This is a genomic window from Natronococcus sp. JC468 (assembly GCF_012163165.1).
GTDB lineage: Archaea > Halobacteriota > Halobacteria > Halobacteriales > Natrialbaceae > Natronococcus > Natronococcus jeotgali.
The window spans coordinates 1-107,869 of the sequence record NZ_JAAVUO010000009.1 but is presented as its reverse complement, the minus strand read 5'-3'; the positions used below and the strand labels follow the sequence as shown (position 1 = coordinate 107,869).

Genomic DNA, 107,869 nt, shown 5'->3' with positions numbered 1-107,869 from the left:
CCGATCAGCAGGATGACGACGAACGCGATCATCGGCCCGAGGGCGTGGACGATCCCGTACTCCTCGGCCGCGAGCGCATCCTGGTAGACGACCGCCCACGGAAACAGCATGACGGTCTCGATGTCGAAGACGAGAAACAGAAGCGCAACCATGTAGTACTGGATGTTGAATCGGATGCGCGTCCCGCCGGTCGGCACCTCGCCACTCTCGTAGGTGGCACGTTTGCTCGTTTCGGGGACGCTCGGCCGCAGGAGGTACGATACCGCCATCATCCCGAGCGGTATCAGCAGTCCCACGAGCGCGAGCGCGCCGATAGCGATCCAGTCATTCATCTCGGTAACGTCCGAAGCTTCTGACCCCACGCATATAAGGGTTGATTCTTGCCGTTTCGGCCGGTAGGAGCATCAGCATCCGTTTTCGTCGCTCGAGGGCACCGTCGAACGATCGTCAGCACAACTCCTGACCGGGTCACCCCGAAAAATCCGAGTTCGGACTCCGGAGGGGTTCCGATCGCCACACCGAACGCGGACGCTCCCCAACGGACGTTCGTTCGGATCGACCGCCGCGACGGTCGGCTACTCCCTCGAGAAGTCCCCGGTCCCTTCGTCGTGAAGTCGACGGGAGACCTCGCCGACCCCCTCCCGTAAGCTCTCGTGGTACTCGAGGAGTCGCTCCCGTACCGGCTCGTGTTGCCGGGCGAGGATCTGGGCGGCCGACAGCGCCGCGTTGAACGACTTCCCCGCGTCGACCGCGACCAGCGGCGCGCCCGTCGGCATCCCGATGACGCTGTCGACGGACTTCTCCTGAACCGGCACGCCGATCACCGGTAGCGGGTAGGCGATCGACGCCGTCATGTTCGGCAGATCGGCGGACTTGCCGCCGGCACCCGCGATCAGCACCTCGAGCCCGCGGTCCTCGGCCGTCTCTGCGTAGGCGGTCATCAGCTCGGGTGTGCGGTGGGCGGAGGTGACGTACGTCTCGAACGTAAAGCGCGCCTCGGGCGGGTTGTCGTAGTCGGTCTGCTCCTCGAAGCCGAGTTCGTCGACGAGGGCATCGTAGGCGCCGCGGCGCCGTCCGCCCGTCGACATCACCTCGAGGTCGGAGTCGCTGCCCATCACGATGCCGACGTCGGGCGTCTCGGCGTCGGGCAGGTCCAGTTCGGCCTCGTGGTGCAGACGGTCGATCAGCTTCTCGACGGTGTCGCTCATGGGAGACAGTGCTGGTTACTCCGACGTGAACGTGACGGAGCGCTCGAGTTCGCGCGCGGTCTCGAGTAGCTCGTCGGTCGTCTCGCCGTCGCGCCCGGCGATCGTGACGTGGCCCATCTTCCGCAGCGGCCGAACCTGTCGCTTCCCGTACCAGTGGAGGTTCGCCGCGGGCGTCTCGAAGACGCGCTCGACCCCTCGCAACTCGGCGTCTCGGGACTCCTCGACATCGCCGAGCAGGTTCACCGACACGGTCGGCGAGCGCAGGTCGGTCGCGGCCAACGGCCAGCCCAGCACGGCTCGAGCGTGCTGTTCGAACTGCGAGCTCTGTGCGCCCTCGATCGTCCAGTGCCCCGAGTTGTGAGGGCGGGGGGCGATCTCGTTGAGAAGGACTTCGCCGCCGCTCTCTCGCGGACTTCGTCCGCTCGAGTCTTCCGAGGCGCGTAGCGCCTCGCTCGTCTCGAACAGCTCGATTCCGTACACGCCCCGGCCGTCCATCACCTCGAGAACGTCCTCGGCGACCTCGAGAGCCCGCCGTTCGACGGCTTCCTCGGAGCCCGCGGGGACGATCGTCTCCCGGAGGATCTCGTCCTCGTGGACGTTCTCGCCGATGGGGAAGGCGGCGGTCTCGTCGTCGCCCTTGACGGCGATCACCGAGATCTCCCGCTCGAAGTCGACGAACGACTCGACCATCGCGGGGCCGGCGACCGACTCGAGCGCGTCCTCGGCGTCGGCCTTCGACTCGACGGGGACGTTCCCGCGCCCGTCGTACCCGCCAGTACGGGCTTTGAGCATGACGGGCGCGCCGTAGTCGTCGATCGCGTCGCGAATATCGTCGGCGTCCTCGACCGCCCGAAACGGCGGGACGGGAACGCCCGCCTCCTCCAGCGCGCGCTTCTGGACGAGTTTGTCGTGGATCGTCTCGAGGGTCGAGGGCTTCGGATGGACGGGCGTCCCCGAGTCCTCGGCGACCCGCTCGAGGACGTCCTGGTCTGCTAGTTCGATCTCGAAGGTGAGGACGTCGGCCCGCGCGGCGAGTTCCCGAATGCCGGCCTCGTCGTCGAAGTCGGCGACGATCTGGTCGCGCGCGACCGGTGCGGCCGGGCAGTCGGGCGTCGGATCGAGTACGACGACCTCGACGCCCAGCGGCGCGGCCGCCTCGGCGAGCATCCGTCCGAGCTGTCCGCCACCGACCACGCCGAGGGTCGGCCCCGGCGTCCGTAGCGTCGTCATCGGGCGTGGGTTGGGCGGGCAGTCGTTTAAGTATTCTCAATCCTGACGATATGGCGACCCACATCCGGTGGTAATAAGCACGTTCGTGGGTAACCCGAGCGGGCAGCCGCCGGCCGATCACCGTGATCCGCGACGGGGTCGCGTCTCCGTCGCAAGAACCGCGATGTCCGCCGAGAACGGTACCTCTTTGAACTCCCCACCCGACCGCTCGAGTATGACCACGCTCGGACTGGTGGTCGCGGAGTTCAACCGAGAGATCACCGAGCAGATGGAAGCCGTCGCCCGCGAGGCCGCCGACGACGCCGGCGCCGAGGTGTACGAGACGGTTCGCGTTCCTGGGGTCTACGACGCCCCGCTCGCGGCCGACCGGCTCGCCCGCCTCGAGGCCGTCGACGCCGTCGCCGTGATCGGCACGGTCATCACCGGCGACACCGACCACGACCAGGTGATCACCGACGCGGCCGCACAGCGGCTCTCCGACGTCAGTCTCGAGCGTGACACCCCCGTGACGCTCGGCGTCACCGGGCCCGGGATGTCCGCAGCGGAGGCCCGCGAACGCGTCGAGAACGCGGCCAAAGCCGTCGACGGCGCGCTCGACCTCGTCGCCGAGCTACCCGACCCAGATCAACGATGACGATGGAATTCACCGACCGTCTGACCCGAGTCGAACCGTCCGCAACGCTCGCCATCTCCGCGCTCGCGACCGAACTCGAGAACGACGGCGCCGACGTCGTCGACCTCTCGGTCGGCGAGCCCGACTTCCCCACGCCCGAGAACGTCGTCGAGGCCGGTAAGGACGCGATGGACGCCGGCCACACCGGCTACACCACCTCGGCGGGGATCCTCGAGCTGCGCGAGGCCATCTCCGAGAAGCTCGACGACGACGGCCTCGAGCACGGCACCGACGAGATCATCGTCACCCCCGGCGCGAAGCAGGCCCTCTACGAGATCGTCCAGGCCCTCGTCCAGGACGGCGACGAAGTCGTGCTCCTGGATCCCGCCTGGGTCTCCTACGAGGCGATGGTCAAGATGGCCGGCGGCTCGCTGTCGCGGGTCGACCTCTCCGAGACCGAGTTCCAGCTCGAGCCCGCCCTCGAGGATCTCGAGGCCGCGGTGTCGGACGACACCGAGTTGCTGATCGTCAACTCGCCGTCGAACCCCACGGGCGCCGTCTACTCCGACGAAGCGCTCGAGGGCGTGCGCGACCTCGCCGTCGAGCACGACGTGACCGTAATTTCCGACGAGATCTACAAGGAGATCACCTACGGCGTCGAGCCCACGAGTCTGGGAACGCTCGAGGGGATGGCCGACCGCACCGTCACGGTCAACGGCTTCTCGAAGGCGTACTCGATGACCGGCTGGCGGCTGGGCTACTTCGCCGGCCCCGAGGAGCTGATCGACCAGGCCGGCAAGCTCCACAGCCACTCCGTCTCGTCGGCCGTGAACTTCGTCCAGCACGCCGGGATCGAAGCGCTCGAGAACACCGACGAGGCCGTCGACGAGATGGTCGCCGCCTTCGCCGAGCGCCGTGACCTGGTCGTCGACCTGCTCGAGGGCCACGACGTCGACGTCGCGGTGCCCGACGGCGCGTTCTACATGATGCTCCCCGTCGCGGAGGACGACCAGCAGTGGTGCGAGGGCGCGCTCGAGGACGCCCACGTCGCCACCGTTCCCGGCAGCGCGTTCGGCACGCCGGGGTACGCCCGCATCTCCTACGCCGCGAGCGAGGAGCGCCTGCAGGAGGGTGTCGAGCGACTGGCCGACGAAGGCTACCTGTAACGCCGTCATCGATCCCGATTTTCGCGGATCCCAGTCGATTTTATCTGTTGACCTAGCTTTACGTACGGTAGCGAGGTCAACGACGGTATGGACTGTCCCACGTGTGGCAAGTCCCTCCAGTCGGAGCGGGGAATGCGACAGCACCACACGAAGGTGCACGGAGAGCCGCTACCGAACCGAACCTGCAGCGGCTGTGAAACGGAGTTCTACGACCCGAAGGCTCGCCGGGAGTTCTGTGACGACTGTAACCCGAACGCGGGGGAGCACAACGGAAACTGGAAGGATGCGGTCGAGACCACATCGTGTGCATCCTGCGAAGCGACGTTCTCGTACTACCCCTCCAACAAGCAGGGCCGGTACTGTCCGGACTGCGTCGATGCCGCCGATGGGTTGCTTCCGGAGAACCCGTCGGAGAAGGGCGAACGAGTTGAGACAGCGTGCCTGTCGTGCGGAGCGGATCTCGAGGTACGTCCCGCAGTCTCGAACGGCGAAAGCGAGGCGTCTTCTGTACGCTCGAGTGCTACGGGGAGTGGCTTTCCGAGAACGTCGTCGGCCCGAAGCACCACCAGTGGGAGGGAGGACCGATCGAATACGGAGGAGGATGGTGGCGCGTACGGCGACAGGCGCTCGAACGGGACGAGTACGAGTGCCAGCACTGCGGTGCGAACGCCGAGGAACTCGACCGCAACCCGGACGTACACCACATTCGCCCGGTCCGGTCGTTCAAGAACGGCGAGAACGCACACACCCTGGACAACGTCGTCACGCTGTGTCGGAGCTGTCACCGGCGCGCGGAAGCGGGCGCGATATCGCCAACGCCTCACCGTGAAAAGTAACACTATTGTGCGACGGGGCTCTATTCGGCGAGTGAAGTCCCGTGATGGTAAGCGATTCCGAAGGAATCGCGAGGTACGCGGGAACTTCGAACGAAGTGAGAAGTCCCGTGGTGTAGTGGCCAATCATATGGGCCTTTGGACGTGTTCGGTTCAGTCCGTCACGGGAGACAGCCCATGACGGCGGTTCGAATCCGCCCGGGACTACTTTTCAATAATAATAGGGTGAAAAGAAGTAGCTATACTGATTCGGATCGGGGAGCGACGCGAAGCGAGGGCTATCGCCTTACATCGGGCAGCCGAACTGGCGAACCCGAGACGCCGCGATCGGTAGCACACGAAGGGCTGCAGTATTTTCTGCTGGCGGGCGAGAATATCGCCCATGTCCGGGACCCACGAGTGCCCGATCTGCAGAGACACGTTCGACTCGAGCGACGACCTCGAGGAACACTCCCTGCAGGAACACCGCACGGAGCTCGATTGATCAACCATCGGCGGGAACGTTCTCCAGTACCGATCCGAGTTCTCCCCTCGAGCGGCGGTCCGGCCGTCGCTCCCAGTCGACGGGAACCCGAGACAGGCTTAGGAACGTTCGTTCCGTAGGTGACGACATGACTCCCCCGCCCGACCAGCGACCGCGGTTCCCGCGTCTGCCGACGACGGCCGAGGACGACGAGGGCCGAACGGTAACGGTCGAGTCCTACGATGGCGGCGTCGAGCCGCTCGTCGAGATGTACGGCCACTTCGACGCGGAGTCCCGATCGCAGGGGCTGCCGCCCCGCACGGACTCTCGAACCCGCGAGTGGCTCGAGGACCTGCTCGAGAAGGGACAGAACACCGTCGCGCGCCACGGCGAGGACGTGGTCGGCCACGCGGTGTTGGTGCCCTCCGGCGAGCTGTACGAACTGGCGATCTTCGTCCGTCCGGAGTACCAGGCCGCGGGGATCGGGACGCAGCTCATCCGCGGGCTGCTCGGGGAGGGTCAGGAACGTGGCGTCGAGCACGTCTGGCTCACCGTCTCGCGGAGCAACCGGATCGCGATGAACCTCTACCGGTCGGCCGGCTTCGAGACGACGGCCAGCGGGCGAGGCGAACACGAGATGGAACTGTACCTCTGAGAAGGCGCGGATTCGAACGACCGTCGGGCACTCGACGAGAGCGGCGCGAACGCCGTTCCGGCACCGATCGTCCGAGGTCGTCAGTCCGAGAGCGCGCCCGACTCCCGCGCCGGGGCGTCGATCGAAACGCCGTCGGGATCCGAAACGGAGATGGTTATCTCCTCGAAGCGCCGGCAGTACTCGCTCGCGTGTTTGCCACCCATCTGGATGCGGATTCGCTCCTCGAGCAGGTCGGCGTCGGTCAGCACCTCGAGCTTGCGGTACACCGTCGAGGAGGGAATCTCGCAGCGCGACGCGAGCTCGGTAGCCGTCAGCGCCTCGTCGGCCGTCGCCTCGAGGATCGTTCGGCAGTCGGCGTCCTCGAGGGCCGCGAGGACGGCGCCGGCGTCGGCGTCGGTCTCGGTCGAAAGCGGGGCGGCGGAATCGGTGGTGGGACTCGTCGCGGACATCGTCGTTCTGTTCCCTCCTTTTGGCGGGATCCGTACCAAACGGGGTCCCGAATATACGGGGTCATTTATGTGGGGGTAGTTATCTAGGGAGGGAGCGCTCGCGAGAGATCAGCGACACCGAACCGACGCGAGGCGAACGAAGAGCCGGCTGCGAGGCGAACGGAGCGTCGGCTGCGAGGCGATCGGATCAGTAGGGGCCGTCCCGATCGCCCATCGGCATCTCCGGGGTCGATCTCGAGGACGTCGGGCCGCAGGTCCCACAGCGGAAGTCGCCCTCCCCGTCGTTGAGCCCCTCGAGGGGCGAGGGGGGCGTCTCATCGAACGTCTTCGGTTCGGCGCCGAACCGATCGGTGTCGTCGTCGACGAGGGTGTCGACCAGCGCCCCGAGCGCCCGGTAGAACTCGACGTCGACCTCCTCGGCGAGCGTCTCGCGGAAGCGGCTGATCCAGCGACCGAGGTGGTCCTCGAGGAAGTCACCCTGCGCGTCGGTCACGACCGCGACGCCGGTCTCGTCACCCTCGTTCTCGAGGTAGGCCGTCTGCAGGCCCAGATGCGAGAGGAATTCGAGCTCGATGCAAAGGTGGTCGGCGCGCTCGCGGTTCCCCTCCGCGATCGACAGCCCGAACGCCCTGTAGAAGCCGGCGATGTCCGCCAGCGTGTCGCCGCTGGTGACGAGGGTGCCGGGACTGTACTCGATCTGGTACTGTCGGATGTCGCCGCCGGTCTCGAACCCGAACAGCGAGCTCCAGTCCGAGTAGAGTTCGTCGACGCCGGCGGAGTCGGTCGGGGACGCCTCGACGACCGCCCTCGCGTGTTCCTTGAGGTCGTCGTTCTCGAGTGCGGCGGCGGACTCGAGCAGCTGGTCGGCGAAGGTTCCCGAGACCAGCGCCTCCTCGAGTTCCTCGTCGGGGCGATCGAACGCCAGCGAGGCGAGCTTGTACAGTCGCGCGCGATGGACGTGATCGAGCGCGGTCGTGGATTCGGTGTTGGATGCGGTCATCGTTATGCGATGTCGAGCCGGTAGGCGTCGTTGTCCTCGTCGAAGCGGTCGCGTTCGTACTGCGGTTCCTCCATCGGGACGCGGGCGACGGTCGAACCGTCCCCGTCGTAGCCGATCGCCTCCTCGTCGGTGACCTCGAACTCCTCGACGCGCCACTCGGTCGACCCCATCAGGTGGATGAGCCCGCGGAGCTTGCGGTACTCCTCGTCGCCGCGGCGGGCGGCCTGGTAGGTCTCCTTGGCCTCCGTGACGCGGGGGCCGAACATCTGGACGAGGTAGTCGTCGGGGACGTTGATCGGCGGGATGTAGTAGACGTTGGGCTCGAGGCCGAGCTGGGGGTACAGCGGCAGCGCGACCTCGGCGTCGTGGACCAGGTAGTCGATCGGGTTCGAGGAGTCGGCCTCCTCCGGCGGGTTGATCCAGCCGTGCTGGCGGATCTTGCCGAGGCAGTTCTCGAAGCACTGCGGGACTAGCCCCTGCTCGACCTTCGGGTAGCAGCCGACGCACTTCTGGGAGTTACCCTTCTCGGGGTTGAAGATGGACTTCCCGTACGGACAGGCCCGAACGCACTCCTGGAACGCCTGACAGCTCTCCTCGTCGATCAGGACGATCCCGTCCTCCTGGCGCTTGTAGACGGCCTGAACCGGACACCCACCGGCACACCCCGCGAACGAGCAGTGGTTACACAGCCGCGGGAGGTAGAAGAACCACGTGGGGTGTTCCTCCCCTTCGGGGATGTGGGTGTCCGACTCGATCGCCTCTCCGGTCGGCTCGTCCTCGCCGATGTTGGGGTGGGCCCAGTCCTCGTCGTCGGGGCGGTAGCCCTCGATGCCCTGGCCGTGGATGTTCTCGGGGTCGTCGTCGGGGGCCATCTCATCCCAGTCGACGTCGTTGGCCTCGAAGATGGTGTCGCCCTCGTATACGTACTCGCCGTCCTCCTCGGTCCACTCCTGGACACCGAGGCGGTCGAGGATCTCCTTGTCCCACTCGAGGGGGTGGGAGCCGTAGGGTTTGGTCTCGACGTTGTTCCAGAACATGTGCTCCTGGCCCTCGCCATGGGTCCAGGTCGTCTTACACGACAGCGTACACGTCTGGCACGCGATACACTTGTTGAGGTCGAACACCGCGCCCCACTGCTTCTCCGGTCGGGACTCGGCGTAGGGGTACTCCATCTCGCGTCCGATCTGCCAGTTGTAAACTTCAGCCATTGGTACTCACCTTGTGTTAGTCGTCGGAAGTCGTCACGTAGTTGCCGCTCAGGTACTCCTCCATCGTCTCGTCCTCGTTGGTCGGTCTGATGCCGCGGTCGACGGGCTCCCAGTCGCCCTCGCCCTCGAGGCCGCCGTCTTCGGCCTTCTCGATCCTGACGAACGACTCCTTGGGTGCCCCGTTGGCGGCGTGGACGTCGGGCTCGAAGCCGACGTCCATGTTCTGTCCGAGCATGTCCTTGCGGGGCATCGAGTCGGTCATCCAGGTGCGGCGCAGCCAGGTCGTCGTCATCGACTGGTGGCCGCCGCTGCGGTACATCGACGCGTAGTTCGTGTCCTCGGCTTTGGCCTTCCCGTCGTCGCGCTCCTGCTGGGCCGCGTAGGTCTTGTGGGAGGTCTGGGAGACGTTCATCCAGCTGCGGGTCACCCCCTGCGGGAGGCTGGGCTGGTACCGGATCCGCATCAGCGCCCGGGTGTAGTCGTCGTCCTCGTCGTCGGGGTCGTACTCCGGGTACGGTCGGTCGGACGGGTCGGCGTCGACCCAGACGTAGTCGCCGTCCTGCAGTTCCTCCTCGCGGGCGTCGGCGGGGTTCATCTCGACGTACCCCTCGCCGATGTAGGGCTTGCGCTGGTCGAAGGATCCCCGGAGACCCGCGTGGCGGCTCATGTTGCCGTAGTTACTCCACCAGACCGCGATGTTCGGCAGGTCGCTGCCGAAGGTGTGGGTCCCGTGGCGGTACTTCGGCGTCATGTAGACGTAGTTGTAGCCGTCCTCGAGGTCGGTCAACGGGTGGGTCGTGTCGACCAGTTCCGACGGCGACCGAACCACGTTGCGGACCTGTCGGTCGCTGGTGTCGCGGGCCTTCGCCTCGCTGTCCCAGCCCCGGTCCTCCGGCGTCTGTGGCGCGACGACCGGGCTGTCGCTGTCGTCGACGATGGCGTTTGGCTCGTACGGCGTCGCGTCCATCGGCTCCCGGTGTAGCGGGATGTGCTCGCCGGCCTCGGCGAACTCCTCCTCCTCGCGGAAGAACTCGAGCCGACCCGTCTTCGTGTACCAGGGCTGGGAGTCCTGGGTCTGCTCGTTGCCGACGTGTTTGGGGTAGGTCCGGGTCATGATGATCGCCGGCGTCCCTTCGCGGGCGTCCTCGAGCAGGTTCTCGACGTCGTAGCCCTTGACCGCGTTCGAGTGGTCGAGGATGCGCTGGAGGTAGGGCTTGGCCCGGTACTCGTCCTCGTCGACGAACGCCCAGTAGTCCGCGAAACGGTCGTCGCCGGTGAGCTCCGCGAGCTGCTCGGCGACGCCCTTGTAGTGTTGGGCGTCGTTGAGCGTGTTGTAGATCCGATCCAGCTCCGTCTCGGGCATCGTCGTAATGAAGGGGTTCGTGACCGAGGCCGTGATGTCGTGGACGTGGTGTTCGGCCCACGAGTCCGCCGGGAAGACGATATCGGAGTACTCGCAGGTCATCGACCACCACCACTCGTTGGTGAAAAACGCCTCGATCTTCCCGTTGCGCAGCATCTGCTCGATGATCTTGTAGGTCCCCTTCGCGTTGCCGAGGATGGAGTTCGACCCCGACACCCAGATCGACTTCGTGGGCGTGTGCATGTGGGTGTCGCCCTGGAAGTACTCGCCGTCGACCTTCAGCGGCTTGTCGAGGTTCGTATAGAAGTGCGCCGAGTGGGCGTCCCAGCGCTTGTCGGTCCGGGCCGGCTGGTCGGGGTCGAGCTCGACGTCGAACGGGTCCTCGTGGGCGTACTGGCCGACGCCGTTGAAGTAGGCCATCCGGTAGTTCCCGGAGTAGGAGCCGACGTTCCCGGTCCGGTAGCCGACGTTGCGCGTCAGCGACGCCAGCAGGAACGCGGCGCGCCCGTGCTGGTCGGCGTTCGCGTAGTGGTTCGGGCCCATCCCGGTCAGCAGCATCGTGCTCTCTTTGTTGTCGGCGAAGTCGGTAGCCAGGTTCTCGACGGCCTCCGGAGCGGTGCCCGTGACCTCGGCGGTCGACTCGAGGTCCCAGGTCTCGACGAGGTACTCCTTGATGAGGTCGAAGACCGTCCGCACCGCGACGGTCTCGCCGTCGGCGAGCTCGACCTCGAACTCGCCCTCGATGGTCGCGGACACGTCGAAGTCGTCGCCGATGTCGTCGCGCGTGACCGCTTCGAAGGCGTCGCCAGCCGCGTCGTGGACGACGAAGTCGCCCCACTCGCGGCGCAGTTCCTCGGTGATGACCTGGTCGTCGATGTCGGTCACGTCGACGCCGGGGCGGTCGCCCTCGTCGCCGACGGCGTCGGTCTTCTCGAGGTCGGCAGGCTCGTAGTCCGGGAAGACGTCGCTGGCCCGCAGGAGTTCGTTGTCGTCCATCCGGACCAGCAGCGGGAGGTCCGTGTGTTTCCGGACGTACTCCTCGTCGTACAGCTCCTGTTCGATGATGACCCGCGCGGCGCCGAGGAACAGCGCCGAGTCGGTCGCGGGCCGAACCGTGATCAGCTCGTCGCACTTCGAGGCTGTGGCGTTGTAGTCGGTGAAGATACCGGTGAGCTTCGACCCCTTGAGCTTGGCCTCGGTCAGCCAGTGGCAGTCGGCCATCTTCGAGGTCAGGTAGTTGACGCCGTCGAGGACGATGTGGTCGGCGTACTCGATGCTCGCGAGGTCGAAGTCGACCGTCTGCTGGCCGGTGACCATCGTGTGGCCCGGCGGCAGGTCGGTGTGGAACGAGTAGTTGTCAAGCCCCATCGCGCCCAGGGCCTCGTCCTCGGAGACGTCCCGGACGTAGTTGTCCAAAAGCGCCATCGAGTTGGCGTTGCGGTACTGACCGAACAGCTTGATGACGCCCAGAAGCGGCATCCCGCCGCGGAACTTCATCGTCCGGACGCCAGCGCCCTGGGTCTCCTCGACCACGCGCTCGTCGTAGTCCTGCTCGAGCAGCCGCTGCATCCCGCTGTCGCCGCTGTACTGGTCGGCGATCTCGAGGAACGCACGGGCGGCGTACTCGTGGGCTTCCTCCTGGGAGACCTCGACGAAGTCGTCCTCGCCGCGTTGAGCGTACTCTTCGGGCATTGAACCGTCGTCGTCCCGCGGGAAGCCGTCGTCGACCCACTGCATGAACCCCTCGCGAACCATCGGCGCGTGGACGCGACGCTCGCCGTAGAAGCGTTCAACCATCGCCAGCCCCTTGTTACAGACGCGGGGGTCCCAGCGCTGGCTCGCCTGGTTGCCCTCGAGGTCGGTCGCCTCGCCGTAGTTCATCGACGGGCCGAGACGGGTGATCTGGCCGTTCTTGATCGAGGCCTCGAGGTAGCAGTTGTGGGTGTCGTTGGGCGTACACGTGAGCATGTAGGAGTCGTCGGGCTCCCACACGTTCCGGTAGTGTTCCTCCCAGTCCCGGTTCGGGTACTCCTCGAGGGGGTTCATCGGCCCCTCGTCCGTCGTTTCGTCCGCGTCGTCCGAGAGCCGCCGGTAGCCCAGCAGGCCGAGCCCGGACGCGCCGGCGACCCCGGCCGCCGCGGCGCCGAGCTCGCGGCGGGTCATCTCGAGGCCGGCGTCGTCCTCAGCCATGGTACCACCCGGCCAGCGCCGCTCGGAGCGAGCCGGCGGACGGTGCGATCGTCTTCCAACGCGGCTGCCGCCCCGCGAGTTCCGAGTGTTGATGCTCCATACACGATACCGTTGGGCAGCGACTCCTTAACCGGACGCGGCCGTTCCCAGCGAACGGGGACGAACGACTCCGAAACCTCGGTATAGCGGGTGGTTTATAAGAGGGTGAGGGGACGAGACACCGATCGAAACCGGTCGAAAAACGACTCCGAGCGGTCGACGGTCCGCCGACGGGGGTCGACGACGGGAGATCTGGCTGGGGACGACGGCGGGAGTCAGCGACGGCGATCAGGCCGGGGACGCCGAGCGCGCGAGGGATTCGGTCTCGAGCTCGAGGAGCCAGCCTTCCTGTCCGAGGTCCGTAACGTCCGAACGCTCGAGTTGATTCCCGTCGGCGGCCAGTGCCGATTCGGTCGAGTCGATCAGTTCCTCGGGGTCGTGCCGACAGAGCAGGGAGACGTCGCCGTCGGCGGCCGCCAGCTCCGTGACCGCCTGGCGCCTGCAGGTTGCGGGCGGGAGTCCCCGCAGGTCGACCGCGGCCTCGGGCGCGCGACTCCCGCCGCGGCCGGCGACGAACGAGGCGACGGTCTCGCCGAGGTCCGCGATCGCCCGTTCGCCGGAGGAGCCGCCCTCGGCGAACGAACACGCCGTCGGCGTCCGGAGCGCGGGGTCGAAGGGGACGGGGTCGATCGACGCGGTCGCGTCCTCGGTGATCGCGTCCTCGAGCTCGCGCCCGTCGCCGTCGTAGGGCGACGGCTCCGTTCCCATCGCGGTCATGTTCGGGACGACGCCGATCGTCTCGACGTCGTTGGCGGTAAACAGCGCGCCGGTTCTCTCGGTCGCCCGAACGCCGGCGTCGGTCGGCGTGCTGACGAGCAGGGCGCCGTCCAGCGGCGCCTGCTGGACGATCGTGTAGACGGCGTCGCCGATCCCCGGCGGGAGGTCGACCAGAAGGACGTCCCTGTCGTCCCAGGTCGCGTCCCCGAGGAGGTCCTTGAGAACGTCGTGGACCATCGCGCCGCGCCAGGCGACGGGGCCGTCCTCGGCGATCAGATCGAGGCTGACGACCTCGATCCCGTCGGCGTCGACCGGCTGCGGTCGCCCCGAGGGCGTGTTCTGGACCGGGCCCTCCGCGTTCAGCAGGTCGGGGATGTCGGGTGCGTAGACGTTGGCGTCGAAGACCGCCACGTCGAGTCCGGACGCGTCGAGCGCCCGCGCGAGCGCGGCGGTGATCGTCGTCTTGCCGACCCCGCCTTTCGCGCTCCCGATCGCGATCAGGGAGTCGACTCCCGTTACAGGAAGGCCGCTCTCGGGGGCCTCGGCGTCGGCCGCCTCGATCCGGACGTGATCGATTCCCTCGGTAGCGAGGCCCGCTCCCCGGAGCTGGTCCGAGAGCCGCTCGCTCAGCCGTCGATTGAGGCGATCGAAAACGACCGTGAACGTGACGACCCCGTCCTCGACGGAGACGTCCTCGAGCAACTGTTCGCCGACCGGATCGCCGTCGGCTACCCGTACCTCCCGGGTTCTGTCGACGACTGCGCGTTTGATCTCGTCGTCCGACCGCGGTGTCTCCTCTGTCATGAGCGTGTGTTCGGTGTGGACAGTATTTCACCCGGCGTCTCTTCCCACGGGCTGGGAAGACAACGGACGGGTTCGGTCCCGTCACCCGTCCAGGCGGTAGACGTCCCGTCACGGCCCCCGGTCCCCTCGTTCAGAGTGTAACGGCTCGAGCGAGATCCCGGGAGGGTACGGCGGTTCACTCTGAATTGGGTGTGTACCCACCCCCACCCCTGATTCAGAGTGAAAGGGGCTGCGAAGGTGTCCCCCTCCCCGGGGGGCGATGATACGGGTCCGGTCCGCTCGAGAGCCGGCTTCTCGGCCGGAACGGCCACGCTCGAGCCGTCCCGAGGGGATACTGGCCGATCGGCCAATCGATTCGGAAGGATCGAAGAGACGCCACTCTCCGAATTTTGTTCAGGATAGGTGATGTATAGAGGGAGATATGGATTGGTAGGTATCTAGATAGATATAGATACTAACTAGATCTATACTAGATGTTATCTGAGCTGCTGCAATAATAACCCACACCAAAAAATATAATACTAACTAGTAGGCTTCGTTCGGGGCGAGTAGTAGTACTAGGTACTAGAAATTAGTACTAGAGACTAGATTCAGTGTAGCAGATAGTAGTAGTACTGTTAGGCACTCCCGTGATGGTTGCTGTCTCGTCCCTTCGTTCGCCGACCCGTTCGACCCCACCCCTCCCCACCCCCACTCTCTCGAGCCGTTTCACTCTGAACGAGGGGTGGGGGAGGGGTGAGGAAGGCCGAATCGGGATGCAGGAAAACGCGAACGAGTCCGGCCGCAGTTCAGTCTGCACGCGGCCTCCGCCCCTCACTTATCGGTCCTCCGGAAATACGTCGGTTCAACGCCGCTCGAGGGACGTTATCAGTCTGATCCACCTTCCATAGTTTTATTAGACGACTCTCCAAGGACAGCAACATGACCGAACAGGCCGGTGGGGATCCCCTCTTTCAGTCGCAGGATCCGATCTTCGATCGGAAGGAACTCCTGCACGTCGGCCACGTTCCCGACGAGGACCGGATCGTCGGTCGCGACGACGAGATCCAGTCGGTTGCCTCCGAAATCGGGGCGATCACCCGGGGCGACCCGCCGAACAACGTGATGATCTACGGCAAGACGGGGACCGGAAAGAGTCTCATCTCCCGCCACGTCGCGACGCGGGCCCGGGACGCCGCCGAGGAAAACGAGATCGACTGCGGCGTCCTCTACGTCGACTGCTCGGAGGCCAACACCGAGACACGAGCGACTCGCCAGCTGGCGCTCAGTCTCGCCGACCAGACCAGCTACGACGATCACATCCCCGTCCGCGGGGTCGGAACCATGGAGTACTACCAGCACATCTGGTCGGTGCTCGAGCGGTTTTTCGACTCGGTGATCGTGATCCTCGACGAGATCGACAAGCTCGACAACAGCAACATCCTGATGCAGCTCTCGCGGGCCCGCGAGGCCCGCAAGACCGACGCCTACATCGGCGTTATCGGCATCTCGAACAAGGTCCAGTACCGCGAGACCTTAGACGAGCGCATCGACAGCAGCTTCGGTCACCGCGAGCTGTTCTTTCACCCCTACGATGCGGCCCAGCTCCGGGAGATCATGCGGAACCGGCAAGACGCCTTCCAGCCCGACGTGCTCGAGGACGGAACGATCGAGCTCTGTGCGGCGCTGGCGGCGAAGAAACACGGCGACGCGCGCAAGGCGATCGAGATCCTCAAGGAAGCCGGCGAGCTCGCCCGGCGGACCGCCTCGGAGGCAGTCTCCGAGCGACACATCAAACAGGCCCAGGAGGTCGCCGAGATCAACCGGATCGAGGAGCTCACCAGCGGGGCGACCGCGCACGCGAAACTGGCGCTGTACGCGCTGGCGAGCTGTATCGTTACGGGCGATCGCGAGACCTACAAGACCCGCGAGATCTACGAGCGCTACGCCGACATCTGTGAACTGGTCGCGACCGATCCGATCACCGAGAACGGGCTCTACCGTCAGCTCAAGGAACAGGCGTTCCTGGGCGTCATCGAGTCCGAGAAGACCGGTGGCGGCCGCTCCCAGGGGAGTTACCTCCTCCACCGGCTCGTGACCGATCCGAAACACATCGTCAAGGCCGTCCGCCGGGACGACTCCCTCGGGGAGTTGCCGCCCTACGACACGCTCGCCGACAGCGGGGAGTCGGCTCGCGGTCGGGTCGACCTCTCGACGTTTTCCTGACATCCCTCCACGACTTCAGTCGTAGTTCTCCTCGAACCACTCTCCCCCTTCGCTCGAGAGGGGGGGGGGAGGGGGACGTCGCTCGCGGCCGTTTCACTCTGAACGAGGGGTGTGGGTCCGGGACACGCCCGGCGGCGAATCGGTCGGGAGTTCCGTCGTTCGTCGGCGGTTCGTCGCCGCTTTCGGTCCAACGCCGCCGATCTCGGTCAGACGCCGCCTTGCGACTCGACGATCGCGACCGACCGCTCCAGCACGGCTATTGCGGCCGACCGCCCCGCTACGGCCACAGACCGCGGGCGTCGTGGGCCTCCGAAATCCGCGAGAGTGCGACCAGGTAGGTCGCGTCGCGCCAGGTAACGTCTCGAGCGTCGTACTCTCCGCGGACGGACTCCCAGGCCCGAAGCATCTCCGACTCGAGTTCCTTGTGGACCCGTTCTAAGCTCCAGGCGCGGCGGTTGATGTCCTGAAGCCACTCGAAGTACGAGACGGTGACGCCGCCGGCGTTGGCGAGGATGTCGGGGATCACGGCGACGCCCTGATCCTCGAAGACCTGGTCGGCAGCCGAGGTCGTCGGGCCGTTCGCGCCCTCGACGACCATGTCCGCCTGGACGTTCCTGGCGTTCTCGGCGGTCAACACGTTACCGACCGCGGCCGGGATCAGCACGTCGACGTCGAGCTCGAGCAGTTCGGGGTTCGTGAGTTTCTCGGGAGCGTCGTAGGTCGAAACCATCCCCGGCGTCTCGTCGTGGTCCTCGACGTCGTTCGTGTCGAACCCGTCGGGGTCGTAGATCGCGCCGTCGACGTCCGAGACCGCGACGATCGTCGCGCCGCGCTCGTCGAGGTAGCGGGCCGCGTTGGCACCGACGCTCCCGAATCCCTGGACCGCGACCGTCGTGTCCTCGAGGTCCCGGTCGTAGTAGTCGAGCGCCTCCCGCGTGACGATCCCGACGCTGCGTCCGGGGGCCTTCTCGCGCCCCTTCGAACCGCCGATGACGGGCGGTTTCCCGGTGACGACGCCGGGGGTCGTCTCGCCGACCTGCATCGAGTACGAGTCCATGAACCACGCCATCGTCTGGGGATCGGTTCCCATGTCGGGGGCGGGGATGTCCTTCATCGGTCCGATGACGGGTCGGAGCTCCTCGGCGAACCGACGGGTGAGCCGCTCCTTCTCGTCCGGGCTCAACTCCTTGGGATCGACGACGACGCCGCCTTTCGCGCCGCCGAAGGGGAGATCCATCACGGCGCACTTCCAGGTCATCCACATCGAGAGCCCGACGCACTCGTCCTCGGTGACGCCGGGGTGGTAGCGCAGCCCACCCTTGTACGGGCCGCGAACGCTGTCGTGGTGAGCCCGGTAGCCCGTGAACATCTCGGTGGTGCCGTCGTCGCGCTCGAGCGGGATCGTCACCCGGTAGACGTCGGTCGGGTAGCGGAGTCGCTCGACGACGCCGTCGTCGACGTCGAGGTGGGCGGCCGCGCGCTCGAGCTGACGGCGTGCGGTTTCGACGGCGCTCTCCGGTTCGGGTTCAGCTGTGGGTTCGGCTGTGGTCATTGTGAGGGGGCGCTGTACCGGCCGACGTCGCCGTCGCCGACTCGGCCCGGCACAGGTCTAGATCCGACCCATCGTCGCGCCGAAGGATAGTCCTTGTTACTTCGGACGAGTTCGAACAATACTTGCGACCCGCACGCGGCCTCGATCGGTCGCCCGCCCGCGCCGACTCGCCCCCGAAACGGCGCGAGACGGCGGGACGTCGAGAGACCTCGAGAGCAGGAGACGCGTCAAGGCCGCGACGCGGCGGGTCAGGTTCCGGAGACGCCTCGAGGCTGCGACGCGGCGCCTCGGGATCCGGAGACGCCCCGAAATCTCGACGCGTTTTTGTGCGCTCTCGTGGAGGTCGAACGCGTGACGGGACTGTACTACGAGGAGTTCGAGGTCGGCGAGACGATCGAACACGAGCGCCGACGGACGATCTCCGAGAGCGACAACCAGCGCTTCTGCGATATGACGATGAACCAACAGCCCCTGCACCTCGACGCCGAGTTCGCGGCCGACACGCAGTTCGGCGATCGGCTGGTCAACGGCCTCTACACGATGTCGCTGGCGGTCGGGATCTCGATCCCGGAGACGACCGACGGGACGATCGTCGCGAACCTCTCCTACGCCGACGTCGAACACCCCCAACCGGTGTTCCACGGCGACACGATCCGGGTGCAGTCGACGGTGACCGACAAGCGCGAGACCAGCGACGGCGATCGCGGGGTCGTCACGATGCGCGTCGAGGCGTTCAACCAGGACGACGACCTCGTCTGCGAGTTCGACCGCACCGTCCTCTCGCTGAAACGCGAGCGCGCGGAGGCGGAGTGACGATGGCTGCCTCCGGTGACGCCGCCTTCGAGCGCGACCTCGAGTGGCTCTCGCTGGAGGACGACGAGTCGATCGTCTGGGTCGGCGGGCCCGACCGCCGCACGCTGGTGCCGACGCTGGCGATCGGGATCCCGCTCTCGCTCGTGTTGATCGGGATCCCGATCATCGTCGGCGAGTACCTCCGCGTTCGCAACACGGTCTACGTGATCACCGACGCCGCCGTCTACCGGAAGACCGGGGTGCTCTCGCGGGACGTCAAGCGAATCGACCACGAGAAGGTACAGGACATCTCTTACAGCCAGTCGGCGCTGGGCTCCGCGTTCGGCTACGGCACCGTCGAACTCACGACCGCGGGCGGCGCCGGCGTCGAGATGGCGTTCCGATCGGTCGCCGACCCCCGGACGGTCCAGCAGCGCATCAGCGAACGGGTCGCGAGCCACCGCGAGCCGGAGCCGGGCGAGGGCGACGTCCTCGAGGAGATCCTCGCCGAGCTGCGGGCGATCCGTGCGATCCTCGAGGACTCGAGCGGGCGCGGCGACGCTCCGACGGTCGCGGGCGAACGGCCGACCGATCCGAATTCGAATCCCGCGCGCGAATCGGACCTCGAATCGGAACGGCGGTCCCCCGTTCGCAGGGAACGGCCGCCCGACGATTCCGCGACACCGACTGCGGAGAGCGAGTCCGAGACGAACCCGCTCGAGGACAACCCACGCGAGAACCCGCTCGAGGAGAGGTCCGACGACCGCTCGTCCGACGGCGACCGTTCGCGGCGATGACGACCGACCGCGTTCGATCGGACGCCGAACCCGCTGCCGACCGCGATCCCGACGCGGAGGCCGATCCCGACGCGCCGACGACCCGAGAGCGGGTCGATCCCTGGCTGGCGCTCGAGGACGGGGAGCGGGTCCGGTGGTGCGGTCGCCCGCGGATCCAGACCGTGTACCCGCGGCTGGCGGTCGCCACCTTCGGTATGGCCGCGGTCGCCGCCGGAATCGCCCTCGAGGTGATCCCGCTCGTGGCGCTGCTTTCCCTACCGGTGTTCGCGGCGCTGCCGCTGTGGCGCTACGTCGGGATCGCCAGAACGGCCTACGCGATCACGGACCGTCGGGTGGCGGTCAGGCGGGGCGTCCTCGGCGTCTCGGTGCGCGCGGTCGGCCTCGAGCGCGTCCAGAACACGACCGTTACACAGGGGGCGATCGACAGGGCGATCGGCGCCGGAACGGTCGCGATCGAAACCGCCAGCGGATCGACGATCGCGTTCCGTTCGATCGACGATCCCCTCGCGGTTCGGACCGAACTCGAGCGCGCCGCGGCCGGCGTCGCGTCCCGGAAGGATCCAGAACCGAGAGCGCGGTGGGCGGCGATCCGGGACGCGGTTCGAGGCTGGCGAACGGCCCTCGAAGAGACGGACGAACGGCGTCAATAACGGAAGACGCGACCCCGTCGCGATCCGCGAGATCGGAGCTCAGACGATCCGCGAGATCGTATAGAGGTTGATCCCGACCGCAACCGCCCAGGGGAGCGCGAGCCCTGCGGGGACGATGGCGCGGTACGCGCTCGGGAGGAGGGGACGGCAGGCGAGGCCGACGCCGACGGCGGCCCCCTTCAGTCCGAGCATTCCGATCAATCCGTGGCTGTAGATCACGCTCCTGGCGAGCGGGTTCGACTCGGCCAGTCCGATCCGGAGTCCGACGAACGTCGTGACGACGTCGCCGACCAGCGAGAGGACGACGAGCACCCACAGCGCCCGCTCGAGCGCTCGCGGCGTCGTCCCCTCGGGCAGCCACCCGTCGGCCCGCCTCCTGTCGAAACCCATGAGGCTCCTGACCGGAGTCGAACCGGTCCCGAACCCGCAGGAGCGTGCGTTTCGCTCTCGATCGCGAGCGGTTTTGTTATGGGAGCGATAGCGATCGGATAGGCGGCTGCTAAACGGTTGCCGATCCCGAACGCCGAGTCCCCTCGAGCGACTGTCGGCGAGGGACGCCACGCCGTCGGCGACCGCAGCGGCCGACTACAGGACGGTTCCGTGCTTCTTGTCGGGGAGGTCCTTCTCGAGGCCCTCGTAGAACGCGAAGCGGGCCGACAGCTCCTCGCGGAGCGTGCTCGGCGGGACGATCTCGTCGATGACGACCTCACTGGCCATCCGGTGGACGTCGATGTCCTCGCGGTAGGCCTCGCGCAGCTCTCGCTCGCGGCGTTCGCGCTCCTCGGGATCGTCGATCTCCGAGAGCTTGCGCGCGTAGACGGCGTTGATCGCGGCCTCGGGGCCCATGATGGCGATCTCTCCAGACGGGAGGCCGATGACGCTCTCGGGGTCGTAGGCGGGCCCGCCCATCGCGTAGATCCCGGCGCCGTAGGCCTTGCGGACGACCACCGTTTGCTTGGGCACCGTCGCCGACGAGGTCGCGTAGATCATCTTCTTGCCCTGCTCGAGAATGCCCTCCTTCTCGACCTGCGAGCCGGCCATGAATCCGGGCGTGTCACAGAGGTACAGTAGGGGGATGTCGAAGGCGTCGGACTTCCAGATGAACTCCGCGGCCTTCTCGGCCGCGTCGGGGAAGATCGCGCCGGCGCGGTGGGCCGGCTGGTTCGCGACGATCCCGACGGGACGGCCGTCGATCCGGGCGTAGGCCGTGACGATCTCCTCCCCGTAGTCGGGGCGTAAATCGAAGTAGGAGCCCTCGTCGACGACACGATCGATGACGTCGGTCATATCGTACCCCTTGTTCGGCTCCTGGGGAACGATCGCGTCGATCCCCTCCGGCGACGCGGCGGGCGGCTTCGGCTCCCGTTTCGGCGGTTTCTCGTCGGCGCTGTCGGGGAGGTACGTGATCAGCTGCGCGACGAGTTCGCGGGCGTGTTCCTCGTCGCGGGCGACCAGATCTGCCGAGCCTGACTCGCGGGCGTGGACGGCAGGCCCGCCGAGTTCCTCGAGGTCGATGTCCTCGCCGGTGACCATCCGCACCATCCGCGGGGAGGCGATCGCCATCGCGGACATCCCCTCGACCATGATCGTGAAGTCGGCGAAGACGGGCGTGTAGGCGGCCCCGGCGATACAGGGGCCGTAGAGCACGCAGATCTGGGGCACCCGCCCCGAGAGCATCGAGTGATTGTAGTAGTACTTCCCGATCCCCTCGCGGTTGGCGAAAAAGCCGGTTTGCTGGTCGATCCGTCCGCCCGAGGAGTCCATCAGGTAGAGGACGGGCCGACCGGTCTTCAGCGCGCGCTGTTGCATCCGGAGGAACTTCTCGACGCCCTTGGCGGCCATGCTGCCCCGTTTGACGGTGTAGTCGTTGGCCATGAAGTGGACGTCCCGTCCCTCGAACTCCGCGGCGCCCGTGATGAGCCCGTCCGCGGGCAGTCGGTCGTCGGTCTCCTCGTCGGCGTCGGCCCCGCGGGGGTGCCAGTCGTCGAACGCTGCGAACTTCCCGTCCTCGAACAGTAGGTCGCCGTCCTCGCCGCCGAACCACAGGTCGAGTCGGTCGCGGACGAACAGCTTCTCGCCGTCCTCGAGTTGCTCGCGGTACTTTCGCGGCCCGCCCTCGAGGATGTCCTCGATCTCTTCCCACAGCAGCGCCTCGCGGTCGGTCGGGCTCAGTGACTCGGCGTGGCGGCCGTCGGTCGACCGATCCGCGGTCGGCTCGGACTCCGACGGTTCCGCGTGGGTCGCTGCCGGTTCGTCCCCGTCGCCGACGTACACCTCGACGTCGTTCCCGACGTGCTCGGCCAGCGCGGCCGCGATCGCGGCCGCCTCGTCGTCGTCGGCCGCCGCGGTGATACGAACTTTCATGACAAAAATTGCGACGGGGGGTCCCAAAACCGTTTTCCCTCGCGGGCGCCGGGATCCGAGCGAGGAGGGCGTCGAACGCGAGTCGGTCGCGGGGGTCGCCGTCGTCCCGAAGCCCGACCGCCAGTGAGGCCGAAACCGGCGTCGCACCTGCAGGCAAAACCGGTATGCTCTAATTCGTCCAACCCCGTAGTGAGTGCCGACCCACGGGTGTACGTGAAGATTAGCTATAACCGCCCGAGGGGTACGACGGAGAGTCAGCGCTCGAGAGATCCGTAGCATGTCCGATGCGACCCGACGTTCCGCGGCGCGGCTCGCTTCGATCCGCGACCGGGTGGAGAGCGGAATGGACCGACGCGAGTTCGTTCGAACCCTCGTCACCGGCGGGTACGCGATCGGGATGGCTCGGTTCCTCGGGGTCGAGGACTTCCTCGCGGCCGACGACGGCGAAGTCCCGGTCGTCACCGCGCTCGTCCGACGCGATCCCGCCGATCCGTGGTCCCTCGAGGAGCGCACGGCGTACGTCCCCGCCGACTGGTACGCGGCCGTCGAGAAGGCGATCGAACTCAACGACCGCCTCTCCCGGGCGGCCTTCACCGGCTACCTCGGCAGCGCGGTCGTCCCCGAACCCTACGACGAGGGCAGCGCGGCGGTCTCGGTCGGCGTCTCCGGCGACCTCGACTCGGTCCGGGAGACGATCGGCGAGATCGCAGACGACGTGTCGCTGGATCTCCGCACCGTCCTCGACGTCGACTCGCTCGAGGACGATTCCGACCACTACCGGCCGCGGATGGTCGAGTCGGTCACCGACAGCCGCGTTCCCGCCGGCGTCGCCTGCGAGACGGCCTCGAGCCTCGCGACGCTCGGCCCGGCCGTGTTCGACCCCGAGGACCGACGGCAGTACTTCGTGACCGCGGACCACGCCTTCGACGACGAGCGGGGCGACGCCGCCGCGTCGCTGTCGTTGCCCGTCTCGACCGAGGCGCCCGTCGAACTCGGGTCGGTCAGACGCGCCCACCCGGTCGAGGACATCGCCCTCATCGAACCGGGCGGCAGCCTCTCCCCGTCGACGTGGATCGACGCGCCCGAACCGGTTCGGATTCGCGGCCAGCTCACGCGCTGGGGGCTCGCCGACCTCGTCGCCCGGGGCGAGGACCTCGAGAAGGTCGGCGCGCTGACGGGCCACACGACGGGTCGCGTGCAGGGGTTCGACGCGGTGACCTGTTTCACCGAGGAGTTCTGTCGGCGCGGCCAGATCCGCTGGGGCGGCGAGATGGACCTGACCGACGGCGACAGCGGCTCGGTCAGCTACTACGCCGATCCCGAGGGCGGAGAACGGGACGTTCTCATCGCCGGATTCAACAACGCGCGCACCTGGTGGCCCGGCCAGAACTACGTCTGGGGAGTCGCCGCCTACCAGGTCACCGAGCGCCACGGTTATCACTTCTGAGATGGATTCCGATACCACGCACGAACCAGCGATGTCAGACGACCGCTCCCGACCGCGCCGTGCCCTCGCCAGCCTCGCCGCGGCCGTCGGCGTCGGCACCCGCATCGCCCTCGACGCGCTCGTCGTCGGCATCTGGGTCCTGTTTCTGACGCTGCTGTTTCTCTCGACGAACTGGCCGCGGTGGCTGTTCTACGCGCTCCTGCTCGGCGGGGTCGGACTTTACGTGCAGTTCACCGCCCGGTGGGACGGGTCGACGGCCGAGTCCTGACCCCGCCGACGTGGACGCGTCGCTTCCGCCCCAATGGGCGACGAAAAACGGAGGCGTCCGCTACTCGAGGGCGTCCTCGAGGCGGTCGATCAGCTCGTCGTTGCCGACGTGGACGGGCACCCGGTCGTGGAGGTCGTCGGGTTCGATCTCGAGGATCGATCCGCTCCCGTCCGAGGAGCTGCCGCCGGCCGCTTCGACGAGGTACGCGATCGGGTTCCCCTCGAACTGCAGGCGGAGCTTGCCGCGGGGGGCGTCCTCGAGGGCGGGGTAGGCGAAGATCCCGCCGTAGGTGAGCACCTGGTTGACGTCGCCGATCATCGCGCCGCCGTAGCGGAGCTTGAGCGAGTCGTCGGACTCGACCTCCCGGGCGAAGGCTTCGAACGCCTCGGACCAGTCGGGGACCCGGCCGCCGAAGCCGTAGACGAGCGGATCGTCGGGGAGGGTGATACCGTCGTCGACGAGGCTGCGCTCGTCGCCCGCGAGCTCGTACTTCCGGACGGTTCCGTCCCGGGCACAAGCCATCGTCGTGATCGGTCCGTAGAGGATCCAGCCCGAGGCGACGAGGGCGGTTCCCGGCGCGGGCAGGGGCTCGTCGTAGATGCCGAACACCGTCCCCATCGTGTTGTTCGACTTGAGGTTCGAGGAGCCGTCGAGGGGGTCGACGCCGACCGAGAGCCCGTCCTCGTCGCCGCAGTCAATCGTCTCCTGACGTTCCTCGCTTCCGTACTGGCAAACGCCGTCGATCGACGAGATGCGGTCGGCGAGCAGTTCATCGGCGTAGACGTCGGCCTCGGCCTGGGTCTCTCCGCTGGGATTTTCCGCGTCGGCGTCCTCTCGGCGGCCGACGAGGCCCCGCCTGATCTCGGTCGCCGACTGCGCGATCACCTCGATCACCTCGTCGACGGGGTCGCCGTCCGTCATTCCTCGAGGGCGGCGTCGGCGGTCTCCTCCTCGTAGATGACCTTCTCGAGGGCGTCGAGGAGCCGGGTGGGGTCCTCGCGCTGCCAGACGTTGCGGCCGACGGCCAGCCCCTTCGCGCCGGCGTTGATCGCGGCCTCGACCGTCGAGAGGAACTCGTAGTCCGAGGTCTTCGAGCCGCCGCTCATGACGACCTTCATGTTGCCGGCCGCCCTGCAGGCGTGTTCCATCGCCTCGGGGTCGCCGGGGTACTTGACCTTCGCGATGTCGGCGCCGAGCTCGAGGCCCAGACGGGTCGCATACGAGATGACGTCGGGCTTGGTGTCGTTCTTGAGCCCCTGGCCGCGCGGGTACGACCACATGACGACGGGCAGGTCGTGCTCGCGGGCGGCCTCCTGAACGTCGCGGAACTCCTCGGCCATCTCGACCTCGTGGTTCGAGCCGCCGTAGAGGGTGAAGCCGACGGCGTCGGCGCCGATCTCGGCCGCGTAGTCGACCGAGCAGTTCACCGCGGAGTCGTACTCGCCCATCCAGAGGTTCGAGGTGCCGTTTACCTTCAACAGGAGGTTGACGTCGTCCTCGTAGCTGGGGTAGTAGCCCTCGGCGATCCCCTTCTGGACGGCCATGCAGGTAACGGCGTCGTGGGTCGCCGTCTCGAACACCGTCGACGGATCGAGCTTCTCCGGGACGTCCTCGAAGTCGACCGGGCCGTGCTCGAGGCCGTGGTCCATCGCGAGGATCAGTGACTTGCCGTCGCGAACGATCGGAGCGTCGTCGATCGGAATCATCTGTTAGTCGGTCCACCGCGTCGCTATATATCTCTGGTGGTCTGCGTGATATAAATTACCTACAACCGTAGTAAGACCTGCCCTGATCCGTCCAGCGACCGCATTTTCGGGATCCCGGACCTCTCGGATCCGAGAGCCGTTCGGCGAGCGGGCACCGAACCTACACGGTCGATCGGCACGTTTACGGCGCCGATCGGCGAAGGCGGGCGTATGGTACGCGACCAGATCGATCGGATCGGCGTCGTCGGCGCGGGAACGATGGGCAGCGGGATCGCCCAGGTCGCCGCGACGACCGGTTACGACGTCGTGCTCCGGGACATCGAGCGGGAGTTCGTCGAGAGCGGCTTCGAGACGATCGCGGACAGCCTCGACCGCCTCGAGGGCCGCGACGCCCTCGAGGAGGATCCCGAGCGAATCCGCGAGCGGATCGAGGGCACGACCGATGTCGACGACCTCGCGGACTGCGACCTCGTCGTCGAGGCGGCCCTCGAGGAGATGGACGTCAAACGGGGGATCTTCGCGGATCTCGAGGACGTCTGCGACGAGGACGTCCTGCTGGCGACGAACACGAGCACGCTCTCGATCACGACGATCGCCTCGGAGCTCGACCGTCCGGAGCGTGTGATCGGCCTGCACTTCATGAATCCGGTGCCGATTATGGAGGGCGTCGAGGTCGTCGTCGGCGAGAAGACGACCGCCGATGCGACCGAGCTGGCTCACGACCTCGCCGCGGAACTGGGGAAGACGACCTGGGAGTCCGACGACAAGCCCGGTTTCGTCACGAACCGCATCCTGATGCCCTGGATCAACGAGGGGATCCGGACCTACGACGAGGGCGTCGCGACGAAGGAGGACATCGACGCGGGGATGGAGCTGGGAACGAACGTCCCGATGGGTCCGCTCACCCTGGCCGATCACATCGGCCTCGACATCTGTCTGCACGCCTCCGAGACCCTCCACGAGGAGCTGGGCGATCGGTACAAACCGGCCTACCTGCTCAAGCGCAAGGTCGAGGCCGGCGACCTCGGAAAGAAGACGGGCGAGGGGTTCTACGAGTACGACTAGCCGAGCCGTCGCGAGCCGAACGCGGACGGCAGCTTTTTCGCGATCCGCGAGAACGTACGGCCGATGTCCGGCTACAGCCGTCGACGGCTCCTCGGAGCGGGCGCGTCCGGCGGCGGGACGCTCCTCGCGGGCGGGTACGCCTGGAACCGGTACCGCAGGCGTGATCACCTCCGATTTCGCCCGCTCGAGGCCGTCAACGAGTCGACTGCGGTCGTCACCCTCGAGTTCGTCGTCGACGGCAACGGGATCGAGGCCGAGCGGACGGTCCGACTGGAGCCGGCCGGCGGGGACGCGAGGTCGCGGCTCCCGGGACGGTGGACGGAGACGCCGACGACCTGGACCGTCCGCGCCGAGTACGGGGAGGAGGTGCTCGAGATCGGGGCCAGCGCGATCACCGAGCGCCTCGCGGACGCGAACTGGGGGGCGGACTGCGCGCACGTTACGATCGCCGTGACGGCGATCGGCGAACTCGACGCGCGGATCCGTTCCTGCTAGTGGTGAAGCGGCTTCTCAGACATCTCCCGGCGGAGCTCCCTGAGCTGGGCTCGGGAGACGCCCTCCTCGAACCGCTGGATGACGGCGAACACCTCTGCCCGGGAGATCTTCACGTCGCCCTCGCGGACGACGTCCTCGGGTCGGTTTCGGAGCTCGCGCATCGTCCCGACCGCGAGCAGGTAGGGGATCGCCCACGCCGAGAGCCGGTTGCCGTGGCGTTCCGGAACGACCTCGAGGTAGCGGTGGGCGTCGTCGAGGTACTGCTCGGCGCGACCGGTCACCCGCTGGATGACGTTGGTGACGCCGCGCTGGTTGTCCGCTGCGGTCACGGCCTCGGCGTCGACGTCCTCCTCGGCCAGCCACTCCTCGGGGAGGTAGACGTTGTTCTCCTCGTGGTAGTCGTCCTCGACGTCCTTGGCGATGTTGACCAGCTGTAAGAGCAGCGCGAACGAGCGGGCGTTCTTGCGCATCTCGTCGGCCCGGTCGGGCGAGGCGCTGCGGGCGACCAGGCCCGTGATCAGCGTGCCGACGGTGCCGGCGGCGTACCAGCAGTACTCCTCGAGCTCCTCCAAGGTCTGGAGGCGCAGGCCGCCCTCCTCGGCGTATCGGTCCGTGAACATGGCCATCCCGTCGACGAGTTCGCGGACGGGGTCGCGCATGATCTCGCGGGGCTCCTCCTCGAGGGCCTCGAAGGCTCGCAGGACGCGGGGCGTCTCGGCGACGACCTCCCAGTCGGCGTCGCGGTCCTCGGGGATCCAGGGCTCGACGTCGGCCATGAACGCCTCGACCTCGAGGGGGTCGGCCGGATCGAGCAGGCGATCGTACGCGTTCAGCAGTTCGGTCTGGGTCTCGGGCGGAACGTGACCCGCGTCCTCGATCGTGTCAGCGACTCGACACAGGAGATAACCGAGGCAGATGTGTCTCGCCATCGGCTCGTCGAGGCGATCGATCGTGATCGAGAAGGTCCGCGAGACCCCGTGCACCGCCTCGTAGCACCACTCGAGGTCGGTACCGAGGTTTGTTTCAGGCTGGCCCGTTGTCATCTACTCGATATCCTTTCGTTTTCATCCCGGAAAAGCGCCGCGGTCGCGGCGCGTTGTTCCGTTTGGGACGTCCCGACGAACCGACCGTTCCGGTTCCCAGGACCCGTCGACCCCGGCGTCGAACGGGCCAACGGTTTCCCGTCTCGATCGCCAAGTCGGGACGATGACCGTACTGATCGCGGGATCTCACGGACAGGTCGGCCAGCACGTCACGGAACGCCTCGCCGAGAGCGACCGCGAGGTTCGGGCGATGGTTCGGGACGACTCCCAGGTCGAGGAGATGGAGCGAACGGGCGCCACGGCGGTAGTCGCGGACCTGACCGAGTCGGTCGACCATGCCGTCGAGGGCTGTGACGCCGTCGTCTTCGCGGCCGGTTCGGGCGGCGAGGACGTCTCCGGCGTCGACCGGGACGGCGCGATCCGACTGATCGACGCCGCGGCCGAAGCGGGCGCCGACCGGTTCGTGATGCTCAGCTCGATGGGCGCCGACGACCCCGAGGCCGGCCCCGAACCGCTCCGGGACTACCTGATCGCGAAGGCCGAGGCCGACGAGTACCTCCGAGAGAGTCCCCTCGAGCACACGATCGTTCGCCCGGGGGAGCTGACGAACGAGCCCGGTACCGGCGAGATCCGGGTCGGTTCCTATCTCGAGTTGGGCTCGGGCGATATCCCGCGCGAGGACGTCGCCGCGGTGCTGGTCGCCGCGCTCGAGCGTGACGCCCTGATCGGGGAGACGTTCGAGCTCCTGTCCGGCGAGGTGCCGATCGAGCGCGCCCTCGAGCGGGTCGGCTCGAGCTGACGAGGTGACGCGACCGCGCGACCGAGCCGTGCGGCGAGACCGACTGCCCCGGTCGGGCAAGAGACAATCATAAATAATCAACCTCGCAATAGCTGCGTATGGACTTTGCACTCTCGGCCGAGCAGCGCCAGATTCGGGACATGGTCTCGGAGTTCGTCGACGAGGAGGTCGTCCCCGTCGCGAGCGAGATCGATCACGACGACGAGTTCCCCGCCGACCTCGTCGACGAGATGGCCGAGCTGGGCCTGATGGGGATGCCGTTCCCCGAGGAGTACGGCGGCGCCGGACTGGATTATCACTCCTACGCGATCGGCCTCGAGGAGATCTCGCGGGGCTCGGGCGGGCTCGGAACGGTCGTCGCCGCCCACACCTCGCTGGCGGGCAACATGCTCTACGAGTTCGGCGACGACGCCCAGAAGGAGGAGTACCTGACGCCGCTGGCCGAAGGCAGCGACGTCGGCGCGTTCGCGCTCTCGGAGGCCGGCGCGGGCAGCGACGTCCCCGCGATGGAGACGACTGCAGAGAAGAGCGAGGCGCAAAGCGCCTCGGAACGAAGCGGCGTAGCCGCGGAGAAAGAGGGCGACGAGTACGTCCTCGAGGGCGGCAAGCTCTGGATCTCGAACGGCTCGGTCGCCGACACCGTCACCGTCTTCGCCAAGACCGACCCCGACGCGGGCAACAAGGGGATCTCCTCGTTCGTCGTCCGCCCCGAGGAGGACGACGGGTTCATCGTGGAGGGGACGGAGGAGAAACTCGGCGACAAGGGCTGTCCGACCGCCGAACTGCGCTTCGACGACCTCCGGCTCCCCGAGGACCGCCTGCTCGGCGAGGAGGGCGAGGGATTCGTTCAGGCGCTGAAGACCCTCAATGGGGGGCGGATCACCATCGCGGCCCGCGGGGTCGGCATCGCCCGCGCGGCCCTCGACGAGGCCCGCGACTACGCCAACGAGCGCGAGCAGTTCGACCAGCCCATCGGCGAGTTCCAGTCGATCAAACACAAGCTCGCGGACATGGACACGAAGGTCCAGGCCGCGAAGCTGCTGATGCACAAGGCCGCCGACCGGAAGATCCGCGGCGAGGACTACATCAAGGCCGCGGCGCAGGCCAAACTGTACGCCTCGGAGGTCAGCCGCGAGGTCGCGAACGAGGGCATCCAGATCCACGGCGGCTACGGCTACACCAAGGACTTCCCGGCCGAGCGGTTCTACCGCGACGCCAAGTTGAACGAGATCTACGAGGGCACGAGCGAGGTGCTGCGCAACACGATCGGCGACCAGGTCCTCGGAGAGTAGCCCCCCGAGGGCGGGACGCCTACGACGATTCTTCGAGGCAGTCTCGCACCCACTCGCCGTGTTCGCGGACCCGCTTCTCGCCCGCGTCGGTCAGCGCGTAGACGTCGTGGAGCCCCTCCGTTCGCTTCTCGACGAAGCCGGCCTCGACCAGCGCCGACAGCGAGCCGTAGAACGATTTGGGCTCGAGGCGGTCGTCGTAGTGGGACTCGAGGCGGGACTTGAGTTGCTGGCCGCGCAGTTCGTCCTCGGCGGCGAGCAGAAAACAGAGATCCCGACGGCGGCCACTCCGGAGCCACTTGCTCATACCGACCCGTCGGCGCGCGGTCGCTCGAGCGTTACGGTTTCGCGAGCGCGTCCCGAACCGCGCCCAGCAGCGCCCAGGCGAGCCCGCCCCCGGTCGCCAGCGCCGCGAGGGGCGGGACGCCGACCTCGAGGACGACTGCGGTGGCGTGTAGCTCGTGGCGGAACACGGTCCACCCGTCGAGGGCGACGACGACGGTTCCCGTGCCGACCGCCAGGGAGCGAACGACCAGCCCGCCCAGAAGCGCCGCGAGCGCGACGGTCGTCCCCGTGGCGCCCGCGAGGATCCTCGAGAGGGCGGCGGCGCCGGGTCGGCGCTCGAGCCCGTCGGGGGCGTAGATGCCGAAGCCGCGGGCGGTCGGCCGCGGGTGATCGCCGACCCGGACGCCGGGCGGATACCGAACGAGCGCGAGCGCCATCCAGAGGTCGCCGACCGAGCCCGCGGCGTTGACCGAAAGCGGGACGATCCAGACCGGCGACGGGTGGATCGCCATGGCGACCACCCCCGCGGCGGTCACGACCGCCAGGGGGGCGAGCAGCACGACGAGCAGCTGGTTTCGCTCGTAGCTCGCCGGGCCGCCTCGAGCGTAGGCGTAGGGGACGAACGCGGAGACGCCGACCCCGTACGACGGGGAATCGCCGTAGCGAGCCATGAACGCCCCGTGGAGGAGTTCGTGGACGCCGACCGCGACCAGACCCAGTCCGATCGCGCCCAGCAGGAGGCCGCGGTTCGACAGCGTCCGAGCCGTGAGGACGATCGGCTCGAGGGGGGCCCCGCGAACCGCCGCGAGCACGAGGGCGAACGCGTAGGTCGAGGCGAACGCGGCGACGACCGAGACGAGAACCAGGCCGACGGCGACCGTGCGGGTGAGTCGAACCGTTTCGATCGGCTCCTCGGGGACGGACTCCCGGTCGATCCCGTTCGGCGTCGCGACTGACACGCCCGCCACTCTCGCGAGTAGGACGAAAGGGGTGTCGGTCGCTGACGAAACCGACAGCTTCCCGGTGGTCGACCCACCAGAGCCGAGTATGACCGACGGAGACCGAACCGCCGAAGCCGACGGGATCGCGGCCAGCTACGAGGAGACCGACGGAGAACGACGCCTCGCGTTCGAGCGAGTCGACGCCGACTCCGGCGCCGCGACCGCGGCCGTCGCCCAGAACCTCGAGGGATACGCGATGCTGAAGGTGCGGCCGACGCCAGCGGGCGACGAACTCGAGCGCTACTACGGGTTCGACATGGCGCTGGATCACGTCGGCGAGCTGCTCGGCGTCCCGCCGCACGAGCTTCCGGTTCCGGACGCGGCCGCGGACATGGGGATGTAGGCGTCGCGTCGCCGTCGGCCTCGAGGGCCGCCGGAGGTGTTCGGCTCCGCCGCTGTACGCCCCGGACGGGAGGAACCGCGAGCGGGAAAAGCGGGAACCCTAAATACGCCGAGTCGAACGGTGTAGACGAGAGTAGCCGTGGTAACCGATCCGTTCCCTCGTCCGATTCGAACGCGTCGTCGCTTCTCAGCACTGCTCGCAGCGACCGCGCTCGGCGTCTACCTGCTGTTGATCATCGGTGCCACGACCTCGATCACGAACGCGGCCACGGCGTGTTCGACGTGGCCGACGTGTCACGCTCCCGTCGATCCACTAAGCCAGACCGATCTGGCCATCGCCTGGGGTCACCGGCTCACGGCCGTCGTCGTCGGCCTGCTCGTGGCCGCGTCGGCGGTCGCCGCCCTGCTCGGATCGGCCTCGAGGGGCGTCACGGCCGCCCTGCTCGGCGGCGCCGCCCTCTACGTCGTTCAGGTCGGCGTCGGCGCCGCGACCGCGACGCTGGGTCCGGCCGCGGTCATCCCCGGCCTCCACCTCGCGCTGGGAATCGTGATCTTCGCGGCCGTCGTCCTCGCGCTGGCCCGGGACCTCGAGCTGGCGACCGGTAGCGACGACGACGTCGTCACGCCGCCCGACCCGATCGACCCCGAGCCGACCCCCGAGGGCGGCCGAACGCTACCCTCGGGGCGGCTCGCCCGCGCCCGACTCACCGCGTTCGCGTACTTCAAGATGATGAAACCGCGGCTGATGTGGCTGCTCTGTCTCGTCGCCGCGGCGGGGATGGCCCTGGCGGCCGGCCCCGCACTCGACGCCGCGACGATCGTCGCCACGCTCGGCGGCGGCGTCCTCGCGATCGGTGCCTCGGGCACGTTCAACCACGTCCTCGAGCGCGACGTCGACCAGCGGATGTCCCGCACCGCGGACCGACCGCTCGCGACCCAGCTGATCCCGGTTCGCAACGCCCTGTTGTTCGGCCTCTTCCTCTCGGCCGCGTCGATGGCCGTCTTCCTGACGATCAACGCGCTGGCGGCGGCCCTCGGACTCGCCGCGATCCTGTTTTACAGCGTCGTCTACACGTTGTTGCTCAAGCCAAACACCGTTCAGAACACGGTCATCGGCGGCGCCGCGGGCGCGCTCCCGGCGCTGATCGGCTGGGCCGCCGTCACCAACGAGATCGGCGTTCCGGGGCTCGCGCTCGCGGGCGTGATCTTCCTCTGGACGCCGGCGCACTTCTACAACCTCGCGCTGGCGTACAAAGACGACTACGCCCGCGGCGGGTTCCCGATGATGCCGGTGGTCCGCGGCGAGACCGAGACCCGCAAACACATCGTCTACTACATCGCGGCGACGCTGGTCGGGACCGTGGCACTGGCCTGGATCTCCGGGCTCGGCGCGTTGTATGCGGCGACGGTCGTCGTCTTCGGCGGCATCTTCCTCTGGGCCGCCGTCGTCCTCCACTTCGAGCAGACCGAGGCCGCGGCGTTTCGGTCGTTCCACGCCTCGAACGCCTTCCTCGGGGCCGTGCTGGTCGCGATCCTCGTCGACGCACTCGTGGTAACCGCACCGTTCTGAGCGGGCGGAAGCGTCACCGATAACACGGCCCGATCCCTACGCTCGAGCGAATGAACCGTCGCTCCGTCCTCACGCTCACCGCTGCCGGCGCGTCGGCCGCGCTGGCCGGCTGCGCGTCGCTGTTCGACGCGTCGCTTCCCGACGCCCTCGCGGACGTCGACCCCGACCCCGACCAGCTCCCGACGCCGACGATCGGGTCGGGCGGCGTGTCGATCGACGTCTACGAGGACTTCGCCTGCCCCCACTGCCGCGACTTCGAGGCCGACGTCGTTCCCGAACTCGAGGAGCGGGTGCTCGATCCCGGGACGGCGAGCTACCGCCACCGCGATTTCGTGCTTCCGGCCGACGAGGACCGCTCGATCCCGATGGCCAACGCCGCCAGGGCGGTCCAGGCGGCGACCGGTACCGACGACGAACCGACGGGCCAGTTTTTCAGCTACAAGCGCGCGGTTATGGAGGCAGGAACGCCCGACAACGAGGAGCTGGCCGCCATCGCCGAGGAGGAGATCGGCATCGACCCGTCGGTCGTCGCAGACGCCCTCGAGGAGAACACTTACTACCCGACGCTGGCCGCCGAGTGGGAGGCGGCGAACGGGGAGGGAATCGACCGCACGCCGACGGTCGTCGTCGACGGCGAGTCCGTCGAGGACCCGCTCGACGCCGACAAAATCGTCTCGATGGTCGAGGACGCGTAGAGCTATCGGCGGTCGGCCCCGCTGCTGACGACCCGCTCCGTCTCGTCCGTTCCCGGATCGACGCCAGCGACCCTCGAGTCCCCCTCGGGATCGCGAGATCTCGAGCGCCTCGAGGCGACCGATCGGGGACGCCCCCGACGACGGGCCGGCCCGAGAACGGAGCCGTTCAGGATTCGATCGCGTTGATCGCTTCGTCGTCGCCGGCGAGCAGGAGGCTGTCGCCGGGTTCGAACTCGAACTCCGCCGGGACGTCCCTGACGATCTCGCCCGACCGCTCGACGCCGACGAGGATACAGTCGGTTTCCGGGATCTCCGTGTCGGCGAGCGATCGGCCCGCGAGGTCGTCGGATTCGAATCGGACCACCTTCAATTGGCGGTCGTACGAGAGGATCTCCTCCCGGAGGACGTCCAGCGCGAGCAGTCGACCGCTGATGTCGGGCAGGCTGAGCACGTAGTCGGCGCCCGCCCGCCGGACCTTTCCCTGGCTCGCCGAGTCGTTTACGCGAACGACGACGTCGAGATCGGCCGAGAGCTCCCGGGCGAGCAACACCGAGAGGATCGCCTCGTCGTCGTCCGCGATCGCGACGACGTAGGCGGTCGCCGTCCCGACCTCGGCCGCCTCGAGCACCGACTCCTCGGTCACGTCGCCGACGACGTCGACATCCTCGGCGTCCGCGATGTCGACGACCGTCGTCTCGACGCCCGCGGATTCGAGGGAGTCGCGCACCGTTCCGCCGACCTCGCCGTGGCCGGCCACGACGACGCGAGCGCCGTTCGCTCGGGTCGGCCCGGTTAGCGCCTCGAGCTGTTTTAATCGCGACTCGCTGCCGGCGACGAGCAACACGCTGTTCTCGTCGATCGTGCGGTCAGACGGCGGCGAGCCGACGAACTCGCCGTCGGTCCAGAGGCCGACCAGCGACGCATCGTCCATCTCGAGGATCCCCGTCTCGGCGAGGGTCCGTCCGCAGATCGGGCCCTCCTCGAAGACCGTCACCTCGACGATGGAGATACCGCCACCGAGGCTCGTCACGTCGCTCAGTCGGGGATCGACCTCGGCCTGTACTCGTTCCGCGATCCGCTGTCCGAGCAGGTGTCGCGGCGTCACGACGGTGTCGGCCCCGGCGTACTGCAGCGGCCGCGCTAACGATGGATCGGTGCTCAACACGACGATTCGGCAGTCTTCGGTGCGATCCCTGATGGCGAGGACGACGCTCGCCGCGAGTTCGTCGGCCGTATCGACCACGACCGACGCGGCCTCGTCGATCCGGGCCCGATCGAGTGCTGCGACCGACGAGGCGTCCCCGTGGATCACCGAGACGCCCGCCTCGGCGAGCGCCAGCACCTCGCGTTCCTCCTCGGCGACGACGACGTAGTCGACCCCGCGGGTCTCGAACTCGTCGACGAGGCGTTCGCCGCGGGACGAGTAGCCGCAGACGACGACGTGGTCGGTCAGGTCGGTCGTCCGCGGGACCTCGGGCGACAGCGTCTCCTCGAGGATCGGCTGGAAGACGTACGGGAGGACGATGAACAGGACCAGGAACGTGCCGAGGTCCATCGCCATCACGAAGAGGTTCGCGACGGGCGACTCCCACGGCGAATCGGAGCCGTACCCCGTCCCGGTAACGGTCTCGACGACGACCTGCGCCGAGTGGACGTAGCTCTGCGCGCGGCCCTCGACGACGACCGCGACGTAGTGATACGCCGTGGACGTCAGGAAGATGAGGAGTACCACCCCGCCGATCGTTTTCGCCGCCCGCCGTTGCCACCGCTCCATGTGGAACACATCTGCCGACCGTGCAATGAAGCCTTTTCTACCCGGACGAGCGGAGCCGGGACGGCGCCGCGACTGCGAGCGAATCGAATACGGACGGACGAAACCGCCTTCGGACCCTTGCTCCGGCGTCGGGACGGGTATCGCCACGACGCTTGGTCCCCTCACGGAGCCCGGGAACGTCTCGGATGCCGAGACGTCGTCGGCTCGCGGGCTACTCGTCGCCGTCGCGAGCCGCGTCGATCCGTTCGAACTGTTCGTCGCTCAGTTCGAGGTCGACGGCGCCGACGTTCTCCTCGAGCTGGTCGGGCGAGCGCGCGCCGACGATCGGCACGCACGTGAAGCGGTCCTGGTCCATCAGCCAGCGCAGCGACACCTGCGCGGGGGAGGCCTCGAGCTCGTCGGCGACCGACTCGACGGCATCGAGGACGTCCCACGCCCGGTCGGTCGCGTAGCGGTCCTCGAAGAGGTCGTCGAAGGCGCCCCGCGAGCCGTCCGGCGCCTCGACGCCGCCGTCTTCGGTGCGCTCGTACTTGCCCGTGAGGAATCCGCCCGCCAGCGGCGAGTACGGACAGACGGCGAGGTCTCGGTCGGCGCAGACCTCGAGGTAGTCTTCGACGGCGTCGTAGTGGGCGGCGTTGACCATCGGCTGGGTGACGTCGAAGCGCTCGAGGCCCTCGACGTCGCTGGTCCACAGCGCCTTCGTGAGCTGCCAGGCGGCCATCGTCGAGGCACCGAGGTGGTTGACCTTCCCCTCGCGGACGAGGTCGGTCAGCACCGACATCGTCTCCTCGATGGGCGTCTCGTCGTCCCAGCGGTGGATGTAGTAGACATCGAGGTAGTCGGTACCCAGCCGCTCGAGAGTGCCCTCGATCTGGGCGCGGATGTGTTTGCGACCGAGCCCCGAATCGTTCGGTCCGGGCTCGCCCCAGCCGTCGAACTCGAAGTAGACCTTCGAGGCGATGACGAGGTCCTCGCGGTTCTGGTCCTCGAGCCACTCGCCGATCCACTCCTCGCTGGTGCCGTCGGGATCGCCGTAGACGTTGGCGGTGTCGATGAAGTTGATCCCGTGATCCCGGGCCGCGTCGAGCAGTTCGTGGGCCTCCTCGCGGGTCGTCTCGTTCTCGAGGTCGCCCGTCGAACGGCCGAACCGCCAGGTACCGAAACACAGCTGCGAGACGGTCGTGCCCGTGTTGCCGAGCGTGGTGTACTCCATACGCGGGGATTCCGTCGCGAACGGCAAAACGGGTGGGGAACCGGCGATCAATACGTGAGAATTTCGAGGTCGTCGATTCGCTCGAAGTGGTCCACGTTGTTCGTCACGACAGGAACATCGTGGACGAGAGCAGTGGCAGCGATCATCACGTCTGTGTCTTCGATCGGCACGCCGTTCCGGTGCAGCGTCGCATTGATCTCTCCGGCGGTCATCGCGCACTTGCGATTAAACGGTAGCTCTCGAACGTCGGTCAGCAGGTTCTTCACCACGGTTCGCTCGTCCTCGGAGGAATCTGCGAGATGAACGCCCTCCCAGAGTTCCATCACCGTCACCGAACTCACGTGTGCCGTACCGCGGTTATCGACGGTTCTGACCGCTTCTTCGACCGTTTTCTCGCCCCGCAGCACGTCGATGAGAAACGAGGTGTCGAGGATCATTCGAGTGCGTCCGCGATCCGTTCGACGCGCTCTCGCTGTTCGTTCGTTCGCTCCGTTCGTCGACGAGAAACGATCTCTTCGAGTTCGTCCGCCGTTTCGTCGCTCAACGCACCGTAGTAGTCCTCGAGCGTCGCCCCTTCGGTTAGTCGCCGAACGACGTCACTGAAGCTCTCGTTTTCCCGCTTTTCGGCCCGGAGCCGTTCGTATGCGTCATCCGCCAGGGAGATCGTTTTGGTCCCCATTCTATGTACATGTACGTGTGTGTATCATAAAAATCTCCGGTTACGGAATCCACGCGACGGGCCCTCACATGGCTACCAGCGGTGGTGGACGTGCGCCGCGACGTGGTCCTCGTAGACGTCTCGCGCCGCGCCGTGGGCCCGGTTCGACAGCGGCTCGAGAGCGGACGCCGCGGCGTTCGAGCGGACGTGCTCCGGCGAGGTCGTTCCCGGGATAACCGTCGAGACGGCCTCGTGGTCGAGGATCCAGCGCAGCGTGAACTCGGCCAGCGACAGCTCCTCGGGAACGTGGGGCTCGAGCGCCTCAACGGCGTCGTGGCCCGCCTCGTAGGGGACGCCCGCGAACGTCTCGCCGACGTCGAAGGCTTCGCCCTCGCGGTTGAAGTTGCGGTGGTCGTCCTCGGGAAACTCCTGGTCGCGCTCGAGCGCGCCCGTGAGCAGGCCCGACGCGAAGGGGACGCGAACGACGACGCCGACGTCTCGTGTTCGCGCCTGCTCGAAGAACAGCTCCGTCGGCCGCTGGCGGAACGGGTTGACGATGAGCTGGACCGTCTCGACGACGTCGTACTCGATCGCCTTCAGCGCCTCCTCGACTTTCTCGACGCTGACGCCCGCGTGGGCGATCTCGCCCTCGTCTTCGAGTCGCTCGAGCGCCTCGAACGTCTCGGGCCGGTAGTAGGCCTCGGTCGGCGGACAGTGCAGCTGCAGGAGGTCGAGCGTCGCCTCGTTGAGGTTCTCCTGGCTGCGCTCGACGAACCTGGACAGGTTCTCGTAGGTGTAGCGGTCGGCCTCGTGGGGATCGAGCCGTCGCCCCGCCTTCGTCGCCACGAGGACGTCGTCGTGGGCGTCGCGTTCGTCCAGAACGCGGCCGATGTGGCGCTCGCTGCGGCCGTCGCCGTAGACGTCGGCCGTGTCGAGGAAATCGACGCCCGCCTCGAGCGCGGTGCGGACGACCTCGCGGCCGGTCTCGTCGTCGACGTCGCCCCAGCTCCCGCCGATGTTCCAGGTGCCGAGCCCGACCTCCGAGACCTCGTATCCGGTCGAACCGAGTCGTCGGTGATTCACGTGTAACCGATGCGGATAGTCTCGGGTATGCCTTGTCGTAGAGGCAACCCGGCTGTCGCGGCCACGTGTCGGCTTCGATCCCGCCGCGCCGACCGAACCGCACGCGCCGTCACCGGAACGACGGCAGCACGTCGTCCTCGTAGAACTCGACGGCCTTCTCCTGCTCGTCGCCGATCTGGTGGACGTAGACGTGGTCGTAGCCGGCGTCGATCGCCTGCTCGATGCTGTCGATGTGGTCCTGCGGGTCCGGGCTCGTCGTCGTTCCCGACTCCGCGATGTCTTCTTTCTCGACCATCTGGGCGGCCTGCTCGAAGTGAGCCGGCGTCGGCAGCTCCTGGCCGAGCTCGCCCGGGATCGACCCGTTGGGCCAGTACTCGTAGATCGTCTCGACGGCTTCGTCCTCGCTGTCGGCGTAACAGCCGTGCAGCTGGGTGTACGTCGGCCCGTCGCCGCCGGCGTCCTCGTAGGCCTCGACGGGGCCCTCCTTCGGTCCCGAACACCAGAGGCCGTCGGCGTTGTCGGCGACCCACTCGGCCGTCTGGGGCCCGAAGGCGCTCGCGATCGTCGTCGGCTGTTCGTCGGGGCAGGTGTACAGCCGCGCGTTCTCGACCGTGTAGTGCTCGCCGCGGTGGCTCGTCGTCTGCCCGGTCCAGAGCTTCCGCATGACGTCCATCGCCTCCTCGAGCATCTCGAGGCGGACGTCGTGTTCGGGCCAGCGCTCGCCCGTGACGTGCTCGTTCAGGTTCTCGCCCGTGCCGACCCCGAAGGTGAACCGATCGCCGAACATCTCGTCGACGGTCGCGACCGCGTGGGCGACGTTGACCGGGTGGATCCGGATCGTCGGGCAGGTGACGCCGACGCCGACCTCGATGTCGTCGGTCGCGGTCGCGATCCCGCCCAGCGTCGACCAGACGAACGGCGACTCGCCCTGCGCCGAGACCCACGGGTGGAAGTGATCCGAGATCGAGAGGAAATCAAAGCCCGCCTCCTCGGCCCGCCGGGCGATCGAGACGAGTTCGTTCGGGCCGTGTTCCTCGCTCGAGAGCGTGTATCCGAGTTGTACCATCTACCCGGACTACCACGAACGCGGGTCTAACCGTTGGCCCTGCGAAAGCAAGAGGCGAGCGCGACGGGCGGTCTCACCTGAGGCGGTAGACGACCGCCTCGTAGGGCCGGAGCTCGCTGCCTTCGGGAGCGGTCGGCGGATCGTCGTAGTTGCCGACGAGGGCGTCCGGATCGTCGGCATCGACTCCGAGACCGTCGACGACCGCGGGCTCGGCAGACCAGTTGAGGACGATCAGCGCTCGCTCGTCCTCGAGCGTCCGCGTGTAGGCGAACAGCTGCTCGTCCTCCGGGAGCAACAGGTCGTACTCGCCGTAGACGAGCACGTCCTCGGCGTCCCGCAGCTCGATCAGCCGGCGGTAGTAGTGCCAGACCGAGTCCTCGTCCGCGAGCGCGCGCTCGACGTTGATCCGCGAGCGGTTCTCGTTTACCTTGAGCCAGGGCTCGCCGTCGGTGAAGCCGGCTCCCGACGCGCCGTTCCACTGCACCGGCGTCCGCGCGTGGTCCCGGCTCCGGTAGTTGACGAACTCCCGGACGTCCTCGTAGGAGTCAATCGCGCCCGCCTCGAGCAGGTCGTCGATCGTCCCGAGCGTCTGCGGGTCGTCGATCTCCTCGCGGCGTCGGAAGTCGGCGTTGGTCATCCCGATCTCGTCACCCTGGTAGATATAGGGCGTGCCCCGCATCGTCAGCAGGAACGTTGCGATCAGCGTCGCGCTCTCCGCCCGGTATCGGTCGTCGTCGCCGAACCGCGAGACGAGCCGCGGGACGTCGTGGTTGCTCAGAAACAGCGCGTCCCACTCGAGGCGGCGCTGTTTGCGGCTGACGAGTTCCTTGAGCTCCGTCAACTCCCAGTCGCCGGGCTCGGCCCGTCCCCAGGGCCCGTTCTCGCCTGCGTCGACGTTCATGTGATCGAACTGGAACACCATGTCGAGCCCGTCGCCGTCCGCGCCGATCGAGTCGGCGGCCTCCTCGACCGAGGCCATCCCCATCTCGCCGACGGTCATCGCGTCGTAGTTCGAGAGGACGTCGTCGTACAGCTCCCGCAGGTACTCGCGCAGGCGCGGGCCGTGACTGTAGTGTTCCGACCCGACGAGGGCGTCGTCGGGGTCGCCGTCGGGGAGTCCCTCCGTCTTCGAGAGCAGGTCGATGGCGTCCATGCGAAAGCCGTCGATCCCCTTCTCGAGCCACCACTCGATCTCTCCCTTGACGTCCGCGCGGACGTCGGGGTTGCGCCAGTTCAGGTCGGGCTGGTGTGCGTCGAAGATGTGGAGGTACCACTGGCCGCGTTCCTCGTCGTAGCTCCAGGCGGGTCCGCCGAAGATCGAGTCCCAGTTGTTCGGCGCGACTTCGTCGGCGGGACCGTCGGCCGTCTCGTAGTCGGCGTCCGCCGCCGGATGGCCCTCCTTCCAGTGGTAGTACCCCTCGTACTTCCCCTCGCCCCGTCGGGACCGCCGGAACCACTCGTGCTCGCTCGAGGTGTGGTTGACGACGAGGTCCATGATCAGGCGCATCCCTCGAGCGTGGAGCGCCTCGAGCAACTCCTCCCAGTCGGCCATCGTCCCGAAGGCGTCCTGGATCGATCGGTAGTCCCGGATGTCGTACCCGTTGTCGCGGTTCGGCGAGTCGTAGACCGGACAGAGCCAGATCACGTCGACGCCGAGCCATTCGAGGTAGTCGACCTTCTCGACGATTCCGGGGATGTCGCCGACGCCGTCGCCGTCGCTGTCGTTGAAGCTGCGCGGGTAGATCTGGTAGACGACCGCTTCCTTCCACCAGGCTCTGTCGGCTCGCTCGAGTGATTCGCTCCGGCTCATCGATAGCGACAATCCTCGAGCGTTCCAACAGTGTTTCGACACGGACTCGAGGTCGCGACGGGCGGGAGAGCGTTGTCGCCCCGTCCTCCCGACTCGTCAGTTTCACCCGAGAGAGCCTGAGACGGGCGCAAACGATATCGGAAACGGAGTCGCAAACGAAAACGCCAGCGCGTCTCCGAGAGGCGAATCGAACCCCTTACGCCGGCCGCGCCGATAGCGACCCGTATGGATACCGCGGTCGTCGCCGAGGGACTCGAGAAGCGATACGACGGGACGGCGGCGCTGGCGGGCGTGTCGCTGTCGGTCGAGCGCGGCGAGGTGTTCGCGCTCATCGGCCCCAACGGGGCGGGCAAGACGACGCTCGTTCGCGCGCTCACCGGGACGACCGAGCCCGATTCGGGCAGCGCGCGCGTCCTCGGGGCGGCGCCGTCGGCCGTCGACCGCGACCGCCTGGGGGTGCTCCCGCAGTCGTTCTCGCCGCCGGATCGGCTCACCGCCCGCGAGCTGGTGGCCTACTACGCGGGGCTGTACGACGACCACCGCGACCCCGAGGCCGTGCTGGCCGACGTCGGCCTCGCCGACGCCGACGACACCTGGTACGAGAACCTCTCGGGGGGCCAGCAGCGACGGGTCTGTGTCGGCACCGCGCTGGTCAACGATCCCGACGTGCTCTTTCTGGACGAGCCGACCACGGGCATCGACCCCGCGGGTCGGCGGACCGTCTGGCGGTTGATCGAGGACCTCGCCGACGCGGGAACCACGGTCTTCCTGACGACCCACGACATGGCCGAGGCCGAACGCCTCGCCGACCGCGTCGGACTGCTCGCCGACGGCGAACTCGTCGCCCGGGGGACGCCCGCGGCGCTGATTGCCGACCACGCGGGCTCGAGCCGGCTGACCGTCGAGACGCCCGCCGACCCGACCGCGTTCGAGGACCTCCCGTTCGTGACCGCCGAGCGAGGAACCGGGGTCGTCGTCCGCGAGGTCTCGCCCGCCGAGATCGGTCGCGTCGTCGACTACCTCGAGGAACGCGGGATCGACTACTCCGGGCTCTCCTGGGCCGAGCCCGACCTCGAGGACGTCTACCTCGAGCTGGCCGACGAAACCGAACTCGAGCGGACCGCCAGTACCGGCCTCGCTCGCGCGGGTGAGACCGCGTGAGCCGGCTCGGTCGCGTCCGCGCCGAGACCCGCGCCGGCTGGCGGGCGTTCGTCCGCCGCCGGACCGCGGTCTTCTTCACGTTCTTCTTCCCGGTGATCCTGATCGTCATCTTCGGCGCGCTGGTGCGGACCGACCCGGGCGGGGGCGGACTGTTCGCCGAGCCTCCGGCGTACTACGTTCCCGGCTACCTGGCCGTGGTCGTCCTCTTCACCCCGCTGTCGCGGCTCGGCAGCGAGGTCGCGCGCCACCGCGAGGGGAGCCGCTTCGAGAAGCTCGCGACGACCCCCCAGACCAGAGCCGAGTGGCTGCTCGCCCAGACGGTCGTCAACGCCGTCATCATCGGGCTGGCGAGCCTGCTGATCCTCGCGCTCGTAGTCGTCCTGACGGGCGCCGAGATCGCATTCTCGGCGCTGCTGGTCCCCTACATCCTCGTCGGCGTCGTCTGCTTCTGCGGCGTCGGCGCGATGCTCGGCAGCTACACCGACTCCCAGGACGGCGCCGTCGCCGCCAGCAACGCCGTCGGCCTGCCCCTGCTCTTTCTCTCCGAGACGTTCATCTCGCTCGAGCAACTGCCCGGCTGGTTCGAACCCCTCGTGAACCTCTCGCCACTGACGTACTTCGCCCGCGGGGTGCGCGCGGCCACCGACCCGAACGTGTCGACGGCCGCGGTCGCCGGGGTCGACCCCGCGCTGGCGAACCTGGGAATCCTCGCGGTTCTCGCGGCCATCTTCTTTGCGCTCGGCGCCCGCTCGATTCCGCGAACGGACTGATCGTCTTCCGGCCTCCCTGTTGCTCTGTGTAACTGACGCGGCATGTTCTCGGCTGTTCTTCGAGAGACCGGCCGCCAATCCCGATATACATAACTAATCGATACTAATATACAATATATACTCGTCGTTCCACTTCACTACATTCAGACGTTAACTATTATTATAGACTAACACTCATAACGTTGTGGTTGATGCCTCGTAAATACGAGCAGACGACCCGACGAACGATGTTGAAAGGCTGTGCCGCGACTGCGGTCGGGATCGGTGCACTGAGCGGTACCGGGGTAGCACAGGACGGTGGAAACCGCAACCCGCGGTTGGAACTCGTCGGTCACACCACGCTCGGCGCGCCGGACGGCAACATCACGAACATGGACGTCCGCGAGGATCTGGGTCTCGCGGCGACGGGATCGTTCGTCAACGCCGACACCGAGGTCCATATCGCCGACGTATCCGATCTGGAGAACCCGGAGCACGTAACGACGACCTCGGTCGGCGTCGGCTACGTGAACGACGTGTTCTTCCACCCGACGGAGCCGTGGATCTTCACCGCCAACGAAGGCGGTCCGGATGCGGGGTGGTCCATCCTCGACGTCGACGATCCGGAAGAGCCCGAACTGTACGGCCCGTTCGACGTCGAGGGCGGCGCGGGCGTCCACACGATCATCGCCTTCGGCGAGGACCACGTCATCGTCTCGGGGACGGGGCGCGGAATCGTGATATACGACGTCACCGACCCCGAGAACCCGATAGAAGTGGGGGACTTTCAGGTGGCCCACGAGGGCCACTCGGTCTCGGCGATGTCGCCCGACGATCCGGGTCACACTCACCCCAGCGGCTACGTCCACGATACGCAGGTTCGCGGCGACTACGTCTACCTCGCCAACTGGGATCACGGCCTGTACATTCTCGATCTGAGCGACCCAGCAAGCCCCCAGGTCGCCGCGTCGTTCGACTACCAGGAGGAGGAGGCGGACGTCCCGCTGCGAAACGCCCACCACGCGTTCCCTCATCCGGAAGACGACATCTGTCTCGTGGGCGAGGAGGTCGGGAGCGGCGACCCCGGCTACAAACACGTCATCGAGTTCGATCTCGACACGGGCGAAACCGAGCGTCTCTCGTCGTTCCGCCCGTCGCAGGGAAGCGCCCAGCAACCGACCGGCCAGCAGGGCTTCTGGTGGACGGGTCACTTCTCGGACTGGGGCGTCGGCGACCAGCAGGACGTCCTGTTCAGCGGCGACTACAAGGCCGGCGTCCAGACGTTCGATCTCTCCGACCTCGCGAACCCGGAGCGGATCGACCAGTACATGACCACCGACGGCGCAGACGAGGTTCGACAGGCCGATCCCGCGCGATCGATCGATGCCATCCCGATGGTCTGGGGCGCGAACACGAAAGACAGCGAGTACGTCTACGTCTCGGACGCCAACACGGGGCTGTTCGTGTTCACGCTCGAGGGGTACTGACCTCGTCGACGGCCCCTCGAGTCGATCGTGCTCGAAGCGGGTGCGGGGTTCCTACATGCGATCGGAGAAGTCCCAGCCGTAGACGACCGCAGGCTCGAGCGTAATCGTCACCTCCTCGCGGTCTTCGTCCAGCAACGTCCGCGCCAGCTCCGAGTCGGTACTCCCGAGATAGCGCTCGAGCAGATCCCGGAGCACCGCCTTCTCGGGATCGGGCTCGATCGAGGCCTCGCCGCGGCCGCGAACCCCGGCGTAGGGCGGATCGTTCGTCGAGACCTCGAACGATATCTCAGGAGTCTCCCGGAGGGAGGCGACGACATCCGCTGAGACGGAGGTGGCACACTCGAGTACCCAGCCGTCGTTCTCGGTACCGCTCCCGTTCTCGTCGGTCTCGATCGACCGATGCCGATACCACAGCGACACCATCCAGGGGTGTCCCGCGGGAGTCCGACAGCCGAGTCGGACCGGGATCGTCTGTGCCTCGAGAAACGCCACGATCTCCTCGCGCGAACGAGAGCCTCGGACCTTCATACCGAACGGACGGCGTCTTCCCATACCAATCCCGGGGGCCGGTTCTCTCGAGCCGACCTCAACGCGCTTCGTCGATCAGCGATCGCACGTCGACTCGACACGCCCGTTCGTCGGCCCGGTAGGTCGCCTCGGTCAGCGCGGTCACCCGGAGTCCGTCCGATCCCGGGACGGCCGGGGCGGCGGTTCCCGCGATCGACTCGAGGAAGTTCTCGAGTTTCGCGGTCGTCAGCGTCGTGAAATCGGTGTAGGCGTCGATCGTGCTCTCGTAGACCGTCGCGCCGCGCTCGGCGAGGCGGATCCGCTCCCCGTCGAAGGTGATTCGGCCGTCCGTCCCCCAGATCGTGTACCCCTCCGCGGGCGTGAGTTCGACGCCGTCTCCGCTGATCGTGACCCCGACGAGGATCGACCGTCCGTCGCGGTCGAATTCGATCGAGAGCGCGCTGTTGACGTCGATCTCGGGTTTCGCGTACGTTACGTCGGCGGAGACGCGGGTCGGAGCCCCATCGACGAGCCAGCAGAGCGCGTCGAGCAGGTGCGATCCCGTATCGTACAGCTGTCCGCCGCCCGAGAGCGTCGGATCGACGCGCCAGGTTCCCTCGTGAAGTTCGAACCAGTTCTGGCCGAGATACGCGTTCGCAGCGTGAACCTCGCCGACTCGACCTGCGTCGACGAGCCGTTTGACCTCGCCGAACCCCGGATGGAAGCGTCGCTGGTACCCCACCTGCACGACGAGCCCCCGATCGTCGGCCAGCTCGAGCAACTCGACGGCGTCGCCGACGTCGGTCACCATCGGCTTCTCGAGGTAGACATGAGCGCCGGCCTCGAGACACGCTCGAGCCTGTTCGAAGTGAAGCGTGTGGGGGGTGACGATCAGTACGACGTCGATCCCGTCACCGTGGGCGGCGAGCATCGCGTCGTGGTCGGCGTACGCCGGCGCGTCGAACTCGCGTTCGAAAACCTCCTGGGCCTCGCCGGAGACGTCGGCTCCGGCGACCAGTTCGACGCCCTCGAGCCCGACCAGCACCTCGAGCTCGAGCTGGCCGAGCCCGCCGAGTCCGATCGCCGCTGCGCGGAACTGCATACGGCTACCGCACTCTCCAGACCGAAAAACGCTCGCTAACGTACAACACGGAACGACTCTCCGATCGGCTCGGTAGTCTTTGTTGTCGGTCGATTCGACGTGAGGCCCACCGGAAGCTACTCTCGTTCCGGAAGCGTTTCGACGGGTATGCCGACCTGCCCCGGCTGCAAAAGTCAGCTCACCCACGAGGAGTGTCTCGCCCACTTGCGGTACTGCAAGTGGCTCTGGAGCGACGCTCCCGAGCAGGAGTCGCGGTGGGGAGAACAACTCCTCCGGGAACTCCGCGATCGGGAACGGTAAACTGCAACCGAGGACGGGAACGATCCCGTTCAGAAGAGGGGCACGAGCATCGCGAACTCGTAGTCGTAGATGTGGTTGAGCATGAGGTAGGTGACGACGCCCAGCACGAGACTCAGGATCCAGCTCCCCGCGGCGATGCGGCCGACCCTGGCGTGGGCGGTCTCCCGCAGTTCGGCGGGCGTGTGGGTAAGCCCGAGGATCAGCGCGTACAACACGACCGGGACGGCGACGATCGAGAGCACGATGTGGATCGCGAGCATCGCGAGGTAGAGCTCGTACACCGGGGAGGCGGCGACGAACTCCTTGGTCCCGCCGCCGCCGACCCGGATCAGGTAGACGACGAGGAACAGAACGATCGTGGCGAACGCCCCCGTCATCGCCGCGCGGTGCTTGTCGACCTCGCCCGCCCGGATCCAGTACCAGCCGGCGACGAGCAAGATGGTCGTCACGGAGTTGATCACCGCGATCGCGTGGGTAAACAGGTTGACCTGCGCGTTCGTCAGATCGGGGTAGATCGGAACGTCCGCGACGAAGGTTCCGATGACGAGTCCGTAGCCGACGATCGTCAACAGGATCGTTACGCCCATCGGCCGCTCCCGGAGTCGTTCTCTCGCGTCGGCGGTTGCCATCGGTCGACGTTAGGACAGGCCGCGTATCTGTCTTGCCGTTTCGAGACCCGCTAGGAGAGCTCCAGCGCGATCCCATCGTCGCCGTCGACCGCGACGCGGACGCCCTCGACGCGCCGGGCGTACTCGCTGGCGTGTCTCCCCGACTGGCGAATCCGCAGCCGCTCTTCGAGCAGGCCGGCGTCCTCGAGCAGCTCGAGCTTTCGGTACGTCGTCGAGAGGGGAACGTCGCAGCGCTCGGAGAGCTCCGACGCGGAGCGGTAGGCGTCGTCGTCGAGCTCCTCGAGAATGGTGCGGCAGTCGGCGTCGTCGAGCGCGGTGAGAATCGATCCGATATCCTCCTCGCCGGCGACGACCCGGGGTTCGTCCGCCAGCGTCTCCTCGCCGTACGTTCGACGCGCTCCGGTCAGCGATTGGCTCATACGACACTGTGGGCACTGAAACGCCACCAGTGTGGACCACCGATATCGAGGTCCCTTTATTACCCCGTGCTACTGAGGGTCACACGCGCTCGGGCTCGACGCTCGTTGCGCCGTCTTCTCGAGGGCGAACGCGCTGTCGTCGACGTCCGCGCCGCAGATGACACACCCGCTCTCGACCAGCGCGTCGCGCACGGACTCGGTGATCTCGATCGACCGGGTGCAGGCCGGACAGACGAACTGTATGTTCTCGCAGGTGTCCATACCGATATGGACGGCCCCAACCCATAAGGTACCGCTTCTCGTTCCGAGGGCCTGGGAACACCGGCGCTGGGCTACCCAATTTAAATACGACGCAGCCCGAACCCGTCGGTAGTACCTATGTCGTCGGGAATTCGCGCCACCGTGAAGATCGATACCCCCGAAGCCTGCCCGATCGCGAGATTCTCGCGGGAAACCGGAACGACGATCGACCAGGTTTCGACGAGCGTCGAGTGCGGAACGAAGGGTTCGACGACCGAGTTTCTGGCGAAGGCCGACGCCGAGTTCGACGACGCGGTGACCGGTCCCGTCTTCTCGTACGGAACGACCAACCTCTACCGGTGTTCCCACGGCGAGGAGAGCCGCTGTCCCTGCGAGTGTCTCGGCGCGTACGACTGCCCGGTCCACCGCTACCGGGCGAGCGACGGGGACGTGACGCTGGTCTTTCACGCAGACGGGTTCGAACAGCTCCAGGCGATCATGGACGAGTTCCGCGAGCGATATCCCGGCGTCGACGTCCGGAGCCTCCTCCAGCCGCCGCTGTCGGGAACCCCGGAAGAGCGCGTGTTCGTCAACCGGGGGAAGCTCACGGACCGCCAGTACGAGGTCCTCGAGACCGCCTACGAGATGGGTTACTTCGAACGTCCCAAGCGGGCCAACGCCACGGAAGTCGCCGAGGCGCTCGGGATCACCCAGTCGACGTTCACCGAACACCTCGGCGCGGCCCAGCGGAAGCTCCTCGAGGACGTCCTCGAGGCCGACGCGTAGTCCGGGAATCGAGAGAACGGAAGTAGTTTAGTGTCCCGGATCCACGACGTACGACAATGGCACTTGCCGAGGAGACCGAGATGACCGCCGACGAGATCGACGCGTTCCTCAGCCGCCACGAGACCGGGGTCCTGGCGCTGGCCGGGGAGGAAACGGAGAGCCCGTACGCGATCCCGGTTTCCTACGGGTACGACGCCGACGCCCGCAGTTTCTACATGCGCCTCGTCTCGACGCCCGAAAGCGAGAAGCGGCAGTTTCTCGCCTCGTCGCCGGACGCCCGACTCGTCGTCTACGAGGAGACCGACGGCGGGGAGACCTACCGGAGCGTCGTCGCCGTCGGCTCGCTCGAGGAGATCGACCCCTCGGAGCTCACCGCCTCTCACATCGAGCAGTACGGCGAGGCAAAGCGGCCGCTGTTCGAGATCTGGGGGGACTCGAAAGAGAACCTCGATATCAAACTCTACGAGTTCGATCCGTCGGAACTGAGCGGTCGACGAACCGAGATCGAACGCGAGGACGAGTAAGCGAACCCCCGACGGGGACCCTCGGTGATACGTCTCGGTGTCGCTCGGCAGGACTCGTGACCGCTCACTGTTTCGCGAAGTGTTCCTGCGAAACCGACGCGCCACAGACCGGACAGCCGTGCGATAGCGTCGCCTCGCGAACCGGGGGATTGACCTCGATCTGTTGCCCGCAGTCCGGGCAGGTGAACTCGTATTCGGACATTCCTCGTGTGCTCCTGTAGAGACTGGCTCGCGGTACGGAAGTCGTCGCCTCCAACATATCCGGGTAGGTTTAAGAGAATATCGGGTTCGGCTCGGACCGTCCTCGCGCGGCGCTGTCTACCGCGCCAGTATGGACCCACAGCCGTCCCCTTCTTTTCACGGGTTGGGAACTGGCGGCCGAAGTAATCCGAGTTCGTGACGAACGGTCCCGTATGAGTGGACTCTCCGCCACGGTCGTGCTATCCGACCCGGAGAACTGTCCGGTCGCCCGCGCCACGGGCGCCTCCGGCGAGTCGATCGAGGACGTCTCCCGGTCCTCTCCCTCGAGCCCGGAGACCCCGCCGATCGAGGAGTTCGCGATCGAGGGCGGCGCGGACCCGCTCGAGGACGGGACCGTCGGGGTCGAGCTATCGACGGTTTCCTCGAACGAGCACGGCGACGTGTACCGGTTCGAGCGTGTCTTCGACGGCGACTGCGCCTGCGAGATCGTCGAGGCCGGAGGGACGCCGGTATCGTCGATCCGGGCCGAGGACGGGGCGCTGTACCTGACCGTTCGTGCCGCCGACGTGGAGGCGCTGTCGGCGATCGTCCGCGAGCTCCGCGAGCGGTTCGACGGGGTCGAACTCCAGCAGCTGCTCCGAACCGGCGAGGGCGAGACGACCGACCTCGCGCTCGTCGACCGGAGCCGGCTGACCGACCGCCAACGGGAGGTCCTCGAGACCGCCCACGAGATGGGGTACTTCGAGTACCCGAAGCGGGCCAACGCCGGCGACGTCGCCGAGGCGCTGGGGATATCGCGGTCGACGTTCTCGGAGCACGTGGGCGCCGCCCAGACCAAGCTCCTCGATTCGATCCTCGAGGCCTGAACCCGATTCGCGACGGTGCGCCCGTGACGGACCGACGCGATCGGACCCCTACATTCACGGGGACGGTCCGCACACTCGGAGGTATGGTACGTCGAAGCCTGCTGTTTACTCCGGGGGATCGTCCCGAGATGCTCCGCAAGGCGCCCGACGCCGGCGCCGACGCGATCGCGTTCGACCTCGAGGACGCCGTCTCTCCGGGACGCAAGGACGAGGCCCGCGCGGCCGTCCGGGAGGTGCTGGCCGACCCCGCGTTCGATCCCGACTGTGAGGTCTGCGTTCGAGTTAACGCGGCGCCCGCCGAGATCGAGCGCGACCTCGACGCGCTCGCTGAGGCCGACTCGCTGCGACTCGACAGCATCATGCTCCCGAAGACGACCAGTGGAACCGACGTCCGCGATCTGGCGGCGGGGCTCGCAGAGCGGGATCTCGCTCGCCCCGTCCTGGCACTGCTCGAGAGCGCCGCGGGCGTGCTCGCGGCCCCGGAGATCGCCGGCGCCGACGCGACCGACGCGCTCGTCTTCGGCGCGGAGGACCTGGCCGCGGACCTCGGCGCGACCAGGACCCGCGAGGGGACGGAGGTTTCGTACGCGCGCCAGCGGGTCGTCCTCGCCGCCGCGGCCCGCGGGGTCGAGGCGATCGACACGCTGGTCACCGACTTCGACGACGAGGAGCTGCTGCGTGAGGACGCGGCCACCTCCGTTCAGCTGGGGTACGACGGCAAGCTCGCGATCCACCCGGCGCAGGTCGGACCGATCAACGAGGCCTTCTCCCCCGACCCCGCGGACGTCGAGTGGGCGCGACGCGTCCGCGAGGCCGAACGCGAGGCCGACGCGGAGGGACGGGGCGTCTTCGAGGTCGACGGCGAGATGATCGACGCGCCGCTGATCGCGCAGGCCGAGCGGATCCTCGAGCGGGCGAAGGTGTCGGGCGAATTCAACGAAGGTCCTAAGACATCCTAAAATATCTCAGACGCATTTAATTGTGACTGGTATTCGCTACGTTTATCCACCAGTCGCCGAAACATCCCTCGTATGACCGGGCAGGCGAATCCATTCGAGAGTCTCCAGTCACAGATCGACGAGGCTGCCGACTACCTCGGCGTCGACGCCGACGTCCTCGAGCGACTCAAACACCCCGAGCGCGTCCTCGAGACGAACCTTACGATCGAACTCGACGACGGCTCGCTCGAGCGCTTCGAGGCGTTTCGATCGCAGTTCAACGGCGACCGCGGTCCCTACAAGGGCGGGATCCGGTACCACCCCGACGTCAACCGCGACGAGGTCAAGGCGCTGTCGGGCTGGATGGTCTACAAGTGCGCGACCGTCGACATCCCCTACGGCGGCGGCAAGGGCGGGATCGTCGTCGACCCGAGCGAGTACTCCGAGGCCGAACTCGAGCGGCTCACTCGCGCGTTCGCGAAGGAGCTGCGCCCGCTGGTCGGCGAGGACCGGGATATCCCCGCTCCCGACGTGAACACGGGACAGCGGGAGATGAACTGGATCAAGGACACCTACGAGACCCTCGAGAACACCACCGAGCCGGGCGTCGTTACGGGCAAGAACCTCGCCAGCGGTGGCAGTGAGGGCCGGGTCGAGGCGACCGGACGATCGACGGTGATCGCGGCCCGCGAGGCGTTCGACTACCTCGACAAGGACCTCGAGGGCGCGACCGTGGCGGTCCAGGGCTACGGCAACGCCGGTTGGATCGCCGCCAAGCTGATCGACGAGATGGGCGCGACCGTCGTCGCCGCCAGCGACTCCAGCGGCGGCATCTACAACGCCGACGGCTTCGACCCCGTCGCCGCCAAGGAGCACAAAAACGAGACCGGTAGCATCGTCGGCTACGAGGAAAGCGAAGAGGAGCTCACCAACGAGGACGTCCTGACGCTGGACGTCGACCTGCTGATCCCCGCGGCCCTCGAGAACGCGATCGACGCCGACCTCGCCGAGGACGTCTCGGCCGACGTCATCTCGGAGGCCGCCAACGGTCCGCTCACCCCGGACGCCGACGCCATCCTCGCCGAGGACGACGTCTTCGTCATCCCCGATATCCTCGCCAACGCCGGCGGCGTCACCGTCTCGTACTTCGAGTGGGTCCAGAACCGCCAGCGCTTCTACTGGTCCGAGGAGAAAGTCAACGAGGAACTCGAGGGCCACATCGTCGACGCCTTCGACGCCCTGGTTGAGACCATCGAGGAAAACGACCTGTCGAACCCCCGGACCGCGGCCTACGTCGTCGCGATCGACCGCGTCGCCAATGCGTTCGAGGAAGCCGGCAGCTTCCCGTAAGCGGCCTCGAGCCGTAGCAAGCGCGATCGACCGCGCGTCGACACCCTTTTGGCCGGGCCGAACGGATCGCTTCGACAGAGCGTGATCCGAGAACGGCTCGTCCGGCACCGCGCCCGCGTCCGCCGGACGCTGATGGCCGCCTTTCGTGAGGAGCACACGCCTCACGAGATCGGGCTGAGTTTCGCGGTCGGGATCTTCGTCACGGCCCTGCCCACGGGCGGACTCGGGCTGGGCGTGCTGGCCGGGCTCGCGGCCTGGCAATCCTGGGTCAGCAAGCCCGCCACTGTCGCCGCGGTCGCCGTTCTCAACCCCCTGATCAAGCCCGCGGTCTACGTCGCGAGCTACCAGCTCGGCGGCGCGTTTCTCGGGGGCGGTTCGCTGCGTCCCGTCGACGCGGCCACGTCGCTCTCCGGGGGATCGATCACCGAAATCGCCGGAACTGCCGCCAGACAACTGATCCTCGGTAACCTCCTGCTCGCCGCGGCGCTGTCGGTCTCGAGCTACGCCGTCGTCACCCGGCTGACCAGAGCCCACCGGGAGCGGGGGAACGACCGACCCGATCGCCCGATCGTCTCGGCCGTGCTCGGACTCTTTCGTCGCTAGGGCGGCTCTCCGCGGCAATCGACCGCGAGGATCGCCCCGAGCGCGGTCGCGAAAAACCTCTACAGCCCGAGCTCGCGACCGATGACGAGGTGTTGAATCTCGCTGGTTCCCTCGCCGATCTCCATCAGCTTGGCGTCGCGGTAGAACCGCTGGGGCGCGAAGTCGGTCGTGTAGCCGTAACCGCCCAGCACCTGCACGGCGTCCTCGGCGACCTCGCGGGCGGCCTCGCTGGCGTCGAGTTTTGCCAGCGCCGACTCGCGGGTGACGGGCTCGCCCTGATCGTAGCGGTGGGCCGCCCGATGGGTGAGCAAGCGCGCGCGCTCGGTCTTGCGGTGCATGTCGACGATCTTGTCGCGGACGGCGTCGAACTGCGAGATCGGCTGGCCGAACTGCTCGCGCTCCTGACTGTAGGCCTTCGCGTGCTCGTAGGCGCCCTGGGCGAGCCCGGTCGACAGCGCCGCGATCGAGATCCGCCCGCCATCGAGGGTCTTCTTGGTCTGGTCCCACCCCTCGCCCGCCTCGCCGAGCAGGCGGTCATCGGGCAGGCGGACGTCCTCGAGTTGGATCTCGCAGGTCGGAGAGGCGTTCAGGCCCATCTTGTCCCAGACCGTCGTCACCTCGAAGCCGTCGTCCTCGCGGGGATCGACGATGAACGTCGAGATGCCGTCGTAGCCCGCCCCGGGGTCGGTGACGGCCTTGACCAGCACCGAGCCCGCCTCGCTCGCGTTCGTGATGAACTGCTTGGTGCCGTTTATGACCCACTCGTCGCCCTCCTTCTCGGCGACGGTGTCCATATCGGAGGCGTCCGAGCCGCTGCCGGGTTCGGTCAGCGCCCAGCCGCCCATGTGTTCGCCCTCCGCGAGCGGGCGCAGCCACCGCTCTTTCTGCTCGGGCGTGCCGAACAGCTCGAGCGGTTTCGAGGCCAGCGAGACGTGGGCGACGTAAGAGAGGCCGACCGAGCCCGAGACCCGGCCGATCTCTTCGGCGACCAGCGCGTACATCAGGGTATCGCCGCCGAGCCCGCCGTACTCCTCGGAGATGGGCACGCCCATCATGTCAAGTTCGGCGAGCTGGTCGAAGATCTCCTCGGGGAACCGGTGGTCGTCCTCGATCTCCTGGGCGATCGGCTCGATCTCGCCCCGACAGAACTCCCTGACCGTCTCCTGGATCATCCGGTGTTCGTCCGGCAGGTCGAACTCCATGTGCAATACTTGCCACAGGACCCGGAATAAACGCTCCGGAAAAACGATTACACAGAGATCCGGCGCGAACGCCCGGGAGTTCAGTCGTGGGAGGTCGTCAGACTGCGCTACCAGCCGCGGTCCCGATCGTCGTCCTCGCGGTCCGTGTCGTCTCCTTCGTCGCCGCCCTCGTCGATCCAGCCGTAGTCGCTCGACCAGTCGTCGTCCTCCCGTGACTCCGCTCGTCGGTCCGGATCGCGCCGATCCGGCGCGACCCCGCCGCTCCGGATCGCCGCCCGCCGATCGGGGATCAGATCGAAGTCGACGTTCGTGTCCCCGAGCACCAATAGCGCGTAGTACTTGAAATAGGAGACGACGGGCACCTGGATCAGTAACGCGGCGAGCACGAACGCGAGGGCGGCGCCGAGAAACGCCACCGCGGCGAGGACGGCGCCGACGTCGCCGAGCGCGAACAACACGACGCCGATGACGGCGAACGGGATCGCGACGACGATGCCGGCGATCAGCATCAGGATGCCGACGGCGATCCCGACCGCGGCCCGGATGATCCAGACGAGGACGAGGTAGACGACGTACTCGATCCAGTTCGCGCGAACGGTCCCCCAGAACCGACGCCACGCCGAGAGCACCCCCCGATCCTCGAGCAGCATGACGGGCGCGACGAACTCCGAGGTGAAGCGGTTGACGACGGCGTAGACGAGGTATATCGCGGCCGCGAACAGGACCGCGAGCCCGACCGCGCCGAGGTTGCCCTCGAGGCCGCCGGCGCCGAGAATCGAGAGAGTGACCGGTCCGACGCCGACGACCCCGGCGACCGCGATCAGCGCCAGCCGGAAGCCGAACAGTCTGATCCCGCGGCCGACGTTCGCGTTCGCGTACCGCCGAACGTGGACCTCCTCGGATCGGAGCGACTCGATGAAGACGAACTCCATGACGGCCGCGACGAGCGCGTACCCAAGCCACACCACGAGCAGGACGCCGCCGGCGATCGCGGCCGCGACGAGCGCCTCCTGGGGCACGTCTCCGAGACCGGGTCCGGGCGCCTGTTCGGTCGTCGGTCCGACGTCTCCCGCCGGCGCCGACGGGAATCCGGTTCCGAACCCGCCGACGAACAGCGCGACGAGCGCCAGCCGGAGCCACAGGCCCGCCCGTACCGGCGTCAGGAAGTTCCGCGTCGCGTCGATCGCGTCGCCGAGGTCGTCGACAGCGTCCATGGGTACCGAACCGTACCGTCGCCCAGCTGATAATAATACTGTTCCGTCGCCCCGCAGTGGCGGGGACGACGCCTCCTGGGCCTCGAGACGCCCCGAGAACAGGTTTCGTCGATGCCAGTTCGAGAGGCATTTAACGCTATGCGCCCTGGGGTCGACGTATGGACATCCGCCAGCTCGCTCGCGGGACCGTCGAGTGGGGCCGCATCGAGCGCGTCGTCCGGACGCTGGCGGATCGGTACGGCCGCGAGGGCGTCCGCGTCGAGTTCCTCGAGGCCGACAACTGGCTGTCGACTCCCTGCGTCATCGACGACGAGTGGTTCGTCAAGATCGTCTCCCGCCAGAACGCGCTCGTTCACGCCCTCCTGACGACCGGGCGCAACGTCGGCGCCTTCTCCTCGGGAACCGAGGGCTTTTTCGACCGGTTCGACACGCCCCGCGAGATGGTCGAACACGAGTACGAGGCGACCAGGCGGATGCGCGAGATCGGGCTCAACGCGCCGCGGCCGATCGACGCCTTCGAGGTCAACGGGCTGGGTGTGCTCGTCCTCGAGTACCTCCCGGCGTTCGAGTCCCTCGACGACGTCTCCGACGACGTCGTCGCGGCGCAGGCGGGCGACCTCTTCGAGATGCTGGCGACGCTGCACGACCACGGCATGGCCCACGGCGACCTGCGGGCCGAGAACATCCTGCTGTGCGACGGCGAACTGTACTTCATCGACGCCACCAGCGTCCACGAGGACCGGGTCGAGGAGACGACCGCGTACGATCTGGCCTGCGCGCTCGCGGTGCTGGAGCCCCGCCTCGGCTCCCGAGACGTCGTCGATGCGGCCCTCTCGGTGTACGATCCGGAGACGCTGCTGTCGGCCCGGCGCTTCCTGGACTTCGTCCGGCTGCGGCCCGACCACGAGTTCGACTCGACGACGCTGCGAAGCGAACTCGAGAAGGCGGCGGATCTGGGCCGCCAGCGCTGACGGCCGCGCTCCCGTCCCGGGGACCACGCGCGTGCAGGCACTGCCGACTTCTCGCGCTCGACGGTAGCCCGACTATGGCAACGCAACTCACCGAGGACGACGTCGGCAAACCCGTCGAGACCGCTGACGGGGAGCGGGTCGGAGTCGTCGCCTCCGTCGAGGGGCCGACCGCCGAAATCGATCGCGGCGCCGACGCGCTCGAGGCGCTCAGGGGTGCACTCGGCCAGAACGTCGACGCCGAGGACGAAACGGTCTCGTTCGGCGAGGACGACGTCGGCGGGATCGTCGACGGGACCGTCCGACTCGAGCGGGCCGGCGACGACGGCGGTGCGGAGCCCAACACCGCTGCGGACGCCGATACCGACGACGACGTCGAGACCGATCCGGTGATCGAACGCGACGAACGCACGGGCGACGACCGGCGCGACGTCGGGCAGGGGTCGGCGGCGACCGACGACCTCCCCGACGAGGACGGTCGCTCCGGCGAGGCCCTCGAGCCCGACACCGACGAGATGGACGAGGCCGGCGACGAGCGCCATCCCGACACCGAGGAGGCGCCCCCGGAGGGCGATCGGACGGTGACGAAGGACCGCGGGGAGAAAGAGGACCGCTGATCCGGGCGACGCCGCCCCGACCTCCATCAACGTTTTCACGTCGTTCGTCGTCTGTTCACGCATGAGTCGACAGGCCACCGAGCAGGTACACGACCACTACATCGGCGGCGAGTGGACCGACGGGAACGGTTCGAAGACGTTCGCGAGCGAGAACCCGGCGACCGGGGAGACCCTCGCGGAGTTCCGCCGGGGAACTGCCGAGGACGTCGACGCCGCCCTCGAGGAGGCCGACGAGGCCTTCGAGGAGTGGCGCTCCCTGTCCTACATCGACCGCGCGGAGTACCTCTGGGACATCTACCACGAGCTGCGCGAGCGCCACGAGGAGCTGGGCGAGATCGTCAGCCGGGAGTGTGGCAAGGAGATCAGCGAGGGGAAAGCCGACGTCACCGAGGCCTGGCACATGGTCGAGTGGGCGGCGGGCAACGCCCGCCACCCCCACGGCGACGTCGTCCCCAGCGAGGTCGCGGGCAAGGACGCCTACATGCGCCGGAAACCCCGGGGCGTGGTCGGCTGTATCACCCCCTGGAACTTCCCGGTCGCGATCCCGTTCTGGCACATGGCGATCGCGCTGGTCGAGGGGAACACGGTCGTCTGGAAGCCCGCCGAACAGACGCCGTGGTGCGGCCAGATCATCGCGGAGATGTTCGAGGACGCGGGCATCCCCGACGGCGTCTTCAACATGGTCCAGGGCTTCGGCGACGCCGGCGCCGCAATCACCGACGACGAGCGCGTCGACACCGTCCTCTTTACCGGCTCCGCGGAGGTCGGCCAGGAGATCGCCAGCAAGGTCGGCGGCGAGCCCGGCAAGCTCGCGGCCTGCGAGATGGGCGGCAAGAACGGCATCGTCGTCACCGAGGAGGCCGATCTGGACGTCGCCGTCCACTCGGCGATCATGTCGAGCTTCAAGACCACCGGTCAGCGCTGCGTCTCGAGCGAGCGCCTGATCGTCCACGAGGACGTCTACGACGAGTTCAAGGAACGGTTCGTCGAGATCGCCGAGGACGTCGCCGTCGGCGACCCGCTCGAGGAGGACACGTTCATGGGCCCGGCCATCGAGGCCGAACACCTCGAGAAGATCGAGAAACACAACGAACTCGCCCGCAAGGAGGGCGCCGACGTCCTCGTCGACCGCTTCGAACTCGAGGAGAGCGAGATCCCGGAGGGCCACGCCGAGGGCCACTGGGTCGGGCCGTTCGTCTACGAGATCGAGTACGACACCGACCTGCGCTGTCTGAAAGAGGAGTGTTTCGGTCCCCACGTGGCGCTGCTCGAGTACTCGGGCGATATCGAGGACGCGGTCGAGATCCACAACGACACCCCCTACGGGCTGGCGGGGGCGATCGTCTCGGAGGACTACCGCCAGATCAACTACTTCCGGGACCGCGCCGAGATCGGGCTGGCGTACGCGAACCTGCCGTGTATCGGCGCCGAGGTCCAGCTGCCGTTCGGCGGCGTCAAGAAGTCGGGCAACGGCTACCCCAGCGCCCGCGAGGCCATCGAGGCCGTCACCGAGCGCACCGCCTGGACGATCAACAACGCCGAGGACATCGAGATGGCCCAGGGCCTTTCCGCAGACATCCTCACTCGCGACGATTGATACGGTTTGCTGTGACGATTTACCGGTGCAACCGCGACCGCCCTGCGGTTGCACCGGTAATGACTCACAGGAGACCGTATGAACGACGTCCTCGAGCCGTTCTTCGTTTTCGACGCGGCGACCCGTCGGACGACGCGATAGTCAGCGACCTCAGTCGCGCGACGACTCCACTCGGCGCTGTCCCCAGAACCCGCCGTGTTTCTCGACCGTCAGGTCGCCCCGCACCTTCGTCTGACAGGACAGCCGTAATCCCGCGTCGGGATCGTGCGGCGGCGCCGAGAGCCGGCGTCTCTCGCGCGTCGTCGGCTCGCTCGCGGGGCCGTCGATCTCCACGGCACAGGTGCCGCAGGTCCCGTGGCCACGACAGTTCAGCAGGGCTGCCCGCCCGTTGTGCGGCGACAGCCCCGCCTCGAGCAGGACGTCCCGGAGGATCGCTCCGTCCTCGCAGTCGATCTCCCGGCCCTCGAAGGTAACCGTCGGCATGGGCTCCGTACGCGACGCGGAACAAAAGATGTTTGCGACCTGCTACCGCGGGGAACGGTACTATCCACTACCCCTCGGTACCGACCCTCACTCACGCTTACGGCGTCCAAAACTGTGTCACACAGTATGACGGATCACGATCCGTTCGGTCGCGCCGTCCGCGACTACTACCGCGGCGAGCGGACGGCGCCGCTGCTCGATCGCGACGGCGAACGGACCCGCGAACACGCCGTCGAGAAGTGGTACTTCGGCGACCACGACGACGAGGCCTGGCGCGACGCGTGGCTGCAGGGACCGCTGCTCGACATGGGTGCCGGCGCGGGGCGGGACGCGCTGTACTACCAGGAGCGGTTCGAGACCGTCGCCATCGAGGTGAGCGAACCGCTCGTGGAGGTCATGCGGGATCGGGGTGTCGACGACGCCAGGCTCGCCGACATGTTCTCGCTCCGGGAGACCTTCGACCGCGACCGGTTTCGGTCGGCCCATGCGATCGGTACGCAGGTCGGGCTGGCGGGTTCGATGAGCGCCGTCCGGGAGTTCCTCGCCGACCTTGCGGTCGTGACGACGCCCGACGCCACCGCCGTGTTCGACAACTACGCGCCCGAGCTGGCGGCGACCGCGGACGTCTTCGGCTACCGCGAGGACGCCGCGCCCGGGCTGGCCTACAGAGTGTTCCACTGCGAGTACGGAGACGCGGTCGGTCGGACGCTACTCTTTCGCCTGTTCGACGTCGATCGGCTCCGGGAGGCGACCGTCGGCACGCCCTGGACGGTCGCCGCGGCCCGGTACGGCGACGTCCAGTGGCGGGTCGCCTTCGAGAAGCGGTGACTCGTCCCTCGAGCCGAAGACGACGCTCGAGGGCGGAAGGCGAAAGACGCGGGCGAAAGGAGTGGTGCGGACGAAGGCGAGCCGACGGGAGTGGGGTCGCTCGATCCCGGGAATCGAGCGAGCGCGGCCGGAGCGACGCGCAATGCCGGTCTGACGTGAAAAGCGCCTGTAACCGGCATCGGAGACAACGTCGTCGGTGGATAAAAAAACAGCGGTCGAGCTCGACTACAGTCGGCGGTCCCGAAGGGCGGGAAACTCCTCGCGGACGTCGGCGACCGTCTCGGGTTCGATCTCGGCCGTCACGAGGGCCGGATCGTCGCCGCTCGAGGCCAGCGTCACGCCCCAGGGGTCGTAGACCGTCGAGCGACCCAGCAGGGTCGCGTCCTCGAACTCGCCGGCTCCGTTGACCGTCGCGACGTAACACTGGTCCTCGATCGCCCGCGCCCGCGAGAGAGTCTCCCAGTGTTCGATCCGGGGGTAGGGCCAGGCGCTGGGGACCACCAGCAACTCGGCGCCCGCGTCGACCAGCTCGCGGTACAGCTCCGGGAACCGGAGGTCGTAACAGGTCGTCACGCCGACCGTCACGCCGCCGACCGCGGCGGTCTCGATGCGCTCGCCCGGGACCAGCAGCTCGGCCTCGGCGGACTCGTAGCCGAAGAGGTGGTGTTTGCGGTAGACCAGCTGTACCTCCCCGTTGGCGTCGAACAACGCGGCGGTGTTGGCCAGCCCCTCTTCGGCGGGCGTCTCGACGGTCTCGGTCGCGGCGAGATCCTCGACGATGGTGCCTGCGAGGACGGCGATCCCGTGCTCCGCGGCGGCCTCCCCGAGTCGGGTAAACGTCTCCCCCTCGAACGGCTCCGCGTAGCGCTCGTAGAGCTCGAACGCGAAGTAGCCGACGTTGAACAGCTCCGGCAGGGCGACCAGGTCGGCGCCCCGGTCGGCGGCCCGCTCGACCGCCGCGAGCGCGCGCTCGACGTTGCCCGCGACGTCGCCGGCCTCGACCTCGAGCTGGGCGAGCGCGAGCTCGAGTCCGTCGGCGCTCACGGCGATCCCTCCAGGTCGCGCTCGAGCGCCCGGCGGAGGTTCTCGAGTTCCTCGTCCAGGTTGCGCTCGAAGAACGTCTCGACACCCGGCAGCTTCCCGTCGACGACGAACTCGTTCTCGAGGCGGCTCCCGGTCTCGGTCTCGACGATCCGGTGTTCGCCGGTGACGTCGAGTCCCTTCGAACGCCCGGTGAACTTGACGTACTCGGGGGGACGACGGGTGACGTCCTCGGTCTCGACGGCGACGGTCCGGCTAACGAGCGGGATCGGAAGCGCCACCTGCCAGGTCGCCCGCCGTCCGTCGGGGCCGTCCACGGAGTACTCCTCGACGACGCTGATCGCTTGGGCGCGGTTCCCCGGATCCGCGATGAACTCCCAGACGCGCTCTGGCGGGGCCGACAGCTCGAACGACCGGTCGACGCGTACAGTCATGCCACTACCTGGGGCGTTCTCGGGTAAAAAGACCACGAACCCTCGTACGACCTCCTGTACGCCGGTTCCAGAGCGACCGCAAAACGGCGCGCGGCGATCCGGGAACTCGTCACGGCGGGCCGTCTCAGCTGACGGTGACGCGCCAGGTCGTCGAGCGGGCCCGGCCCCACTTCTCAATGTCGACGTCGTCGGACTTTTCCGCGAGGTGGGGGAGGCGAGCGCCGACCTGTTTCGACGAGAGCCCGATCGCGTCCGCGATGTTTTTCGCGCGGAAGTACTCCTCGCCGCGGGCGGCGCTCTCGCGGAGGTACGACAGGATACGCCGCTCTTCGTCGGAGTAGTTCGTCATCGTCCGTACTCGACGTAGGTCGTCGGTGGTATTAACGTTTGATGCGGGCGGCGCTCTCGAGGGGCCGCCGAAACCGTCGATCCGATCGACGTCAGTCCCAGTAGAGGTGGATGGCGACGACCGCCAGCGAGCTGAACAGCATCGCCCCGGCGAATCCCCATGCCGCCGTGATGTCGGGGGCGCCGAGTCCCATCGCGAACGCGCCGATGGTCGCGACGGCGCCGAGCGCGATCGCCAGCCCCAGCCCCTTGTCCGTCGACTCCGATTGCGTAGCCATACTCGAGGGTTCCGAGCAGGGCCCCTTAATTGCATCCATTCGCGCAATCCGCCGGCGGCGTCGGCGCCGCTCAGGACCGACCGGGGACGGAGCCCTCGAGGTGGCGAACGAGCGAGCTGCTGACGACCTGTTGGACGACGTAGAACGCGGTGATGCTGGCGACGACGGTTCCGCCGCCGATGACCGCACCGACCATCACCGAGACGCTCATGTTCTTCATCGAGCTCGAGAACAGTACGGTGATGCAGTCGTCGCTTCGCATTCCGCGGGCGTAGAGCCCGTACGCGACCGCGGCGCTGAGGGCAATCGAACCGATCGCGACCGCGCCGACCGCCGCGAGCTGGGTCGCCTCGACCGCGAGGGTCGATCCTCCGACGCCCGCGTAGATCAGGACGCCGATCGTCGCGACCGAAAAGTCGTCCAGCTTGTCCTCGGAGACGGTCCCCCCCGGCACCGCGTACGCGAGTGCGCCGCCGGCGAGAACGATCGCGGCCAGCTCGACGACCAGCTCGCTCGCCGAGACCTCGACGGCCGAGTCCGCGAGCAGCGCGATCAGCGAGGGCATCGCGAGCGGCGCGATCCCCATCGACGCGAGGACGACGACGGTCGTCAGCACCGTGTTGCCCCCGCTCAGGCGCGTCCAGATGATCGAGCTGCCGGCGGCCAGCGGCGCGGAGAGGACGACGAGCACGCCGAGTAACATCTCACCGGAGAGTGCGACCGAGGCCAGCGGGTACAGCGCGACCGGGACGAACAGGTAGAGGCAGGCCAGCGAGACAACGACCGGGGTCGAAACGCGCTGGTCCGCGGCCTCGTCGACGCTGAACCCGTAGAACCCCGTGAATATCAGCCCGGCGACGAGCGCCGGGAGCAGCGGTTGGAGTGGGGTCGAAAGCGCCGGAACCGTCACTCCGGCGAGCGTCGCTCCGATCACGACCAGGAGCGTGCGCTGCGATCGAACTGCAGTCCGGAGACGGGCGATGTATCGAACGATGGCGGCGAGTAACGGAGTCGCCACTCATGAATCTTTCTCCTCTGAATATACCGAATTAAAATTGGTGAAAAACGGCGCGGTCCGGCGGCCGCGATCAGCTGATCGTCGTGTGCTCGGACTCCTCGTTGAGCGCGAGGTTCGCCGCGATCTCGGCGTTTCGCATCGCATACTGGGCGGTCTGTTGAAGGCTGACCAGCACCTCCCGCACCCGAAGCAGGTCCTCGTTGGCCATCTCGGGCAGTTCGTCGAGGATCTCGTCCTCGCGGTCGGCGATCTCGTGGAACAGCGACCGCACCTCGTTGGACTTGTCGTAGTCGCGCTCAACGGCCGCTTCGACGGCGAGCGCGGTGATCTCGTCGACCAGATCATTCAACTCGCGGATGTCCCGCATGATCGCGCTGTCGACGTCGAGGGTGTGTCCCTCGGTCTCCATGACGATGTCGGCGATGTCCTCGGCGTTGTCGGCCGTGAGCTCGAGGTTCTTCGCGATCGATCGGTAGCCGATCAGCGGGAAGCCGCTCTCGAGTCCGACCGCCCGCGCGAGGTTGGGGTTCTGGTAGGCCGTAAAGATCAGGCGCAACAGGAGCACGAAGATCTTGTTGGCCTGGCGTTCGCGGTTCAGCGCGCGCTGGGCGAGGTCGGGGTTGCCGTGGGCCAGGGCCTTGATCGCCTCGCCGCGCATCGTGCTGCCGGTTCGCTCGAGACGCTCGAGGAGGTTGTCGAGCGTGAAGTCCTCGGGGTCGACCGAACACCGAATCGAGATGTTCTCGGGGGTCTCCTCGATCACGCCCAGTCCCATCAGCTGGGTCTCGGCCTGGTAGACGGCGTTGATGTGCTCGGAGTCGAGCGCACCGTCCTCGCGCTGGATCCGGATCACTCGCCGGCCGAGGACGTACTGGGCGACGATCGCGCGCTCGACGGCCGGCGCGTCGAGTTCGTCGACGTGGATGGTCGCCTCCGTCTCCTCGGTGTTCGCCGACTCGGGCATCACCGTCAGCGTCCCCTTGCCGCTGGTTCGAATCGTCACCTCGTCGCCCTTTTCGACGTCGTGTTCGCCCGCCCACTCCGCGGGGAGGGTCATCGCGAGCGTCGAGGGACCGAGCCGCTGGACTTTCCGCGTTTCCATGGGCCGAGGTAGGATTTAGCCCACCTTAATCCTGACTATACACACAGTACATTCGTCACTCGTGGTAATATAGTTCTGCGATGCACGAGAATCGCGCACATCCTTAAACAACTTTCACGAGCCGCGTCGTGAACCGCCCCGTCCGGACCTTCATCCAGCCCCACAACTCCTCGTCGACGTCGTCGTCGTCGGTGTCGACCCGGAGCGCGTCGATCGCGTCGAGCTTCTCGCCGGCGGCGACGACCGCGATCTCGTCGGCCCGCCGGATGACCGCGGGCGAGAGCTGGTGGTTGCCCCGCCCGAAGATGAAGCCCTGGCCCCCGATCGGCGAGACGACGATCGTGACGGGATCCTCGAGGACCTCGAGGATCTCCGCTTCGGCGGCGTCACGTGCGAGGACCTCGCCGTCGCGCCAGACGTCGACCCCCAGCGGGGAGGCCTCGATCCCGAGTTCGGCCTCGATCGCGCCGACGGTGCCGCCCGGGCCGAAGACGTAGGTTCGGCCGTCCTCGATCTCGCGGGCGAAGCCCGCGGCCAGCGAGTCGACGCTGCCGCTCGAGACCTGCTTGCCCGACTGGACGTCCGGCGCGACGGGCACCGGGACGACCGCCCGCAGCTCCGAGCGGACCTCCCCCTCGCGGTAGGCCGCCTCGTCGATGTCGTTGACCTCCCGGCGCTCGACCGCGTCGAACCCGGCCGCGATCCGCCCGGCGTCTCTGGGGGTGACGGCGAACACCGACGAGTAGATCTTGACCCCCGCGGGCACGCCGAGCATCGGCATCTCGTCGCCGCACTCCTCGAGCACGCCGGCGACGTCGACGGCCGTCCCGTCGCCACCGACGAAGAGGACGAGGTCGACCCCGCGCTCGAGGACGGCCCGCACCGTCGCCCGCGTGTCCTCGGCGGTCGTCTCGGCCTCGCCAGGATCCTTCGGGGGTCCCTCGGTCGACCCCGCCCACGGATCGTACACCACCTCGGGGTCGAAGCCGGCGTCCCGAGCCGCGTCCTCGCCCATCGGACCCGCGGCCGTATACACCGTCAGGTCGTCGGCCTCGCGGGCCAGCGCCTCGAGGGCCTGCCGGGCCCGCTCGGGTGCTCGCGTGGTCGCTCCGCGTTGACGGGCCTCCGCGATCTTGCCGTCGGTTCCCTTCAGTCCGACCCGCCCGCCCATGCCGGCGATCGGGTTGACGACGACGCCGATCGTATCCATGGACGCCCTTCGGGGGCGGCGACAAAAGCCGTGTGGCTTTCCACCGAACGACACGTTTTCTGAAAGACTAAGAGGGATCGGATCCGACCGCGACGCATGAACGAACTGACTGCGGTCGTACTCGAAACGGAAACGGCGCTGCCGATGGACGTCGTCGGCTGGGGGGTCCTGCTGGTGAGCCTCGCGGTGACGATCGCCTGGATGACCCACCTCTACCGGTAGAACGGTCCGCCGAAACCTGCTACCGCTTCTCGACCGTCTCGACCCGCTCGCGGAGCCACGCCGCGGCCGCCGCGACCGCGTCCTCGTCGGTCCCGGAGAGTTCGATCCTGACCGACTCCCCGGGGTAGCTGCCGACCGCGACGTCGAACTCCTCGCGCACCGCCTCGAAGCGATCGAGCAGCGCGCTCTCGGGCTCGTCGGCGACGACGGTCTCCCGGTAGGTTCGGGTCCCCGAGAACTCGCCGGCGACGGACTCGAACATCGCTCGCATCTCGGCTGGCACGCCCGGGAGGACGTAAACGTTCTCGCAGACCGCGCCGGGGGCGACGCCCTCCTCGTTGTGCAGCGGCCGCGCGCCCGCGGGAAGGTCGGCGGTTCTCGACGTCAGGTCCGCCCGCGAGTAGCCCCGGTCCTCGAGCCACTCGAGGACGGTCTCGTCGGGCTCGAGGTCGCGGTCGAACGCCGCGGCGATCCCCGCCATCGTCACGTCGTCGTGAGTCGGGCCGAGTCCGCCCGTGACGACGACGGCGTCGTAGGCCGCGCTGTAGTCGCCGACGACCGACGCGATGTCCGCGATCCGATCGGGGACGGTCGTGACCCGCTCGAGGGTGACCCCGCGCTCGGCGAGGCGCTCGCAGAGCCAGGTGGCGTTGGTGTTCGCCGTCCGTCCGGCGAGCAGTTCGTCCCCGACCGTCACGATCGCGGCGTTCATGCCCGTGTCTTCGAACCCGCGGTTGAAATGCCTCCGGAAATCGGGACCGCGCTCGGTCAGTATATCAACTCTCCCGCAATGAATTTCCGAGTGCGGTCGTCCGACGGACTCTCGAAAATCGCTTCCGTCGGACCGATCTCAACGATGCTGTCGTCGAGCAGTACCGCAACCCGATCCGCAACCCGCTCCGCTTGGTGCATATCGTGTGTCGCCACGACGACGCCGATCCCTCGATCTCGAGCCTCGGACATCGCGTCCTCGATGACTGCGGTGTTTCGCGGATCGAGATCCGACGTCGGTTCGTCGAGCAGCAAAATATCCGGGTTGTAGGCTAGCGCACGCGCGAACGAAACTCGCTGAGCCTCTCCGCCCGAGAGTGAGTCCGCGTGTTGGTCCGTTTTGTCCGTCAATCCGACGATCTCGAGGGATTCACGAACAGCGTCTGCGGTCCCGTTCGAACTGACGATCGAGTGAAGTTCGCTGCGAAGGCGATCGGACCACGATCTACGGACGCGGAGCCCGTATTCGACGTTGCGAGCGACCGAGGCGTCGAAGAGACTCGCCTCCTGGAAGACCATCCCGATATGCCGCCGCAACGAGAGCCGCTCGGAGTCGTCGACGGACCAGACGTCCGTTCCGTCGAATTCGACGGTCCCGCCGTCCGGCTCGAGCGCAAGTGCGAGCATACGGAGCAGCGTCGACTTTCCGACGCCGGACGGCCCGATGACGGCGACGATCTCGCCGGTTTCGACGTCGATGGAGAGGTCCCGGAACACTCGCTCGGATTGATACGACTGTGCCACATCGGTCGCTCGAAGCACTATCGTTTCACCCCCTGATCGCCGAGTCGGACGACGATCGCGTTGACCAGCAACACGAGTACGACCAGGATCACGCCGAGTACCATCGCGGTCTCGTACTGCCCCTGACGGGCCTCGAGTTGGATGGCGGTCGTTAGCGTTCGCGTCTTCGAGATCCCGTCCGCGCTCGTAATGTTGCCGCCGACGATGAGGACGGAGCCGACCTCGCTGACGGCACGACCGAACCCAGCTAGAATCGCGGTGACGATCCCGTATCGGGCCTCCTTGATGACGACCAGCGCCATATCGAGGCGCGTGCCGCCGAGGACGCGAGCGGCGTCGCGGACGTTCTCGCTCACACCGGTGATGGCTGCGAGGCTGATCGCCGTGATCGGCGGCGTCGCGAGCACGAACTGTGATATGATCATCGCTTCCTTGGTGAACACCAGGTCCAACGATCCGAGCGGTCCCTGGTTAGAGACGGCGAACAGAACGAGCAGGCCGACCACCACGCTAGGGAAGCCCATTCCCGTATTGATAACCGATTTCACGAACTGCTTGCCGGGAAACTCGGTGAATCCCATCACGATCGCGACCGGGATGCTGAACAGCGTGCTCAGCGTCACGGCGATGAGGCTCACGTACAGCGAGACGGCGATGACACTCCAGACGTAGCCCTCCCTGAACGGCAGGTCGACGACGGCCGGAAGTAGTTGTGCAACTGACTCCAGGGGCACGGTCACTCGGTGGACGAATTGCTACTCTCGGAGGCGTTCCCGCTATCGGCGGAATTCCCGCTATCCGAGGCGTTCTCGCTACCCGACGCGTCGCTGCTCCATCCTTCCGGAACGTACTGCTGGAAGTTGGGATCCTCGGAGACCGCTTCGGGGAAGAACAACTGTTCGTCGTTGACCTGGTACTCCGAGATCGCGTTCTGTGTTTCGGGGCTCGTGATCCATCCGATGTAGGCCATCGCGAGGTCGTAGTTGGCGTTGTCGTGCACGCCGGGATTGGCCGCCATGATCCCGTAGGGGTTCGCGAGGATCTCCGGACCGTCCTCGATGGGCCCTTGCACCAGGATGACGAGATCGAGCTCCGAGCGCTGAGAGATGAACGTCCCGCGGTCCGAGAGCGTATAGGCGTCCTGCTGGTTGGCGTTGTTCAGCGCTTCGCCCATCCCGCTCCCGGTTTCCTGATACCAGTCGCCGCCCGGCTCGACTCCCGCCTCTTCCCAGAGGTTGCGCTCCTTGGTGTGGGTCCCGGAGTCGTCTCCGCGCGAGACGAACGGCGCCTCCGAGTCGGCGATAGCGCTGAGCGCCTCGGTCGCCGAGTCCATACCCTCGATCCCCGCCGGGTCGCTCTCCGGACCGACGAGGACGAAGTCGTTGAACATGAGGTCTCGACGATTGACCCCGTAGCCGTTGCGCATGAACTCGTCTTCGAGGCCGCGGGCGTGGACCATCACGACGTCGGAATCCCCGTTGCGCGCCGACTCGAGGGCCGCACCCGTTCCCTGTGCCACCGCGTCGACGGAGACGCCGTACATGTCCTCGAACGCCGGGTGGATTTCGTCGAGCAGCCCCGTGTCGTAGGTGCTCGTCGTCGTCGTGAGCGTTAGCGTTTCACCGGCTACGGCTGTGTCTTGCTGATCGGTGTCGCTTCCGGTCAGTTGAGAACATCCGGCTATGCTTGCGATAGCTCCCACACCGATCCCCGTAACGAATTGCCGCCGTTGTATCGGCATGGATACACCGTCGAACTAGCGGCAGATATAGCTTCCGCCAGCGGGTTGTCGCTACGCGCAGTGGGGAGTGTTCTCGGATTGTCACAGACACCCGCCTCGAGGACGGATCGACCGCCCTAAGTATTCGGCTGCGAATATCCCAGTATGACCGAGAAGCTCGCCGACACCGAGGGAGCCGACGTGGTCGGCACCCCTCGCGTCCTCCACGTCGGTCGGGATCGACCGATTCGGATCAGCACCGGCCACCGTCTGCTCCACCACGACGGCAAGTGTGCCCGCCCGCACGGCCACAACTACGAGATCGGCGTCACCGTCGAGGGCGAGATCACCGAGGAAGGGTGGGTCGCCGACAAGGGCGATATTACTACAGTGATCGACGAGTGGGATCATATGTTCCTGCTCGAGCGCGGCGATCCCCTGATCGAGGCCTTCGAGGAGGCGGGCGACGACGACGCCGTTGTCGTCCTCGAACACCCGCCCACCGCCGAGGTGATGAGCGTCGTCCTCGAGGCGAAACTTGAGGCGGCCCTCCCCGAGACCGTAACCGACGTCGCCGTCCGGGTCGAGGAGACCAGCGAGCTCTGTGGCGGCGGGGAGTTCTGAGATGCCCGTCTCCGACTCCTCGGACCGCGAGTGCGCCGCCGACCGCGACACGGGCGGCGAGGGGCTCCCGATCAACGAGCTGTTCTACTCGCTGCAGGGCGAGGGAACGCTCGCCGGGGTTCCGTCCGTGTTCGTCCGCACCAGCGGCTGCAACCTGCGGTGCTGGTTCTGTGACTCCTACCATACCTCCTGGGAGCCGACCCACGCCCGGATGAGCCTCGAGGAGATCCTCGCGGAGGTCGACTCCCACCCGGCGGACCACGTCGTCCTCACGGGCGGCGAACCCCTGCTCCACGAGGGAAGCGTCGCCCTGCTCGAGGCCCTCGACGCTCGGGGCTACCACACCACCGTCGAGACCAACGGGACGATCCACCGCGAGGCGCCGATCGACCTCGCTTCGATCAGCCCGAAACTCGAGAGTTCGACGCCGACGCCCGACCGCGACCCGAAAGGGGAAGGCGAGTGGGAGCAACGCCACGAGGACGCCCGTGTCGACCTCGAGGCGCTCGCCGCGCTCGTCGAGGACTACGACGTCCAGCTGAAGTTCGTCGTCACGGACGAGTGCGACATGTCCGAGATCCGCGAGCTGCTCGCCGACCTGCGGGACGCCGCGAGCGTCCCGATCCGCGACGAGGACGTCCTCCTGATGCCCGAGGGCGCCACCCGCGAGCGCCTCGCGGAGACCCGCGGTCGCGTCGCCGAGCTGGCGATGGACCACGGCTTCCGGTACACGCCCCGTCTGCACGTCGACCTCTGGAACGACGCCCCCGAAACGTAGCCGACGAGACAGACCCACACGATGACCGACGACACCACGCCGACGACCGACGAACCGACCGAAAAACGCGCCGTCGTCCTCCTCTCTGGCGGGATGGACAGCGCCACCGCGGCCGCCATCGCCCGCGAGCGGGGCTACGAGATCTACGCCCTGCACACCTCCTACGGCCAGCGTACCGCCGAGCGCGAACTCGAATGCGCCCGCCGGCTCGCCGAGGCGTTCGACGCCGCCGACTTCCTGCGGATCGAGACGGGCCACCTCTCGGCGATCGGCGCCTCGAGTCTCACCGACGACGAGCTCGAGGTCGCGGACGCCGACATGGACAGCGAGGAGATCCCCACCTCCTACGTCCCGTTCCGGAACGCGAACCTGCTGGCGATGGCGGTCTCCTACGCCGAGGCCAACGGCTGCGAGGCGGTCTTCATCGGCGCCCACAGCGAGGACTTCTCGGGCTATCCCGACTGCCGACCCGAGTTCTTCGAGGCCTTCGAACGGGTCGTCGACGTCGGGACGAAACCCGACGCCGAGATCGAGATCGAGGCGCCGTTCGTCGAGGAATCGAAGACCGACATCGCCGAGCGGGGGCTCGAACTCGACGTTCCGTACGAGCACACCTGGAGCTGTTACCGCGAGAACGAGCCCGCCTGCGGCACCTGCGACGCCTGCGCCTACCGCCTGCAGGCGTTCCAGCGACTGGACGTTCGGGATCCGATCGCGTACGACGAGCGGCCCTCCTATAGTAGCCACTGAAACTGTTTGCACACCGATCGCACAGTAGTCGTGCGATCGGGTACGCACTGACTTTCAGTGGCTACTATACCTCGAGGACGGGTCAGTGTAGCGGCCGTCGCCGAAAGCACGTTCGCACCGCTTTGCTCGTCGAACCCAGCTATAAGGTACCACACCGCATACGAGCTACCGGTATGGGATCGACACCGACCGAAGGGGTGGATCGGGAGCGGCACTCGGCCGCCGACGGCACGGTACCGGCGGTCGTCGACTGGCTCCTCGCGGCCGTCGTCGCGCTGGTCGGCCTGCTCTCGATCGCCGCCGGAAGCGCGCTCGCCGTCCTCGTCGACCGAGCCGCGCTCGCAGCAGGAATCGAGGACGAAACGGTGACGGTGACGGTCGGCACGACCGAGCTGACCGACGCCGAGGCGCTCGAGGTGGCCGACGCCGTCGTCTCCTGGACCGGGACGGGACTGGTGGTCGTCGGCGTCGGAACGGTGCTGGTCGCCGTCGGCTACCTCGTCGCGAGACGGCGCGCCCGCCGTCGGCGCGAGGCGGGCGAATCCGTCGACTCCTACGGTGCGTACGTCCTCGTCGGCGCCGTCGTCACCGTCGCGCTGTCGTTCCTTCCGTTCTCGCCGGCGCTGGGCGGCGCGCTGGCGGGCTACCTCGAGCGCGGCGAGTCCGATCGAACCGTCAGCGTCGGCGCGCTCGCGGGGCTGGTGCCCGCGTTGCCGGCGCTTGCGATCCTCGCGTTCGTCCTGGGTGGACTGGTCGCGGGGCTGGTGAGGATCGGTCAGGTCGGGGAGGCGGTCGTCGTCGGGGCGATGCTGTTGCTGTCGGGACTGCTCGTCGTGACCCTCGCCGGCGCCCTCGGCGCGGTGGGTGGGTACGTCGGCGGGCGGTTCGCGCAGCGTCGTGACCGTCGGATCGACGCTCGCCGATCAGCAAGCGACGGGGACCCGTAGCTCGAACGTCGAGCCGGCAAGCCGCGTCGGCTGCGGGAGGGTACTTCAGGACCGACCCCGAACGTCGCGTATGGAACGGATCGGAATCGTCGGCGCCGGTGCCGGCGCGGCTGCCACGGCGTTCGCCCTCGAGGACGCGACCGCCGAGACGTCGGTGACGGTGCTCGAGAAGTCGGGCAGGCTCTGCGGACGGGCCGCGACTCGCCGTCGGGACGACGTCGTCTACGACTACGGCGCGAACTACATCAAAGCCGACGACGAGCGAGTCGTCGAACTGGTAACCGAGACGCTTCCGACGGAGGGGCTCGTCGACATCACCGAGCCCGTCTGGACGTTCGACCGCGACAGCGGGATCGAACCGGGTCGCGACGCCGACGATCACAAGTGGAGCTACGAGCGGGGACTGACCCAGCTCGCCAAGCGGCTGTTCGCCCGCACCGACGCGACGATCCACCGGGAGACCCGCGTCGAGCGACTGGTGCGAGACGACGCGGTGGGAACGTGGACCCTCGAGGACGCCGCGGGCAACCCGTGGGGCCCCTACGACGCCGTCGTCCTGAACCCGCCAGCGCCCCAGGCGGCCGCGGTGCTCGAGGCGAGCGCCTGGGACGCCGATCGGCGCGACTCGCTGGTGGCGGCGCTCGGAGACGTCTCCTACCGTCGGGTCTGGACCGGGGTTTTCCACTACCCGTTCGAACTCGAGGTCCCCTACTACGCGCTGGTCAACGTCGACACGGACCACGAGGTGGGTTGGGTCAGCCGCGAGGAGTGCAAACCGGGCCACGTCCCCGACGGGGAGTCGCTGCTGGTCGTCCAGGCGAACCGCGAGTGGTCGGCCGCCAACGAGGGTCGCGATCCGGAGCGCAACCTCGCCGAACTGGCCGCGCTGACCGCCGGGCTGCTCGAGGACGACCGCCTCACCGACCCCGACTGGACCGACCACCAGGGCTGGCGCTACGCGATCCTCGAGGACGGCGCGCCGAGCGAGCCTCTCCGGCGGGCCGAGTCCGCGGGGCTGTACTGCGTCGGGGACTGGGTCGCCGGCGAGGGGCGGATCCACGCGGCGCTGCGAAGCGGGCTCGAGGTCGGCGAACGGATCGGCGCCGACCGCCGTCGCTGAGCGGTCGGTCGGGACGGCGGCTGGCGATCGACGGGATCGCTACCGGCACAAAAGGGGGAAGAGGGGTGGATCAGCCGGGACGGCGTACCAGCGATTCGGACGCAGTTGGGGGGAGGTCCCGGCTATATTTTCGTCTCTCCCGGAATAATAAATACTTTGTGGAGTATCTGGAATAAAATGGAGAAGGGCGCTTAGGTCGTCCGCGGCTCGAGCGCGACCGGGTACTCGGTCAGGTTCTCGTAGCCATCCTCGGTGACGACGACCAGGTCCTCGATGCGGACGCCGCCGACCTCGGGGTCGTAGATCCCCGGCTCGACGGTGACGACGTGGCCCGGCTCGAGTTCCTCACCCGTCGGCGAGAGGCTCGGCCGCTCGTGGATGTCGAGGCCGACGCCGTGGCCGGTGCTGTGGATGAAGCCGGTGTCGGCGCTCGGATCGCTCCGTAGCGTCTCGTAGCCGGCGTCTTCGATCACGTCACAGACCGCGTCGTGAACGTCCGCACCCGTAACCCCGGCCTCGATCGTCTCGAGGGCTGTCTCGAACGCCTCGCGGGTGACCTCGTAGCGGCGCTCGACCTCCTCGCTCGGTTCGCCGCGGACGAAGGTGCGGGTCATGTCGCCGAAGTACCCGGTTCCCTTGTCCCGCGGGAAGATGTCGATCACGATCGGTTCGCCCGCCTCCAGGCTACCGCTGCCGCGGTTGTGGGGGTCGGCGCCGTCGGCGCCGCAGGCGACGATCGTCTCGTCGAGCGCGCAGCCGTGGCGAAGCAGCGTGATCTCGATCTCCTCTTTGACGCGCTCGCTGGTCAGCTCCTCGCCGTCGCGAACGAGCACGCCGTCCTCGACCTCCGCGGTGGCGACGAGCCCCTCGGCGGCGGCCATCGCGGCCTCGTTGGCCGACTGGGTCGCGCCGATCTGGTTCGTCTCCCAGGGCGTCTTCCGGGACCTGATCTCCTCGACGACGCCCTCGCGCTCGACCGCGACCTCGAGGCCGCGCTCTCTGAGCCCGTCGGCGGTCCCCGTCGGGAAGCTCCGCGGGACGGCGATCGAGTCGACCCCGTGATCGGCGAGGAAGGCGGCGATCGTCCGTACCCTCCCCTCGTCGGCGCCGTGTTCGGCCACCAGCTCCTGGTAGTCGTAGTCGGCCCGTCGGCTCACGGAGTCGGCGTCGGCCTCCTTCCGCGCCCGGCCGTACTCCAGTCCCGAGACGAGCAGGTGGACCTCGCCGTCGGCGGTCACGAGCGTCTGGTAGGCGTCCGGCGCGGTAAAGCCGGAGACGTACCGCTGGTCGGAGTCGGAGTCGTCGTCGTCGATGAGGTAGCCGTCGCGGCCCCTCTCCTCGAGGACGGACCGCAGCGGGTCGAGATCGGTTTCCATGTCGGGTGGTTGGGGAACCCCCACACATAATTGCGCGGGTTGCGAGCCGGGACTACGGACCGGACCGGAGCGAGAGCAGTATCAACAGCATGCCGGCGGAGACGAGGCTCGCCTGGACGAGCCCGGCCGACGAGACCGAGATCCCGGCGAGTTCGTACAGCATCCGCTCGCAGACGGCCCCGGTCCCGATGAAGACGAACCCACCGGAGACGTACAGCATCGGTTCGCTGCCGCTCTGGCGGTAGCCGTGAAAGGCCAGGTAGGCGATCGTCAGGCTCAACGCGACCACGACGAGTTTCGCCCCGTAGGCGGCCATCATCTCGGCTCCGGGGACCGTCATCTCCATCAGTCACCACCCCGGAGCTCCTCCCAGAGCTCGGTGAAGTTGCTCGCGAGGTCGTCGCGGGTGTCGACGACGACCCGGAGCTCGTCGCCCTCGAGGGTCGCGTGTACCGACTCGACCGCCGTCCGGTAGACGCTTCGGTGCGAGCCGTCCGGATCGACGACCGTCTTCTCCTCGAGCAGCCCGTGGTCGTCGAGCGTATCGACGCGCCGATAGATCGTCGGCAGCGAGGCCTCGCAGGCGTCGCTGAGCGCCTTGGCCGTCATCGGCTCGTCGTTCGCGGCGGTCAGGATCCGGCGCGCGTACGGGTCCGCGAGCAGGTCCAGTACCGAACCGGAATCGTCGCCGGCGTTGGATTGCACGCACCCCCGTAGTGTCGGGAGTGATATATATCCGACGCTTTTCTGACCGAGATAATACCCGGGGGAACTTTGAGTCGTCTCCCCCTCGTGACCGAACGAGTCCCCGCCAATGAGTTCGTATATTCTCGCCTGCAAGCCTGCGATCGGACTGTACGGCCAGCACGACCCGAGCGCCGTCCTCTTCGAGAACGGCCGGCCCGTGTTCGGCATCGAAGAGGAGCGGCTGACGCGGGACAAACACGCCGTCGACACGTTCCCCGAGCGCGCGATCCGCGCCTGCCTCGAGCACCGCGACCTCGAACTCGCGGACCTCGATCGGATCCTGTTACCCTACGATCCGCAGCTCCGGTCTCGGATCAGCGACCACTATGTCACCGACGCGATCCGCGCTCCCGGGCTCGCCAGGAAGGCGTCGGCCCTCGAGAAGACTGTCGTCGACGAGATCCGGAGTCGCTTCCTTCCGACCCGGCAGGTCGAGGACCGCCTCGCGTCGATCGGAACGCCGGTGCCGCCCGTCGAGTGTCGCGCCCACCACCGCTGTCACGCCGCGAGCGCCTTTCACCCCTCCGGGTTCGACGACGCGCTGGTCCTGACGATCGACGCGAAAGGCGAGTACGATTCGACGGTCGTCTGGCGGGGCACCCCCGACGGACTGGCGCGAGTCCGAACCTACGAGCACCCCAACAGTCTCGGGCTCTTCTTCGCGATCGTCACCGAGTACCTGGGGTATCGGATGTTCAACGGTGAGGGGAAGGTGATGGGACTGGCGCCCTACGGCGAGCGCCGCCCCGAGATCGAACGCACCCTGCGCGGCCTGATCGACACCGGCGTCGACTACGACGTCACGCCGTTGACGAAACGCTGGGGCACCGGCTACGGCGTCGAGAAACTCGAGGACGCGTTCGGTCGCCCGCGAAACGACAGCCCCGGTCAGTTCGACCAGTGGGAGAAAGACCTCGCCCGTACCGCCCAGGCGCTCCTCGAGGAGACGGTCTGTGAGATCGTCGAGGCCTACCTCGGCGCCTCCCGCTCGAACGACGTCGCGCTCGCCGGCGGCGTCGCCCTGAACTGCAAGCTCAACAAGAGCGTCCGGGAGCTGGAGGCCGTCGACGACACGTTCATCCAGCCGGTAGCTCACGACGCCGGGCTCGCGCTCGGCGCCGGCTGGCTCGACCGCCGCCCCGACGGCGTCGAGCCCCAGACGACGGTCTACCTCGGTCCGGAGTACGAGACGAGCGAGATCGAGTCGCTGCTCGAGACCAACAAGATCCGGTACGCCAAACCCGACGACCTCGAGGGCTACGTCGCCGAGCGGCTGGCCGACGGCGCCCTCGTCGGCTGGTTCCAGGGACGCATGGAGATGGGCCCGCGGGCGCTGGGCGCCCGGAGCATCCTCGCCGATCCCCGCAGCGCCGAGTCACGGGACCGGGTCAACAGGTACGTCAAACACCGCGAGGAGTGGCGCCCCTTCGCCCCCTCGATGCTCGAGGACGCCGCCGAGGAGTACCTGATCGACGGCGGGCCCGCGCCGTTCATGATCGACACCTTCGACGTCCGACCCGAGAAGGTCGACGACCTCGAGGCGGTGCTCCACCCCGCGGACGACTCGACCCGGCCCCAGACCGTCCGCGAGGACCAGCATCCCCGCTACTACCGGCTGATCTCGGAGTTCGAGTCCATCACCGGGGTTCCGGTCGTTCTGAACACCTCCTTCAACGACCACGCCGAACCGATCGTCAACACGCCCACGGAGGCGGTCAAGGACTTCTACGGGATGGGTCTGGACGTCCTCGTCCTCGAGGACTGCGTCGTCGAGAAGCAGGCCGAGAAACTCGACGACGTTCGCGGTGGTGAGGCCGTCGTGGCCGGCACGACCGGCGAGTAGCCCTCCGAGACGTCGCGGGACTCCCGGACCCCCTCGAGCGAAGACCGCTCTCACGGGGGAGGACACGGAACATCCTCGGTCTTCGAGAGCGACACCGATCCCGTTTCGCTCGAGGAGTTCCCGTCTCGCTACCACTCACAATACTACCAGCATCGGTACCGTGATGGGGCGTCCCTTCCCAGGACCAGTATGGACGTCACCGTCACTCCCTCCCGCGTCGCGGGACGGGCTCGAGCGCCGCCCTCGAAGAGCTACACCCACCGCGCGATCCTCGCGGCCGGGTACGCAACCGAAACGACCGTCCGAGACGCCCTCTGGAGCGCCGACACGAAAGCCACGGCCCGCGCCGTCTCGCTGTTCGGCGGGAGCGTCGATCGCAGCGAGGACGACAGCCTCGAGGTCGCGGGATTCGACGGCCGGCCGGGCGTTCCGGACGACGTCATCGACTGCGAGAACAGCGGGACGACGATGCGGCTGGTGACGGCCGCGGCCGCCCTAGCCGACGGCACGAGCGTCCTCACCGGGGACGAGTCGCTTCGGAGTCGGCCCCAGGGTCCGCTGCTCGAGGCGATCGCCGACCTCGGGGGCGAAGCCTTCAGCACCCGCGGCAACGGGCAGGCCCCGCTGGTCGTCACGGGACCGATCTCCGGAACCGAGGTCTCGATCCCGGGCGACGTCTCCTCGCAGTACGTTACGGCGCTGCTGATGGCCGGCGCGGTCACCGAGGACGGCCTCGAGATCACCCTCGAGACCGATCTCAAGTCGGCGCCGTACGTCGACATCACGCTCGAGGTGCTCGCCGATTTCGGCGTCGAAGCCGAACGGACCGAACGCGGGTTCGCCGTCGCGGGCGGCCAGCGCTACGATCCCGCGGGCGGAGAGTACCGCGTTCCCGGGGACTTCTCCTCGATCTCGTACCTGCTCGCGGCTGGTGCCATCGCCGGCGACGAGGACGGCGTCCGGATCGCGGGCGCCCGACCGAGCGCGCAGGGCGACAAAGCGATCGTCGAGATCGTCGCGGAGATGGGCGCGGACGTCGACTGGAACCGCGAGGCGGGGACGATCGACGTCGCCGCGGCCGACCTCGAGGGGGTCGAGGTGTCGGTCGCGGACACGCCGGACCTGCTGCCGACGCTCGCGACGCTGGGGGCGGTCGCCGACGGCGAGACCCGCATCGTCGACGCCGAGCACGTCCGCTACAAGGAGACCGATCGCGTGAGCGCGATGGCCGAGGAACTCGAGAAGCTGGGCGTCGAGACGACCGAGGCGCCGGACTCGCTGACGGTCCACGGAAGCGAGTCGACCCTCGAGGGCGCCGTGGTCGACGGCCGGGGCGACCACCGGATCGTGATGGCGCTGGCCCTCGCCGGACTCGTCGCCGACGGCGAGACGACGATCGCGGGCGCCGAGCACGTCGACGTCTCGTTCCCGACGTTCTTCGAGACGCTCGAGGAACTGGGCGTTGCCCTCGAGCGCGAGGGCTGACCGCAACTCGGGTGTGAGGCCTGCCGACTCGCTCAGAACGTGTAGGCCATCAACACCTCGTCGACGAACTCGTCGTCGATCGTGTAGTGGTTCCGGCGGATCCCCTCGGTGTTCCAGCCGTGGTCCTCGAGAAAGGCCAGCGCCTCGTCGTTGGTCGCCGGAACGCTGTTGTACACCTTCCGGTAGCCGTTGGCTTCGGCCCAGTCGACCCCGCGGGTGAGTAAGGCGTCGCCGACGCCGCGCCGGCGGTGGTCGGGACGGACGCCGACGGTGAGCTGGGCCGTCTCGCGGAGCTTCTCGACCTGCGGGAGGTCGAGGTGGACCCAGCCCGCGACCTCGTCGTCGACCGTCGCGACGAAGAACACCCGCGACTCCACGGTGTTGTGGCGGGTGACGGCGTCCTCGTACAGCAACTGTTCGGCGACGCTCTCGGCGACGACGTACGACTCCTTCGACGTTACCTCGCGGATCGCGTCCACGAGCCCGTCGAAGTCCCGGTTCTGCCCGGGTCGGATGAGGTAGGTCGCGTCGTCGGTCTCGTACTCCTCGACGGAGCCGACGTCGAGCGCGAGCCGGACCGTGCCGCCGCTCTCCTCGAGGTAGCCCTTGGTCTCTAACTCCTCGAGCGCCGACCGGAACCGCGCGGGCGAGAGCGACGTCAGCTCCCGAAGCCGGTGTCGAGCCGCCGTCCCGTGCCGTTCGACGTGCTGGTAGACCGCCTTGCTCTCCTCGCTTTCGAACGTCGGCCGCTCGGGTGCGCGCATACGGGGTGTCATCGCACGGGACGGGTATAGTCCTTGCTATCAGGTACCAATGCACAAGGACCGACCGCCGGAGGGACTTTTTCCGATGGGCCCGTCGGCACGGGTATGCGCGCGTCCCTCGAGTCGCGGCTCCGCGAGCGGTCCGACGAGGACGGGATCGTCTTCCCGGCGTACGACGACTACTCCTTCGCGAACGTCCCGGAGACGGCGCTCGCCGTCCTCGACGACGCGTTCGAGCGACGGCTGCCCGCCGACGTCCTCGAGGGCGTCGACACGGCCGTCGACAACGTCGTCGTCTTCCTGCTGGACGGGTTCGGCTACGAGCACTGGAAGCGCCACCGCGGCGCCCACGAGTTCCTCCGCCGGATCGAGGACGCCGGCACGGTGGCCCCGCTGACAGCGATCTACCCCTCCGAGACGGCCGCGGCGCTGACCACCGTCGCCACCGCTTCGCCCCCCGTCGAACACGGCCTGCTGGGCTGGTTCCAGTACCTCGAGTCGGCGGGACGGATCGTCGAGACGCTCCCCTTCCGCACCCTCGAGGGCGATCCCCTCGCGGACGTCTCGCCGTCGTCGTCGGCGACCGAGCTGTTTGCCGGGCGGTCGATCTACGAGCGGGCCGAGCGGGCGGGGATCGACCCGTACGCGATCCTGCCCGCCGAGTTCGTCGAATCGGGGTACACCCGCGCGACGACCGCGGGCGCCACCCGGGTCGGGTACGACACCGCGACCGACCTCGCACTGTCGATTCGCCGCGCTCTCGAGGTGTCGGCCGATCCGGCCTACGTCTACGCCTACGAGCCGACGATCGACGCGATCTCCCACGCCGAGGGAACCGGGACCGAGCGCTACCGACAGAACCTCGCGGCCGTCCTCGAGCGCCTGCAACACGAACTGCTCGAGCGCCTCGATCCCGACCTCGCGGCGCGGACGCTGCTCGTGGTGACGGCCGACCACGGGATCGTCGACACCGCGCCCGAGGAGAACGTCGTGATGACCGACTGGGAACGGTGGCCGTCGCTGCGGGAGACGTTCCGCCGCGACGAGGCGGGCGAGCCCCGCCTGCCGACGGGTAGCCCCCGAAACGTCCACTTTCACGTCCGCCCCGACCGCCTCGAGAAGGCCCGCGGGATCGTCGACTCGACCCTCGACGGTCGGACGTTCACCCGCGAGGAGGCCCTCGAGAGCGACCTGTTCGGCCCCGGCGAGCCGTCGGCGCTGTTCGAACGGCGCTGCGGCGACCTGATCGCGGTCCACCGCAACCGCGGGCTGTGGTGGGCGGAGATGGACTCGATCGGGATGCACGGCGGGCTCACGGGCGAGGAGATGCTGGTTCCCCTGGCCGCGGCCCGGCTCGACGCGCTGCGGGCGAGCCGGTAGCGTCTCCCGTCGCTACCGGTGCCCTCTGGCCCCGCTCCCCCGCCGACCGCGGCTCAGACCGGGGAGCGATCCGTCGGCTCCGCGCTCGCGATCCCGACCGCGTACCCCGCGACACCGTCCGCGACGCTCATCAGTTCGAACGCCCACTCCTCGCCGTCGGCCAGCTCGGCGGTGCGCACAACCGCGTCGTCGATCGCCTCGCCGTCCGTGTCGTAGAAGACGGCGCCCACCTCGACGGGACCGAGGTCCTCGCCCGTTTCGTTGGACACGACCCCCGTCACCGTAACCGAGAAGTCGTCCTCGACGAGTTCGTGCTCCGTGATCGCGAGCCCCTCCATCGGCGGCTCGCCCTCGATGCGCTCCTCGAGGTCGGCGTCTTCGCTTTCACCGTCCTCGCTTTCTCCGTCGCCCGCGTCGTCGCTCTCGTTTCCGCCCCCGTCGGCGTCGGCTTCGTTGCCGCCGTCGCCGGCCGCGGTCTCGGCGCCGTCTCCGTCGTCGGATCCGTTCTCGTCGTTCTCGTCCCCCTCGGACGCGCAGCCGGCGAGGACCGCCGAGGCCGCGACGCCCGTTCCGAGTAGCACCGTTCGTCTGTCCATGCGCGAGCGTATCGCGTTCGCCGAGTTGAGTATACGCCGCCTATCCGGTGGCGACGGGGTCGTTATGGGACCGACCGCGGCCGTACGCCGCGCCTATCGTCTCGCCGGACCCGAACCCGTCCCGGTCGGCTCGAGTCGGTCGGGGCGACCGCGCCGCCGTCTTCGAGTCGACCCGCCGGTTTCCGCCGGCCGTAGGCAGGCCCTTCTTTGCGAAGGGTGGTTCGGCCCGGCCGGAACGGCGTCCGTACCGACCGTTCGCGCACAGCGGCGACGAGACCGCCTCGCGGGTCCCGAAGCGGCTCAGGACGCCTTCAACAGCAGCGTACAGACCACCGCGACGACCGAGGCGAGGACGATCGCCGAGGGAGACGACGGCGTCCCCGCGCCCCCGGACGCGGCGAGCGCGACGATCGCGACGACTCCGAGGGTCGCGAGCGCTCCGATCACGAACGGCCGTCGTCTCCCCTCGGCGGCGTCGGCTTCGGCCGTCGACGGCCGGTGGCGCCGCTGGAGCGTCCCGATCGCGCGAAACCGGCGCCCGTCGCTCGCCCGCCGCTCGAGCGACCGTTTCAGCTGTCGCCAGACGTCGACCGTCTCGGACGGGATCCGATGTCCGTACAGGATCAGGTAGTCGTACTCCCGAAGCAGCGAGCGGAGGCGCTTGTGCATCCACTCCCTGGATCGCCCGGTCAGGTTGTGGACGATCTTGATGCCGATCCGACCGTCGACGACGATGTCGCAGTAGTCGGACCGCTTGGGCCGCGAGATCGAGGCGGCCGCCGATCGGTGCCCGACCGCCTGCAGGTCGCGCCCGATCGAGCGCCGGAGCTTGCGCTCGACGACGGGCTCCGACTCGTCCTCGCTGCCGTTCATCCACCGCTCGAGGGCGAACACCACGTGCCAGTAGACGTGCTCGGTCTCGCGAACCGACTCGGATCCGGCACGCGTCGCCAGCCGGTTCTCGATCGCGAGGCACTTGTCGGACGCCGTCGGTCGACCCCGTTCTCCGCCCGGTTCGTTCGACCGCACACCCATACTCTCGCAGACACATTCAAGAAGTATGAAAGTAACTGCCGCGAGGCCGTCCCCGCCACCGCCGTTGCGCTCGAGGTCGAACGGAAGGGATCGTCCCGGGTCCGGGGCCCGGTCTCGAGCCAATCCTGCACCCATAAGTGCGCGCGCCACCGAGGGAGTGACAATGAACGGCAACCGCTTCGGTCGCCTCTTCCAGGTGACCACGTTCGGCGAGAGCCACGGGGAGGCGATGGGCTGTACCGTCTCGGGCTGTCCCGCCGGCCTCGAGCTCTCCGAGGAGGACATCCAGGCAGACCTCGATCGGCGCAAACCGGGCCAGTCGATGATCACGACCTCTCGGGGCGAACCCGACGACGTCTCGATCAAATCGGGGATCCAGGACGGCTACACGACGGGGACGCCGATCGGGATGGTGATCCAGAACAAGGACGCCCGCTCGGGGAAGTACGAACCGTTCATCACCGCGCCCCGGCCGAGCCACGGCGACTTCACCTACTCGGCGAAGTTCGGCACCCGCAACTGGGGCGGCGGCGGCCGCTCCTCGGCCCGCGAGACTGTCAACTGGGTCGCCGCGGGCGCCATCGCGAAGAAACTGCTCGCCCGCGAGGGGATCGAGCTCAAGGCCCACGTGAACCAGATCGGCGACGTCGAGGCGCCCGAGGTGAGCTTCGAGGACCTGCTCGAGCACAGCGAGGACAACGACGTTCGCTGCGCCCACCCCGAGACCGCCGCGGAGATGCAGGAACTCATCGAGGAGTATCAGGAGGAGGGCGACTCCATCGGCGGGTCGATCTACTTCGAGGCCCGAGGGGTTCCGGTCGGACTCGGCGCGCCCCGCTTCGACTCGCTGTCGGCGCGGCTCGGCCAGGCGATGATGGCCGTGCCCGCGACGACGGCCTTCGAGTTCGGGCTCGGCCGCGAGGCCCGCGAGTGGACCGGCAAGGAGCGAAACGACGACTGGGAGTTCGACGACAAGGGTAATCCGACACCCGTCGAGAACGACCACGGCGGGATCCAGGGCGGGATCAGCTCGGGGGAGCCGATCTACGGCGAGGTGACGCTGCACGCCCCGACCTCGATCCCCAAGAGCCAGCAGACCGCCGACTGGGAGACGGGCGAACTCACAGAGGAGCAGGTCATCGGCCGCCACGATCCCGTCCTGCCGCCCCGCGGCGTGCCCGTCGTCGAGGCGATGCTCGCGCTGACGCTCGTCGACTTCATGCTGCTCTCCGGTCGCCTGAACCCCGACCGCGTCGACGACCAGCCGGGCGAGTACGACACCGACTACCACCCGAGCAACCCGAACAACGAGTAGCCGACAGCCTCGCTTTTCCTCCCGGCGATACCCCCCTGCTCCTCGAGAGCGCGGCGAACCCGTCCGGATCGGAACTGCGCTTCGCTGCCCCCGTTTGCCCGTCCGCGTCGGCGATCCGAACTTCTCCGTGGTACCACCTCGTGGTGACTGCTAGCACTTATTGTGGATGTTACCGAACCCTAGCCTGTCATGGGAGAACTTGACATAGAAACGGCGGAGGGGAGACGGGAGGCGTTGCGCCGAATGTTGACCATCCGGGCGTTCGACACGGAGGCGGGCGACCGCTTCGCGGACGGCGAGATTCCGGGGTTCGTCCACCTCTACATCGGCGAGGAGGCGGTCGGGGTCGGCACCTGCGCCGCCCTCGAGGACGACGACTACATCGCGAGCACCCACCGCGGCCACGGCCACTGCATCGCGAAGGGGCTGGATCCGAAGTACATGATGGCCGAGCTGTACGGCAGGGCCGAGGGCTACTGCAACGGCAAGGGCGGCTCGATGCACATCGCCGACGTCGACGCGGGCATGCTCGGCGCCAACGGCATCGTCGGGGCGGGACCGCCGATGGCGACGGGCGCGGCGCTGTCGATCGACTACCAGGACCGCGACCAGGTCGCGGTCGGCTTCCTCGGCGACGGCGCGGTTGCCCAGGGGCAGGTCCACGAGGCGATGAACCTCGCGGCGACGTGGGACCTGCCGGCGATCTTCGTCGTCGAGAACAACCACTACGGCGAGGGGACGCCCGTCGAGAAGCAACACAACGTCGACAACCTGAGCGACACCGCCCAGGCCCACGATATTCCGGGATTGACCGTCGACGGGATGGATATCACCGCGGTCGCGGAGGCCGTCGGCGAGGCCCGTGCCCGCGCCAGGGCCGGCGACGGACCGACGCTGGTCGAGGCCGAGACCTACCGCTACCGGGGCCACTACGAGGGCGACGAGGAGCCCTACCGCGACGACGACGAGATCGAGCGCTGGCAGGACCGCGACGCGATCGACTCCTTCAAGCGGCGGCTGATCGACCGCGGCGAGCTCACCGCCGAGGAGTTCGACGACCTCGAGCGCGAGGTCGAGGCCGAGATCGAGGCGGCGGTCGAGTTCGCACAGAACGCCGATCCGCCGGCGCCCCACGAGGCCTACGACGACATGTTCGCCGAGACACCCCCCGAGATCGAGCGGTTCGCGGCCGCCGCGCGGACCAGCACTGACGGCGGCGAGCGGATCGAGGGAGGTGAGCGACGATGACCGCCCAAGCCGAACGCGAACTCGAGACCGAGACCGAGACGATGACGGTCCGCGAGGCCGTCCGCCAGGCGCTGCGCGAGGAACTTGAGCGCGACGAGGACGTCTACCTCATGGGCGAGGACGTCGGCCTCTTCGGCGGGGTCCTCGAGGTCACCAGTGGACTGTACGACGAGTTCGGCGGCGAGCGCATACGAGACACGCCGATCAGCGAGGCCGGATTCATGGGCGCGGCGACGGGCGCGGCGGCGACGGGTACCCGCCCGGTCGTCGAGCTCATGTTCTCCGACTTCGCGGGCGTCTCGATGGAACAGATCATGAACCAGATGGCGAAGATGCGCTACATGTTCGGCGGGAAGGCCGAGATGCCCGTCACGGTGCGCACCACCGAGGGCGGGGGGATGGGCGCCGCGAGCCAGCACTCGGGGACGATCCACACCTGGATCGCCCACTTCCCCGGGCTGAAGGCCGTCGCCCCGGGCACCGCCGCGAGCGCGAAGGGGCTGACGAAGGCCGCGATCCGGTCGGACGATCCCGTCTTCGTCTTCGAGAACAAGATGATCTACGAGCAGGAGGGCGCGGTGCCGACCGACGAGGACTTCACGATCCCGCTGGGCGAGGCCGCTGTCGAGCGCGAGGGCGAGGACGTTACGGTCGTCGCCACCCAGCGGCTGGTCGGCGAGTCGCTCCAGACCGCCGAGAGCCTGGCCGAAACAGGAGTGGAGGCGGAGGTGATCGACCCGCGATCGCTGTACCCCCTCGACACGGAGACGATCGTCGAGAGCGTCCGGAAGACGGGCCGGCTCATCGTCGCCGACGAGAGTCCGCTGTCCTACGGCACCCACGCCGAGATCATCGCCCGCGTCCAGGAGGAGGCCTTTTTCAGCCTCGATGCGCCGATCCAGCGGGTCGGCACGCCCGACACCCACATGCCGTTTAGCACGCCCCTCGAGCAGGAGGTCCTGCCGGATGGCGACGACGTCCGCGAGGCGATCGAGCGGGTGACGTAGTGCCCCGCGTCGGACTGGTCGTCAACCCCGCCGCCGGACGCGACATCCGGCGGCTCACCGGCGGCGCCAGCGTCGTCGACGACTACGCGAAGCGACGGGTCGCCGACTGCGTCCTCAAGGGGTTGACCGCGGTCGCGGACCCGCCGACGGTCCGGCTCATGCCCGATCGATCCGGGATCGCCGACCACGTCCTCGCGGAGGCGCCCGACGAACTCGAGGCCGAAGCCCTCGAGATCCCCCTCGAGCGCTCGGCTGCGGATACGCGACGGGCGGCCGCACGCTTTCGCGAGGACGGCGTCGAGGCGGTCGTCGTCCTCGGGGGCGACGGGACGACCCGCGACGTCGCCGGCGAGATCGGGTCGGTTCCAGTCGTCTCGGTCTCGACGGGAACGAACAACGTCGTCCCCTCGGCCGTCGACGGCACCGTCGCGGGCGTCGCCGCGGCGCTGGTCGCAACGGGCACCGTCCTGGCCGCCAGCGTCGTCGAGCGACACGGACGGATCGAGGCCCGCGCCGAGACCCCGAACGGGGAGAAGCGACTCGACGCACTCGCGGCTGCCGAGGTCTCCTCCAGGTCGTTCGTCGGTTCCCGGGCGCTGCTCGAGCCCGACGACCTCGTCGGGGGTGTGGTTTCGCGGGCCCACCCGGGCGACATCGGACTCCCCGCGGTCGCCGGGGCACTCGAGCCCCTTGCGCCCGACGACCCGGGCGGCGTCGCCCTGCGGCTGACCGATCCCGAGGACGCCCCGCGGACCGCGCGGGCAGCGCTCGCACCCGGCGTGGTGGCGACCGTCGGGATCGAGTCGGTCGAGCGGATCGGGCCGGACGACCCGGTTCGGTTCGAGGTTCCGGACGGCGTCGTCGGCGCCGACGGCGAGCGCGAACTCGAGCTCACCGACGCGACCGTCGAGTTCCGGGTCCGCGCCGACGGGCCGCGGCTCGTCGACGTCGACGCGACGCTCTCGGCCGGAAGCGAGGCCGGCGCGTTCGCGCTCGAGGCGGCCGACAGACCGCCCGCGTCGGAGGACTGAAACGCCGGGCGGTCGCTTGCGCGCCCAAAGCGCTATTTCGTCGGCCGTCGACGCCTCTATATGGGTAGTGAGGACATACCACAGACCGACGTCGAGCTCCCCGAACTCTCGCAGATCGCGTTCGTCGTCGAGGACATCGAGGACGGGATGGATCGCTTCGGCGGGCTGCTCGGGATCAGTCCCTGGGAGATTCACCGCTTCGAGCCGCCCGCGCTGACCGATCGCACCTTCCGGGGCGAGGACGGCGAGTTCTCGATGGTGCTCGCGCTGGCACAGCTCGGCGACACCATGATCGAGCTGATCGAACCGCTCGAGGGGCCCAGCATCTACACCGAACACCTCGAGGACCACGGCGAGGGGCTCCACCACGTCGCCTGCTTCGCGTTCGAGGACCCCCACGCGGTCGTCGAGACGTTCGAGGACGCGGGGATGCCGGTGCTCCAGAGCGGAAACTACGACGGCGTTGAGTTCTGGTACTTCGACACCGCGGACGAACTCAACGGGGCGATCTTCGAGACCGCCGCGAACGTCGACGCGATCCCTGAGCCCGACGCGACGTACCCCGAGTGATCGAGTCGCCCCGCGAGGGCTCTCAGAGCCGTTCCCAGGAGAGTTCGAGCGACAGATCCTCCCGAAGCAGCTGCGAGACGTGACAGCCCCGCTCGCCGAGGTCGACGATCCGCTCGAGGGTCTCGTCGTCGGCGTCGCTCTCGAGGCGAACCGTCGCGGCGATCCGTTCGACCGAACCGTGCTCGGGCTCGGCGTCGGTCGTGACGTCGATTCCGCCGACCGCGGCGTCGCGCTTCTCGGCCTGGAACCGAACCGAGAGCGAGAGACAGGCGGCCAGCCCGCCGAGGAAGACGTCGACGGGCGTCGGTCCCGTCTCCGTCCCGCCGGCCGCTTCGGGCTCGTCGTAGTGCCACTCGAACGATCCCGCCTCGATCCGACCGCTCATCCCCTCGGCGTTCGAGGCGGTGACGGTTCGGCCGGGCATCTCCGTTTCGGCGCCCGCGGCGTCCTCGCGGTCGATACCCTCGGGCAGCAGCGCCCACGGCTCCTCGACGCGCTCGACCAGCGTCTCGAGGAACCTGGCGGCGTCGGCGCCGTCGACGACCCGGTGATCGAAGGAGAGGTCGAACGGGAGGTGGCGGCGCCACTCGACGCCGTCGTCGGGGCCCCGCGTCGGTCGTTCGGCGACGGCGTCGACCCCGAGGATGGCGATCTGGGGCGGGTTGATGATCGGGTCGAACGACTCGACGCCGAGCACGCCGAGGTTCGTCACCGTGAACGTCCCGCCCCGCAGGTCGTCCATCGTGTACTCGCCCTCGAGGGCGGCCCCGACGAGCTCGCGACGCTCGCGCGCGACCGCCTCGAGTGACTTCTCGTCGACGTCCCGGAGCACGGGGGCGATGAGCCCCTGCTCGACGTCGACGGCGACCCCGAGGTTGTGCTCGTTCCAGAGGCGGTGGGTGTCGTCCTCGAAGGTCGCGTTGAACGCGGGGTGGTCCTCGAGGGCCGCAGAGACCGCGAGCAGGAGGACGTCCTGGACGGAGACGTCCGCCTCGAGCGCGTCGTCCGCGGCGTCGGCGGCGGCGAACAGCGCCTCGGCGTCGGCCTCGCGGTGGGTCGTGACGTGGACGGCCTCGCGGTAGCTCTCCCCGAGCCGCGAGGCGATCGTCCGGCGCATCCCGTCGAAGGGTCGTTCCTCGCGGAGGCTGCGTCCGGCGTTGTCGGCGGACTCGGCCGCGCGTTCGACGTCCTCCTCCGTGACCGATCCCTGGTAGCCCGTCCCCTCGGCGGTCGCGAGGTCGACGCCGAGCTCCTCGGCGCGCTTGCGGGCCCGCGGGGAGGCCTGGATGTCGCCCCCCGACTCATCCCCGTCGGCGTCGGCGACACGTTCGACGTCGTCCTCGGTGATCGCCCCCTGGTAGCCCGATCCCTCGAGCCCCTCGAGGTCCACCCCGAGCTCCTCGGCTCGTTTGCGTGCGCGAGGGGAGACCTTGCCCGCGTCGGCGGCCGACGCCGATCCCGTCGCCGAGGCGGCGCCGTCGGTCGCGGCTTCGGCGCTCGAGTCCGCGCCCGCGCTCGCGCCAGCCCCGTCGTCGGCGTCGGCGTCCTCGAGTTCCGCCTCGACCTCGGCCTCCAGATCGTCGATCTCGGCGTCGGCGGGGGCGACGATCCCGATCGGCGTTCCGGGGGGGACCGTCTCGCCCGGCTCGAGGTAGGTCCGCCGGAGGACGCCGTCCTCGCGGGCGTCGACCTCGGCGACGCTCTTCTCGGACTCGACCTCGGCGACGACCTCGCCCTCCTCGAGGGTCTCTCCCTCGGCTCTCTCCCACCCCAGAAGCTCCCCGCGTTCCATCTCGAGTCCGAGCTTCGGCATCTTGATAACGTATCCCATGGACAAGTTCGCACGACGAGCGAATAAAGCGTATCGGTGTTCCCGGCGAAACCCCTCGGCGATCGAACCCCGGTCACCCCACCGCCCGCTGGCGAACCGGTCGCCGTTCGTCGGACCCGCTACTGGTAACGACTGCAAAGTTACCAGGTAAATTGGATGGTTGTACATTCTTCACGATAGATGCATGGCAATCTATAGCAAAGGCTTTAGGCACGGTGAGACAAAAATTCGGATACGGCTGGCCGCCAGGCCACTGATTTCAATGAGCGATGACGAACTCATCTGGCGAGTCTCAGGCGGTTCCGGAGACGGGATCGACTCGACGAGCCAGAACTTCGCGAAGGCGCTGATGCGCTCGGGGCTCGACGTATTCACACACCGCCACTATCCCTCGCGGATCCGTGGCGGCCACACCTACGTCGAAATCCGGGCCGCAGCCGACGAGGTACAGTCTCGGGGCGACGGCTACAACTTCCTCCTCGCGCTGGGGGACTCGTTCGCCCGGAACCCCCAGGAGGAGGCCTACTACGGCAACGAGGAGATCAAACCCCTCTCGGAGAACTTGGACGAGCTCCGCGAGGGCGGGGTCATCGTCTACGACGAGGGGCTGCTCAGCGAGGACGACATCGCCGAGCTCGACCTGGAGGAACGCGCCGAGGAGAACGGCTGGCACGTCTACCCGGTCGACCTTCGCGGGCTCGCCAAGGAGCACGGCCGCGAGGTCATGCGCAACACCGCCGGCGTCGGTATCACGGCGGGACTGCTCGACATGGAACTCGAGCACATCGAAGACCTGATGTCCGACGCGATGGGCGGGGACATCCTCGAGGCGAACCTCGAGATCCTCCACGAGGCCTACGAGATGGTCGGCGACGAGATCGAGGTCGAGCACGACCTGCGCGCCCCCGAGGGCGAGCACGACGCCGAGCAGGCGCTGCTGTCGGGCTCGAACGCGATCGCCTACGGCGCGATCGACGCCGGCTGTCGCTTTATCGCCGGCTACCCGATGACGCCGTGGACCGACGTGTTCACGATCCTCAGCCAGAACTTCCCCCAGATGGGCGGCGTCTCCGAGCAGGTCGAGGACGAGATCGCCGCGGCCGCGCTCGCGGTGGGCGCGAGCCACGCCGGCGTCAAGGCGATGTCCGGTTCCTCCGGGGGCGGCTTCGCGCTGATGAGCGAACCGCTCGGACTGGCCGAGATGACCGAGACGCCGGTCGTGCTCGTCGAGTCGATGCGGGCCGGCCCCTCGACGGGGATGCCGACCAAGCCCGAACAGGCCGACCTCGAGCACGTCCTCTATACGAGCCAGGGCGACTCCCAGCGTGTCGTCTTCGCGCCGGGGACTATCGAGGAGGCCTACGAACAGACGCGGCTGGCCTTCGACATTGCCTGGGACTACCAGATCCCGGCGATCGTCATCTACGACCAGAAGCTCTCCGGCGAGAACACCAACGTCGACGTCGACTTCTTCGACCGCGAGGTCTCGCCGGATCTGGGCTCGACGCTGACCGAGGACGAACTGAAGGAGGCCGCTCACGACAACTCCGGGAAGTTCAAGCGGTTCAACTACGAGGACGCCGAGGACGGCGTCGCGCCGCGCTCGATTCCCGGACAGAAGGGCGGACGCTACCTCGCGACCGGTAACGAGCACTCGCCCGTCGGCCACATCAGCGAGGACCCCGACAACCGCGTCGCCCAGATGGAACGGCGCCTCGAGAAACTCGAGAAGATCCGGGAGGAGCTCGACGAGGAGCGCGACTCCACCCAGACCTACTTCGGCCCCGACGAGGCCGAGTACGGTATCATCACGTGGGGCTCCTCGCAGGGTGCCGTCGCCGAAGCCGTCGACCGCCTGAACGAGAACGGCCACTCCGTCAAGGGCCTCAGCGTCTCCGACATGATGCCCTTCGCCGAGCGGGAGGTCACGGAGTTCCTGGAGAGCGTCGACGAAGCGATGGTCGTCGAGATGAACGCCACCGCGCAGTTCCGCGGCCTGATCCAGAAGGAGCTGGGCCGGTTCGGCGACAAGATGACCAGTCTGCTGAAGTTCAACGGCAACCCCTTCGAGCCCGCCGAGATCGTCGAGGGCTACGAGGTCAACCTGGCTGACGAGGACCGCCAGCCAGAGGCACAGGTACGGATCGAACCCGCTGCAGGTGACTGAACAATGAGTGCATTCAACGCGATCGGTGAGGAACGAGAGATCGACCGGGACGAGTTCACGCCCGGCGTCGAACCGCAGCCGACCTGGTGTCCGGGCTGTGGCGACTTCGGCGTGCTGAAGTCGCTGAAACAGGCCCTCCCCGAAGTCGGGAAAACTCCCGAGGAGGTCCTGACGGTCACCGGGATCGGCTGTTCCGGCAAGCTGAACAGCTACCTGGACACGTACGGCTTCCATACGATCCACGGGCGCTCGCTGCCCGTCGCCCGCGCGGCGAAGCTCGCCAACCCCGAGCTTGAGGTCATCGCCGCCGGCGGCGACGGCGACGGCTACGGGATCGGCGGGAACCACTTCATCCACACGGCCCGGGAGAACCACGACATGACCTACATCGTGTTCAACAACGAGATCTTCGGGCTGACGAAGGGCCAGACCTCGCCCACGAGTCCGAAGGGCCACAAGTCCAAGACCCAGCCCTCCGGCAGCGCGAAGACGCCGATCCGGCCGCTGTCGCAGTCGCTGACCGCCGGCGCGACGTACATCGCTCGCACCGCCGCGGTCAACCCCAACCAGGCCAAGGAGATCATCAAGGAGGCCATCGAGCACGACGGCTTCGCCCACGTCGACTTCCTGACCCAGTGTCCGACCTGGAACAAGGACGCCCGCCAGTACGTCCCCTACATCGACATCCAGGAGTCCGACGACTACGACCACGACGTCAACGACCGCGCGGAGGCCGCCGAGATCATGCGCGAGACCGAGGACGTCCTCAACGAGGGCACCGTCCTCACCGGTCGGTACTACGTCGACGACGAGAGCCCCTCCTACACCCAGGAGAAACAGGCCGTCGGCGAGATGCCCGACCAGCCCGTCGCCGAGCGGTACTTCGACGAGGACGCCGAGTGGGAGCGCAGCTACGACCTGCTCGAGCGCCACACGTAGCGACGACCCCCGAGCGATCTTTTTCGCGGCCGCGTCCGGGTCGACAGGATTACGCTTCAGCGAGCTGACGGGACGGGTATGGATCCGGTTCGACGGTACCGACTATCGATGCTCGTCCTCGGCGTCTGTGCGCTTGTCTCTGGCGGCGTCGAGATCGCACGCGAGGGCTGGGACGGGGTCGGTATCGGGTCGGCGCTACTCGTCTCCGGCGGCGCCGTGATGGTGATCGTCTCCGCGACTGGAATCGAGGAGCCGACGCCGGACGTCGCTCGACGCACCGGGGTCTCGTCGGGCTCGGCGCGGCGCTGGCCGCGGTCGGAACGGTCCTCTCCCTGCTCTGAGCGGGCCGCGATCTCGCCTCGAGGCGGTCACTCCGTCGCGGCGTCGCTCCCCCACCCCTGCGCGAACCGTTTCGTGAGCGCGTTCAGGATCAGCAGAGCGACCAGCAGGCCGCCGAACGCCGTCGGTGAGAAACCGTACAGTAGCTGGTGGGTGCCGTAGGCGACCATCGCCAGCCCCATCAGCAGGGCGGTCGTCCCGGCCCGCCGCGAGACGTACTCGGGGTCGACGGCCTCGTCGTAGTGGACGTGGAGGTCGGCCCGGCCGCGAAACGCGATCAGGGCGGCCGGAACGAGGACGACGAGCCCGCAGCCGATCCAGAACAGTCCGAGCAACGCGTTCGCGTCGACCATCGACGGCCCTCGGCGGAGGCGGCGAATAAAACCGACGATCGTCTCGAAGCGAACCTTCACTCACGGGAGCCGACGTTTTCGGATACAAAAGTTATTTTCCGTCCCGAGCAAAACTATACGGTAATGAGCACCCAAGCGACGGAAGATCGTATCCTCGAGGTTCTCGAGGAGGACGCACAGGCTTCCTACGCCGAGATCGCCGATCGGGCGGACGTCTCGAAACCGACGGTCCGCAAGTACATCAACCAGCTCGAGGACGAGGGCGTCATCGTCGGCTACTCCGCCGACGTCGACCCGAAGAAGCTCTCGAGCCAGACCATCGCGATGGTCGGACTCGACGTCGCCAGCGAACGCTACGTCGAGGCGACGAAGGCGATCAAGCGCCTCGAGGAGGTCGAGGCCCTGTACAGCTCCAGCGGCGACCACATGCTGATGGCCGAGGTCCGCGCCGAGGACGGCGACGCGCTCGGCGAGATCATCTCCGAGGAACTGCTCGAGATCGAGGGCGTCACGGCCGCCCACCCCTCGTTCCTCCAGGAACGGCTGAAGTAACGCTCCTCGCGGACGCCGTCGGTTCCGTCGCTTGCCGCGGTCCGCCTGCTACGTTTTCCCGTCCCATTCGGCCCGTCGGATCCATAGGCGCTCGGTCCGTAGGCGCCCCCGTGACCGAGACGATACTGCTCGATATGGACGGCGTCGTCCTCGAGGGACCGGGCACGCCGCAGTCGGTCTACGACCGTGCGGCCGATACCGCCGTCGACGAACTGGGCCTCGAGCCGACGGACCGACAGCGGGCCGCCCTTCGATCGCACGGGTACGAGAGCGTCGAATCGGCCTGCGCCGCTCTCGGGACGGACCCGCGGGAGTTCTGGCGCCGGAAGGAGGAGGCGGCCTCGCGGCTCGCGGCCGAGCGGATCCGCTCGGGCGAGCGGGCGCTCTACGGCGACGTCGCGGCGCTGGAGTCGCTCGCCGAGCGAGCGACGCTCGCGCTGGTCAGCAACAACCGCCACGAGACCGCGACGTTCGTGGCCGACCGCCTCTCCGCGCCGTTCGCGGCCGCCAGGGGACGCGAGCCCACCCCCGAGGGATTCCGCCGACGCAAGCCGGACCCGCACCTCCTCGAGGAGACGCTGGCCGAACTGGGAGTCGAGACGGGGCTGTACGTCGGCGACCGCGAGACCGACGTCGTCGCCGCCGAGCGCGCGGGCCTCGAGGCCGCCTACCTCAGACGGTCCCACAACGCGGACGTTCCGCTTCCCGAGGCTGTGACCTACGAACTCGAGGGGCTCGACGAACTGCGCGAGGTTCCGGCGGAGCGGTAGGCGGGAGCCGACGGCCGCGCGCTTTTGCCCTCGCCGTCCGTACCGAGACCCATGCCCACCTACGAGCGCGAGACGCGCGTCGAGGCGCCCCTCGAGGAGGTCTGGCGGTTCCACTCGGGAGTGTCGGGGCTCGAGGCGGCGACGCCGGACTGGATGGGGCTGCGCGTCGAGTCCGCGACGGGACCGAACGGCGAGCCCGATCCCGACGTCCTCGAGCCCGGCGCGACGGTGACGCTGTCGATCCGCCCCTTCGGGGTCGGTCCCCGCCAGCGCTGGACGTCGGCGATCACCGAGCGCGAGCGGGCCGACGGGACGGCCTACTTCCGCGACGAGATGGTCGACGGTCCCTTCGAGCGCTGGGTCCACACCCACGCCTTCTACGGCGACGGCGACGAGACGCTCGTACGGGACCGCGTCGAGTACGAGCTGCCGTTCGGCCCGCTGGGCGCGGCGGCGACGCCGTTCTCGCGGGTCGGCTTCGAGACGATGTTCCGCGCCCGCCACCGACTGACGAGGGCGGCCCTCGAGTGACCGGTTCGACGCACGAACCACGTCCGTTTTGATCACGGCGACGGTAGGGACGATACGAATGAGTGCACACGACCGTGGACCGATCGCCAGACGCCGCGTGCTGGGCGCGATCGGCGCGGGAGCCTGCGTCGGTTTCGCCGGCTGCATCGGCGACGGGGGCGGGGAGGACGACGGCGACGAGAGCGAGAGCGAGGACGACGAACACCCGAACGCCCCGCACCTCGAGGAGCCGGGGGACGAACCGATCGAGTTCAGCCACGGCCAGCACTGCGCCGTCTGTGGCATGGGACCGACGGACTACTCCGACTGGTACAGCCAGCTCGCCCACGAGACCGAGGAGCGGGCGATCTTTTGCTCGTCGGGGTGTATGACCGCCTACCTCGCCGATGTTCCGGTCGACTCGGAGATCGTCGGCGCCTGGACGGTCGACTACGAGACCGGCGAGCTGATCGACGCCCTCGAGGCCCACTTCGTGATCGTCACCGACGAGAGCGGCGCCGACGACAACGACGTGATGGGGCTGAATCCCCGCCCGTTCGCCGACGAGGACGACGCCCTCGCCTACCTCGAGGAGTGGGACGCCGAGGAGCTGACCGAGGACGACATCATCGGTTTCGAGGAGATCGACGCCGAGGTCGCTGCCCACTACCGACCGGGACGGTTCCCCCGGGACTGAGAGTCCAGAGCGACCGTCCGGTCACCGGAAGCTGTTTAGTCGCGTCGTGTCTTGCGATCCGACGTGAACGCCGCCGACCTCGAGGTGACGCCGCTCGGCGCGCTCGCGTTCGCGATCTTCGCCGCCAGCACGAGCGCGATTCTGGTCCGCTGGAGCGGCGCGCCGAGTTCGGTCGCCGCGTTCTACCGAGTGCTGTTCACGACGGTGATCGTCGCGCCGATCGCCCTGGCGCGGCACCGCGAGGAGTTCACCCGCCTCTCGGGGCGCGACCTGGGACTCGCCGTCGTCGCCGGGGTCGCGCTCGCGATCCACTTCGCGGCCTGGTTCGAGAGCCTGGACCACACGAGCGTCGCCGCCAGCGTCACGCTGGTCCAGACCCAGCCGATCTTCGTCGCCCTCGGCGCGGCCCTGGTTCTGGGTGAACGCGTCGACCACGGGACGGGCGTCGGCATCGTCGTCGCCCTGCTCGGGGCGACCGCGATGTCGCTGGGCGACGCCGGCGAGGCGCCGATCGCGGGCGCGACGGCCTACGGCAACGCCCTCGCGGTCCTCGGGGCTGTCACCGTCGCGGGCTACGTTCTCGCGGGGCGGTCGATCCGCCAGCGCGTCTCGCTGTTTCCCTACGTGACCGTGGTCTACGCGGCCTGTACGCTGTCGCTGTTCGCGCTCGTCGGCGCGCAGGGCCACGCCTACCTCGCCTACCCCCCGCGGGAGTGGCTGCTCTTTCTCGGGATGGCGATCGGCCCCGGAGTCTTCGGTCACACGGTCGTCAACTGGGCGCTGAAACACCTCGAGTCCGTCGTCGTCAGCGTCACCTGGCTGGGCGAGCCCGTCGGCGCGACGCTGCTCGCGCTCGTCCTGCTCGCCGAGGTGCCCGACGCGATCACGGTCGCGGGCGGGCTCGTCGTCCTCGCCGGAATCTACGCGACGACGATCGAGCACGAGCGAGCCCCGTGATCGTCGCTCACTCCGAGAGCCCCTCGAGGTAGGCCCTGCCGTCGTCGGTGATCACGTAGACGCCGCTCGAGATCTGCCGGACGTGACCCGCCGACTGGAGTTCGTAACACCGTTCGGTGATCGTCACGGGGTGGGTCTCGAACTCGTCGGCCAGCGACGCCATCTCGGCCGGCCCCCGCTCGGCAAGCGTGGCTAACAGCGCTTGATCCGAGCATCCGTGCATATATGATAATACTTCACACACCAATGCGGGATATAAGGATTTCGGCGCGGTCGGGACTCGGGGATCGATCGCGTGTTCCGGGGTCGCGATCGGACGGTCGTCTTCCCGGCGACCCGGGACGCCCACGAGACCGCGGCCGAACTGACTATCTGCTAGAGAGTACCTAGCTAGCTTATCGTCGCGGCCGTCGAAGGCTTCGTCGGTGAGTCAGCGATGGCCACGAGAGAGGAAACGACAGTTAACGGCGTCGACGTCTCCGCCCTCGAGGGTGCTATCGAGGCGATCGACGAGGACGCCGCCGTCGGGGCGTTCACGTTTCGGGCGGAAACCGAGTGGGAGGACGCGCTGCGGGCGACGACGACCATCGACGAGTTCGACCAGGCGGGAGAAACCGTCCACACGCGGGAGTTCACGCTTCAAGGGGACGAACCGGAGGAGATCCTGGGCGAGCGAACGGCCCCCAACGCCGTCGAGACGCTGCTCGGCGCGCTCGGCTCGTGTCTGGCCGTCGGCTACGCGGCGAACGCCGCGGCCATGGGAATCGAACTGGACGCCCTCCGCTTCGAGATGGAGGGCGACGTGGACCTGCGGGGCTTCCTCGGGCTCGACGAGGACGTCCGTCCCGGCTACGAGTCGATCGCCTGCACGACCCGCATCGAGGCGGACGCCACGGAGGAACAACTCGAGGAGCTGCGCGAGCGCGTCGAGGCGACCTCGCCGCTGATGGACGCCATCACCAACGAGGTGGCGCTCGTGACCCGACTCGAGATCGAGTGAGACGCCGTCCGTCCGGGACGGCCTTTTTCGCGACTGCACTCCCGATAACGCCGGCGTCACCTCGTAACACCGCCGTGAGGGAAACGTCTCAAGGCTCGAGCGCCTCCCCCCGGTATGGCACTCGAGACGCCCGGCCTCCACCACGTGACCGCGATCGCCGGCGACCCGCAGCGAAACGCCGACTTCTACGTGGGCACGCTCGGACTACGCCTCGTCAAGCGGACCGTCAACCACGACGATCCCGGAACCTACCACCTCTACTTCGGCGACGGGGAGGGGACGCCCGGGACGAACGTCACCTTCTTCCCGTGGACCGACGAGGGCCGTCCCGGGCAGTTCGGCGCGGGACAGCCGCAGACGATCGCCTACCGGATCCCGCCGGGGTCGGTCGACTACTGGCGCGACCGCCTCGAGTCGCGGGACGTCGCGGTCGACCGCGAGGACCGGTTCGGCGAGACGGTGCTCCGATTCGAGGATCCCGACGGGATCGGTCTCGAGCTTGTTGCCGCGAGCGAGGCCCAACGGACCTCGGATAACGCGAGCGGTAACACCGCAGGCGGTGCCTCGAACGCGACCCCCTGGACCGAGGGTCCGGTTTCCGCTGAACACCAGCTGCAGGGTTTTCACGCCGTGACCCTCGCGATCGGCTCGTTCGACGCGACCGCGGCCGTGTTGACCGACGTGCTGGGCTACGAACTCGAGGACGAGGCGGACGGCCGACGGCGCTACCGGGCCGCGGCGGGCGGTCCGGGCTCGATCGTCGACCTCGTCGAGACCGACCTCGGACGCGGTCAGATGGGCGTCGGGACGGTCCACCACGTCGCCTTCGCGGCCGCGGACGTCGAGGAACAGCAACGGTGGCGCGAGGCCTTCGCCGACCACGGGCTCTCGCCGACCGAGGTGATCGACCGCAAGTACTTCCGCTCGATCTATGTCCGCGAGCCCGGCGGCGTCCTCTTCGAGATGGCGACGACGGGCCCCGGGTTCGCCGTCGACGAGGATCCCACGGAGCTGGGGTCCGAACTCGTCCTTCCCGAGCGCCTCGAGGACGAGCGCGAGCGGATCGAGGCCCAGCTCCCGCCGTTCGACGGGCCCACCGTCGACGCGAGCGACTGACCTCGTCCCCCGGCTGACGCCGCTGTCGGTTTTTACTACGCCCGCTCCCTACGGGGAGTCATGACCGCGAACGATCCGACGCCGCGCGAGGCTTCCTTCCGATTCGAGTACCACCCGGCGACGATCAGGTTCGGCGCGGGCTGTGCCGACGCCCTCGAGGACGAACTCGAGCGACTGGGCCTCGAGCGAGCGCTCGTGGTCTGTGGCGCCACGGTCGGGAGCACGCCCGAGGTGATCGACCCCGTCCGCGAGGGACTGGGCGATCGGCTGGCGGGCGTCTTCGACGAGACGACCCCCGACAAACGGCTCGGAACGGCGTTCGACGGGCTAGATCGCTTCGAGGACGCCGATGCCGACGCCGTCGTCGCCCTCGGCGGCGGGAGCAGCCTCGACGTCGCGAAGGCGGTAAGCGCCCTCGCGGCGAGCGACCGCTCGCGGGATCGGATCGCCGAGGAGTTCGCCCAGACGGGCACGATCGACGTTCCCGACGACCCGGTCCCGATCGTCGCCGTTCCGACCACGCTGGCCGGCGCCGCCCTCTCGACGGGCGCCGGGATCACCGCCGCGCCCGACTCGGGGCTGGTCGACGAGGAACTCGGGGGCGGAATCTCCGACCCCGGGCTGATGCCGACCGCGGCGTTCTACGACCCCGAGCTGGTCGCGACGACGCCCGACTCGATCCTCGCGGGATCGGCGATGAACGGTTTCGACAAGGGCCTCGAGACGATCTACGCCGCCAACGCGACGCCCGTGACCGACGCGACGGCCCGACACGGCCTCGAGAAGCTCGAGGACGGGCTCGAGGCGTTCGGGCGGGGCGATCGCGACCTCGCGGTCTACGAAACCCTGCTCGAGGGTCTACTCCTCGTCCAGTACGGGATCTCCCGTCCCGACGGGACGACGCTGTCGGTCGTCCACGCCTTCGGCCACGGGCTGCGGGACGCCTACGACCTCCAGCAGGGGGTCGCCCACGCGGTCGTCGTCCCCCACGTCCTGCGCTACCTCTTCGAACAGGAAGGCGTCGACGCGCGGGCCGGGCTGCTCGCGGACGCGCTGGGCGTCGGCGAGGCCGCCGACCACGGCGCCGCGGTCGTCGATCGGGTCGCGGAGCTGCGCGACGAACTCGGCCTTCCGTTCCGCCTGCGAGACCTCGAGCCCGTCGCGGACGACGAGTTCGGCGACGTCGCGGAGGCGATCCTCGCCGACGGCTTCATGGCGAACGCCCCGCCGGGCCTGGACCCGACCGTCGAGGAGATCGAGAGCGTGCTCGAGGAAGCGTGGTAGTTCCGCAGTAGGGTGGTCGGACGGTTTTCTATCTGTCTCGACTGACCCTGACCGTACTGGTAGCCGTCTCGAGTGGGATTTATTCGAGCCCGTGTCGTATCCCTCACATGGTATCGTTTGACGAAGAGCAGGCCGAAGCTGAGGCTCTCGACCGGTTACAAGGTCTCGGATTGTCCCAGTACGAGGCGCAGACGCTACTCAACCTCCTTCGGCTCGGCACAGGAACGACACAGGATATTACCCGCGTCAACGGTGTGCCGCGCACTCGCGTGTACGAGGCGACCGATCGGCTCCACGAACTGGGCTTCATCGACATTCAGCACACGACGCCGCGAAAATTCACGGTGATCTCGGAGGAGACGATCATCCGAACGCTCAACGTGAGACGCGAGAACACGATCACCGAGCTTGCGGAGTGTCTGGAAAAGATCGGGCCGGCCGAGCCACAACGCGAACAGTTCGGCGTCTGGACGGTGACCGGACGGGAGGCGGTAGCGTCTCGTATCGACGAGTTCATCGCCGGCGCAGACGAGCAAATCGTCTACATGACCGTCGATGAGTTACTCACTGACGAGCATCTCGACCGCCTTCAGGCTGCCGATGACCGCAGAGTAGACATCCATTTCGCGGGAATTTCGGACGATGTGCAAGACCGAATTCAGGAAACGGTGCCGTCAGCCGAACTGTTCGAAACCTTGTGGGAGTGGGGAGATACTCCCGCCGGGAGCCTGTTGATCACCGACGAGGAGACCGCACTCGTGAGCGCTCTCGTGAACGGTTCCGGCGACGCTGATGAGATCGAAGAAACGGCAATCTGGGGCGCGGGCGATCGAAATAGCCTCGTCGTCGTCCTCCGAGCGATCTTCACGTGGCGGCTCGACGAAACGCAAGGGGGATGAACGTGAGGCGTTCACTCGGAAAATCACAGTGCATTTATGAGTATCGTTAGCATAGGTCGGCTATGAGTGAAGGCATCCCCGCGGGCGACGGGGGCGGGTCCGATTCGACCACTATCCATTTCCAGAGACGATACGATTGGTCGGCCACCTCACCGAGCATTGCCATAGTCACCGCTCTCGCAACCGTTATCGGCGTCGATACGACCGAACTCGACTGGACCTTACACGATTACATCGATCCGGAAGCGCTCGATGCGCTCGTCCGAGACCAACAGTCAGAACGGATCACCGTCTCCTTCGCCGTTGATCGCTACCGAATTCGGTTCGACGGCGACGAGCTGCGTGTCCGCTCTCGTGACCGATAACCGCGTATCGATAGCGACAGTCCGCAGAATCTAACGCTCGAGGTCGGCCGATGCGGGCGGTTCGACGCCCCGTCGCTGGGGTTCCATCCCGTCGTGAAGCGGCGAGACGAGCCTGAGCATCGAGACGACGAGCACCGTCGCTCCGGCCGCGAGGACGACCAGGACGGTCGGCTCGGCGAGGTGGACGACCTCGAGGACGGAGAGTCCGAACCCGCCCGTGATCAGCGAGCCGAGCGTCCAACTGCCCAGCCAGTCGGGGACGGCCGCGAGCAGCCGTTCCCGGAAGAACGCCGCGTAGGCGAACCCGGCCCAGACCCCGACGACGAGCGCGAGCCAGCCGTCGCCGAGGGCGAGCCCGCCCAGATCGCTCGACGCGAACCAGGCGAACAGGGGGAGTCCGACGAGCAGGGCGAGGAACTCGCCCGCCCGTCCCGACGGGGTGGTCCAGTCGCCGTCCTCGTCGCGGAACGGGTCGAGCGGAGTTCGCGCCATTGCTCGTCCGTTCGGCGAGGATCGAGTTGAATGTTTTCCTGGCCGACACGACGCCCCGTTCCGGCACGTCCCTCCGCAAGCGCGGGATACTCCGGTCCGAAGCCCGTCCGTCGAGCCACGATGAGCGAGATGACCGCCTACGCGCTCGAGGAGTACGGCGATCCCGACAACTTCGCGGAGACGACCGTCGAGGTTCCCGACCCCGGTCCCGAGGAGATCCGCGTCGAGGTCGCCGCGACCAGCCTCAACCCGGTCGACTACAAGATCCGCCGGGGCGACCTGGCCGATATCGGTCCCGAGATGCCCGCAATCTTGCACTGTGACGTCTCGGGGGTCGTCGACGCCGTCGGCGAGGACGTCGAGGCCTTCGAGGCGGGCGACGAGGTCTACGGGATGCCCGGCGGCGCGGGCCGCCAGGGCGCGCTCGCGGAGTACGTCGTCGGCCACGCGGGGACGTTCGCCCGCGCGCCTGAGGCGATTTCGCTCGAGGAGAGCGCGGCCCTGCCCGTCGTCGCGCTCACGGCGTGGGAGATGCTCGCCGACAAGACGAGCGTCGACATCGGCGAGGAGGTGCTGGTCTACGGGGCCAGCGGCGGCGTCGGCCACATCGGGGTACAAGTCGCGAAGTGGTTCGGCGCGGAGGTGACCGCGACGGGCTCGAGCGACGCCAAGCTGGAGCTGGCGGCCGAGCTGGGTGCTGACGCGACCGTCGACTACACCGAGACCGACGTCGAGTCGTACGTCGCCGAGCACGCCAGCGGTGCCGGCTTCGACACCGTCTTCGACCCGATCGGCGACGACCACCTCGAGACGGCGTTCGAGGCGGTACGTCCGTTCGGAACCGTCGTCACGACCGAGTCGAGCGCGGCCGGAGAGCTGGATCTCGCGCCGATGCACATGAACTCCCTCGAGCTCGGCGTCGTGCTGGTGATCCTCCCGGTACTGCTCGGCGAGCGCCAGGAACGGATCGGCGAGGAGCTCGCCGATATCGCGGCGCTGGTCGACGACGGCGCGGTCGAACCGCACATCGACGAGCGGTTCGGGTTCGACGAGGTCGCCGACGCCCACCGCCTCGGCGAGGACGGCGACTTCGTCGGGAAGCTGCTGCTGGTCAACGAGTGATACAGCGGATCCCGACCCAGGTCAGTCGGGATCGATGTAGGCGAGGACGTCCTCGCTCGTGATCTCGTCGTCCTCGTCGCGTTCGATCGCGACCAGCTCCCCCGCGGCGGGGGCGGGGACGTCGACGCTTACCTTCTCGACCTGGATCTCGCAGATCGCCTCGCCGTCCTCGACGCGTCGGCCCTCCCGGGCGAACCAGTTGACGACGACGCCTTCCTCCTCCTCGACGTCCTCGGGCCAGGCGTCGCTCGCGGCGACGGCGACGCGGTCGTCGTCCCGGCTCATGCGTCGCGTGCGGAGCGAACCGCGCTCTCGATATCGTCGCTGTCCGGAACGACCTCGTTCTCCATCGGGCGGGCGTAGGGAAGCGGGACGTCCGGGACGGCGACTCGCTCGACGGCCTCGAGGTCGGCCAGTCCGTCCTCGGCGACGCTGGCGATGATCTCGCCAGTAACGCCGAACGAGCGGTAGTCCTCGTCGACGACGATCAGTCGGCCCGTCTTCGCGACCGACTCGCGAATCGTCTCGGTGTCGAGCGGTACCAGGGTTCGGAGGTCGATCACCTCGGCGTCGATCCCGTCCTCGGCGAGGGCGTCGGCGGCCTCGAGCGCCCGGTGGACGTGCAGGCCGAGCGTGACGACGGTGGCGTCGTCGCCCTCGCGTTTGACGTCGGCGCTGCCGAAGGGGATGGTGTACTCCTCCTCGGGAACCGGCGTCTTCGGGCCGTCGGGGGCGGGCATCCAGCCGATCCCCATCAGCCGTTTGTGGAACAGGTAGACGACGGGGTCGTCGTCGCGGATGGCGTTGTGCATCAGCCCCTTCGCGTCGTAGGCCGTCGAGGGGACGACGACCTTCATCCCCGGCAGGTGGGCGAAGGTGCCGTACAGCGTCTGGGAGTGCTGGGCGGCGTCGTTGTAGGTTCCCCCGACCGCGGCCGTCAGCACCATCGGGACGTTGACCGCCCCGCCGCTCATGTAGGTGTTCTTGGCCATCTGATTGTAGATCTGGTCCATCGTGACGCCGAAGAAGTCGACGAACATCAGCTCCGCGACGGGGCGCATCCCCTCCTGTGCGGCGCCGACGGCCGCGCCGAGGTAGGCCGTCTCGCTGATCGGGACGTCCATCACCCGGTCGCGGCCGAACTCCTCGAGCAGCCCCTCCGTGCTGTCGAAGATGCCGCCGTAGTCGGCGACGTCCTCGCCCATGTAGAAGACCTCCTCGTCCGCGCGCATCTCGTGGGCGATGGCCTCGACCATCGCGCGGCTCATCGTCAGTTCCCGGTCGATCGCCTGCCGTCGCTTTTCCTGCGCCATCAGTCGTCACCTCCAGCGAGTTCGTGGGTCGGCTCCTCGGTCGTCACGCCCGACGGTGGGTTGACGAAGACGTCCTCGTACGCTGCGTCGGGCTCGGGTTCGGGTTGCTCTTTCGCCCACTCGATGGCCTCGTCGACGCGCTCGCGGGCGTCCTCGCGGATCGCCTCGAGGTCGCCCTCTTCGAGGCCCGCCCCGCGCAGGTCCTCGGCGAGCCGTTCGATCGAATCCCGCTGCTCGGCGGCCGCCACGTCCTCCTCGGGGCGGTAGCTCTCGGGGTCGCCCATGAAGTGGCCCATCCGGCGGTGGACCTGCACCTCGAGCAGCGTCGGGCCGTTGCCGGCTCGCGCCCGACCGACGGCCTCCCTCGCGGCGTCGTAGACGGCCGTCGCGTCGTCGTAGTCGACCCGGACGCCGGGCATGTCGAACCCGGCCGCGCGCCGGGAGCCGTCGGCGACGTCGGTGACCCGCCCCTTGGGCATGCTGATCGCCCAGTCGTTGTCCTCGATCACGAAGACGACGGGTAACCGCTGTACTGCGGCCAGGTTCAGCGACTCGAGGAAGGCCCCCTGACTGATCGCCCCCTCGCCGAGGAAGGCGACGGCCACGCCGTCCTCGTTTCGCTTCTTGGCCGCGAGCCCCGCGCCGACCGCGGGCGGACAGCCCTGGGCGATGATGCCGCTGCAGGCAAAGCCCGCGTCGGGATCGAACAGATGCATGTGCCCGCCCTTTCCGCTACTCAGCCCGGTCTCCCGGCCGAAGATCTCGGCGGTCATCCGCTTCAGATCGACGCCCTTCGCGATCGCGACGTGGTGGGGGCGGTGTGGTGCCGTCACGGTGTCCGACTCGCGCAGGTGCCGACAGACGCCCGCCGCGGCGGCCTCCTGGCCCGCCGCGAGGTGTAACTCGCCGGGGATCGGGCCGGCCGAGATGTCGAACGCCGGCTGTTTCCCCTCGAGATACTCCTCCTGGAGTCGTTCCTCGTAGTACCGCGCCGTCACCATGTCCCCGTACATTTCACGCAGCTCGCTAACTAGTACCATATATTGCAGTGACAGTATCGGTCCGGGCCGTCATATAGGTGATTGCCGACGCGACGGGCGCCGAACCGCCGACGATCGAAACGAGAGCGAACGTAGAGTAAAGCTCGCTCCGCGCGAATACTATCTATGAGCGTTATCGTGGAGTTCAGTGTCGAAACGGAGGAGTTCGTGTTCGGCTCGGCGCTCGAGACGGTCGAACACATGGCGATCGAACTCGAGGCGATCGTCCCCGTCGGTGGGCAGGTCGTCCCGTACTTCTGGGCGACCGGGACGGGGTTCGAGGCGTTCGAGCGCCACGTCGCGGCGGACCCGGGCATCGAGAGCATCACCCAGATCGATCGGATCGACGGCACCGCGCTGTACCGCGCGGTGTGGACTCGCGACGTGGACGGCCTCCTGGGCGGACTCGCCGAGACGGAAGCCGTCGTCCTCGAGGCGATGACGACGGATGGGGGGTGGCAGTTCAGGGTCCGATTTCCCGGGAACGACCTGCTGGGACGGTTCTCGGAGTACTGTACCGAACACGGGATTTCGATCCACGTCGGGCGGGTTCACCCCCTCGCGGAGGCCTCTCGAGCGGGACGGCTCTTCGAACTCACCCCCGGCCAGCGGGAGGCGATCGTCCTCGCCGTCCGGCGCGGCTACTTCGAGGTTCCTCGGCGGACCGACCTCAGTGCGATCGCCAGTGAGCTGGGAATCTCCCAGCAGGCCGCCTCCGAGCGGGTTCGACGCGGCGCCGATACGGTCCTGCGGACCGCCCTGCTCGCGTCGCGCTTCGACTGAGCGACACGCCCCCTCATAAACTGTTTGTCGTAACCGCCCGAGGTCGGAAGCGAAGCGACGGTCTACCCGGGTTACGATGTGCACCATACACGGTACGGTCGACGCGATCGACGGCGTCTTCGACGCGCTCTCGCACCCGGACCGACGGCGGATCCTCCGAGCGCTCCGGACGGGTTCGGCGACGACGGTCACCGCGCTCGTCTCGGAACTCGTCGGCGCCGAGATCGGCGGGCGGCGTCCCGATCGAACCCGAATCGAGGTGGTGCTGCATCACCGTCACCTGCCGAAGATGGCGGATGCGGGCGTGATCGACTACGACCCCGAGAGCGGAACCGTCGAGACGACCGAAGCGACCGTCGTCGCTCGCGAGTTGCTGCGGCGAGAAGGGACGGGGAACCGTACGGCTCGAACGCGGTGAGCCGGATCGGCGTCGGCTACCGTAGTCCCGCGACCGCGAGGACGATACCCAGCAGCGCCCCGACCGCGAGGAGGGCAGCGCCGGCGACGCCGATCATCTCCGCCGACGTCCAGCCGACGATTCGGTGCTCGTAGGTCATCGCGGCCGCCGAGAGCACGAGCGAAACTCCCGCGCCGAAGATCGTCGTCGCCAGGTCAACGCCGAACGGACTCCCGATATCGACCATACCGACAGCACCGCCTCGACGAGGATACGACCCGTGCCGTCCGTCGCAGACGGTACTTACGTCGGCGAGTGCCGTCCACGACTCCGCACTCGAGAGGCGGGACCCCTCGGTCGTCGGACGCCTCGATGGGTGGACGCCGCGATGGTTCCCGACTCGCAGCCTCGCGCCGAGAGGGGAGCGATCGAACGCCTTTTGCGAGGCCGCCCGGTACGTTTCCCCGATGGACGTACTGATCGTCGGTGCGGGGGCCATGGGAACGTGGTTCGGCGAGGCCGTCGACGCCGACGTCGCCTTCGCCGACGTCGATCCCGCGGCCGCCGCCGCCGCCGCGGACGCCGTCGGCGGCGAGGCCGTTCCCCTCGGGGGCGACGCGACCTACGACGTCGTCTGTATCGCGGTGCCGCCCTCCCACCCCGCCCGGGCGGACGCCGGCCACGCCCCCCCGGGCGGCCCC

At 68.0% G+C, this 107,869-nt stretch carries 117 protein-coding genes, 1 tRNA gene and 2 pseudogenes (1 of these 120 cut by a window edge); 63 read left to right on the top strand and 57 right to left on the bottom strand.

Annotated elements, in window-relative coordinates; translation table 11 throughout:
- The 3 genes from GWG54_RS07890 to GWG54_RS07880 all read right to left on the bottom strand — a co-directional run.
- A protein-coding gene (locus tag GWG54_RS07890; protein ID WP_167937258.1) for an NADH-quinone oxidoreductase subunit A crosses the window boundary here: on the bottom strand, positions 1-332 show its 5' portion. The gene continues 79 nt to the left of window position 1, outside the view; the window shows 332 of its 411 coding nt (coding positions 1-332); the start codon lies at positions 330-332; its stop codon lies beyond the left edge, outside the window.
- A 243-nt stretch (positions 333-575) separates the two neighbouring features.
- Positions 576-1,208 carry an AIR carboxylase family protein gene (locus GWG54_RS07885; protein WP_167937257.1) on the bottom strand — a complete coding sequence of 211 codons (633 nt, stop codon included), beginning with the start codon at positions 1,206-1,208 and terminating at the stop codon, positions 576-578.
- Between the two features lie 15 nt (positions 1,209-1,223).
- Positions 1,224-2,438, bottom strand: coding sequence for a 5-(carboxyamino)imidazole ribonucleotide synthase (locus GWG54_RS07880; protein ID WP_167937256.1), 1,215 nt, complete (start codon positions 2,436-2,438; stop codon positions 1,224-1,226).
- Between the two features lie 214 nt (positions 2,439-2,652).
- Between GWG54_RS07880 and ribH the strand changes: the two genes are divergently transcribed.
- The 5 genes and pseudogenes from ribH to GWG54_RS07855 all read left to right on the top strand — a co-directional run bounded on the left by ribH (position 2,653) and on the right by GWG54_RS07855 (position 6,168).
- Positions 2,653-3,072: a 6,7-dimethyl-8-ribityllumazine synthase gene (ribH, locus tag GWG54_RS07875; RefSeq protein WP_167937255.1), complete on the top strand. Its 420-nt coding sequence runs from the start codon at positions 2,653-2,655 to the stop codon at positions 3,070-3,072.
- Entirely contained in the window at positions 3,069-4,217 is a 1,149-nt protein-coding gene (locus GWG54_RS07870) for a pyridoxal phosphate-dependent aminotransferase (RefSeq protein ID WP_167937254.1), read from the top strand. Before ribH ends, GWG54_RS07870 begins: the two co-directional genes overlap by 4 nt.
- An 87-nt stretch (positions 4,218-4,304) precedes the next feature.
- A pseudogene (locus tag GWG54_RS07865) lies at positions 4,305-5,053 on the top strand (HNH endonuclease).
- A gap of 101 nt (positions 5,054-5,154) precedes the next feature.
- A tRNA-Gln gene (locus GWG54_RS07860) sits at positions 5,155-5,257 on the top strand.
- A gap of 404 nt (positions 5,258-5,661) precedes the next feature.
- Complete coding sequence (locus GWG54_RS07855) at positions 5,662-6,168, top strand: GNAT family N-acetyltransferase (protein ID WP_167937253.1); 507 nt, start codon at positions 5,662-5,664, stop codon at positions 6,166-6,168.
- Between the two features lie 80 nt (positions 6,169-6,248).
- Here GWG54_RS07855 and GWG54_RS07850 read toward each other — a convergent pair whose 3' ends face one another.
- From GWG54_RS07850 to GWG54_RS07830, 5 genes are all read right to left on the bottom strand, one after another.
- The gene (locus tag GWG54_RS07850) at positions 6,249-6,617 is read right to left on the bottom strand and encodes a helix-turn-helix domain-containing protein (protein WP_167937252.1); all 369 of its coding nucleotides are present in this window, start codon (positions 6,615-6,617) and stop codon (positions 6,249-6,251) included.
- A gap of 187 nt (positions 6,618-6,804) precedes the next feature.
- On the bottom strand, positions 6,805-7,617 hold the full coding sequence (locus tag GWG54_RS07845) for a molecular chaperone (RefSeq protein ID WP_167937251.1): 813 nt from the start codon (positions 7,615-7,617) through the stop codon (positions 6,805-6,807).
- Positions 7,618-7,619: 2 nt separating this feature from the next.
- Positions 7,620-8,825, bottom strand: coding sequence for a 4Fe-4S dicluster domain-containing protein (locus tag GWG54_RS07840; protein ID WP_167937250.1), 1,206 nt, complete (start codon positions 8,823-8,825; stop codon positions 7,620-7,622).
- A 16-nt stretch (positions 8,826-8,841) separates the two neighbouring features.
- Positions 8,842-12,378, bottom strand: coding sequence for a molybdopterin-dependent oxidoreductase (locus tag GWG54_RS07835; protein ID WP_167937249.1), 3,537 nt, complete (start codon positions 12,376-12,378; stop codon positions 8,842-8,844).
- 327 nt (positions 12,379-12,705) lie between these two features.
- Positions 12,706-13,998 carry a P-loop NTPase gene (locus GWG54_RS07830; RefSeq protein WP_167937248.1) on the bottom strand — a complete coding sequence of 431 codons (1,293 nt, stop codon included), beginning with the start codon at positions 13,996-13,998 and terminating at the stop codon, positions 12,706-12,708.
- Between the two features lie 921 nt (positions 13,999-14,919).
- On the opposite strand from GWG54_RS07830, the gene GWG54_RS07825 reads away from it, so the two are divergent.
- Positions 14,920-16,203 carry a Cdc6/Cdc18 family protein gene (locus GWG54_RS07825; protein ID WP_008426541.1) on the top strand — a complete coding sequence of 428 codons (1,284 nt, stop codon included), beginning with the start codon at positions 14,920-14,922 and terminating at the stop codon, positions 16,201-16,203.
- Positions 16,204-16,480: 277 nt separating this feature from the next.
- Here GWG54_RS07825 and gdhB read toward each other — a convergent pair whose 3' ends face one another.
- On the bottom strand, positions 16,481-17,755 hold the full coding sequence (gene gdhB / locus GWG54_RS07820; RefSeq protein WP_167937247.1) for a glutamate dehydrogenase GdhB: 1,275 nt from the start codon (positions 17,753-17,755) through the stop codon (positions 16,481-16,483).
- A gap of 351 nt (positions 17,756-18,106) precedes the next feature.
- On the opposite strand from gdhB, the gene GWG54_RS07815 reads away from it, so the two are divergent.
- Genes GWG54_RS07815 through GWG54_RS07805 form a run of 3 tightly spaced genes read left to right on the top strand, consistent with a single transcriptional unit; the run spans position 18,107 to position 19,994 of the window.
- Entirely contained in the window at positions 18,107-18,568 is a 462-nt protein-coding gene (locus GWG54_RS07815) for a MaoC family dehydratase (protein WP_167937246.1), read from the top strand.
- Between the two features lie 2 nt (positions 18,569-18,570).
- The gene (locus GWG54_RS07810) at positions 18,571-19,344 is read left to right on the top strand and encodes a PH domain-containing protein (RefSeq protein ID WP_167937245.1); all 774 of its coding nucleotides are present in this window, start codon (positions 18,571-18,573) and stop codon (positions 19,342-19,344) included.
- Positions 19,341-19,994 carry a PH domain-containing protein gene (locus tag GWG54_RS07805; protein ID WP_167937244.1) on the top strand — a complete coding sequence of 218 codons (654 nt, stop codon included), beginning with the start codon at positions 19,341-19,343 and terminating at the stop codon, positions 19,992-19,994. Before GWG54_RS07810 ends, GWG54_RS07805 begins: the two co-directional genes overlap by 4 nt.
- 39 nt (positions 19,995-20,033) lie before the next feature.
- Here GWG54_RS07805 and GWG54_RS07800 read toward each other — a convergent pair whose 3' ends face one another.
- Together GWG54_RS07800 and GWG54_RS07795 are read right to left on the bottom strand one after the other, a co-directional pair.
- The gene (locus GWG54_RS07800; RefSeq protein WP_167937243.1) at positions 20,034-20,384 is read right to left on the bottom strand and encodes a DUF5658 family protein; all 351 of its coding nucleotides are present in this window, start codon (positions 20,382-20,384) and stop codon (positions 20,034-20,036) included.
- A 195-nt stretch (positions 20,385-20,579) separates the two neighbouring features.
- A complete protein-coding gene (locus tag GWG54_RS07795; protein ID WP_167937242.1) occupies positions 20,580-22,358 on the bottom strand; it encodes an acyl-CoA carboxylase subunit beta in 1,779 nt (592 codons plus the stop codon).
- On the opposite strand from GWG54_RS07795, the gene GWG54_RS21165 reads away from it, so the two are divergent.
- The 3 genes from GWG54_RS21165 to GWG54_RS07785 all read left to right on the top strand — a co-directional run bounded on the left by GWG54_RS21165 (position 22,357) and on the right by GWG54_RS07785 (position 24,073).
- Positions 22,357-22,485, top strand: coding sequence for a hypothetical protein (locus tag GWG54_RS21165; protein WP_280842093.1), 129 nt, complete (start codon positions 22,357-22,359; stop codon positions 22,483-22,485). The two genes, GWG54_RS07795 and GWG54_RS21165, sit on opposite strands and share 2 nt — an antisense overlap.
- Positions 22,486-22,635: 150 nt before the next feature.
- Entirely contained in the window at positions 22,636-23,805 is a 1,170-nt protein-coding gene (locus GWG54_RS07790) for a hypothetical protein (RefSeq protein ID WP_167937241.1), read from the top strand.
- A 31-nt stretch (positions 23,806-23,836) separates the two neighbouring features.
- Positions 23,837-24,073: a hypothetical protein gene (locus GWG54_RS07785; protein WP_167937240.1), complete on the top strand. Its 237-nt coding sequence runs from the start codon at positions 23,837-23,839 to the stop codon at positions 24,071-24,073.
- Positions 24,074-24,133: 60 nt separating this feature from the next.
- On the opposite strand, the gene GWG54_RS07780 is transcribed toward GWG54_RS07785, so the two are convergent.
- Both GWG54_RS07780 and GWG54_RS07775 read right to left on the bottom strand, forming a co-directional pair.
- Positions 24,134-24,994 carry a class 1 fructose-bisphosphatase gene (locus GWG54_RS07780; protein WP_167937239.1) on the bottom strand — a complete coding sequence of 287 codons (861 nt, stop codon included), beginning with the start codon at positions 24,992-24,994 and terminating at the stop codon, positions 24,134-24,136.
- Positions 24,991-25,779, bottom strand: coding sequence for a class I fructose-bisphosphate aldolase (locus tag GWG54_RS07775; RefSeq protein ID WP_167937238.1), 789 nt, complete (start codon positions 25,777-25,779; stop codon positions 24,991-24,993). Before GWG54_RS07775 ends, GWG54_RS07780 begins: the two co-directional genes overlap by 4 nt.
- A 210-nt stretch (positions 25,780-25,989) precedes the next feature.
- On the opposite strand from GWG54_RS07775, the gene GWG54_RS07770 reads away from it, so the two are divergent.
- The gene (locus GWG54_RS07770; protein WP_167937237.1) at positions 25,990-26,844 is read left to right on the top strand and encodes a 3-hydroxyacyl-CoA dehydrogenase family protein; all 855 of its coding nucleotides are present in this window, start codon (positions 25,990-25,992) and stop codon (positions 26,842-26,844) included.
- A gap of 63 nt (positions 26,845-26,907) precedes the next feature.
- Positions 26,908-27,339 carry a hypothetical protein gene (locus GWG54_RS07765; protein ID WP_167937236.1) on the top strand — a complete coding sequence of 144 codons (432 nt, stop codon included), beginning with the start codon at positions 26,908-26,910 and terminating at the stop codon, positions 27,337-27,339.
- Here GWG54_RS07765 and GWG54_RS07760 read toward each other — a convergent pair.
- Entirely contained in the window at positions 27,336-28,382 is a 1,047-nt protein-coding gene (locus GWG54_RS07760; RefSeq protein ID WP_167937235.1) for a phytoene/squalene synthase family protein, read from the bottom strand. The genes GWG54_RS07765 and GWG54_RS07760 overlap by 4 nt on opposite strands.
- A gap of 163 nt (positions 28,383-28,545) precedes the next feature.
- Between GWG54_RS07760 and GWG54_RS07755 the strand changes: the two genes are divergently transcribed.
- Both GWG54_RS07755 and GWG54_RS07750 read left to right on the top strand, forming a co-directional pair.
- The gene (locus tag GWG54_RS07755; protein WP_167937234.1) at positions 28,546-29,181 is read left to right on the top strand and encodes an SDR family oxidoreductase; all 636 of its coding nucleotides are present in this window, start codon (positions 28,546-28,548) and stop codon (positions 29,179-29,181) included.
- A 98-nt stretch (positions 29,182-29,279) separates the two neighbouring features.
- Positions 29,280-30,473, top strand: coding sequence for an acyl-CoA dehydrogenase family protein (locus tag GWG54_RS07750; protein WP_167937233.1), 1,194 nt, complete (start codon positions 29,280-29,282; stop codon positions 30,471-30,473).
- A gap of 19 nt (positions 30,474-30,492) precedes the next feature.
- On the opposite strand, the gene GWG54_RS07745 is transcribed toward GWG54_RS07750, so the two are convergent.
- Both GWG54_RS07745 and GWG54_RS07740 read right to left on the bottom strand, forming a co-directional pair.
- Positions 30,493-30,777: a PadR family transcriptional regulator gene (locus GWG54_RS07745; protein WP_167937232.1), complete on the bottom strand. Its 285-nt coding sequence runs from the start codon at positions 30,775-30,777 to the stop codon at positions 30,493-30,495.
- A 31-nt stretch (positions 30,778-30,808) separates the two neighbouring features.
- The gene (locus tag GWG54_RS07740; protein WP_312854262.1) at positions 30,809-31,714 is read right to left on the bottom strand and encodes a DUF3267 domain-containing protein; all 906 of its coding nucleotides are present in this window, start codon (positions 31,712-31,714) and stop codon (positions 30,809-30,811) included.
- Between the two features lie 88 nt (positions 31,715-31,802).
- Here GWG54_RS07740 and GWG54_RS07735 point away from each other — a divergent pair, with 88 nt between their 5' ends.
- The 3 genes from GWG54_RS07735 to GWG54_RS07725 all read left to right on the top strand — a co-directional run bounded on the left by GWG54_RS07735 (position 31,803) and on the right by GWG54_RS07725 (position 34,363).
- Positions 31,803-32,099: a hypothetical protein gene (locus GWG54_RS07735; protein WP_167937231.1), complete on the top strand. Its 297-nt coding sequence runs from the start codon at positions 31,803-31,805 to the stop codon at positions 32,097-32,099.
- Positions 32,100-32,237: 138 nt separating this feature from the next.
- Positions 32,238-33,668, top strand: a complete 1,431-nt coding sequence (locus tag GWG54_RS07730) for a heme o synthase (RefSeq protein ID WP_167937230.1) — start codon at positions 32,238-32,240, stop codon at positions 33,666-33,668.
- 50 nt (positions 33,669-33,718) lie between these two features.
- Positions 33,719-34,363, top strand: a complete 645-nt coding sequence (locus GWG54_RS07725; RefSeq protein WP_167937229.1) for a thioredoxin domain-containing protein — start codon at positions 33,719-33,721, stop codon at positions 34,361-34,363.
- 166 nt (positions 34,364-34,529) lie between these two features.
- Here GWG54_RS07725 and GWG54_RS07720 read toward each other — a convergent pair whose 3' ends face one another.
- The 7 genes from GWG54_RS07720 to GWG54_RS07690 all read right to left on the bottom strand — a co-directional run bounded on the left by GWG54_RS07720 (position 34,530) and on the right by GWG54_RS07690 (position 41,967).
- Positions 34,530-36,137, bottom strand: a complete 1,608-nt coding sequence (locus GWG54_RS07720) for a TrkA family potassium uptake protein (protein ID WP_167937228.1) — start codon at positions 36,135-36,137, stop codon at positions 34,530-34,532.
- 211 nt (positions 36,138-36,348) lie between these two features.
- The gene (locus GWG54_RS07715) at positions 36,349-37,350 is read right to left on the bottom strand and encodes an aldo/keto reductase (RefSeq protein ID WP_167937227.1); all 1,002 of its coding nucleotides are present in this window, start codon (positions 37,348-37,350) and stop codon (positions 36,349-36,351) included.
- Between the two features lie 47 nt (positions 37,351-37,397).
- Positions 37,398-37,787 carry a PIN domain-containing protein gene (locus GWG54_RS07710; RefSeq protein ID WP_167937226.1) on the bottom strand — a complete coding sequence of 130 codons (390 nt, stop codon included), beginning with the start codon at positions 37,785-37,787 and terminating at the stop codon, positions 37,398-37,400.
- Positions 37,784-38,029: an antitoxin VapB family protein gene (locus tag GWG54_RS07705; RefSeq protein ID WP_167937225.1), complete on the bottom strand. Its 246-nt coding sequence runs from the start codon at positions 38,027-38,029 to the stop codon at positions 37,784-37,786. Before GWG54_RS07705 ends, GWG54_RS07710 begins: the two co-directional genes overlap by 4 nt.
- 72 nt (positions 38,030-38,101) lie before the next feature.
- Positions 38,102-39,091, bottom strand: coding sequence for an aldo/keto reductase (locus GWG54_RS07700; RefSeq protein WP_167937224.1), 990 nt, complete (start codon positions 39,089-39,091; stop codon positions 38,102-38,104).
- A 109-nt stretch (positions 39,092-39,200) separates the two neighbouring features.
- The gene (locus tag GWG54_RS07695) at positions 39,201-40,157 is read right to left on the bottom strand and encodes a TIGR03557 family F420-dependent LLM class oxidoreductase (protein WP_167937223.1); all 957 of its coding nucleotides are present in this window, start codon (positions 40,155-40,157) and stop codon (positions 39,201-39,203) included.
- 73 nt (positions 40,158-40,230) lie between these two features.
- A complete protein-coding gene (locus GWG54_RS07690; protein ID WP_167937222.1) occupies positions 40,231-41,967 on the bottom strand; it encodes an alpha-glucosidase in 1,737 nt (578 codons plus the stop codon).
- A 225-nt stretch (positions 41,968-42,192) separates the two neighbouring features.
- On the opposite strand from GWG54_RS07690, the gene GWG54_RS07685 reads away from it, so the two are divergent.
- From GWG54_RS07685 to GWG54_RS07675, 3 genes are all read left to right on the top strand, one after another.
- Positions 42,193-43,128: an ABC transporter ATP-binding protein gene (locus tag GWG54_RS07685; protein ID WP_167937221.1), complete on the top strand. Its 936-nt coding sequence runs from the start codon at positions 42,193-42,195 to the stop codon at positions 43,126-43,128.
- A complete protein-coding gene (locus tag GWG54_RS07680) occupies positions 43,125-43,898 on the top strand; it encodes an ABC transporter permease (RefSeq protein ID WP_167937220.1) in 774 nt (257 codons plus the stop codon). The genes GWG54_RS07685 and GWG54_RS07680 overlap by 4 nt, the downstream gene beginning before the upstream one ends.
- 191 nt (positions 43,899-44,089) lie before the next feature.
- Complete coding sequence (locus GWG54_RS07675) at positions 44,090-45,364, top strand: LVIVD repeat-containing protein (protein WP_167937219.1); 1,275 nt, start codon at positions 44,090-44,092, stop codon at positions 45,362-45,364.
- A gap of 51 nt (positions 45,365-45,415) precedes the next feature.
- On the opposite strand, the gene GWG54_RS07670 is transcribed toward GWG54_RS07675, so the two are convergent.
- Positions 45,416-45,892, bottom strand: a complete 477-nt coding sequence (locus tag GWG54_RS07670; protein ID WP_167937218.1) for a pyridoxamine 5'-phosphate oxidase family protein — start codon at positions 45,890-45,892, stop codon at positions 45,416-45,418.
- Positions 45,893-45,950: 58 nt separating this feature from the next.
- On the bottom strand, positions 45,951-46,973 hold the full coding sequence (locus tag GWG54_RS07665) for a Gfo/Idh/MocA family protein (protein ID WP_167937217.1): 1,023 nt from the start codon (positions 46,971-46,973) through the stop codon (positions 45,951-45,953).
- A gap of 147 nt (positions 46,974-47,120) precedes the next feature.
- On the opposite strand from GWG54_RS07665, the gene GWG54_RS07660 reads away from it, so the two are divergent.
- Positions 47,121-47,273, top strand: coding sequence for a hypothetical protein (locus tag GWG54_RS07660; RefSeq protein ID WP_160167011.1), 153 nt, complete (start codon positions 47,121-47,123; stop codon positions 47,271-47,273).
- A 29-nt stretch (positions 47,274-47,302) separates the two neighbouring features.
- On the opposite strand, the gene GWG54_RS07655 is transcribed toward GWG54_RS07660, so the two are convergent.
- The 3 genes from GWG54_RS07655 to GWG54_RS07645 all read right to left on the bottom strand — a co-directional run bounded on the left by GWG54_RS07655 (position 47,303) and on the right by GWG54_RS07645 (position 48,582).
- Positions 47,303-47,902: a DUF420 domain-containing protein gene (locus GWG54_RS07655; protein ID WP_167937216.1), complete on the bottom strand. Its 600-nt coding sequence runs from the start codon at positions 47,900-47,902 to the stop codon at positions 47,303-47,305.
- Between the two features lie 50 nt (positions 47,903-47,952).
- Positions 47,953-48,321 (bottom strand): helix-turn-helix domain-containing protein, encoded by a 369-nt coding sequence (locus GWG54_RS07650; protein ID WP_167937215.1) that lies wholly within the window; start codon positions 48,319-48,321, stop codon positions 47,953-47,955.
- A gap of 69 nt (positions 48,322-48,390) precedes the next feature.
- Positions 48,391-48,582: a hypothetical protein gene (locus GWG54_RS07645; RefSeq protein WP_167937214.1), complete on the bottom strand. Its 192-nt coding sequence runs from the start codon at positions 48,580-48,582 to the stop codon at positions 48,391-48,393.
- Between the two features lie 117 nt (positions 48,583-48,699).
- Here GWG54_RS07645 and GWG54_RS07640 point away from each other — a divergent pair, with 117 nt between their 5' ends.
- Together GWG54_RS07640 and GWG54_RS07635 are read left to right on the top strand one after the other, a co-directional pair.
- Positions 48,700-49,347, top strand: coding sequence for a helix-turn-helix domain-containing protein (locus GWG54_RS07640; protein ID WP_167937213.1), 648 nt, complete (start codon positions 48,700-48,702; stop codon positions 49,345-49,347).
- A 56-nt stretch (positions 49,348-49,403) separates the two neighbouring features.
- A complete protein-coding gene (locus tag GWG54_RS07635; protein WP_167937212.1) occupies positions 49,404-49,871 on the top strand; it encodes a pyridoxamine 5'-phosphate oxidase family protein in 468 nt (155 codons plus the stop codon).
- A 64-nt stretch (positions 49,872-49,935) separates the two neighbouring features.
- Here the strand turns inward: GWG54_RS07635 and GWG54_RS07630 are convergent, their stop codons facing one another.
- Complete coding sequence (locus GWG54_RS07630; RefSeq protein ID WP_008426615.1) at positions 49,936-50,073, bottom strand: FmdB family zinc ribbon protein; 138 nt, start codon at positions 50,071-50,073, stop codon at positions 49,936-49,938.
- 211 nt (positions 50,074-50,284) lie between these two features.
- Between GWG54_RS07630 and GWG54_RS07625 the strand changes: the two genes are divergently transcribed.
- The 4 genes from GWG54_RS07625 (at position 50,285) to GWG54_RS07610 (ending at position 53,829) form a co-directional block, all read left to right on the top strand.
- Positions 50,285-50,938 (top strand): helix-turn-helix domain-containing protein, encoded by a 654-nt coding sequence (locus GWG54_RS07625; RefSeq protein ID WP_167937211.1) that lies wholly within the window; start codon positions 50,285-50,287, stop codon positions 50,936-50,938.
- A gap of 83 nt (positions 50,939-51,021) precedes the next feature.
- Positions 51,022-51,897 (top strand): CoA ester lyase, encoded by an 876-nt coding sequence (locus GWG54_RS07620; protein WP_167937210.1) that lies wholly within the window; start codon positions 51,022-51,024, stop codon positions 51,895-51,897.
- A gap of 72 nt (positions 51,898-51,969) precedes the next feature.
- Positions 51,970-53,226, top strand: a complete 1,257-nt coding sequence (locus tag GWG54_RS07615; RefSeq protein ID WP_167937209.1) for a Glu/Leu/Phe/Val dehydrogenase — start codon at positions 51,970-51,972, stop codon at positions 53,224-53,226.
- A gap of 81 nt (positions 53,227-53,307) precedes the next feature.
- The gene (locus tag GWG54_RS07610; RefSeq protein ID WP_167937208.1) at positions 53,308-53,829 is read left to right on the top strand and encodes a DUF2062 domain-containing protein; all 522 of its coding nucleotides are present in this window, start codon (positions 53,308-53,310) and stop codon (positions 53,827-53,829) included.
- A gap of 59 nt (positions 53,830-53,888) precedes the next feature.
- On the opposite strand, the gene GWG54_RS07605 is transcribed toward GWG54_RS07610, so the two are convergent.
- The gene (locus GWG54_RS07605; protein ID WP_167937207.1) at positions 53,889-55,031 is read right to left on the bottom strand and encodes an acyl-CoA dehydrogenase family protein; all 1,143 of its coding nucleotides are present in this window, start codon (positions 55,029-55,031) and stop codon (positions 53,889-53,891) included.
- A gap of 107 nt (positions 55,032-55,138) precedes the next feature.
- Positions 55,139-56,245, bottom strand: a complete 1,107-nt coding sequence (locus GWG54_RS07600; protein ID WP_167937206.1) for a hypothetical protein — start codon at positions 56,243-56,245, stop codon at positions 55,139-55,141.
- Positions 56,246-56,403: 158 nt separating this feature from the next.
- On the opposite strand from GWG54_RS07600, the gene GWG54_RS07595 reads away from it, so the two are divergent.
- The 3 genes from GWG54_RS07595 (at position 56,404) to GWG54_RS07585 (ending at position 59,427) form a co-directional block, all read left to right on the top strand.
- Positions 56,404-57,216 (top strand): RIO1 family regulatory kinase/ATPase, encoded by an 813-nt coding sequence (locus GWG54_RS07595; RefSeq protein WP_167937205.1) that lies wholly within the window; start codon positions 56,404-56,406, stop codon positions 57,214-57,216.
- Between the two features lie 74 nt (positions 57,217-57,290).
- Entirely contained in the window at positions 57,291-57,830 is a 540-nt protein-coding gene (locus GWG54_RS07590; protein WP_167937204.1) for a hypothetical protein, read from the top strand.
- A 61-nt stretch (positions 57,831-57,891) separates the two neighbouring features.
- Positions 57,892-59,427 carry an aldehyde dehydrogenase family protein gene (locus GWG54_RS07585; RefSeq protein WP_167937203.1) on the top strand — a complete coding sequence of 512 codons (1,536 nt, stop codon included), beginning with the start codon at positions 57,892-57,894 and terminating at the stop codon, positions 59,425-59,427.
- Positions 59,428-59,577: 150 nt separating this feature from the next.
- Here the strand turns inward: GWG54_RS07585 and GWG54_RS07580 are convergent, their stop codons facing one another.
- Positions 59,578-59,910, bottom strand: a complete 333-nt coding sequence (locus GWG54_RS07580; protein WP_167937202.1) for a 2Fe-2S iron-sulfur cluster-binding protein — start codon at positions 59,908-59,910, stop codon at positions 59,578-59,580.
- 126 nt (positions 59,911-60,036) lie between these two features.
- Here GWG54_RS07580 and GWG54_RS07575 point away from each other — a divergent pair, with 126 nt between their 5' ends.
- The gene (locus tag GWG54_RS07575; RefSeq protein WP_167937201.1) at positions 60,037-60,738 is read left to right on the top strand and encodes a class I SAM-dependent methyltransferase; all 702 of its coding nucleotides are present in this window, start codon (positions 60,037-60,039) and stop codon (positions 60,736-60,738) included.
- 225 nt (positions 60,739-60,963) lie between these two features.
- Here GWG54_RS07575 and GWG54_RS07570 read toward each other — a convergent pair whose 3' ends face one another.
- From GWG54_RS07570 to GWG54_RS07540, 7 genes are all read right to left on the bottom strand, one after another.
- Positions 60,964-61,782 carry a carbon-nitrogen family hydrolase gene (locus GWG54_RS07570; protein ID WP_167937200.1) on the bottom strand — a complete coding sequence of 273 codons (819 nt, stop codon included), beginning with the start codon at positions 61,780-61,782 and terminating at the stop codon, positions 60,964-60,966.
- The gene (locus GWG54_RS07565) at positions 61,779-62,213 is read right to left on the bottom strand and encodes a CoxG family protein (protein ID WP_167937199.1); all 435 of its coding nucleotides are present in this window, start codon (positions 62,211-62,213) and stop codon (positions 61,779-61,781) included. Before GWG54_RS07565 ends, GWG54_RS07570 begins: the two co-directional genes overlap by 4 nt.
- 124 nt (positions 62,214-62,337) lie before the next feature.
- Complete coding sequence (locus tag GWG54_RS07560) at positions 62,338-62,562, bottom strand: hypothetical protein (RefSeq protein WP_008426643.1); 225 nt, start codon at positions 62,560-62,562, stop codon at positions 62,338-62,340.
- Between the two features lie 91 nt (positions 62,563-62,653).
- A complete protein-coding gene (locus GWG54_RS07555) occupies positions 62,654-62,839 on the bottom strand; it encodes a hypothetical protein (protein ID WP_167937198.1) in 186 nt (61 codons plus the stop codon).
- Between the two features lie 70 nt (positions 62,840-62,909).
- On the bottom strand, positions 62,910-63,857 hold the full coding sequence (locus tag GWG54_RS07550) for a bile acid:sodium symporter (protein ID WP_312854261.1): 948 nt from the start codon (positions 63,855-63,857) through the stop codon (positions 62,910-62,912).
- A gap of 70 nt (positions 63,858-63,927) precedes the next feature.
- A complete protein-coding gene (locus tag GWG54_RS07545) occupies positions 63,928-64,959 on the bottom strand; it encodes a phosphate uptake regulator PhoU (protein WP_167937197.1) in 1,032 nt (343 codons plus the stop codon).
- Between the two features lie 103 nt (positions 64,960-65,062).
- Positions 65,063-66,169, bottom strand: a complete 1,107-nt coding sequence (locus tag GWG54_RS07540; protein WP_167937196.1) for an ATP-NAD kinase family protein — start codon at positions 66,167-66,169, stop codon at positions 65,063-65,065.
- Positions 66,170-66,265: 96 nt separating this feature from the next.
- Between GWG54_RS07540 and GWG54_RS21160 the strand changes: the two genes are divergently transcribed.
- Positions 66,266-66,391 (top strand): hypothetical protein, encoded by a 126-nt coding sequence (locus GWG54_RS21160; protein WP_280842092.1) that lies wholly within the window; start codon positions 66,266-66,268, stop codon positions 66,389-66,391.
- Positions 66,392-66,410: 19 nt separating this feature from the next.
- Here the strand turns inward: GWG54_RS21160 and GWG54_RS07535 are convergent, their stop codons facing one another.
- Genes GWG54_RS07535 through GWG54_RS07520 form a run of 4 tightly spaced genes read right to left on the bottom strand, consistent with a single transcriptional unit; the run spans position 66,411 to position 69,647 of the window.
- Complete coding sequence (locus tag GWG54_RS07535) at positions 66,411-67,103, bottom strand: molybdopterin-binding protein (RefSeq protein ID WP_167937195.1); 693 nt, start codon at positions 67,101-67,103, stop codon at positions 66,411-66,413.
- 56 nt (positions 67,104-67,159) lie between these two features.
- Complete coding sequence (locus tag GWG54_RS07530; RefSeq protein ID WP_167937194.1) at positions 67,160-67,924, bottom strand: phosphate ABC transporter ATP-binding protein; 765 nt, start codon at positions 67,922-67,924, stop codon at positions 67,160-67,162.
- A complete protein-coding gene (locus tag GWG54_RS07525; RefSeq protein WP_167937193.1) occupies positions 67,924-68,640 on the bottom strand; it encodes an ABC transporter permease in 717 nt (238 codons plus the stop codon). The genes GWG54_RS07530 and GWG54_RS07525 overlap by 1 nt, the downstream gene beginning before the upstream one ends.
- 2 nt (positions 68,641-68,642) lie before the next feature.
- Entirely contained in the window at positions 68,643-69,647 is a 1,005-nt protein-coding gene (locus GWG54_RS07520; RefSeq protein WP_167937192.1) for a substrate-binding domain-containing protein, read from the bottom strand.
- Positions 69,648-69,791: 144 nt separating this feature from the next.
- Here GWG54_RS07520 and GWG54_RS07515 point away from each other — a divergent pair, with 144 nt between their 5' ends.
- The 5 genes from GWG54_RS07515 to GWG54_RS07495 all read left to right on the top strand — a co-directional run bounded on the left by GWG54_RS07515 (position 69,792) and on the right by GWG54_RS07495 (position 73,845).
- On the top strand, positions 69,792-70,250 hold the full coding sequence (locus GWG54_RS07515) for a 6-pyruvoyl tetrahydropterin synthase family protein (protein WP_167937191.1): 459 nt from the start codon (positions 69,792-69,794) through the stop codon (positions 70,248-70,250).
- A gap of 1 nt (position 70,251) precedes the next feature.
- A complete protein-coding gene (locus tag GWG54_RS07510) occupies positions 70,252-71,028 on the top strand; it encodes a 7-carboxy-7-deazaguanine synthase QueE (protein ID WP_167937190.1) in 777 nt (258 codons plus the stop codon).
- Positions 71,029-71,049: 21 nt separating this feature from the next.
- Positions 71,050-71,778 (top strand): 7-cyano-7-deazaguanine synthase QueC, encoded by a 729-nt coding sequence (queC, locus tag GWG54_RS07505; RefSeq protein WP_167937189.1) that lies wholly within the window; start codon positions 71,050-71,052, stop codon positions 71,776-71,778.
- Positions 71,779-71,951: 173 nt separating this feature from the next.
- Positions 71,952-72,725, top strand: a complete 774-nt coding sequence (locus GWG54_RS07500; RefSeq protein ID WP_167937188.1) for a DUF5518 domain-containing protein — start codon at positions 71,952-71,954, stop codon at positions 72,723-72,725.
- A 70-nt stretch (positions 72,726-72,795) separates the two neighbouring features.
- Entirely contained in the window at positions 72,796-73,845 is a 1,050-nt protein-coding gene (locus GWG54_RS07495; RefSeq protein WP_167937187.1) for an NAD(P)/FAD-dependent oxidoreductase, read from the top strand.
- Positions 73,846-74,036: 191 nt separating this feature from the next.
- Here GWG54_RS07495 and GWG54_RS07490 read toward each other — a convergent pair whose 3' ends face one another.
- The 3 genes from GWG54_RS07490 to GWG54_RS07480 are packed head-to-tail and all read right to left on the bottom strand — an operon-like array spanning position 74,037 to position 75,926.
- Entirely contained in the window at positions 74,037-75,221 is a 1,185-nt protein-coding gene (locus GWG54_RS07490) for a Xaa-Pro peptidase family protein (RefSeq protein WP_167937186.1), read from the bottom strand.
- 52 nt (positions 75,222-75,273) lie between these two features.
- Positions 75,274-75,567 (bottom strand): hypothetical protein, encoded by a 294-nt coding sequence (locus GWG54_RS07485; protein WP_394352920.1) that lies wholly within the window; start codon positions 75,565-75,567, stop codon positions 75,274-75,276.
- On the bottom strand, positions 75,567-75,926 hold the full coding sequence (locus GWG54_RS07480) for a helix-turn-helix domain-containing protein (RefSeq protein WP_167937185.1): 360 nt from the start codon (positions 75,924-75,926) through the stop codon (positions 75,567-75,569). Before GWG54_RS07480 ends, GWG54_RS07485 begins: the two co-directional genes overlap by 1 nt.
- Positions 75,927-76,035: 109 nt before the next feature.
- On the opposite strand from GWG54_RS07480, the gene GWG54_RS07475 reads away from it, so the two are divergent.
- Complete coding sequence (locus GWG54_RS07475; RefSeq protein ID WP_167937184.1) at positions 76,036-77,811, top strand: carbamoyltransferase C-terminal domain-containing protein; 1,776 nt, start codon at positions 76,036-76,038, stop codon at positions 77,809-77,811.
- 189 nt (positions 77,812-78,000) lie between these two features.
- Positions 78,001-79,296 carry a 3-phosphoshikimate 1-carboxyvinyltransferase gene (gene aroA, locus GWG54_RS07470; RefSeq protein WP_167937183.1) on the top strand — a complete coding sequence of 432 codons (1,296 nt, stop codon included), beginning with the start codon at positions 78,001-78,003 and terminating at the stop codon, positions 79,294-79,296.
- A gap of 32 nt (positions 79,297-79,328) precedes the next feature.
- Here aroA and GWG54_RS07465 read toward each other — a convergent pair whose 3' ends face one another.
- Complete coding sequence (locus tag GWG54_RS07465; protein ID WP_167937182.1) at positions 79,329-80,060, bottom strand: GNAT family N-acetyltransferase; 732 nt, start codon at positions 80,058-80,060, stop codon at positions 79,329-79,331.
- A 105-nt stretch (positions 80,061-80,165) separates the two neighbouring features.
- Between GWG54_RS07465 and GWG54_RS07460 the strand changes: the two genes are divergently transcribed.
- The gene (locus GWG54_RS07460) at positions 80,166-81,440 is read left to right on the top strand and encodes an alkaline phosphatase family protein (RefSeq protein ID WP_167937181.1); all 1,275 of its coding nucleotides are present in this window, start codon (positions 80,166-80,168) and stop codon (positions 81,438-81,440) included.
- 53 nt (positions 81,441-81,493) lie between these two features.
- Here GWG54_RS07460 and GWG54_RS07455 read toward each other — a convergent pair whose 3' ends face one another.
- Positions 81,494-82,036: an FxLYD domain-containing protein gene (locus GWG54_RS07455; protein WP_167937180.1), complete on the bottom strand. Its 543-nt coding sequence runs from the start codon at positions 82,034-82,036 to the stop codon at positions 81,494-81,496.
- A gap of 300 nt (positions 82,037-82,336) precedes the next feature.
- A complete protein-coding gene (locus GWG54_RS07450) occupies positions 82,337-83,071 on the bottom strand; it encodes a hypothetical protein (RefSeq protein WP_167937179.1) in 735 nt (244 codons plus the stop codon).
- Between the two features lie 163 nt (positions 83,072-83,234).
- On the opposite strand from GWG54_RS07450, the gene aroC reads away from it, so the two are divergent.
- From aroC to GWG54_RS07425, 5 genes are all read left to right on the top strand, one after another.
- Positions 83,235-84,386, top strand: a complete 1,152-nt coding sequence (gene aroC, locus GWG54_RS07445) for a chorismate synthase (protein WP_167937178.1) — start codon at positions 83,235-83,237, stop codon at positions 84,384-84,386.
- 189 nt (positions 84,387-84,575) lie between these two features.
- Positions 84,576-85,634 (top strand): thiamine pyrophosphate-dependent dehydrogenase E1 component subunit alpha, encoded by a 1,059-nt coding sequence (locus GWG54_RS07440; RefSeq protein WP_167937177.1) that lies wholly within the window; start codon positions 84,576-84,578, stop codon positions 85,632-85,634.
- Positions 85,631-86,641: an alpha-ketoacid dehydrogenase subunit beta gene (locus GWG54_RS07435; protein WP_167937176.1), complete on the top strand. Its 1,011-nt coding sequence runs from the start codon at positions 85,631-85,633 to the stop codon at positions 86,639-86,641. The genes GWG54_RS07440 and GWG54_RS07435 overlap by 4 nt, the downstream gene beginning before the upstream one ends.
- Positions 86,641-87,672 (top strand): NAD(+)/NADH kinase, encoded by a 1,032-nt coding sequence (locus tag GWG54_RS07430; RefSeq protein ID WP_167937175.1) that lies wholly within the window; start codon positions 86,641-86,643, stop codon positions 87,670-87,672. Before GWG54_RS07435 ends, GWG54_RS07430 begins: the two co-directional genes overlap by 1 nt.
- A gap of 60 nt (positions 87,673-87,732) precedes the next feature.
- Positions 87,733-88,242: a VOC family protein gene (locus GWG54_RS07425; RefSeq protein WP_167937174.1), complete on the top strand. Its 510-nt coding sequence runs from the start codon at positions 87,733-87,735 to the stop codon at positions 88,240-88,242.
- A 22-nt stretch (positions 88,243-88,264) separates the two neighbouring features.
- On the opposite strand, the gene GWG54_RS07420 is transcribed toward GWG54_RS07425, so the two are convergent.
- Positions 88,265-90,073 carry a 2-oxo acid dehydrogenase subunit E2 gene (locus GWG54_RS07420; RefSeq protein WP_167937173.1) on the bottom strand — a complete coding sequence of 603 codons (1,809 nt, stop codon included), beginning with the start codon at positions 90,071-90,073 and terminating at the stop codon, positions 88,265-88,267.
- Positions 90,074-90,335: 262 nt separating this feature from the next.
- Here GWG54_RS07420 and GWG54_RS07415 point away from each other — a divergent pair, with 262 nt between their 5' ends.
- The gene (locus GWG54_RS07415; RefSeq protein WP_167937172.1) at positions 90,336-92,240 is read left to right on the top strand and encodes a 2-oxoacid:acceptor oxidoreductase subunit alpha; all 1,905 of its coding nucleotides are present in this window, start codon (positions 90,336-90,338) and stop codon (positions 92,238-92,240) included.
- Positions 92,241-92,243: 3 nt separating this feature from the next.
- On the top strand, positions 92,244-93,179 hold the full coding sequence (locus GWG54_RS07410) for a thiamine pyrophosphate-dependent enzyme (RefSeq protein WP_167937171.1): 936 nt from the start codon (positions 92,244-92,246) through the stop codon (positions 93,177-93,179).
- Between the two features lie 368 nt (positions 93,180-93,547).
- On the opposite strand, the gene GWG54_RS07405 is transcribed toward GWG54_RS07410, so the two are convergent.
- Positions 93,548-93,871, bottom strand: coding sequence for a hypothetical protein (locus GWG54_RS07405; protein ID WP_167937170.1), 324 nt, complete (start codon positions 93,869-93,871; stop codon positions 93,548-93,550).
- Positions 93,872-93,994: 123 nt separating this feature from the next.
- Between GWG54_RS07405 and lrpA1 the strand changes: the two genes are divergently transcribed.
- The 5 genes from lrpA1 to GWG54_RS07380 all read left to right on the top strand — a co-directional run bounded on the left by lrpA1 (position 93,995) and on the right by GWG54_RS07380 (position 97,357).
- Positions 93,995-94,423: an HTH-type transcriptional regulator LrpA1 gene (lrpA1, locus tag GWG54_RS07400; RefSeq protein WP_008426705.1), complete on the top strand. Its 429-nt coding sequence runs from the start codon at positions 93,995-93,997 to the stop codon at positions 94,421-94,423.
- Between the two features lie 110 nt (positions 94,424-94,533).
- Positions 94,534-95,193, top strand: a complete 660-nt coding sequence (locus tag GWG54_RS07395) for an HAD family hydrolase (protein ID WP_167937169.1) — start codon at positions 94,534-94,536, stop codon at positions 95,191-95,193.
- Between the two features lie 51 nt (positions 95,194-95,244).
- Positions 95,245-95,724, top strand: coding sequence for an SRPBCC family protein (locus GWG54_RS07390; protein WP_167937168.1), 480 nt, complete (start codon positions 95,245-95,247; stop codon positions 95,722-95,724).
- 58 nt (positions 95,725-95,782) lie between these two features.
- Positions 95,783-96,400 (top strand): nitrous oxide reductase accessory protein NosL, encoded by a 618-nt coding sequence (locus tag GWG54_RS07385; RefSeq protein WP_167937167.1) that lies wholly within the window; start codon positions 95,783-95,785, stop codon positions 96,398-96,400.
- Positions 96,401-96,463: 63 nt separating this feature from the next.
- On the top strand, positions 96,464-97,357 hold the full coding sequence (locus GWG54_RS07380; RefSeq protein ID WP_167937166.1) for a DMT family transporter: 894 nt from the start codon (positions 96,464-96,466) through the stop codon (positions 97,355-97,357).
- Between the two features lie 7 nt (positions 97,358-97,364).
- Here GWG54_RS07380 and GWG54_RS07375 read toward each other — a convergent pair whose 3' ends face one another.
- The gene (locus GWG54_RS07375) at positions 97,365-97,580 is read right to left on the bottom strand and encodes a hypothetical protein (RefSeq protein WP_167937165.1); all 216 of its coding nucleotides are present in this window, start codon (positions 97,578-97,580) and stop codon (positions 97,365-97,367) included.
- A 213-nt stretch (positions 97,581-97,793) separates the two neighbouring features.
- Between GWG54_RS07375 and GWG54_RS07370 the strand changes: the two genes are divergently transcribed.
- The 5 genes from GWG54_RS07370 (at position 97,794) to GWG54_RS07350 (ending at position 102,021) form a co-directional block, all read left to right on the top strand.
- Positions 97,794-98,357 (top strand): OsmC family protein, encoded by a 564-nt coding sequence (locus tag GWG54_RS07370; RefSeq protein WP_167937164.1) that lies wholly within the window; start codon positions 97,794-97,796, stop codon positions 98,355-98,357.
- Positions 98,358-98,471: 114 nt separating this feature from the next.
- Complete coding sequence (locus GWG54_RS07365; RefSeq protein ID WP_167937163.1) at positions 98,472-99,473, top strand: ring-cleaving dioxygenase; 1,002 nt, start codon at positions 98,472-98,474, stop codon at positions 99,471-99,473.
- 60 nt (positions 99,474-99,533) lie between these two features.
- The gene (locus tag GWG54_RS07360) at positions 99,534-100,757 is read left to right on the top strand and encodes an iron-containing alcohol dehydrogenase family protein (RefSeq protein WP_167937162.1); all 1,224 of its coding nucleotides are present in this window, start codon (positions 99,534-99,536) and stop codon (positions 100,755-100,757) included.
- Between the two features lie 107 nt (positions 100,758-100,864).
- Positions 100,865-101,656, top strand: coding sequence for a TrmB family transcriptional regulator (locus GWG54_RS07355; RefSeq protein ID WP_167937161.1), 792 nt, complete (start codon positions 100,865-100,867; stop codon positions 101,654-101,656).
- 62 nt (positions 101,657-101,718) lie between these two features.
- Positions 101,719-102,021, top strand: coding sequence for a HalOD1 output domain-containing protein (locus GWG54_RS07350; RefSeq protein WP_167937160.1), 303 nt, complete (start codon positions 101,719-101,721; stop codon positions 102,019-102,021).
- Between the two features lie 30 nt (positions 102,022-102,051).
- On the opposite strand, the gene GWG54_RS07345 is transcribed toward GWG54_RS07350, so the two are convergent.
- Positions 102,052-102,513, bottom strand: coding sequence for a hypothetical protein (locus GWG54_RS07345; protein WP_167937159.1), 462 nt, complete (start codon positions 102,511-102,513; stop codon positions 102,052-102,054).
- A 120-nt stretch (positions 102,514-102,633) separates the two neighbouring features.
- Here GWG54_RS07345 and GWG54_RS07340 point away from each other — a divergent pair, with 120 nt between their 5' ends.
- On the top strand, positions 102,634-103,635 hold the full coding sequence (locus GWG54_RS07340) for a zinc-binding dehydrogenase (RefSeq protein WP_167937158.1): 1,002 nt from the start codon (positions 102,634-102,636) through the stop codon (positions 103,633-103,635).
- A gap of 21 nt (positions 103,636-103,656) precedes the next feature.
- Here GWG54_RS07340 and GWG54_RS07335 read toward each other — a convergent pair whose 3' ends face one another.
- The 3 genes from GWG54_RS07335 to GWG54_RS07325 are packed head-to-tail and all read right to left on the bottom strand — an operon-like array spanning position 103,657 to position 105,961.
- On the bottom strand, positions 103,657-103,920 hold the full coding sequence (locus tag GWG54_RS07335) for a biotin/lipoyl-containing protein (protein ID WP_167937157.1): 264 nt from the start codon (positions 103,918-103,920) through the stop codon (positions 103,657-103,659).
- Entirely contained in the window at positions 103,917-104,948 is a 1,032-nt protein-coding gene (locus GWG54_RS07330) for an alpha-ketoacid dehydrogenase subunit beta (protein WP_167937156.1), read from the bottom strand. Before GWG54_RS07330 ends, GWG54_RS07335 begins: the two co-directional genes overlap by 4 nt.
- A complete protein-coding gene (locus tag GWG54_RS07325; RefSeq protein WP_167937155.1) occupies positions 104,948-105,961 on the bottom strand; it encodes a thiamine pyrophosphate-dependent dehydrogenase E1 component subunit alpha in 1,014 nt (337 codons plus the stop codon). The genes GWG54_RS07330 and GWG54_RS07325 overlap by 1 nt, the downstream gene beginning before the upstream one ends.
- 153 nt (positions 105,962-106,114) lie before the next feature.
- Between GWG54_RS07325 and GWG54_RS07320 the strand changes: the two genes are divergently transcribed.
- Entirely contained in the window at positions 106,115-106,771 is a 657-nt protein-coding gene (locus GWG54_RS07320; RefSeq protein ID WP_167937154.1) for a helix-turn-helix domain-containing protein, read from the top strand.
- A 76-nt stretch (positions 106,772-106,847) separates the two neighbouring features.
- Positions 106,848-107,189, top strand: coding sequence for a helix-turn-helix domain-containing protein (locus tag GWG54_RS07315; protein WP_167937153.1), 342 nt, complete (start codon positions 106,848-106,850; stop codon positions 107,187-107,189).
- 16 nt (positions 107,190-107,205) lie between these two features.
- Here the strand turns inward: GWG54_RS07315 and GWG54_RS07310 are convergent, their stop codons facing one another.
- On the bottom strand, positions 107,206-107,415 hold the full coding sequence (locus GWG54_RS07310) for a hypothetical protein (RefSeq protein WP_167937152.1): 210 nt from the start codon (positions 107,413-107,415) through the stop codon (positions 107,206-107,208).
- A gap of 220 nt (positions 107,416-107,635) precedes the next feature.
- Between GWG54_RS07310 and GWG54_RS07305 the strand changes: the two are divergent.
- A pseudogene (locus tag GWG54_RS07305) lies at positions 107,636-107,869 on the top strand (prephenate dehydrogenase); the annotation flags it as partial.

Excerpts from the sequence above, each read along its gene's own strand:
- GWG54_RS07590 (WP_167937204.1), top strand. The coding sequence starts at position 57,291 with ATGGCAACGCAACTCACCGAGGACGACGTCGGCAAACCCGTCGAGACC.
- GWG54_RS07345 (WP_167937159.1), bottom strand. The coding sequence starts at position 102,513 with ATGGCGCGAACTCCGCTCGACCCGTTCCGCGACGAGGACGGCGACTGG.
- GWG54_RS07440 (WP_167937177.1), top strand. The coding sequence starts at position 84,576 with ATGGGAGAACTTGACATAGAAACGGCGGAGGGGAGACGGGAGGCGTTG.
- GWG54_RS07765 (WP_167937236.1), top strand. The coding sequence starts at position 26,908 with ATGTCCGGCTACAGCCGTCGACGGCTCCTCGGAGCGGGCGCGTCCGGC.
- GWG54_RS07715 (WP_167937227.1), bottom strand. The coding sequence starts at position 37,350 with ATGGAGTACACCACGCTCGGCAACACGGGCACGACCGTCTCGCAGCTG.
- GWG54_RS07880 (WP_167937256.1), bottom strand. The coding sequence starts at position 2,438 with ATGACGACGCTACGGACGCCGGGGCCGACCCTCGGCGTGGTCGGTGGC.
- GWG54_RS07655 (WP_167937216.1), bottom strand. The coding sequence starts at position 47,902 with ATGGCAACCGCCGACGCGAGAGAACGACTCCGGGAGCGGCCGATGGGC.
- GWG54_RS21160 (WP_280842092.1), top strand. The coding sequence starts at position 66,266 with ATGAACGAACTGACTGCGGTCGTACTCGAAACGGAAACGGCGCTGCCG.
- GWG54_RS07460 (WP_167937181.1), top strand. The coding sequence starts at position 80,166 with ATGCGCGCGTCCCTCGAGTCGCGGCTCCGCGAGCGGTCCGACGAGGAC.
- GWG54_RS07645 (WP_167937214.1), bottom strand. The coding sequence starts at position 48,582 with ATGGACACCTGCGAGAACATACAGTTCGTCTGTCCGGCCTGCACCCGG.
- GWG54_RS07755 (WP_167937234.1), top strand. The coding sequence starts at position 28,546 with ATGACCGTACTGATCGCGGGATCTCACGGACAGGTCGGCCAGCACGTC.
- GWG54_RS07365 (WP_167937163.1), top strand. The coding sequence starts at position 98,472 with ATGGCACTCGAGACGCCCGGCCTCCACCACGTGACCGCGATCGCCGGC.
- aroC (WP_167937178.1), top strand. The coding sequence starts at position 83,235 with ATGAACGGCAACCGCTTCGGTCGCCTCTTCCAGGTGACCACGTTCGGC.
- GWG54_RS07500 (WP_167937188.1), top strand. The coding sequence starts at position 71,952 with ATGGGATCGACACCGACCGAAGGGGTGGATCGGGAGCGGCACTCGGCC.
- GWG54_RS07710 (WP_167937226.1), bottom strand. The coding sequence starts at position 37,787 with ATGATCCTCGACACCTCGTTTCTCATCGACGTGCTGCGGGGCGAGAAA.
- GWG54_RS07775 (WP_167937238.1), bottom strand. The coding sequence starts at position 25,779 with ATGATTCCGATCGACGACGCTCCGATCGTTCGCGACGGCAAGTCACTG.
- GWG54_RS07760 (WP_167937235.1), bottom strand. The coding sequence starts at position 28,382 with ATGACAACGGGCCAGCCTGAAACAAACCTCGGTACCGACCTCGAGTGG.
- GWG54_RS07545 (WP_167937197.1), bottom strand. The coding sequence starts at position 64,959 with ATGGAAACGCGGAAAGTCCAGCGGCTCGGTCCCTCGACGCTCGCGATG.
- GWG54_RS07840 (WP_167937250.1), bottom strand. The coding sequence starts at position 8,825 with ATGGCTGAAGTTTACAACTGGCAGATCGGACGCGAGATGGAGTACCCC.
- GWG54_RS07540 (WP_167937196.1), bottom strand. The coding sequence starts at position 66,169 with ATGGATACGATCGGCGTCGTCGTCAACCCGATCGCCGGCATGGGCGGG.
- GWG54_RS07800 (WP_167937243.1), bottom strand. The coding sequence starts at position 20,384 with ATGGGTTTCGACAGGAGGCGGGCCGACGGGTGGCTGCCCGAGGGGACG.
- GWG54_RS07735 (WP_167937231.1), top strand. The coding sequence starts at position 31,803 with ATGACCGACGGAGACCGAACCGCCGAAGCCGACGGGATCGCGGCCAGC.
- GWG54_RS07705 (WP_167937225.1), bottom strand. The coding sequence starts at position 38,029 with ATGGGGACCAAAACGATCTCCCTGGCGGATGACGCATACGAACGGCTC.
- GWG54_RS07385 (WP_167937167.1), top strand. The coding sequence starts at position 95,783 with ATGAGTGCACACGACCGTGGACCGATCGCCAGACGCCGCGTGCTGGGC.
- GWG54_RS07770 (WP_167937237.1), top strand. The coding sequence starts at position 25,990 with ATGGTACGCGACCAGATCGATCGGATCGGCGTCGTCGGCGCGGGAACG.
- GWG54_RS07405 (WP_167937170.1), bottom strand. The coding sequence starts at position 93,871 with ATGGTCGACGCGAACGCGTTGCTCGGACTGTTCTGGATCGGCTGCGGG.
- GWG54_RS07415 (WP_167937172.1), top strand. The coding sequence starts at position 90,336 with ATGAGCGATGACGAACTCATCTGGCGAGTCTCAGGCGGTTCCGGAGAC.
- GWG54_RS07885 (WP_167937257.1), bottom strand. The coding sequence starts at position 1,208 with ATGAGCGACACCGTCGAGAAGCTGATCGACCGTCTGCACCACGAGGCC.
- GWG54_RS07650 (WP_167937215.1), bottom strand. The coding sequence starts at position 48,321 with ATGAGCCAATCGCTGACCGGAGCGCGTCGAACGTACGGCGAGGAGACG.
- GWG54_RS07785 (WP_167937240.1), top strand. The coding sequence starts at position 23,837 with ATGTCAGACGACCGCTCCCGACCGCGCCGTGCCCTCGCCAGCCTCGCC.
- GWG54_RS07495 (WP_167937187.1), top strand. The coding sequence starts at position 72,796 with ATGGAACGGATCGGAATCGTCGGCGCCGGTGCCGGCGCGGCTGCCACG.
- GWG54_RS07635 (WP_167937212.1), top strand. The coding sequence starts at position 49,404 with ATGGCACTTGCCGAGGAGACCGAGATGACCGCCGACGAGATCGACGCG.
- GWG54_RS07575 (WP_167937201.1), top strand. The coding sequence starts at position 60,037 with ATGACGGATCACGATCCGTTCGGTCGCGCCGTCCGCGACTACTACCGC.
- GWG54_RS07660 (WP_160167011.1), top strand. The coding sequence starts at position 47,121 with ATGCCGACCTGCCCCGGCTGCAAAAGTCAGCTCACCCACGAGGAGTGT.
- GWG54_RS07485 (WP_394352920.1), bottom strand. The coding sequence starts at position 75,567 with ATGGAGATGACGGTCCCCGGAGCCGAGATGATGGCCGCCTACGGGGCG.
- GWG54_RS07580 (WP_167937202.1), bottom strand. The coding sequence starts at position 59,910 with ATGCCGACGGTTACCTTCGAGGGCCGGGAGATCGACTGCGAGGACGGA.
- ribH (WP_167937255.1), top strand. The coding sequence starts at position 2,653 with ATGACCACGCTCGGACTGGTGGTCGCGGAGTTCAACCGAGAGATCACC.
- GWG54_RS21165 (WP_280842093.1), top strand. The coding sequence starts at position 22,357 with ATGACAAAAATTGCGACGGGGGGTCCCAAAACCGTTTTCCCTCGCGGG.
- GWG54_RS07835 (WP_167937249.1), bottom strand. The coding sequence starts at position 12,378 with ATGGCTGAGGACGACGCCGGCCTCGAGATGACCCGCCGCGAGCTCGGC.
- queC (WP_167937189.1), top strand. The coding sequence starts at position 71,050 with ATGACCGACGACACCACGCCGACGACCGACGAACCGACCGAAAAACGC.
- GWG54_RS07510 (WP_167937190.1), top strand. The coding sequence starts at position 70,252 with ATGCCCGTCTCCGACTCCTCGGACCGCGAGTGCGCCGCCGACCGCGAC.
- GWG54_RS07615 (WP_167937209.1), top strand. The coding sequence starts at position 51,970 with ATGACCGGGCAGGCGAATCCATTCGAGAGTCTCCAGTCACAGATCGAC.
- GWG54_RS07335 (WP_167937157.1), bottom strand. The coding sequence starts at position 103,920 with ATGAGCCGGGACGACGACCGCGTCGCCGTCGCCGCGAGCGACGCCTGG.
- GWG54_RS07375 (WP_167937165.1), bottom strand. The coding sequence starts at position 97,580 with ATGCACGGATGCTCGGATCAAGCGCTGTTAGCCACGCTTGCCGAGCGG.
- lrpA1 (WP_008426705.1), top strand. The coding sequence starts at position 93,995 with ATGAGCACCCAAGCGACGGAAGATCGTATCCTCGAGGTTCTCGAGGAG.
- GWG54_RS07600 (WP_167937206.1), bottom strand. The coding sequence starts at position 56,245 with ATGGACGCTGTCGACGACCTCGGCGACGCGATCGACGCGACGCGGAAC.
- GWG54_RS07585 (WP_167937203.1), top strand. The coding sequence starts at position 57,892 with ATGAGTCGACAGGCCACCGAGCAGGTACACGACCACTACATCGGCGGC.
- GWG54_RS07830 (WP_167937248.1), bottom strand. The coding sequence starts at position 13,998 with ATGACAGAGGAGACACCGCGGTCGGACGACGAGATCAAACGCGCAGTC.
- aroA (WP_167937183.1), top strand. The coding sequence starts at position 78,001 with ATGGACGTCACCGTCACTCCCTCCCGCGTCGCGGGACGGGCTCGAGCG.
- GWG54_RS07780 (WP_167937239.1), bottom strand. The coding sequence starts at position 24,994 with ATGACGGACGGCGACCCCGTCGACGAGGTGATCGAGGTGATCGCGCAG.
- GWG54_RS07805 (WP_167937244.1), top strand. The coding sequence starts at position 19,341 with ATGACGACCGACCGCGTTCGATCGGACGCCGAACCCGCTGCCGACCGC.
- GWG54_RS07675 (WP_167937219.1), top strand. The coding sequence starts at position 44,090 with ATGCCTCGTAAATACGAGCAGACGACCCGACGAACGATGTTGAAAGGC.
- GWG54_RS07605 (WP_167937207.1), bottom strand. The coding sequence starts at position 55,031 with ATGGAGTTCGACCTGCCGGACGAACACCGGATGATCCAGGAGACGGTC.
- GWG54_RS07850 (WP_167937252.1), bottom strand. The coding sequence starts at position 6,617 with ATGTCCGCGACGAGTCCCACCACCGATTCCGCCGCCCCGCTTTCGACC.
- GWG54_RS07535 (WP_167937195.1), bottom strand. The coding sequence starts at position 67,103 with ATGAACGCCGCGATCGTGACGGTCGGGGACGAACTGCTCGCCGGACGG.
- GWG54_RS07720 (WP_167937228.1), bottom strand. The coding sequence starts at position 36,137 with ATGGAGCGGTGGCAACGGCGGGCGGCGAAAACGATCGGCGGGGTGGTA.
- GWG54_RS07670 (WP_167937218.1), bottom strand. The coding sequence starts at position 45,892 with ATGAAGGTCCGAGGCTCTCGTTCGCGCGAGGAGATCGTGGCGTTTCTC.
- GWG54_RS07695 (WP_167937223.1), bottom strand. The coding sequence starts at position 40,157 with ATGGTACAACTCGGATACACGCTCTCGAGCGAGGAACACGGCCCGAAC.
- GWG54_RS07520 (WP_167937192.1), bottom strand. The coding sequence starts at position 69,647 with ATGCCGATACAACGGCGGCAATTCGTTACGGGGATCGGTGTGGGAGCT.
- GWG54_RS07355 (WP_167937161.1), top strand. The coding sequence starts at position 100,865 with ATGGTATCGTTTGACGAAGAGCAGGCCGAAGCTGAGGCTCTCGACCGG.
- GWG54_RS07490 (WP_167937186.1), bottom strand. The coding sequence starts at position 75,221 with ATGGAAACCGATCTCGACCCGCTGCGGTCCGTCCTCGAGGAGAGGGGC.
- GWG54_RS07475 (WP_167937184.1), top strand. The coding sequence starts at position 76,036 with ATGAGTTCGTATATTCTCGCCTGCAAGCCTGCGATCGGACTGTACGGC.
- GWG54_RS07560 (WP_008426643.1), bottom strand. The coding sequence starts at position 62,562 with ATGACGAACTACTCCGACGAAGAGCGGCGTATCCTGTCGTACCTCCGC.
- GWG54_RS07690 (WP_167937222.1), bottom strand. The coding sequence starts at position 41,967 with ATGAGCCGGAGCGAATCACTCGAGCGAGCCGACAGAGCCTGGTGGAAG.
- GWG54_RS07625 (WP_167937211.1), top strand. The coding sequence starts at position 50,285 with ATGAGTGGACTCTCCGCCACGGTCGTGCTATCCGACCCGGAGAACTGT.
- GWG54_RS07555 (WP_167937198.1), bottom strand. The coding sequence starts at position 62,839 with ATGGCTACGCAATCGGAGTCGACGGACAAGGGGCTGGGGCTGGCGATC.
- GWG54_RS07310 (WP_167937152.1), bottom strand. The coding sequence starts at position 107,415 with ATGGTCGATATCGGGAGTCCGTTCGGCGTTGACCTGGCGACGACGATC.
- GWG54_RS07750 (WP_167937233.1), top strand. The coding sequence starts at position 29,280 with ATGGACTTTGCACTCTCGGCCGAGCAGCGCCAGATTCGGGACATGGTC.
- GWG54_RS07810 (WP_167937245.1), top strand. The coding sequence starts at position 18,571 with ATGGCTGCCTCCGGTGACGCCGCCTTCGAGCGCGACCTCGAGTGGCTC.
- GWG54_RS07450 (WP_167937179.1), bottom strand. The coding sequence starts at position 83,071 with ATGGGTGTGCGGTCGAACGAACCGGGCGGAGAACGGGGTCGACCGACG.
- GWG54_RS07845 (WP_167937251.1), bottom strand. The coding sequence starts at position 7,617 with ATGACCGCATCCAACACCGAATCCACGACCGCGCTCGATCACGTCCAT.
- GWG54_RS07565 (WP_167937199.1), bottom strand. The coding sequence starts at position 62,213 with ATGACTGTACGCGTCGACCGGTCGTTCGAGCTGTCGGCCCCGCCAGAG.
- GWG54_RS07665 (WP_167937217.1), bottom strand. The coding sequence starts at position 46,973 with ATGCAGTTCCGCGCAGCGGCGATCGGACTCGGCGGGCTCGGCCAGCTC.
- GWG54_RS07825 (WP_008426541.1), top strand. The coding sequence starts at position 14,920 with ATGACCGAACAGGCCGGTGGGGATCCCCTCTTTCAGTCGCAGGATCCG.
- GWG54_RS07725 (WP_167937229.1), top strand. The coding sequence starts at position 33,719 with ATGAACCGTCGCTCCGTCCTCACGCTCACCGCTGCCGGCGCGTCGGCC.
- GWG54_RS07340 (WP_167937158.1), top strand. The coding sequence starts at position 102,634 with ATGAGCGAGATGACCGCCTACGCGCTCGAGGAGTACGGCGATCCCGAC.
- GWG54_RS07745 (WP_167937232.1), bottom strand. The coding sequence starts at position 30,777 with ATGAGCAAGTGGCTCCGGAGTGGCCGCCGTCGGGATCTCTGTTTTCTG.
- GWG54_RS07630 (WP_008426615.1), bottom strand. The coding sequence starts at position 50,073 with ATGTCCGAATACGAGTTCACCTGCCCGGACTGCGGGCAACAGATCGAG.
- GWG54_RS07855 (WP_167937253.1), top strand. The coding sequence starts at position 5,662 with ATGACTCCCCCGCCCGACCAGCGACCGCGGTTCCCGCGTCTGCCGACG.
- GWG54_RS07595 (WP_167937205.1), top strand. The coding sequence starts at position 56,404 with ATGGACATCCGCCAGCTCGCTCGCGGGACCGTCGAGTGGGGCCGCATC.
- GWG54_RS07360 (WP_167937162.1), top strand. The coding sequence starts at position 99,534 with ATGACCGCGAACGATCCGACGCCGCGCGAGGCTTCCTTCCGATTCGAG.
- GWG54_RS07330 (WP_167937156.1), bottom strand. The coding sequence starts at position 104,948 with ATGGCGCAGGAAAAGCGACGGCAGGCGATCGACCGGGAACTGACGATG.
- GWG54_RS07795 (WP_167937242.1), bottom strand. The coding sequence starts at position 22,358 with ATGAAAGTTCGTATCACCGCGGCGGCCGACGACGACGAGGCGGCCGCG.
- GWG54_RS07870 (WP_167937254.1), top strand. The coding sequence starts at position 3,069 with ATGACGATGGAATTCACCGACCGTCTGACCCGAGTCGAACCGTCCGCA.
- GWG54_RS07370 (WP_167937164.1), top strand. The coding sequence starts at position 97,794 with ATGGCCACGAGAGAGGAAACGACAGTTAACGGCGTCGACGTCTCCGCC.
- GWG54_RS07315 (WP_167937153.1), top strand. The coding sequence starts at position 106,848 with ATGTGCACCATACACGGTACGGTCGACGCGATCGACGGCGTCTTCGAC.
- gdhB (WP_167937247.1), bottom strand. The coding sequence starts at position 17,755 with ATGACCACAGCCGAACCCACAGCTGAACCCGAACCGGAGAGCGCCGTC.
- GWG54_RS07435 (WP_167937176.1), top strand. The coding sequence starts at position 85,631 with ATGACCGCCCAAGCCGAACGCGAACTCGAGACCGAGACCGAGACGATG.
- GWG54_RS07390 (WP_167937168.1), top strand. The coding sequence starts at position 95,245 with ATGCCCACCTACGAGCGCGAGACGCGCGTCGAGGCGCCCCTCGAGGAG.
- GWG54_RS07420 (WP_167937173.1), bottom strand. The coding sequence starts at position 90,073 with ATGGGATACGTTATCAAGATGCCGAAGCTCGGACTCGAGATGGAACGC.
- GWG54_RS07350 (WP_167937160.1), top strand. The coding sequence starts at position 101,719 with ATGAGTGAAGGCATCCCCGCGGGCGACGGGGGCGGGTCCGATTCGACC.
- GWG54_RS07425 (WP_167937174.1), top strand. The coding sequence starts at position 87,733 with ATGGGTAGTGAGGACATACCACAGACCGACGTCGAGCTCCCCGAACTC.
- GWG54_RS07320 (WP_167937154.1), top strand. The coding sequence starts at position 106,115 with ATGAGCGTTATCGTGGAGTTCAGTGTCGAAACGGAGGAGTTCGTGTTC.
- GWG54_RS07455 (WP_167937180.1), bottom strand. The coding sequence starts at position 82,036 with ATGGACAGACGAACGGTGCTACTCGGAACGGGCGTCGCGGCCTCGGCG.
- GWG54_RS07325 (WP_167937155.1), bottom strand. The coding sequence starts at position 105,961 with ATGTACGGGGACATGGTGACGGCGCGGTACTACGAGGAACGACTCCAG.
- GWG54_RS07515 (WP_167937191.1), top strand. The coding sequence starts at position 69,792 with ATGACCGAGAAGCTCGCCGACACCGAGGGAGCCGACGTGGTCGGCACC.
- GWG54_RS07620 (WP_167937210.1), top strand. The coding sequence starts at position 51,022 with ATGGTACGTCGAAGCCTGCTGTTTACTCCGGGGGATCGTCCCGAGATG.
- GWG54_RS07410 (WP_167937171.1), top strand. The coding sequence starts at position 92,244 with ATGAGTGCATTCAACGCGATCGGTGAGGAACGAGAGATCGACCGGGAC.
- GWG54_RS07790 (WP_167937241.1), top strand. The coding sequence starts at position 22,636 with ATGTCCGATGCGACCCGACGTTCCGCGGCGCGGCTCGCTTCGATCCGC.
- GWG54_RS07640 (WP_167937213.1), top strand. The coding sequence starts at position 48,700 with ATGTCGTCGGGAATTCGCGCCACCGTGAAGATCGATACCCCCGAAGCC.
- GWG54_RS07685 (WP_167937221.1), top strand. The coding sequence starts at position 42,193 with ATGGATACCGCGGTCGTCGCCGAGGGACTCGAGAAGCGATACGACGGG.
- GWG54_RS07465 (WP_167937182.1), bottom strand. The coding sequence starts at position 80,060 with ATGCGCGCACCCGAGCGGCCGACGTTCGAAAGCGAGGAGAGCAAGGCG.